This is a genomic window from Pseudomonas sp. FP597, assembly GCF_030687435.1.
In the GTDB taxonomy this organism is placed as follows: Bacteria; Pseudomonadota; Gammaproteobacteria; order Pseudomonadales; family Pseudomonadaceae; genus Aquipseudomonas; species Aquipseudomonas lactucae.
Genome location: NZ_CP117432.1, coordinates 5102445 through 5217136, shown reverse-complemented (window position 1 = coordinate 5217136; position 114692 = coordinate 5102445). Strand labels below are relative to the sequence as shown.

At 61.1% G+C, this 114692-nt stretch carries 103 protein-coding genes, 2 tRNA genes and 1 pseudogene (2 of these 106 cut by a window edge); 55 read left to right on the top strand and 51 right to left on the bottom strand.

Translation table 11 applies throughout. The features are described 5' to 3' along the window. The 3 genes from purL to PSH66_RS23905 all read left to right on the top strand — a co-directional run. Window positions 1–529, top strand: partial view of a phosphoribosylformylglycinamidine synthase gene (purL, locus tag PSH66_RS23915; protein WP_305427749.1) — the 3' end only. Its footprint begins 3368 nt before the window's first position; 529 of the gene's 3897 nt are visible here — the last part of the coding sequence; its start codon lies beyond the left edge, outside the window; its stop codon occupies window positions 527–529. Window positions 530–533: 4 nt separating this feature from the next. Next, the gene (locus PSH66_RS23910) at window positions 534–845 is read left to right on the top strand and encodes an NGG1p interacting factor NIF3 (protein WP_305427748.1); all 312 of its coding nucleotides are present in this window, start codon (window positions 534–536) and stop codon (window positions 843–845) included. Between the two features lie 395 nt (window positions 846–1240). Then, window positions 1241–1504: a DUF6124 family protein gene (locus PSH66_RS23905; RefSeq protein WP_141065025.1), complete on the top strand. Its 264-nt coding sequence runs from the start codon at window positions 1241–1243 to the stop codon at window positions 1502–1504. A 130-nt stretch (window positions 1505–1634) separates the two neighbouring features. Here PSH66_RS23905 and nagE read toward each other — a convergent pair whose 3' ends face one another. The 7 genes from nagE to PSH66_RS23870 all read right to left on the bottom strand — a co-directional run bounded on the left by nagE (window position 1635) and on the right by PSH66_RS23870 (window position 10135). Further along, window positions 1635–3332 carry an N-acetylglucosamine-specific PTS transporter subunit IIBC gene (gene nagE / locus PSH66_RS23900; protein ID WP_305427747.1) on the bottom strand — a complete coding sequence of 566 codons (1698 nt, stop codon included), beginning with the start codon at window positions 3330–3332 and terminating at the stop codon, window positions 1635–1637. 26 nt (window positions 3333–3358) lie between these two features. Continuing rightward, window positions 3359–5869: a phosphoenolpyruvate--protein phosphotransferase gene (gene ptsP / locus PSH66_RS23895; RefSeq protein ID WP_305427746.1), complete on the bottom strand. Its 2511-nt coding sequence runs from the start codon at window positions 5867–5869 to the stop codon at window positions 3359–3361. Between the two features lie 36 nt (window positions 5870–5905). Beyond that, window positions 5906–6916 carry an SIS domain-containing protein gene (locus PSH66_RS23890; RefSeq protein WP_042945242.1) on the bottom strand — a complete coding sequence of 337 codons (1011 nt, stop codon included), beginning with the start codon at window positions 6914–6916 and terminating at the stop codon, window positions 5906–5908. Next, window positions 6909–8015 (bottom strand): N-acetylglucosamine-6-phosphate deacetylase, encoded by a 1107-nt coding sequence (gene nagA / locus PSH66_RS23885; RefSeq protein ID WP_003175919.1) that lies wholly within the window; start codon window positions 8013–8015, stop codon window positions 6909–6911. Before nagA ends, PSH66_RS23890 begins: the two co-directional genes overlap by 8 nt. 9 nt (window positions 8016–8024) lie before the next feature. Beyond that, window positions 8025–8783, bottom strand: a complete 759-nt coding sequence (locus PSH66_RS23880) for a GntR family transcriptional regulator (protein WP_141063379.1) — start codon at window positions 8781–8783, stop codon at window positions 8025–8027. 262 nt (window positions 8784–9045) lie between these two features. After that, a complete protein-coding gene (locus PSH66_RS23875) occupies window positions 9046–9549 on the bottom strand; it encodes a murein L,D-transpeptidase family protein (protein ID WP_003175917.1) in 504 nt (167 codons plus the stop codon). A 37-nt stretch (window positions 9550–9586) separates the two neighbouring features. Next, on the bottom strand, window positions 9587–10135 hold the full coding sequence (locus PSH66_RS23870; RefSeq protein ID WP_042945240.1) for an NUDIX hydrolase: 549 nt from the start codon (window positions 10133–10135) through the stop codon (window positions 9587–9589). A 146-nt stretch (window positions 10136–10281) separates the two neighbouring features. Here PSH66_RS23870 and PSH66_RS23865 point away from each other — a divergent pair, with 146 nt between their 5' ends. The 9 genes from PSH66_RS23865 (at window position 10282) to purT (ending at window position 19090) form a co-directional block, all read left to right on the top strand. Then, complete coding sequence (locus PSH66_RS23865) at window positions 10282–10884, top strand: CoA pyrophosphatase (protein ID WP_003175915.1); 603 nt, start codon at window positions 10282–10284, stop codon at window positions 10882–10884. A gap of 33 nt (window positions 10885–10917) precedes the next feature. Further along, on the top strand, window positions 10918–11442 hold the full coding sequence (locus PSH66_RS23860; protein ID WP_141063378.1) for a gamma carbonic anhydrase family protein: 525 nt from the start codon (window positions 10918–10920) through the stop codon (window positions 11440–11442). Continuing rightward, window positions 11439–11654, top strand: coding sequence for a DUF1289 domain-containing protein (locus PSH66_RS23855; RefSeq protein ID WP_305427745.1), 216 nt, complete (start codon window positions 11439–11441; stop codon window positions 11652–11654). The genes PSH66_RS23860 and PSH66_RS23855 overlap by 4 nt, the downstream gene beginning before the upstream one ends. A gap of 407 nt (window positions 11655–12061) precedes the next feature. Continuing rightward, window positions 12062–12553: a CS1 type fimbrial major subunit gene (locus PSH66_RS23850; RefSeq protein WP_078825948.1), complete on the top strand. Its 492-nt coding sequence runs from the start codon at window positions 12062–12064 to the stop codon at window positions 12551–12553. Window positions 12554–12676: 123 nt separating this feature from the next. Further along, window positions 12677–15196, top strand: a complete 2520-nt coding sequence (locus PSH66_RS23845) for a CS1-pili formation C-terminal domain-containing protein (RefSeq protein ID WP_305427744.1) — start codon at window positions 12677–12679, stop codon at window positions 15194–15196. Window positions 15197–15219: 23 nt separating this feature from the next. After that, window positions 15220–15963, top strand: a complete 744-nt coding sequence (locus tag PSH66_RS23840; RefSeq protein ID WP_305427743.1) for a molecular chaperone — start codon at window positions 15220–15222, stop codon at window positions 15961–15963. Between the two features lie 48 nt (window positions 15964–16011). After that, complete coding sequence (locus tag PSH66_RS23835; RefSeq protein ID WP_305427742.1) at window positions 16012–16488, top strand: CS1 type fimbrial major subunit; 477 nt, start codon at window positions 16012–16014, stop codon at window positions 16486–16488. 31 nt (window positions 16489–16519) lie between these two features. Continuing rightward, on the top strand, window positions 16520–17812 hold the full coding sequence (locus tag PSH66_RS23830) for a hypothetical protein (RefSeq protein WP_305427741.1): 1293 nt from the start codon (window positions 16520–16522) through the stop codon (window positions 17810–17812). Window positions 17813–17908: 96 nt separating this feature from the next. Further along, window positions 17909–19090 carry a formate-dependent phosphoribosylglycinamide formyltransferase gene (gene purT, locus PSH66_RS23825; protein ID WP_305427740.1) on the top strand — a complete coding sequence of 394 codons (1182 nt, stop codon included), beginning with the start codon at window positions 17909–17911 and terminating at the stop codon, window positions 19088–19090. A 103-nt stretch (window positions 19091–19193) separates the two neighbouring features. Here purT and PSH66_RS23820 read toward each other — a convergent pair whose 3' ends face one another. The 3 genes from PSH66_RS23820 to PSH66_RS23810 form a co-directional block, all read right to left on the bottom strand. Beyond that, on the bottom strand, window positions 19194–20504 hold the full coding sequence (locus PSH66_RS23820) for an MFS transporter (protein ID WP_305427739.1): 1311 nt from the start codon (window positions 20502–20504) through the stop codon (window positions 19194–19196). Window positions 20505–21033: 529 nt separating this feature from the next. Further along, window positions 21034–22272 (bottom strand): transporter associated domain-containing protein, encoded by a 1239-nt coding sequence (locus tag PSH66_RS23815; protein WP_003175903.1) that lies wholly within the window; start codon window positions 22270–22272, stop codon window positions 21034–21036. Window positions 22273–22284: 12 nt separating this feature from the next. Next, a complete protein-coding gene (locus PSH66_RS23810) occupies window positions 22285–23097 on the bottom strand; it encodes an inner membrane protein YpjD (protein ID WP_003175902.1) in 813 nt (270 codons plus the stop codon). A gap of 231 nt (window positions 23098–23328) precedes the next feature. Between PSH66_RS23810 and ffh the strand changes: the two genes are divergently transcribed. The 10 genes from ffh to PSH66_RS23760 all read left to right on the top strand — a co-directional run bounded on the left by ffh (window position 23329) and on the right by PSH66_RS23760 (window position 32320). Then, window positions 23329–24705 carry a signal recognition particle protein gene (gene ffh, locus PSH66_RS23805; protein ID WP_003175900.1) on the top strand — a complete coding sequence of 459 codons (1377 nt, stop codon included), beginning with the start codon at window positions 23329–23331 and terminating at the stop codon, window positions 24703–24705. Between the two features lie 251 nt (window positions 24706–24956). Beyond that, window positions 24957–25208, top strand: a complete 252-nt coding sequence (rpsP, locus tag PSH66_RS23800; RefSeq protein ID WP_003175899.1) for a 30S ribosomal protein S16 — start codon at window positions 24957–24959, stop codon at window positions 25206–25208. 5 nt (window positions 25209–25213) lie between these two features. Next, on the top strand, window positions 25214–25750 hold the full coding sequence (gene rimM / locus PSH66_RS23795; protein WP_003175898.1) for a ribosome maturation factor RimM: 537 nt from the start codon (window positions 25214–25216) through the stop codon (window positions 25748–25750). Next, window positions 25732–26505: a tRNA (guanosine(37)-N1)-methyltransferase TrmD gene (trmD, locus tag PSH66_RS23790; RefSeq protein ID WP_176156668.1), complete on the top strand. Its 774-nt coding sequence runs from the start codon at window positions 25732–25734 to the stop codon at window positions 26503–26505. The genes rimM and trmD overlap by 19 nt, the downstream gene beginning before the upstream one ends. 45 nt (window positions 26506–26550) lie before the next feature. Next, window positions 26551–26901, top strand: coding sequence for a 50S ribosomal protein L19 (gene rplS / locus PSH66_RS23785; RefSeq protein ID WP_003175895.1), 351 nt, complete (start codon window positions 26551–26553; stop codon window positions 26899–26901). Window positions 26902–27096: 195 nt separating this feature from the next. Beyond that, a complete protein-coding gene (gene xerD / locus PSH66_RS23780) occupies window positions 27097–27993 on the top strand; it encodes a site-specific tyrosine recombinase XerD (RefSeq protein ID WP_003175894.1) in 897 nt (298 codons plus the stop codon). Window positions 27994–28135: 142 nt separating this feature from the next. Next, window positions 28136–28867, top strand: a complete 732-nt coding sequence (locus PSH66_RS23775; RefSeq protein ID WP_003175893.1) for a thioredoxin fold domain-containing protein — start codon at window positions 28136–28138, stop codon at window positions 28865–28867. 129 nt (window positions 28868–28996) lie between these two features. Beyond that, window positions 28997–30301 (top strand): homoserine dehydrogenase, encoded by a 1305-nt coding sequence (locus PSH66_RS23770; RefSeq protein ID WP_003175892.1) that lies wholly within the window; start codon window positions 28997–28999, stop codon window positions 30299–30301. Between the two features lie 103 nt (window positions 30302–30404). After that, the gene (gene thrC / locus PSH66_RS23765) at window positions 30405–31814 is read left to right on the top strand and encodes a threonine synthase (protein ID WP_003175891.1); all 1410 of its coding nucleotides are present in this window, start codon (window positions 30405–30407) and stop codon (window positions 31812–31814) included. A 221-nt stretch (window positions 31815–32035) separates the two neighbouring features. Further along, the gene (locus tag PSH66_RS23760; RefSeq protein WP_042945231.1) at window positions 32036–32320 is read left to right on the top strand and encodes a DUF3509 domain-containing protein; all 285 of its coding nucleotides are present in this window, start codon (window positions 32036–32038) and stop codon (window positions 32318–32320) included. Window positions 32321–32488: 168 nt separating this feature from the next. Here PSH66_RS23760 and PSH66_RS23755 read toward each other — a convergent pair whose 3' ends face one another. Continuing rightward, the gene (locus PSH66_RS23755; RefSeq protein WP_003175889.1) at window positions 32489–33688 is read right to left on the bottom strand and encodes a CaiB/BaiF CoA-transferase family protein; all 1200 of its coding nucleotides are present in this window, start codon (window positions 33686–33688) and stop codon (window positions 32489–32491) included. A 136-nt stretch (window positions 33689–33824) separates the two neighbouring features. Here PSH66_RS23755 and PSH66_RS23750 point away from each other — a divergent pair, with 136 nt between their 5' ends. Both PSH66_RS23750 and recJ read left to right on the top strand, forming a co-directional pair. Further along, window positions 33825–34367 (top strand): YaeQ family protein, encoded by a 543-nt coding sequence (locus PSH66_RS23750; protein ID WP_003175888.1) that lies wholly within the window; start codon window positions 33825–33827, stop codon window positions 34365–34367. A gap of 117 nt (window positions 34368–34484) precedes the next feature. Then, a complete protein-coding gene (gene recJ / locus PSH66_RS23745) occupies window positions 34485–36194 on the top strand; it encodes a single-stranded-DNA-specific exonuclease RecJ (protein ID WP_003175887.1) in 1710 nt (569 codons plus the stop codon). A gap of 76 nt (window positions 36195–36270) precedes the next feature. Here recJ and PSH66_RS23740 read toward each other — a convergent pair whose 3' ends face one another. From PSH66_RS23740 to PSH66_RS23725, 4 genes are all read right to left on the bottom strand, one after another. Next, window positions 36271–37551 carry a virulence factor family protein gene (locus tag PSH66_RS23740; protein WP_305427738.1) on the bottom strand — a complete coding sequence of 427 codons (1281 nt, stop codon included), beginning with the start codon at window positions 37549–37551 and terminating at the stop codon, window positions 36271–36273. Further along, window positions 37551–40193, bottom strand: a complete 2643-nt coding sequence (mprF, locus tag PSH66_RS23735) for a bifunctional lysylphosphatidylglycerol flippase/synthetase MprF (protein ID WP_305427737.1) — start codon at window positions 40191–40193, stop codon at window positions 37551–37553. The genes PSH66_RS23740 and mprF overlap by 1 nt, the downstream gene beginning before the upstream one ends. A gap of 266 nt (window positions 40194–40459) precedes the next feature. Continuing rightward, window positions 40460–40536, bottom strand: a tRNA-Met gene (locus PSH66_RS23730). A gap of 205 nt (window positions 40537–40741) precedes the next feature. After that, window positions 40742–40818 (bottom strand) — tRNA-Met (locus tag PSH66_RS23725). A gap of 276 nt (window positions 40819–41094) precedes the next feature. Between PSH66_RS23725 and dinB the strand changes: the two genes are divergently transcribed. Next, on the top strand, window positions 41095–42153 hold the full coding sequence (dinB, locus tag PSH66_RS23720; protein ID WP_042945229.1) for a DNA polymerase IV: 1059 nt from the start codon (window positions 41095–41097) through the stop codon (window positions 42151–42153). Window positions 42154–42219: 66 nt separating this feature from the next. On the opposite strand, the gene PSH66_RS23715 is transcribed toward dinB, so the two are convergent. From PSH66_RS23715 to PSH66_RS23700, 4 genes are all read right to left on the bottom strand, one after another. Next, a complete protein-coding gene (locus PSH66_RS23715) occupies window positions 42220–43173 on the bottom strand; it encodes a hypothetical protein (RefSeq protein ID WP_003175881.1) in 954 nt (317 codons plus the stop codon). 20 nt (window positions 43174–43193) lie between these two features. Next, window positions 43194–44909 carry a proline--tRNA ligase gene (locus tag PSH66_RS23710; protein WP_003175880.1) on the bottom strand — a complete coding sequence of 572 codons (1716 nt, stop codon included), beginning with the start codon at window positions 44907–44909 and terminating at the stop codon, window positions 43194–43196. A gap of 156 nt (window positions 44910–45065) precedes the next feature. Beyond that, the gene (locus PSH66_RS23705) at window positions 45066–46598 is read right to left on the bottom strand and encodes an AmpG family muropeptide MFS transporter (RefSeq protein WP_003175879.1); all 1533 of its coding nucleotides are present in this window, start codon (window positions 46596–46598) and stop codon (window positions 45066–45068) included. Window positions 46599–46641: 43 nt separating this feature from the next. Further along, a complete protein-coding gene (locus PSH66_RS23700; protein ID WP_003175878.1) occupies window positions 46642–47016 on the bottom strand; it encodes an MGMT family protein in 375 nt (124 codons plus the stop codon). Between the two features lie 132 nt (window positions 47017–47148). Here PSH66_RS23700 and PSH66_RS23695 point away from each other — a divergent pair, with 132 nt between their 5' ends. The 11 genes from PSH66_RS23695 to ltrA all read left to right on the top strand — a co-directional run bounded on the left by PSH66_RS23695 (window position 47149) and on the right by ltrA (window position 57878). Continuing rightward, entirely contained in the window at window positions 47149–48156 is a 1008-nt protein-coding gene (locus tag PSH66_RS23695) for a DUF481 domain-containing protein (protein WP_042945227.1), read from the top strand. 96 nt (window positions 48157–48252) lie between these two features. Continuing rightward, window positions 48253–48984, top strand: coding sequence for a HugZ family protein (locus tag PSH66_RS23690; RefSeq protein ID WP_305427736.1), 732 nt, complete (start codon window positions 48253–48255; stop codon window positions 48982–48984). Between the two features lie 66 nt (window positions 48985–49050). Next, window positions 49051–49527, top strand: a complete 477-nt coding sequence (locus PSH66_RS23685; RefSeq protein ID WP_003175875.1) for an FxsA family protein — start codon at window positions 49051–49053, stop codon at window positions 49525–49527. Window positions 49528–49774: 247 nt separating this feature from the next. After that, window positions 49775–50071, top strand: coding sequence for a co-chaperone GroES (groES, locus tag PSH66_RS23680; RefSeq protein WP_003175874.1), 297 nt, complete (start codon window positions 49775–49777; stop codon window positions 50069–50071). A gap of 50 nt (window positions 50072–50121) precedes the next feature. Beyond that, entirely contained in the window at window positions 50122–51768 is a 1647-nt protein-coding gene (gene groL / locus PSH66_RS23675; RefSeq protein WP_003175873.1) for a chaperonin GroEL, read from the top strand. Window positions 51769–52212: 444 nt separating this feature from the next. Further along, window positions 52213–52896 carry a two-component system response regulator ColR gene (gene colR / locus PSH66_RS23670; RefSeq protein ID WP_003175870.1) on the top strand — a complete coding sequence of 228 codons (684 nt, stop codon included), beginning with the start codon at window positions 52213–52215 and terminating at the stop codon, window positions 52894–52896. Next, window positions 52886–54166, top strand: a complete 1281-nt coding sequence (locus PSH66_RS23665) for a HAMP domain-containing sensor histidine kinase (RefSeq protein ID WP_003175869.1) — start codon at window positions 52886–52888, stop codon at window positions 54164–54166. Before colR ends, PSH66_RS23665 begins: the two co-directional genes overlap by 11 nt. 187 nt (window positions 54167–54353) lie before the next feature. Beyond that, the gene (locus tag PSH66_RS23660; RefSeq protein WP_003175868.1) at window positions 54354–55034 is read left to right on the top strand and encodes a class I SAM-dependent methyltransferase; all 681 of its coding nucleotides are present in this window, start codon (window positions 54354–54356) and stop codon (window positions 55032–55034) included. Between the two features lie 4 nt (window positions 55035–55038). After that, window positions 55039–55758, top strand: coding sequence for a lipopolysaccharide kinase InaA family protein (locus PSH66_RS23655; RefSeq protein WP_003175867.1), 720 nt, complete (start codon window positions 55039–55041; stop codon window positions 55756–55758). Then, the gene (locus tag PSH66_RS23650; RefSeq protein WP_042945223.1) at window positions 55755–55982 is read left to right on the top strand and encodes a hypothetical protein; all 228 of its coding nucleotides are present in this window, start codon (window positions 55755–55757) and stop codon (window positions 55980–55982) included. Before PSH66_RS23655 ends, PSH66_RS23650 begins: the two co-directional genes overlap by 4 nt. Before the next feature lie 480 nt (window positions 55983–56462). Then, window positions 56463–57878 (top strand): group II intron reverse transcriptase/maturase, encoded by a 1416-nt coding sequence (gene ltrA / locus PSH66_RS23645; RefSeq protein WP_305427415.1) that lies wholly within the window; start codon window positions 56463–56465, stop codon window positions 57876–57878. Between the two features lie 111 nt (window positions 57879–57989). Here ltrA and PSH66_RS23640 read toward each other — a convergent pair whose 3' ends face one another. The 3 genes from PSH66_RS23640 to PSH66_RS23630 are packed head-to-tail and all read right to left on the bottom strand — an operon-like array spanning window position 57990 to window position 61625. After that, window positions 57990–59087: a DUF1513 domain-containing protein gene (locus PSH66_RS23640; RefSeq protein ID WP_305429647.1), complete on the bottom strand. Its 1098-nt coding sequence runs from the start codon at window positions 59085–59087 to the stop codon at window positions 57990–57992. A gap of 2 nt (window positions 59088–59089) precedes the next feature. Then, window positions 59090–60154 carry an imelysin family protein gene (locus tag PSH66_RS23635; protein ID WP_003175864.1) on the bottom strand — a complete coding sequence of 355 codons (1065 nt, stop codon included), beginning with the start codon at window positions 60152–60154 and terminating at the stop codon, window positions 59090–59092. Between the two features lie 31 nt (window positions 60155–60185). Further along, on the bottom strand, window positions 60186–61625 hold the full coding sequence (locus tag PSH66_RS23630) for a di-heme oxidoredictase family protein (RefSeq protein WP_305427735.1): 1440 nt from the start codon (window positions 61623–61625) through the stop codon (window positions 60186–60188). A 139-nt stretch (window positions 61626–61764) separates the two neighbouring features. On the opposite strand from PSH66_RS23630, the gene PSH66_RS23625 reads away from it, so the two are divergent. Then, window positions 61765–62328, top strand: coding sequence for an NAD(P)H nitroreductase (locus PSH66_RS23625; RefSeq protein WP_003175862.1), 564 nt, complete (start codon window positions 61765–61767; stop codon window positions 62326–62328). 51 nt (window positions 62329–62379) lie between these two features. Here PSH66_RS23625 and PSH66_RS23620 read toward each other — a convergent pair whose 3' ends face one another. The 6 genes from PSH66_RS23620 to gap form a co-directional block, all read right to left on the bottom strand. Beyond that, on the bottom strand, window positions 62380–62781 hold the full coding sequence (locus PSH66_RS23620) for a YbaN family protein (RefSeq protein WP_003175861.1): 402 nt from the start codon (window positions 62779–62781) through the stop codon (window positions 62380–62382). A gap of 145 nt (window positions 62782–62926) precedes the next feature. Continuing rightward, window positions 62927–63535, bottom strand: coding sequence for a biliverdin-producing heme oxygenase (locus PSH66_RS23615; RefSeq protein ID WP_141063364.1), 609 nt, complete (start codon window positions 63533–63535; stop codon window positions 62927–62929). 137 nt (window positions 63536–63672) lie between these two features. Next, on the bottom strand, window positions 63673–66240 hold the full coding sequence (locus tag PSH66_RS23610) for a TonB-dependent receptor (protein WP_305427734.1): 2568 nt from the start codon (window positions 66238–66240) through the stop codon (window positions 63673–63675). 116 nt (window positions 66241–66356) lie between these two features. Further along, window positions 66357–67325, bottom strand: coding sequence for a FecR domain-containing protein (locus PSH66_RS23605; protein WP_305427733.1), 969 nt, complete (start codon window positions 67323–67325; stop codon window positions 66357–66359). 73 nt (window positions 67326–67398) lie between these two features. Continuing rightward, complete coding sequence (locus PSH66_RS23600) at window positions 67399–67917, bottom strand: RNA polymerase sigma factor (RefSeq protein ID WP_003175857.1); 519 nt, start codon at window positions 67915–67917, stop codon at window positions 67399–67401. 138 nt (window positions 67918–68055) lie between these two features. Beyond that, entirely contained in the window at window positions 68056–69057 is a 1002-nt protein-coding gene (gene gap, locus PSH66_RS23595; RefSeq protein WP_003175856.1) for a type I glyceraldehyde-3-phosphate dehydrogenase, read from the bottom strand. 221 nt (window positions 69058–69278) lie between these two features. Between gap and edd the strand changes: the two genes are divergently transcribed. Genes edd through PSH66_RS23575 form a run of 4 tightly spaced genes read left to right on the top strand, consistent with a single transcriptional unit; the run spans window position 69279 to window position 74286 of the window. Further along, a complete protein-coding gene (gene edd, locus PSH66_RS23590; RefSeq protein ID WP_003175855.1) occupies window positions 69279–71105 on the top strand; it encodes a phosphogluconate dehydratase in 1827 nt (608 codons plus the stop codon). Further along, window positions 71102–72058 (top strand): glucokinase, encoded by a 957-nt coding sequence (locus PSH66_RS23585; protein ID WP_141063361.1) that lies wholly within the window; start codon window positions 71102–71104, stop codon window positions 72056–72058. Before edd ends, PSH66_RS23585 begins: the two co-directional genes overlap by 4 nt. Window positions 72059–72092: 34 nt before the next feature. Continuing rightward, window positions 72093–72827: a response regulator gene (locus PSH66_RS23580; protein ID WP_003175853.1), complete on the top strand. Its 735-nt coding sequence runs from the start codon at window positions 72093–72095 to the stop codon at window positions 72825–72827. Between the two features lie 31 nt (window positions 72828–72858). Then, a complete protein-coding gene (locus PSH66_RS23575) occupies window positions 72859–74286 on the top strand; it encodes an ATP-binding protein (protein WP_205489227.1) in 1428 nt (475 codons plus the stop codon). A gap of 106 nt (window positions 74287–74392) precedes the next feature. On the opposite strand, the gene PSH66_RS23570 is transcribed toward PSH66_RS23575, so the two are convergent. Next, entirely contained in the window at window positions 74393–75322 is a 930-nt protein-coding gene (locus tag PSH66_RS23570; RefSeq protein ID WP_003175851.1) for an AraC family transcriptional regulator, read from the bottom strand. A gap of 328 nt (window positions 75323–75650) precedes the next feature. On the opposite strand from PSH66_RS23570, the gene PSH66_RS23565 reads away from it, so the two are divergent. Both PSH66_RS23565 and PSH66_RS23560 read left to right on the top strand, forming a co-directional pair. Next, on the top strand, window positions 75651–75992 hold the full coding sequence (locus tag PSH66_RS23565) for an antibiotic biosynthesis monooxygenase family protein (RefSeq protein ID WP_305427732.1): 342 nt from the start codon (window positions 75651–75653) through the stop codon (window positions 75990–75992). An 11-nt stretch (window positions 75993–76003) separates the two neighbouring features. Further along, entirely contained in the window at window positions 76004–76282 is a 279-nt protein-coding gene (locus PSH66_RS23560; RefSeq protein ID WP_003175849.1) for a hypothetical protein, read from the top strand. 17 nt (window positions 76283–76299) lie between these two features. Here PSH66_RS23560 and PSH66_RS23555 read toward each other — a convergent pair whose 3' ends face one another. The 5 genes from PSH66_RS23555 to PSH66_RS23535 all read right to left on the bottom strand — a co-directional run bounded on the left by PSH66_RS23555 (window position 76300) and on the right by PSH66_RS23535 (window position 83230). Next, window positions 76300–76932, bottom strand: coding sequence for a flavin reductase family protein (locus PSH66_RS23555; RefSeq protein ID WP_305427731.1), 633 nt, complete (start codon window positions 76930–76932; stop codon window positions 76300–76302). An 88-nt stretch (window positions 76933–77020) separates the two neighbouring features. Beyond that, the gene (locus tag PSH66_RS23550) at window positions 77021–78340 is read right to left on the bottom strand and encodes an MFS transporter (protein ID WP_003175846.1); all 1320 of its coding nucleotides are present in this window, start codon (window positions 78338–78340) and stop codon (window positions 77021–77023) included. Between the two features lie 166 nt (window positions 78341–78506). Then, window positions 78507–79841, bottom strand: coding sequence for a sigma-54 dependent transcriptional regulator (locus PSH66_RS23545; RefSeq protein WP_305427730.1), 1335 nt, complete (start codon window positions 79839–79841; stop codon window positions 78507–78509). After that, window positions 79835–81601: an ATP-binding protein gene (locus tag PSH66_RS23540; RefSeq protein WP_042945217.1), complete on the bottom strand. Its 1767-nt coding sequence runs from the start codon at window positions 81599–81601 to the stop codon at window positions 79835–79837. The genes PSH66_RS23545 and PSH66_RS23540 overlap by 7 nt, the downstream gene beginning before the upstream one ends. A gap of 105 nt (window positions 81602–81706) precedes the next feature. Next, the gene (locus PSH66_RS23535; protein ID WP_305427729.1) at window positions 81707–83230 is read right to left on the bottom strand and encodes a fumarate hydratase; all 1524 of its coding nucleotides are present in this window, start codon (window positions 83228–83230) and stop codon (window positions 81707–81709) included. Between the two features lie 229 nt (window positions 83231–83459). Here PSH66_RS23535 and PSH66_RS23530 point away from each other — a divergent pair, with 229 nt between their 5' ends. After that, on the top strand, window positions 83460–84392 hold the full coding sequence (locus PSH66_RS23530) for an iron-sulfur-binding ferredoxin reductase (protein WP_003175841.1): 933 nt from the start codon (window positions 83460–83462) through the stop codon (window positions 84390–84392). A gap of 226 nt (window positions 84393–84618) precedes the next feature. Here PSH66_RS23530 and pyk read toward each other — a convergent pair whose 3' ends face one another. Next, window positions 84619–86070: a pyruvate kinase gene (pyk, locus tag PSH66_RS23525; RefSeq protein ID WP_078734496.1), complete on the bottom strand. Its 1452-nt coding sequence runs from the start codon at window positions 86068–86070 to the stop codon at window positions 84619–84621. Window positions 86071–86245: 175 nt separating this feature from the next. Here pyk and PSH66_RS23520 point away from each other — a divergent pair, with 175 nt between their 5' ends. After that, window positions 86246–86620, top strand: a complete 375-nt coding sequence (locus PSH66_RS23520; protein ID WP_078734495.1) for a hypothetical protein — start codon at window positions 86246–86248, stop codon at window positions 86618–86620. A gap of 223 nt (window positions 86621–86843) precedes the next feature. After that, window positions 86844–87206, top strand: a complete 363-nt coding sequence (locus tag PSH66_RS23515) for a PilZ domain-containing protein (protein WP_305427728.1) — start codon at window positions 86844–86846, stop codon at window positions 87204–87206. A 36-nt stretch (window positions 87207–87242) separates the two neighbouring features. Here the strand turns inward: PSH66_RS23515 and PSH66_RS23510 are convergent, their stop codons facing one another. From PSH66_RS23510 to PSH66_RS23485, 6 genes are read right to left on the bottom strand one after another with little or no spacing between them, the layout of a single operon-like run. Further along, window positions 87243–88574 (bottom strand): DUF58 domain-containing protein, encoded by a 1332-nt coding sequence (locus PSH66_RS23510; RefSeq protein ID WP_305427727.1) that lies wholly within the window; start codon window positions 88572–88574, stop codon window positions 87243–87245. 7 nt (window positions 88575–88581) lie between these two features. After that, entirely contained in the window at window positions 88582–89577 is a 996-nt protein-coding gene (locus tag PSH66_RS23505; RefSeq protein WP_003175836.1) for a MoxR family ATPase, read from the bottom strand. Further along, a complete protein-coding gene (locus PSH66_RS23500) occupies window positions 89574–90731 on the bottom strand; it encodes a DUF4350 domain-containing protein (RefSeq protein WP_305427726.1) in 1158 nt (385 codons plus the stop codon). The genes PSH66_RS23505 and PSH66_RS23500 overlap by 4 nt, the downstream gene beginning before the upstream one ends. Further along, entirely contained in the window at window positions 90728–92254 is a 1527-nt protein-coding gene (locus tag PSH66_RS23495) for a DUF4129 domain-containing protein (protein ID WP_305427725.1), read from the bottom strand. Before PSH66_RS23495 ends, PSH66_RS23500 begins: the two co-directional genes overlap by 4 nt. Next, window positions 92241–93221, bottom strand: coding sequence for a stage II sporulation protein M (locus PSH66_RS23490; protein WP_305427724.1), 981 nt, complete (start codon window positions 93219–93221; stop codon window positions 92241–92243). The genes PSH66_RS23495 and PSH66_RS23490 overlap by 14 nt, the downstream gene beginning before the upstream one ends. After that, complete coding sequence (locus tag PSH66_RS23485; RefSeq protein WP_042945213.1) at window positions 93218–93910, bottom strand: RDD family protein; 693 nt, start codon at window positions 93908–93910, stop codon at window positions 93218–93220. The genes PSH66_RS23490 and PSH66_RS23485 overlap by 4 nt, the downstream gene beginning before the upstream one ends. 167 nt (window positions 93911–94077) lie before the next feature. Here PSH66_RS23485 and sbcB point away from each other — a divergent pair, with 167 nt between their 5' ends. After that, window positions 94078–95505, top strand: a complete 1428-nt coding sequence (gene sbcB, locus PSH66_RS23480; RefSeq protein ID WP_141063353.1) for an exodeoxyribonuclease I — start codon at window positions 94078–94080, stop codon at window positions 95503–95505. Window positions 95506–95581: 76 nt separating this feature from the next. On the opposite strand, the gene mvaT is transcribed toward sbcB, so the two are convergent. Then, window positions 95582–95956 (bottom strand): histone-like nucleoid-structuring protein MvaT, encoded by a 375-nt coding sequence (gene mvaT / locus PSH66_RS23475; protein WP_003175830.1) that lies wholly within the window; start codon window positions 95954–95956, stop codon window positions 95582–95584. Between the two features lie 349 nt (window positions 95957–96305). On the opposite strand from mvaT, the gene purU reads away from it, so the two are divergent. Both purU and PSH66_RS23465 read left to right on the top strand, forming a co-directional pair. Beyond that, complete coding sequence (gene purU / locus PSH66_RS23470) at window positions 96306–97154, top strand: formyltetrahydrofolate deformylase (protein WP_305427723.1); 849 nt, start codon at window positions 96306–96308, stop codon at window positions 97152–97154. Between the two features lie 81 nt (window positions 97155–97235). Then, window positions 97236–97406 (top strand): hypothetical protein, encoded by a 171-nt coding sequence (locus PSH66_RS23465; protein WP_003175826.1) that lies wholly within the window; start codon window positions 97236–97238, stop codon window positions 97404–97406. Window positions 97407–97799: 393 nt separating this feature from the next. Here the strand turns inward: PSH66_RS23465 and PSH66_RS23460 are convergent, their stop codons facing one another. The 4 genes and pseudogenes from PSH66_RS23460 to PSH66_RS30260 form a co-directional block, all read right to left on the bottom strand. Beyond that, window positions 97800–98543 (bottom strand): polysaccharide deacetylase family protein, encoded by a 744-nt coding sequence (locus PSH66_RS23460; RefSeq protein WP_305427722.1) that lies wholly within the window; start codon window positions 98541–98543, stop codon window positions 97800–97802. Continuing rightward, window positions 98536–99648 (bottom strand): glycosyltransferase family 1 protein, encoded by a 1113-nt coding sequence (locus PSH66_RS23455; protein WP_003175824.1) that lies wholly within the window; start codon window positions 99646–99648, stop codon window positions 98536–98538. Before PSH66_RS23455 ends, PSH66_RS23460 begins: the two co-directional genes overlap by 8 nt. A 117-nt stretch (window positions 99649–99765) precedes the next feature. Then, complete coding sequence (locus PSH66_RS30265) at window positions 99766–100530, bottom strand: methyl-accepting chemotaxis protein (RefSeq protein WP_370694862.1); 765 nt, start codon at window positions 100528–100530, stop codon at window positions 99766–99768. A 141-nt stretch (window positions 100531–100671) separates the two neighbouring features. Further along, a pseudogene (locus tag PSH66_RS30260) lies at window positions 100672–101511 on the bottom strand (cache domain-containing protein); the annotation flags it as partial. Between the two features lie 341 nt (window positions 101512–101852). Here PSH66_RS30260 and PSH66_RS23445 point away from each other — a divergent pair. Then, window positions 101853–103331 (top strand): helicase HerA-like domain-containing protein, encoded by a 1479-nt coding sequence (locus tag PSH66_RS23445; protein WP_003175822.1) that lies wholly within the window; start codon window positions 101853–101855, stop codon window positions 103329–103331. Between the two features lie 4 nt (window positions 103332–103335). Here the strand turns inward: PSH66_RS23445 and PSH66_RS23440 are convergent, their stop codons facing one another. Continuing rightward, the gene (locus PSH66_RS23440) at window positions 103336–103791 is read right to left on the bottom strand and encodes a DUF721 domain-containing protein (protein ID WP_003175821.1); all 456 of its coding nucleotides are present in this window, start codon (window positions 103789–103791) and stop codon (window positions 103336–103338) included. A gap of 305 nt (window positions 103792–104096) precedes the next feature. Between PSH66_RS23440 and secA the strand changes: the two genes are divergently transcribed. The 3 genes from secA to PSH66_RS23425 all read left to right on the top strand — a co-directional run bounded on the left by secA (window position 104097) and on the right by PSH66_RS23425 (window position 109138). After that, complete coding sequence (gene secA, locus PSH66_RS23435) at window positions 104097–106832, top strand: preprotein translocase subunit SecA (protein WP_078825892.1); 2736 nt, start codon at window positions 104097–104099, stop codon at window positions 106830–106832. A gap of 124 nt (window positions 106833–106956) precedes the next feature. Further along, window positions 106957–108174, top strand: coding sequence for a bifunctional glutamate N-acetyltransferase/amino-acid acetyltransferase ArgJ (gene argJ / locus PSH66_RS23430; protein ID WP_305427721.1), 1218 nt, complete (start codon window positions 106957–106959; stop codon window positions 108172–108174). A gap of 19 nt (window positions 108175–108193) precedes the next feature. Further along, window positions 108194–109138 carry a Nudix family hydrolase gene (locus PSH66_RS23425; RefSeq protein ID WP_042945938.1) on the top strand — a complete coding sequence of 315 codons (945 nt, stop codon included), beginning with the start codon at window positions 108194–108196 and terminating at the stop codon, window positions 109136–109138. A 129-nt stretch (window positions 109139–109267) separates the two neighbouring features. Here PSH66_RS23425 and PSH66_RS23420 read toward each other — a convergent pair whose 3' ends face one another. Genes PSH66_RS23420 through PSH66_RS23410 form a run of 3 tightly spaced genes read right to left on the bottom strand, consistent with a single transcriptional unit; the run spans window position 109268 to window position 112849 of the window. Beyond that, window positions 109268–109846: a cob(I)yrinic acid a,c-diamide adenosyltransferase gene (locus PSH66_RS23420; RefSeq protein ID WP_141063349.1), complete on the bottom strand. Its 579-nt coding sequence runs from the start codon at window positions 109844–109846 to the stop codon at window positions 109268–109270. Window positions 109847–109848: 2 nt separating this feature from the next. Continuing rightward, the gene (locus PSH66_RS23415; RefSeq protein ID WP_003175816.1) at window positions 109849–111885 is read right to left on the bottom strand and encodes a HAMP domain-containing sensor histidine kinase; all 2037 of its coding nucleotides are present in this window, start codon (window positions 111883–111885) and stop codon (window positions 109849–109851) included. Between the two features lie 46 nt (window positions 111886–111931). Then, window positions 111932–112849, bottom strand: coding sequence for a putative 2-dehydropantoate 2-reductase (locus tag PSH66_RS23410; RefSeq protein ID WP_305427720.1), 918 nt, complete (start codon window positions 112847–112849; stop codon window positions 111932–111934). Between the two features lie 123 nt (window positions 112850–112972). Between PSH66_RS23410 and PSH66_RS23405 the strand changes: the two genes are divergently transcribed. Further along, a complete protein-coding gene (locus PSH66_RS23405) occupies window positions 112973–113458 on the top strand; it encodes a YajQ family cyclic di-GMP-binding protein (RefSeq protein ID WP_003175814.1) in 486 nt (161 codons plus the stop codon). Between the two features lie 136 nt (window positions 113459–113594). Next, window positions 113595–114437 (top strand): mechanosensitive ion channel family protein, encoded by an 843-nt coding sequence (locus PSH66_RS23400; RefSeq protein WP_305427719.1) that lies wholly within the window; start codon window positions 113595–113597, stop codon window positions 114435–114437. 184 nt (window positions 114438–114621) lie between these two features. On the opposite strand, the gene PSH66_RS23395 is transcribed toward PSH66_RS23400, so the two are convergent. Next, window positions 114622–114692 carry the 3' portion of an OprD family porin gene (locus tag PSH66_RS23395; RefSeq protein ID WP_141063345.1) on the bottom strand. Its footprint extends 1252 nt past the window's final position, so 71 of the gene's 1323 nt are visible here — the last part of the coding sequence; its start codon lies beyond the right edge, outside the window — the gene reads right to left on this strand; the stop codon is at window positions 114622–114624.

Below are 114692 nucleotides of genomic sequence, written 5' to 3'. Positions count from 1 at the left end.
CCAGGGCTTCTTCGAACGCAACGACAGCTTCACCCTGGGTGTGTGCAACGGTTGCCAGATGATGTCCAACCTCAGCGAACTGATCCCGGGCAGCGAGTTCTGGCCGCACTTTGTGCGCAACCGTTCCGAGCAGTTCGAAGCCCGCGTGGCCATGGTGCAGGTGCAGGAGTCCAACTCGATCTTCCTGCAAGGCATGGCCGGTTCGCGCATGCCGATCGCCATCGCCCACGGTGAAGGCCATGCCGAATTCAGCAGCGAAGAAGCGTTGCTCGAAGCCGACCTGTCTGGCTCCGTGGCGCTGCGGTTTGTGGATAACCACGGCAAAGTCACCGAGACCTACCCGGCCAACCCGAACGGCTCGCCGCGCGGCATCACCGGCCTTACCAGCCGCGACGGTCGCGTGACTATCATGATGCCGCACCCGGAACGTGTATTCCGCGCCGTGCAGAACTCGTGGCGCCCGGAAGAGTGGAACGAAGACGGCGCCTGGATGCGCATGTTCCGCAACGCACGCGTGTGGGTGAACTAAGGCCGTGTACAAACTCGCCTTCTTCGTGCCCGACAGCCATGTAGAGACGGTAAAAACCGCCGTCTTCGCAGCCGGCGGCGGGCGCATCGGCGACTACGACCGCTGCGCCTGGCGAGTGCTGGGCCAGGGCCAATTCCGCGCGTTGGATGGCAGCCAGCCGTTTATCGGGCAGGTCGGCCAGGTTGAAGTGGTTGAAGAGTGGAAGGTTGAGTTGGTGGTGGCGGATGAGTTGATTGTGGCTGTAGTGGCTGCTTTGAAGCTGAGCCATCCGTATGAGACACCGGCGTATGAGGTGTGGCAGTTGGCGGATTTCTGATTCGTTGGCTGTGAAAACAAGAAACCCGCTGGGCCAGTTTGGTCAGCGGGTTTTTTGTTGTCTGTCAGGGCCTCCGATGGCGTCTGTACAGGCGCCTCAGAACTTTCCGACAAACCTTTCAGGTTGTCCCTCGGAACTCGCACGACTAACCTTCGCCAGTCGCTGCTAATTCAACGACCGGGACTGCAAGCCCGCCGAAACCTCACCAGTTAGTTACAAGCGCCTTTATAATTGCGGCGCTTTTTCATGGTCGCCATTTATGGCGGCTGTGTGCGGGAGACCTTCGGGTCTACCGAGACTTGCTGGTGACTCTCGGTCTTGCAGGCCCGCATACAGCTGCCACCCATCATCTGCAAGTGATGCTGGCAGTTCTTACTTCACACCAGAGGTTTACCATGATCAAAGACAGTCCAAACCCCCCATCTGATTCTCAGTCTGCCGACCAAATCTTCACCGTACTCCCCAACCTGAACAGCGAAACCCTGCTCGCCAACGCCTCCCAAGACCTGGCATCCGTACAGGCACTGGCGGGTAATCTGGCTTTTGAAATCGACGGCCCGCACCGTGATGCAGTGCTGGGGATTCATCGAATGGTGGAGGGTATTCAGTTGATGGTGGATCGAGTACTGGATCTACAGGAAGTACCCATCAGCAACTGAATAAACCACACTCTGTGGCGAGGGAGCTTGCTCCCGCTGGGCTGCGCAGCGGCCCCAAAAATCCTGGGAGCGCTTCGCACTGGAGCGCCAGCCCGGTCCAGCGGGAGCAAGCTCCCTCGCCACAGGGTGATCAGGCGTTGATCGGGCGGGCAACCAACCGCTCCAGCGCCTCACCCAATCCGGACGCCTTGTCGCCCATCAACAAGTGCCAAACCCCGCTCTCAAGCTGACTCACACCCTGGCAACCAAGCGCAGTAAGCTGAGCCTCGGACACCACCGAATCATCCCCCAACTCCACCCGCAACCGGGTCATCGCCACCGCTTCCAGCTGGCGCACATTCCCCCGCCCACCCAAGGCATCCAGCCATTTCTCAGCCTCTTGCACATTCACCGCAACCGACTTATCCACAGGCGCAACGGCAACCGGCGCACTCGCAACAAACGACGGCATGGCGAGGCGAATCTCATCGGCAATACTATCGGCCATCGGCCCGACCACCACCTGCAAACTGCCGCCGTTCCCCGGCCGCACCACCGCCATAGCGCCCAGCGCTTTCAACTCGGCATCCACCGCCTTGTTGCGATCCACCATGTCCAAGCGCAAGCGCGTGGTGCAAGCACCGACACTCAACAAATTATCTGCACCGCCCAATGCCTGGATATACGCCGTGGCACGCGTTTTATCGCTCATCACTTCAGCCTGCACCACCTGGATATCTTCCCGGCCCGGCGTCTTCAGGTTGAAGCGGCGGATGCAGTAGCTGAACACCGTGTAGTAGATCACCGCGTAGGCCAGGCCCACCGGCACCACCAGCCAGCCATTGGTGGACTTGCCCCAGCCCAGCACCATGTCGATAAACCCACCGGAGAAGGTAAAGCCCAGGTGGATATTCAGCAGGTCGGTGACCGCCATCGACAGGCCGGTGAGCAGCGCGTGAATCAGGTACAGGAATGGCGCCAGAAACATAAACGCAAATTCAATCGGCTCGGTCACCCCGGTCAAGAACGAGGTCAGTGCCATCGACAGGAAAATCCCGCCCATCACCTTGCGTCTCTCCGGCAGTGCATTGCGGTACATCGCCAGACACGCAGCGGGCAGACCGAACAGCATCACCGGGAACATGCCGGTCATGAACTGGCCGCCTTTGGGGTCGCCGGCGAAGTAGCGGGTCAGGTCACCGGTCACCACGGCACCGGTCACCGGATCGGTAAAGGTACCAAACACGAACCACGCCATATTGTTGAGAATGTGGTGCAACCCCGTGACGATCAGCAGGCGGTTGAAGACGCCGAACACGAACGCGCCGAGGCTACCGCTTTCCATCAACAGCACGCCGAAGCTATTGATGCCGCTCTGTACCGGTGGCCAGATCAGGCCGAAAATCACGCCCAGGCCGACCGCACTGAACCCCGTGATGATCGGCACAAAGCGCCGCCCGCCAAAGAATGCCAGGTACTCCGGCAATTTGATGTCCTTGAAACGGTTATACAGCCCGCCCGCCATCAAGCCGCTGGCGATACCGGCAAGCATGCCCATGTTGATGGTCGAGTCCATCACCTTGAGCGTGGAGACCATCACCAGGTAACCAATCGCGCCGGCCAGCCCCGCGGTGCCGTTATTGTCGCGGGCAAAACCGACGGCGATGCCAATGGCGAAGATCAGCGCCAGGTTGGCGAAGATCGCCTGCCCGGCATCGTGCATCACCGCGATGTTGAGCAGGTCGGTGTCGCCCAGGCGCAGCAAGAGGCCGGCGATCGGCAGGATCGCGATCGGCAGCATCAGCGCCCGGCCCAGGCGTTGCAGGCCTTCGATAAGGTGTTGGTACATGGCGTGTCTCCCTGTTTTTGTTGTGGTCAGCTCAGCGGCCAGTGGTGTTGACAGGCTTGGCGAACGGCCTTGGCGCTGCTCAGGTCGAGCAGGCCAAGGCTGCGTTGCCGGCATTGCGCCGCATCCAGATGGCGGACGCGGTCCTTGATTTCGCCGATCTGCGGCGGGCTCACCGACAGCTCGCGCACCCCCAGGCCGACCAGCACCGGTGTGGCCAGCGGGTCAGAGGCCAGGGCGCCGCACACACCGACCCATCGCCCATGTTTCGCGGCACCGGCGCAGGTTTGCGCGATCAGCCGCAGCAAGGCTGGGTGCAGCGCATCCACGCGGGCGGCGAGGCCGGCGTGGTCGCGGTCCATCGCCAGGGTGTACTGGGACAGGTCATTGGTGCCGATGGACAAAAAGTCCGCATGTTCGGCCAGTTGCTCGGCCATCAGCGCGGCGGCGGGGACTTCGATCATCACGCCCAACTCGGGGCGTTGCGTCAGCTCAAGTTCCACACACAGTTCATCCAGGCGCCGGCGGATCTGTAACAGTTCATCCACTTCGCTGACCATCGGCAGCAGGATGCGACAGCGTGCCAGCGGCGTGACCTGCAGCAGCGCACGCAGTTGCTGGTCAAGCAGTTCCGGGCGCACCTGGGCCAGACGAATGCCGCGCAGGCCCAGCACCGGGTTGGCTTCCACCGGCAGCGGCAGGTAGTCGAGTTGCTTGTCGCCGCCCACGTCGATGGTGCGGATGATCACCGACTTATCGCCCATGGCATCCAGCACGGCTTGATAGGCTTGGCGCTGCTCCTGCTCATCCGGTGCGGTGCGGCGGTCGACGAACAGGAATTCGGTGCGCAGCAGGCCGACGCCATCGGCGCCGTTCTCAAAGGCCGCGTGGGCCTCGCTGCTGGAGGCCACATTGGCGGCCACTTCAATATTTACACCGTCTGTAGTGTGCGCCGGCAGTTGAGCCTGGGCCTGTTGCTGTTGACGGCGCAGTTTTTGCGCGTTGCGAATCTGGTGCACTTGCGCGTGACGCGCTTCGCTGGGCGCCAGTTCCAGACGGCCGTTGGCGGCGTCGAGTACCACGTGCTGGCCCTGGGGCACATCGAGCACGTCGGCGCCCAGCGCGACCACACAGGGCAAGCCTTTACTGCGCGCCAGGATCGCCACGTGTGAAGTGGCGCCGCCTTCGGCCATGCAGATGCCGACCGCCTGTTGCGCGCTCAGGTGCAGCAAGTCCGACGGGGTTAATTCATGGGCGCTGACAATCGAGCCGGGCGGTAACTCGAAGTGCCAGGCCTCACCCAGCAACGCGCGCAACACGCGTTGCTGCAGATCGCGCAGGTCATTGGCGCGTTCGGCAAACAGCGGTTTGCCCAAGGCCAGCAACACCGCGCACTGGGCCTGGATTGCATCGCGCCAGGCATGGGTGGCGGCGCTGCCGTGTTCAATGGCGTCGCTGGCGGCTTCGAGCAGGGCAGAGTCTTCGAGCAAGGCCAGGTGGGCGGCGAAGATCTCTTCTTCCTCGACGTGTTTGCGCTGGCGAGCGTGGTCCAGGGTGCTACGGATTTCACTGCGCACCTGCTCCAGGGCCGTGTCCAGGCGTTGCCGTTGGTCATCGACCGAATGTGTGCCGCTGTCCGCCGTCAGTTCGATGCCGGTGAGGCGCAACAACGGCCCGCACACCAGGCCAGGGGCCGCGCACACGCCTTGCAATACGTTGGCTTCGGTACTCGCCCGACGGGGCGTAACGGCGACCGGTGCCGTGTGTTCGTCTTTCACCGGCGCTGACAGTGCATCAATCAGCGCTTGCAGCGCCGCCTCGCAATCCTTGCCCCGGCAACTGACGCGCACCTCGTCGCCTTCGCCGATCCCCAACCCCATCAAGCCGATCAGGCTGTCACACGGCGCCGATTTATCACCGTAATGCACGCGCGCCTGGCTGCTGAACCCCAGCGCGGTCTTGCGGATCAACGCCGCAGGGCGCGCATGCAGACCGCCCCGATGGGTCACGCGTACGCTGGCGGCGGCTTCGGCGGCCGAGTTATCCACAGCGGTTTCATCGCCGGTGGTCAAGCGAGCGAGTATGCGTATCAGCGGCTCGCCGACCTTGACCGTCCTGCGTGCCAGAGGCTGCACCTCAAAGCGCTCGCCATTGGTCAGGATGATCGGGCTGACCAGGCTTTTGCACTGGCGCGCAATGCGGTCCAGATCAATGCGCAGCAGCGCCTGGCCCTGGGTCACCCGCGCGCCGGCCTCGACCAGCAACGCGAAGCCTTCGCCGTCCAGTTCCACGGTGTCGATGCCCACATGCATCAGCAACTCGGCACCGTTGTCGGCGCGGATCGTCAGCGCATGCCCGGTGCGCGCGACATGAATGATCACCCCGTCACACGGCGCATGCAGGCAATCATTCAGCGGATCGATGGCAATGCCGTCGCCCATGGCGCCGCCGGCGAACACGTCATCGGGCACGTTGCCCAGGGCCAGCACCGGCCCGCTGAGGGGAGCGCTTAGGGTCAGTACATTATTGTTGGTGGACATGGGCACGGTACTCATCAGGAAAACACGGCAAACCACTCAGTGGGTGCGGGTGACTTTGCTCAGGTGGCGCGGCTGGTCCGGGTCCATGCCACGGGCGACCGCCAGGCCGGCAGCCATCACATAGAAACTCTGGATCGCCAGGATCGGGTCCAGGCTCGGGTGTTCGGCGCGGCTCAGGGTCAGGTCGCGTTCGGCGATATCGTCCGGCGCGGCCAGTAACACGCGGGCGCCGCGTTGGCGCATGTCCTCGGCCAGGCTCAACAAACCGGCTTGCTCGGCGCCGCGCGGGGCGAACACCAGCAACGGGTAATGCTCGTTGATCAAGGCCATCGGTCCGTGACGTACTTCGGCGCTGCTGAAGGCTTCGGCTTGGATCGCCGAGGTTTCCTTGAGCTTGAGCGCGGCTTCCTGGGCGATGGCAAACCCGGCGCCACGGCCGATGACCATCAAGCGCTGGCTGTCGCGCAGGGCATCGATGGCTGGGCGCCAATCCTGTTTGGCGGCGTCGCGCAGGCCCTCGGGCAGCGCCTGGCAGGCGTGCAACAAGTCCGCTTGCTGGCTCCAGTGCCCGACCAACAGGGCGCTGGCGCTGAGGGTGGCGATAAAACTCTTGGTCGCGGCCACGCTGAGCTCCGGCCCGGCGCACAGCGGCACATGGAATTCACACGCGGCTTCCAGCGGCGAGTCTTCGGCATTGACCAGCGAGATGCTCAAGGCGCCGCGCTTGCGCAGCAGGCGCAGGCTGTTGACCAGGTCCGGGCTTTGCCCCGACTGGGAAAACCCGAATGCGACCTGGCCGCTGACTTTCAATGGTGCCTGCAGCAAGGTCACCACCGACATCGGCAATGACGCCACTGGAACTCCCACATGCTGCATGGCCAGGTAGGCGAAGTAGCTGGCGGCGTGATCCGAACTGCCACGGGCGATGGTCATCGCCACCTGCGGCGGCTGGCGGCGCAGGCGACCGGCGATTTCTTCCAGCAGTGGGTTCAGGCGCTGCAATTGGGCGGCAACCGCGTCACGGGAGGCCAAGGCCTCTTCAAGCATTTTTGAAGTCAAGGCGTTCTCCTTCGACCATTACGTCGGTCAGATGCAGGGAGCGGTCCAGGCGCACGCAGTCGGCAAAACTGCCGGGCTGCAGGCGCCCGCGTTCTTCCAGGCCCAGGTAATCCGCAGGAAATTGCGACAGGCGTTGTGAGGCTTCGCTGATGGGCAGGCCGATCTTCACCAGGTTGCGCAGCGCCTGGTCCATGGTCAGGGTGCTGCCGGCCAGGGTGCCGTCGGCCAGGCGCACACCGCCCAGGCATTTGGTCACGGTGTGGCTGCCCAGCTTGTATTCACCGTCGGGCATGCCGGCGGCGGCGGTGGAATCGGTGACGCAATACAGGCACGGGATCGCGCGCAGGGCCACGCGCATGGCGCCGGGGTGTACGTGGAGTAAATCCGGGATCAATTCTGCGTACTTGGCGTGGGCCAGCGCGGCGCCGACGATGCCGGGCTCGCGGTGATGCAGCGGGCTCATGGCGTTGTACAGATGGGTAAAGCTGGTGGCGCCGGCGGCGAGGGCGGCGACGCCTTCTTCATAGCTGCCCAGGGTGTGGCCGATCTGCATGCGCACGCCGCGTTCGCTGAGAGCGCGGATCAGCCCGTCGTGGCCGGCGATTTCCGGGGCGATGGTGATCACCCGGATCGGCGCCAGGCGCAGATAGGCTTCGACTTCTTCCATTAAAGCGGTGTGGGCGAAGTTGGGCTGCGCGCCGAGTTTGCCGGGGTTGATATACGGCCCTTCCAGATGCACACCGAGTACCCGGGCGCTGCCGGCGGGACGTTGCTCGCAGAAGGTGCCGAGTTGGCCCAGCACACGGGAGATTTCATCCACCGGCGCGGTCATGGTGGTGGCCAGCAGCGAGGTGGTGCCAAAGCGCAGGTGGGTGCGGGTGATGGTTTCGAAGGCGTCGATGCCTTCCATGACGTCCTTGCCGCCACCGCCGTGCACATGCAGGTCGATAAAGCCCGGTAGCAGGTAGGGCAAGTCGTTTTCCGATGGGTCGCATGGCGTGCCTTCAATGGCGGTCACTTTGCCGTGCTCGTGCAGCAGACGGCCGCGAATCCAGCCGTCGGGCGTGAGGATATTGTCTTCGGACATGGCAGTTCCCTAGGGCCGCAACTCGGCGGCAAAGTCGTACCGGCGCAGCTCTGCGACAAAGTCGTAGTAGTCGTTGCGGCAGTAGGTGTCGGTGATTTCAATCGGCGTGTTGTCGACGGTGTAGCCCACGCGGGTCATCAGCAGCATGGCGGTGCCGGGGGCGATGCCCACCAGGGCGGCGAACTCGTCCGAGGCGTTGACCGCTTGCACATGCTGCAGGGCGCGGACGATGGGCTTGCCGATGCTTTCGAAGTATTCGTACAGCGAGCTGCCCAGCGCCTGCGGCTGTGGCAGCACCGAGGCGGGCACGGCGGTCATCTCGATGGCCATGACCGTGTCGTCGGCTTTGCGCAGACGCTTGAGGCGCGCCACTTTGTCGGTTGGGGACAGGGCCAGGCGGATCAGTTCTTCATGGGTGGGCGGGGTAATGTCGCGCTCCAGCCATTGCGAGCCTGGCACGAAGCCTTTGAGGCGCAACATTTCGCTGAACCCCGACAGGCGTGACAGCGGTTGTTCCAGGCGTGGCGTTATAAAGGTGCCGGAACCCTGGCTGCGGCGGATCAGGCCCTGGGTAAACAACACTTCCAGGGCTTTACGGGCGGTCACCCGGGAAATGCTCAACTGCTCGCTGAGCGCGCGCTCGGACGGCAGCGCCTGTTCGGACGTCCACTGGCCGGCATGGATCGCGGCTTCGAGTTTGCGCGCCAATTGCAGGTACAGCGGCGTGGATTGTTTATCGTCGGGGCGCAGGGCCAGGATGGGATTCATCTGTCAGGTTTCCGATGCGTTATTGGAGTGTTGTCGCCCGGTAATGGCCGAAAATTAATACCACTTAAATACCATGTCAATGCAGCCAAAACGGTGCATTCAAGGGTTTAAAGGCTTCGTAATGGGGCCTGGTATCAAGTGGTATTAGAGAGGTCTTTATGGCGCGCAGAACGGCGCAGCCTCGCGCGGTGAACTGGTATTCACCGGCGGGAGGGGGGCGGGGCAGGAAATATTTTTGAATTAATTTACGAACGGTCGGGGTTTACGGGCGAATCTCGATCAGGGTGCCGTCCTTGACCAGGTTCCAGACTTCGCGCATGTCGACGTTGCGCATACCGATGCAGCCGTCGGTCCAGTCCAGGGTGTGGAACCACTGCTCCGGGTAGTCTTCGGTGTCGGGGGTGCCGTGGATCATGATCATGCTGCCGGGCTTGACGCCTTCGCGGCGCGCGCGCGCGGCGTCGCTGATATTCGGGTAGGAGATGTGCATGGCCAGGTTGAAGCGGTCGCTGGTCTTGCGCCAGTCGATCCAATAGAGACCTTCCGGGGTACGACGGTCGCCTTCGATCAGCTTGTGGCCCTTGGGGTTCTTGCCCAGGGAAATACGGTAGGTCTTGAACGGCTTGCCGTCATTGATCAACTGCAATTGGTGGGCGGATTTAAGCACCAGGACTTTCTCGACCGTTTTACCGCCCAGGGTTTGCGGGGTGGAGGCCGGTGACAGCGTGGCGAACGACAGGCAGATCAGAGCAAGCAACCAACGCATTGAAACGGTATCCCTTTAAAGGCCATCTGCCGGGAGGTTAGAGGGCGGGCTTGCCCATCGGCGGCACAGCCTCGCTGCGCACCGGGTACGATTGTTGCCGGCGGTCAGCGAAAAAGCATTCTAAAGTACGTCCCACCGTGCGGAAAGCCAGCTCGGACCAGGGGATGTCGGCTTCGTCGAACAGCTGTACTTCAAGGCTTTCGATACCGGCGGCGAAATCCAGGTCGACCAGCTCGGCACGGTAGAAAATGTGCACCTGGTTGATGTGCGGCACGTCGATCAGGGTGTAGATGTTGAGGTTGCGCACACGGGCGCAGGCTTCTTCCAGGGTTTCGCGCAGGGCCGCCTGTTCGACGGTCTCGCCGTTCTCCATGAAGCCCGCGGGCAGGGTCCAGTAACCCAGGCGTGGCTCGATGGCGCGTCGGCACAGCAGCACTTTGTCGCCCCACACCGGCAGGGTACCGGCAACGATATTGGGGTTTTGATAATGGATGGTCGAGCAGTGATCACAGACGAAGCGCAGGCGGCCGTCGCCTTCGGGAATGCGTTGAATGACCGGTTTACCGCACTGGCTGCAGAAGTTCATGCTGGGGTTCCTGGAAAGTGCGTCTATCTTGGCGTGGCGGGCAGGGCGCTGCAAGTTGTCGTTTAGCGACACCGCCGGGGTTTTGGGGTTGGGCGCCCGCGCGCTTTGGTGCATGATGCAAGGTAGCCAACAGACCGAGATGACTCATGCTGGACGAGCTACTTCGCCGGGTAAGCAACCACACCCCCCACACACTGGAAACCGACGGGCGCTTCCCCGAGGCCGCGGTGCTGGTGCCGATTACCCGCAGTGACGAACCTGAGCTGATACTGACCCTGCGCGCCAGCGGCCTGTCGACCCACGGTGGCGAAGTGGCCTTTCCCGGCGGACGCCGCGACCCCGAAGACCCGGACCTGGTGTTCACCGCCCTGCGTGAAGCCGAAGAAGAAATCGGCCTGCCGCCGGGGCTGGTCGAGGTGATCGGCCCGTTGAGCCCGCTGATTTCCCTGCACGGTATTCGGGTCACGCCGTATGTGGGCGTTATTCCAGATTACGTCGAATACCTGGCCAACGACGCCGAAATCGCCGCAGTCTTCAGCGTGCCTTTGGATTTTTTCCGACAGGACCCACGCGAACACACCCACAGAATCGATTACCAGGGCCGCAGTTGGTACGTGCCCAGCTATCGGTTCGGCGAGTACAAGATCTGGGGGCTGACGGCGATCATGATCGTCGAGCTGATCAACCTGCTGTATGACGACGCCAAGATCAGCCTGCACCAGCCGCCCAAGAGCTTCGTCAATCGCTAAGCCATCGATTAAATGCCAGCCTGAGGACACACCATGAAATACCGCCTGGGCGACGCCCGTGTTGAGACTCACCCCCACAGCTGGGTGGCACCCAATGCCACGCTGGTGGGCAAGGTCAAGCTGGAGGAGGGCGCCAACGTCTGGTTCAACGCGGTGTTGCGGGGCGACAACGAACTGATCCTGATCGGCAGGAACAGCAACGTGCAGGACGGCAGCGTGATGCACACCGACATGGGCTACCCGCTGACCCTCGGCACCGGCGTGACCGTCGGCCATAACGCCATGCTGCACGGTTGCACCGTTGGCGACTACAGCCTGATCGGCATCAACGCGGTAGTGCTCAACGGCGCGAAGATCGGCAAGCATTGCATCATCGGCGCCAACTCGCTGATCGGTGAAGGCAAGGAGATTCCCGATGGTTCGCTGGTCATCGGCTCGCCGGGCAAGGTGGTGCGCGAACTGACCGAAGCCCAGAAGCAGATGCTTGAAGCCAGTGCCGCGCATTATGTGCATAACGCCCAACGGTATGCCCGTGACCTGGCCGAGCAGCCGGCATGAACCGTCCCGAACGCCCCGTCGCCTCGCCATGCGTGAGCATTTGCGCACTGGATGACGACGACCTGTGCATCGGCTGCCAGCGCACGGCGGTGGAGATTACGCGCTGGGGGCGCATGGACAATGCCGAGCGGCGCCAGGTGCTGGTGCTGTGCCATGAGCGCGCCAGGGCCGGCGGCCTGCTGTTTATGGCCGACGCCAAGCCGGGTGCTTGAAACCCGGCGACGAATTCCTTGAATGACTTGCAACTAACCGGTCGTCGGTTAGTTGGTTTTGATTGACTACTAATTTAGTGCTATTGCACTAAATTAGTAGTGTTTGATGCTTCTGTTTGCTCTAGCGCGGCAGGAGCAATCATATTGTTTTGATTTTATAGAAAATGTAGTCCGCTTCTTACAGCTGCATTTAGATATTGTTCGAAATCGCGGTTTTTTCATATTGTGTCGACGGCTAGTTAACTACGAGTGACACAGAAGCCTCCTGCTTACTTTCTGTTGTTTTCAATTAATACTCTTCCGGCGTCGAACTTTCGGTCTGACAACAGCGGGTTAACCGTTCTGTCATGCGAAAGGGCCGTCTCCTATGGATGTTAATTAATCTCAACTGAAATGCAGGTACCTACATGTTCAAGAAAATCGCAATCGCCGCGCCATTGGCCTTCCTGGCGTTGAACTCTTCCCTGGCTTTCGCGGCAGGCGAAGGGCGTGCGTCCATCAACCTGGTGGCCACCGTGCCGGCCACCACGTTTCACGTTCAACCGGTCGATCCGGACCTGATCGTCAAGGACCAGGTACTCAACTACAACCCCGCCAACGGTGACCTGAGCAACCTGCGTGCGCAGTTCGACACCCGTCACACCGCCGGTCGAATCGATGCCAGCCTGGAGTCCGCCGCCGTGCTGTACAACGGTTCGGCGTCGGTTCCGCTGGGCGTGACCTTCAACGGCGTCACCCTGACCGTGGGGACCGCCAAGCCGGTGGTCACCAAGGAAGAAGCCAGTGCCGGTCGTCGCGTCGACATGGTGATCACACCGACCAAGCCCGGCAGCGGCTATGAGCCGGGCAACTACACCGGCCAAGTGCACATGGTCTTCGATGCTGTTGTCGAGGCGTGAAGCCGGTTCTAACTCTTTGAGTGGTTAACTCACTCATTGAGTCATCTTGCCGCCTGGCAGGTGAGCGATCTCCTGTCAGGCGGATTCTGAATCGCTGGCCATTGTAATAAGAGTACTCCGTTCATGTTTCCGATGACTCCCGTCGCGGCGGCGCTTGCGCTCTTTATATGCGCAAGTGCGTTGGCCGCTCCTGCTCCCGATACAACAGTGCGAAGTCTTTTGGCTCAAGCGGAAGGTTTGCCCTCGGACTTTGAAGAGCATTTCTTCGACGTGCCACTGGCGGTTCGGGTGGACTTGGATGGGCAGCTTCTTGGCGAGGCGATGATTGTATTGTCTCGCGATGACCAATTGACCTTGCTGGACTTTACCGACAGCGGCGACAGCCAGTTCACCCCGGCCGAGCGTGATGTATGGGCCACTTATCTACAGCAAGGTATAACGCTCGGCGCCTGCCAGGGCCGTTGCCCACAGCAGATGCTGGCCGTGCATTACAACCTGGAAAGCTCGGTGGTATCGATCCTCACCGAAAATGCCGAACGCGACACCGAAGCCAAGCGCTATTACGACCAACCTGAAGGCGGCAGTACCGGCCTGATCATTCGCAACCAGTTGAACCTCAACGGTGGCAAGGACCAGGACCTGGGTGGGCGTTACGGCCTGGAAACCAGCAGCAGCCTGGGCAACTGGACCCAGAGCCTGAACATGCAACTGGCGCGCATGGGCGGGCCGGATGACAAGCTTTACCACGCGGTACACGAACTCTACTCACAGCGTGAACTGGCCGGCCGCTTCCTGCGCATGGGCTACTTCATGCCCAGCTCCGAAGGCTTGAGCCGCCAACCGCGCGCGTTCGGCGCCAGCCCCGACACGGCGGTGGGCGTGATGTACGGCAGCTCCGACAGCCTGGCCATCCACAGTGCCAAGCCCAGTGTCTACCCGATCTACGTCACCGCCAACCGGCAAGGTTCGGTGGAGATCTACCGCAACGGCTTGCTGATCAATACGCAGCCGGTCGAAGCCGGCTTGCGCACCCTCGACACGCGGCCGTTGCCGGGCGGTATCTACGAAGTGGAAGTGCGCCTGATCGAGGACGGGCAAATCACCTCCACCACCGAAGAGCTGGTGTACAAACCGAGCAACTGGCGTAACGCGGACGAGCGCTGGCGCTACAACCTGTTCGCCGGGCAGGAAAGCAAACTGTTGAGCAACTGGGATGAGCAGTCGTCGGGCAAGGTCGCCGCCGGCGCCGCGCTCAACTACCTGCTGCACCCGCGAGTGATTCTCGGCGTCTCGGCGCGCCAGGTGCGCGAGATGCTGCAATACGGCACCTCCATCGACTGGACCGTGGCCAATAACGTCAACGTCTTCGCCAACGTCTACAAAACCGAAGACCACGGCACCGGTCTCGACCTGCAAACCATGTACAACTACGGTTCCGGCAGCATTTTCGCCACCCACACGCGCAGTTGGCTGGACACCACCAACACCTACGAAACCTTGCCGGACGGCACGCGGGTTCGTCAGCGCAATGTGTTTATCGGCCAGACCAGCAACTCATCGCTGTCGGTCAACCATCGCCTGGACAGCAGGAACACCCTCAATGCGCGGGTTTCCCACAGCACCGGCAACACCGAAGGCGTGGCACTGGACCTGGGGTGGGCGCAGCGTACGTCGCTGTTCGGCAACGACGGCAACTGGCGTTTTTCGGTGTTTGATCGTCCCGGCAGCTACAGCAGCGGCGATGCACGCAATCGCGGGCTCGACCTGACCGTCAGCCTGGCCCTGGGCAGTGCCGGCGAGCAGCTCTCCGGCAGCGTCGGTACGCGCACCTCGCGCGATGGCGGGCGCGACAACAACGCCTCGCTCACCTATCGCAAAGACTTGCAGGGCCATGTGCTGCAAAGCGTCTCGGCCACGGCGATCACCGACACCTATGGCGTGGGCATGTCGGGGCTGGCCAACTTCAGCAGCGACCATATCAACGGCGATGCGTTTATCCAGCGCTCTTCCTACAACGGCAACCTCACCGGTGGCCTGAACCTGGACAGCACCGTGGCCTTCAGTGGCGAAAAACTGGTGATAACCAGTCAGCATCAGGGGGCCGGCGCTGGAATGATCGTCGATGTGGAATCGGACCTGGATGACATCGCCCTGCGCGCCGACGACCTGAGCGGGGGCAGCGCGCACCTGCGGGTGGGGCGCAACTTCATCCCGATCACGGCGTACAAGAACAGCACGGTGAATTTCGACTTTGAAGGCAACGACGTGCCCTCCGCGAGCATTCAGCCGGCGCGTGCCAGCTATCACCTGAACAAGGGCGGCGTGGAGTACCGCAAGATCACCGTGAGCAAGACCGTGACCGTGCTCGGCCGCCTGGTCGACGCCCAAGGCCGTCCGCTGCGCGGGCACCACGTGATCAACCACGCCAGCCGTGGCGTGAGCGAAGCGGACGGGTTCTTCTCGATGGAAATGAATGCCGGCTCGCCGACCCTCGAAGTGCGCTCCAAGAACCAGTTGTTGTGCCAGTTCCGCCTGGACCCGGACAACGCACGCCGCGAGAACGACGTGCTGATGATCGGCGACCTGCGCTGTACCCCAGACACCTTGGCCGATACGGCCACCCAGCCGGCGATCGCCGGTTAAGCATAAGTAGAGGTTGAAAAGTGATGAAACGCTGGTGGGCTGTTCTCGGTTTTTCGTTGTGCTCCAGTGCCGCCCTGGCCGGGCCGCAGATCAACGTCGGGGTGGTGTACGACTACCTGGAGGGCGATAAAAGTACCTATTTGAAACGTGTGTTCAACGGTGGCGACAGCACGGCTTTCGTCAAGGTGAACATCTTCGAGATCCTCTATGACGCCGACGGCAGCCACCGGGAAATACCGCTGCAGTCGCAGCCCGACATGGCCGCCCGCGACGGCCTGATGGCCAGCCCCGCGCGGTTGATCGTACCGGCCAACGGCGTGCAGGGCACGCGCTTGTTGTACATGGGCGAGCGTGACAAGGAGCGCTACTTCCGCGTGCGCTTCATCCCGGTGGTGCCGGAGAAGGACGATGAATTCGCCATCACCCCCGAAGAGCGCGAAGCGTACAAAAAGGACCTGTCGGCCGGGGTCAACATCCTGGCCGGCTACGGCACCGTGTTTTTCGTGCGGCCCAAGGATTCGCGCTACGACAGCGTGGTCAAGGACACGCCAAGCCACTACAGCCTGCGTAATAACGGCAACACCGTGGTGGTGATCCGTGAATTCAAGGACTGCTCGATCAAGCAGGAAAACGACTGCCAGCCCACCACCAAGCACCACGTGCTGGCGGGGCGCACCTTCAAGTTCGATAAACAGGCCGGGCGCGAATACCGCTTCGATCTGGTCGAGGGCACGCAGACCCAAAAAGTGCGTGTGGTCGGCCAATGAAAACGCTTTCGACCCCAACCCCATCGCGCCCAGGCAAGGATGGAAAACATGCTGCGTAACTCACTCATGGCCGGCCTGTTGGCAATCACCTCGGCGCTGGCCCCCGTGGCCTTGGCCGCGCGCTTTGTCGAGCAGTTCGAAGTATCGGTCACCATTCCGGCCGCCAGCTTTTTTGTGCTGCCGGTAGACCCGCAACTGCTGGCGCGTGAACAACGCCTGAACTGGAACCTGTCCACCTCGACCCTCAGCCCGCTGCGCGCCCACTTCGATGTGAAGAACATCAACGGCGGCATCAATGCGCGCCTGAGCGAGCGGGCCTATCTGTCCAACGGTCGCGACGAGATCGACCTGAACGTGGCGTTCAACAAAGTGGCGCTGTCGCTGGACAGCCAGCCAGTGGTGGACGACGCCCGGGCGGGCGGGCGGGTGATGCTGGAAATTGCCGCGGTGCAGGGGGAGGAGCGCTTCAAGGCCGGGGATTACCACGGCACCGTGCATATGATTTTTGAAGCGATGAGTCCATGAGTGGGCGCCACCCTATCTTCAGGAGATTTTAATGAGAGCAATCACGAAGCGCCGTGGTGACTGGTTCGGACGAGCGCGATGGTATGTGTATGGCCTGTTATGGGCATTCTCTCTGCCGTCGTACGGGGCGTCGGTGGAGGTGACCGCGCGTTTTCGTCCTGATGCAGCCAACCCCATGCTTAATAGGTTTGAAAACACCACGCCAAACCGGGGCACCTGTGCCGAAAACCCCGCGTATTGCAACTCGCTTGGGCTGCAGAGCTTGCTTGCACCTTTGAGCTTTCGGACCCAGGTCCCGATCCGGGCCGGGCACAGTGAGCGTGAAGGTCCGATGGTCAAGGTCCCGGCCAATTGGCGGTCGTTGAACGTGGCTCATGAGCAGACGGGGGAAAGCCGAGAGTTGAAGGTGCGTATCGCAGCGTTCGGCGCTTCCTATCGAACGCCCATCGGCATTGTCGAGATTGTGGGTGGGGGCACTTCCTGGGAGGACATTAATAAAAAACTATGGGGCGGTCGGCTGGCACGATATGCAAGGGCACCTTGTCTGTCGACATCGGTCTGGCACGCGACCTACGGCAATGGTGGATACTTCTTCTGGCAAACGCCGGTCGGAGCCGAAGCGGCTTGTCCTTTGCAATCGGCTTTCGACATTCCAGCCGGTTTTATGTTTGGTGACGGTGGCCTGAACCGATTCAACTTCGGGTATCAGATCGAAACGCCCGACCCTCTCTCCATGTCCTCGGGCATCTATACCGGCAAGATCGCCTATACGGTCGGGCCGAATATGGATTTCGACATGGGCGACTTATTGCTTCCTACCGATTCCTTGCTTGAAATCAATTTTACGCTCACCGTCGAGCACACCCTCAAGGTCGAAATCCCTCCCGGCGGAAATCGCATCCAATTGGAGCCCCAGGGCGGCTGGCAAGCCTGGCTCAACCAGGGCCGTAAACCCGCGCGCCTGTTCCGCGACCAGACCTTTAATCTCTCGGCCAGCTCACGTTTCAAGATGCAGCTCGAATGCGGCACCGGCCAGATCGGCGATACCTGCGCGGTTAAAAACGCCGCCGGCGACCAGGTGCCGTTGGACGTGCTGGTCAGCCTGCCCAACGGCATGACCAACACCGATGGCGCGGCGGTCAACCGCCTGCCGTTGCGGGTCAGCGGCACGGGCAGCGAGTTGTTTCAACCGTCCTTCTATGTCGACCGCCGGCCGGGCATCTTACACTTCGAGGTGCAACGCGAAGGCGTGGAGGAGATGCTCAAGCGCGAGGGCGAGACGTGGTCGGGCAGTGTCTCGGTGATCTGGGATTCGGAGGTCTAGGGCGTGCAGCCCGGCGCCGATCAGTGGAGTCGGCACGGCGCGTTCATGTATTATCGCGGCCTTTCTCCCCCTGATCCGCTCCCTTGAGGACTTGAGATGACCCGAATCGGAACTCCACTGTCGCCTACCGCGACCCGCGTCTTGTTGTGTGGCTGCGGCGAGCTGGGCAAGGAAGTGGTAATCGAGCTGCAGCGCCTGGGCGTTGAAGTGATTGCCGTGGATCGCTACGCCAACGCGCCGGCCATGCAGGTGGCGCATCGCAGCCATGTAATCAACATGCTCGACGGCGCCGCCCTGCGTGCGGTGATCGAGGCGGAGAAACCGCATTTCATCGTGCCGGAAATCGAAGCCATCGCCACCGCCACCCTGGTGGAGCTGGAGGCCGAAGGCTTCACGGTGATCCCGACCGCGCGCGCCACCTCGCTGACCATGAACCGCGAGGGTATCCGTCGCCTGGCCGCCGAAGAGCTGGACCTGCCGACCTCGCCGTACCACTTCGCCGATACCTTCGAAGACTACAGCAAGGCCGTGCAGGACCTGGGTTTCCCGTGCGTGGTCAAGCCGGTGATGAGTTCGTCGGGCAAGGGCCAGAGCCTGTTGCGCGGCACTGATGACGTGCAGAAAGCCTGGGATTACGCCCAGGAAGGCGGACGTGCCGGCAAGGGCCGGGTGATCATCGAAGGCTTTATCGATTTCGACTACGAAATCACCTTGTTGACCGTGCGTCACATCGGCGGCACCACCTTCTGTGCCCCGGTCGGTCACCGTCAGGAAAAAGGCGATTATCAGGAGTCCTGGCAGCCGCAGGCCATGAGCCCGGTGGCCCTGGCCGAATCCGAGCGCGTGGCCAAAGCCGTGACCGAGTCCCTGGGCGGGCGTGGTCTGTTTGGCGTCGAATTGTTCATCAAGGGCGATCAGGTGTGGTTCAGCGAAGTGTCGCCGCGCCCGCATGACACCGGTCTGGTGACCCTGATTTCCCAGGACCTGTCGCAGTTTGCCCTGCACGCGCGCGCGATCCTCGGCCTGCCGATTCCATTGATTCGCCAGTTCGGGCCTTCGGCGTCGGCGGTGATCCTGGTGGAAGGGCAGTCGACCCAGACGGCATTCGCCAACCTCGGCGCCGCACTGAGCGAGCCGGATACGGCGTTGCGTCTGTTCGGTAAACCGGAAGTGAACGGTCAGCGCCGCATGGGCGTGGCGCTGGCGCGGGATGAGTCGATTGACGCGGCTCGGGCCAAGGCGACTCGTGCTTCGCAGGCGGTTGTTGTAGAGCTCTAAAAGCATCGGGAGCAAGCCCCCTCCCACCTTTGAATGTATTCACACATCTAATTATGTGAACCCGATCAAATGTGGGAGGGGGCTTGCTCCCGATAGCGAACTATCAGGCCACGCGATTCAAGTCATTATCCCGCGTCTCTTTCAGGCACAGCACCGCAATCAAGCTGAGCAACGCCGCCGCCGACACATACCCGCCGACATAACTCAGCCCACCCATCGCCACCAGCTTGGTCGCGAAGAACGGTGCCGCCGATGCGCCGACAATCCCACCCAGGTTATACGCTGCCGAAGCCCCGGTATAACGCACGCGGGTCGGGAACAGTTCCGGCAACAGCGCGCCCATCGGGGCGAAGGTCACCCCCATCAAGAACAGCTCCAGTGCCAGGAACAGCGCCACGGCCCAGGTCGAACCGTGGGTCAGCAGCGGCTCCATGGTGAAGCCCGACAGAATGGCGAGAACCGCACCGACGATCAGCACCGGCTTGCGCCCGTAGCGATCACTGGCCAGGGCTGCCAGCGGTGTCGCCAGTCCCATGAACAACACCGCAAAACACAGCAGCGCAAGGAAGGTTTCGCGGCTATAGCCCAGGGTCGATACGCCGTAACTCAGGGAAAACGCCGTGGTGATATAGAACAGCGCATAGCACACCACCATCGACGCGGCGCCCAGCAGCACCGGCAACCAATGCTGGCTGAACAACTCCACCAATGGCACTTTCACCGGTTTTTCCTTGGCCACGGCATTGGCGAACACCGGGGTTTCGTGCAGCTTCAGGCGTGCATACAGGCCGACCATCACCAGTGCGGCGCTGAGGATGAACGGGATACGCCAGCCCCAGCTGCGGAACTGCTCGTCGTTCAGGCTCATGGCCAGGATCAGGAACAGGCCGTTGGCGGCCAGGAAGCCAATCGACGGGCCCAGTTGCGGGAACATGCCGAACCAGGCGCGCTTGCCCTTGGGGGCGTTTTCGGTGGCCAGCAGCGCGGCGCCACCCCATTCGCCGCCAAGGCCCAGGCCCTGGCCAAAGCGCAGCACACACAACAGGATCGGGGCCCAGGCCCCGATGCTGTCATAGCCGGGCAGCAAGCCGATCAGCGTGGTGCACACGCCCATCAACAGCAGCGAAGCCACCAGTGTGGATTTGCGACCGATGCGGTCCCCGAAGTGGCCGAACAACGCCGAGCCCAGCGGCCGGGCGATAAAGGCGATGCCGAAGGTCAGGAACGACGCCAGCATCTGCGCCGTGCCGGAGCTCTGTGGGAAGAACACCGGGCCGATCACCAATGCGGCGGCGGTGGCGTAGATATAAAAGTCATAGAACTCGATGGCGGTGCCGACGATGCTCGCAGTGGCAACCCGTGCGGTCGAGTTGGTCGGCGCGGCGCTCGCGGCCTCATTGTAGGTGGTGCTCATGGCGGTATCCCTGACGGTCATTGCGCGTTTGGACGCGGATTATTATTGGTCGAACACCCATGGATCAGGGTTGTGCACGGAGTGGCTCGGGATGGGAGCGAACACCGGTCAGACACGATAACGGTGCCTGGACGCGTTCAGTGCGGGTAGCACGCGGTCGGGCGGGGCTTGGGTAAGCCGCAGGGATTATAGGAAGGGGTTTGGAAATACAACAAGTGGCTTCAAACACGACAAATCCAATGAGGGAGGGGCGGTGCGACGATTCGACTTGCCCTGCTAATGCCCGTCAGTTAAGGGACAACACTGTATTTGTGGCGAGGGAGCTTGCTCCCGCTGGGGCGCGAAGCGGCCCCTCTCTTTGTTTACACAGAATGGGACTGCTGCGCAGTCCAACGGGAGCAAGCTCCCTCGCCACAGGTCACTTTTTACCCCTTCAAAGCCTTAACTGACAGGCATTAGGACTTGCCCCCGATGGCCATGGGTATCGCAGGCAAGCCCCCTCCCAAATTGGATCGGGCGCGTCAGAAGGTTATGCCGCCACCGGCACCCGGCTGGTGTGCCAGATCAGCACCTTGCTCACCCGGTTGTCCTCGGTCTCAAGGATCTCCAGGCGATAGCGGCCGATCTTCAGGCATACCGCGCAATCCGGAATGGTCTCCAGTGCTTCGGTGACCAGCCCGTTGAGGGTCTTGGGGCCGTCGCTGGGCAGGTGCCAGCCCAGGCTCTTGTTCAATTCGCGGATCGAGGCGGCGCCGTCGATGATGTAGCGTCCGTCCGGCTGGGGCTCGACGTGCGGGTTGTCGGCACCTTGTTCGCTTTCGAACTCGCCGACGATCTCTTCGAGGATGTCTTCCAGGGTGACGATGCCCAGTACCTCGCCGTACTCGTCCACCACCATGCCCAGGCGCCGCTGTTGCTTGTGGAAGTTCAGCAACTGCAGTTGCAGAGGCGTGCTTTCCGGCACGAAGTAGGGCTCGTGGCAGGCGGCGAGCAATGCGTCCTTGGTCAGGCTGGCGTCGGGCAGCAGATGCTGGACCTGCCGTGTATTGAGCACGGCCTGCACCTGGTTGATATCGCTGTGGAACACCGGCAGGCGGGTGCGCGGGGAGTTGCGCAGTTGTTCGATGATGTCTTCGATCGAGTCATCCAGGTTGATGCCGTCCACTTCGCTGCGGGGCACCAGGATGTCGTTGACCGTGATGTTGTCCAGGGCATGGATGCCGGGCATGCCGGGCGCGCGGTTTTCATCGGCGTCGGGCTCGGGTTCGTCATCGTGATCGGGTTGTGGTTCGTCGCTTTTTTTCACCACGCCCGATTTGCGTGCAAATGGGCGCAACAGCAGCAGGCTGATGCCATTGAGCAGCCAGGCCGCGGGGTAGAGGATTTTCAGCGGCACGCCCAGCAGCGCATTGCCGAAACCCAGCACCGCTTGCGGATAACGGGTGGCCAGGGCGCGGGGCAGGTAGTCGGCCAGCACCAGCAGCACCGCGCAGGAGATCAACCAGCCCAGCCAGGGGCCGTTCTGCGCCCAGGCGTAGATCGCCAGCAAGGTGCACAGAATCACCACGGCGGCGCGGCACAGGCTGTTGCACAGGATCAGGCTGTTGCGCGGAAAATTCAGGCGGGCGGCGGCCTTGTCGCCCTGGCGGGTGCCGGGGCGCAGCGCCAGCAGGTGCTGTTGGGCGGCTTCAATGGCGGTAAACAGCCCGGCCCATAACACCAGCAAGGCGATTACCGCGAGCATCGGCCCCAGGGGCAAGTTGTCCATGATTGCTGCCCGTCAGATATGCAGGATGTATTCGCGAACCAGCTTGCTGCCGAAATAGGCCAGCATCAGCAGGCAGAAACCGGCCAGCGTCCAGCGGATTGCCTTGTGCCCGCGCCAGCCGAGGCGGTTACGGCCCCACAGCAATACGCTGAAGACGATCCAGGCCAGGCACGCCAGCAAGGTTTTGTGCACCAGGTGCTGGGCGAACAGGTTCTCGACGAACAGCCAGCCGGAGATCAACGACAGCGAGAGCAGGGTCCAGCCGGCCCAGAGAAAGCTGAACAACAGGCTTTCCATGGTTTGCAGCGGCGGAAAGTTCTTGATCAGCCCCAAGGGATGCTTGTGCTTGAGCTGGTGGTCTTGCAGCAGCACCAGCAACGATTGGAACACCGCGATGGTGAACATGCCGTAGGACAGGATCGACAACAGGATGTGGGCGAGCATGCCCGGTTCCTCATCGATCACCTGCACTGTACCGGGAGGAGCGAATTGCGACAGCAGCACCGTGAGCAACCCCAGCGGGAACAGCAGGATCAGCAGGTTTTCCACCGGGATGCGCGTGCAGGCGATCAGTGTCAGAGCGATCACGGCGGCAGCGATCAGGCTGGCCGCGCTGAAGAAATCCAGGGCCAGGCCGTCCGGCGTCATCAAGTGAGTGAACAGACTCGCGGCGTGTGCCAGCAGGGCGAGGACGCCAAAACCTGCCAGCAGGCGTTTGTCGGCCTTGGCGCATTGGGCCAGGCGGGTGCCCTGGTAGAGGGTCGCAGCGGCATATAGAAGTGCGGCGGCGAGGCTGGGTAGCAAGCTGGGTGACAAAGGGAGCATAAATCCTGTTAGGCAAGCCCGAAAGGCGCTGAGTTTGGCATACCCAGGCCGTGCACGAAAGACTCCCGCACCAGACAGCGGGTGTGCATGGGCGCAGTCTTCGCTATAATCCGCGACCTGCCCACGCCGCAGGCTCGCCGAGCGCTGTTTTAATAGCGATTTGCTAGAGCCTGGGCCGCCATTACCTCGGTCTACCTGCATTTCGATGAATAGGGCCTGAAAGGATCGCGCATGTTTGAAAACTTGACTGACCGTCTCTCGCAGACGCTGCGCCACGTAACCGGCAAGGCCAAGCTGACCGAGGACAATATTAAAGACACCCTGCGTGAAGTGCGCATGGCGTTGCTGGAAGCCGACGTGGCCTTGCCCGTGGTCAAGGACTTCGTCAACTCGGTCAAGGAGCGTGCGGTCGGCACTGAAGTGTCGCGCAGCCTGACGCCGGGCCAGGCCTTCGTGAAAATCGTCCAGGCCGAACTCGAAAGCCTGATGGGCGCTGCCAACGAAGACTTGAACCTCAGCGCCGTGCCGCCGGCCGTGGTACTGATGGCCGGTCTGCAAGGCGCGGGTAAAACCACCACCGCCGGCAAGCTGGCGCGCTTCCTTAAAGAGCGCAAGAAGAAGTCCGTGATGGTGGTCTCGGCGGACGTCTACCGCCCGGCGGCTATCAAACAGTTGGAAATGCTTGCGGGCGAAGTGGGCGTGACCTTCTTCCCGTCCGACCTGAGCCAGAAGCCGGTCGACATCGCCAACGCGGCCATCAAGGAAGCCAGGCTGAAATTCATCGACGTGGTCATCGTCGATACCGCCGGTCGTCTGCACATCGACGAAGAGATGATGGGCGAGATCAAGGCGTTGCATGCCGCGATCAACCCGGTCGAGACGCTGTTCGTGGTCGATGCCATGACCGGCCAGGATGCGGCCAACACCGCCAAGGCCTTCGGTGATGCACTGCCGCTGACCGGCGTGATCCTCACCAAGGTCGACGGCGACGCCCGTGGCGGTGCCGCGCTGTCGGTGCGTGCCATCACCGGCAAGCCGATCAAGTTCATCGGCATGGGCGAGAAGAGCGAAGCGCTCGAACCGTTCCACCCCGAGCGTATCGCCTCGCGTATCCTCGGCATGGGTGACGTGCTCAGCCTGATCGAGCAGGCCGAAGCCACGCTCGACAAGGACAAGGCCGACAAGCTGGCTAAAAAGCTGAAGAAGGGCAAGGGCTTCGACCTCGAAGACTTCCGCGACCAGCTGCAACAGATGAAGAACATGGGCGGCCTCGGCGGCCTGATGGACAAGCTGCCCAACATCGGCGGTGTGAACCTGGCGCAAATGGGCAATGCCCAGGGCGCGGCAGAGAAGCAGTTCAAGCAGATGGAAGCCATCATCAACTCCATGACCCCGGCCGAGCGCCGCGACCCTGAGCTGATCAGCGGTTCGCGCAAACGTCGGATCGCCATGGGTTCCGGCACCCAGGTGCAGGACATCGGTCGCTTGATCAAGCAGCACAAGCAGATGCAGAAGATGATGAAGAAATTCTCCGCCAAGGGCGGTATGGCCAAGATGATGCGCGGCATGGGCGGTATGTTGCCCGGCGGCGGCATGCCCAAGATGTAAAGTATTCGAGCGGGAGCCTGGCTCCCGCTCCGACCCACAGGGATGTGGGATCTCCAGCAAACCCGCCGTTGGCGGGGGCTGACTCGCCGTTTTAATCGACGGCTCTATGGCAGATCTGAATGGCCCGCTGATAGGCGCCAGAAAAAGACATTTGCAAAAGTCCGGATATTCCTTAGAATATGCGGCCTTTCGGGCACCTATGCCCGCTGTGCATTTAGATTTGCAGCACCGACTACAGGAACGATGTTCACATGCTAACAATCCGTCTTGCCCTTGGCGGCTCCAAAAAGCGCCCGTTTTACCACTTGACCGTAACCGACAGCCGCAACCCGCGTGACGGTTCGCACAAGGAACAGGTTGGTTTTTTCAACCCTGTTGCTCGTGGTCAAGAAGTTCGTCTGTCCGTGAACCAAGAGCGCGTAGCCTACTGGCTGAGCGTTGGCGCACAGCCATCCGAGCGCGTTGCAAAACTGTTGAAGGACTCGGCTAAGGCCGCAGCCTGAGCAATATGAACGCGACGCCAGCGGTTGCTGATGATTTGATCGTTATCGGCAAGATTTACTCTGTTCATGGCGTTCGCGGCGAAGTGAAGGTGTATTCCTTTACTGATCCGACCGAAAACCTGTTGCAGTACAAAACCTGGACGCTCAAGCGCGAGGGTAGCGTGAAACAGGTCGAGCTGGTCAGTGGACGCGGGAGCGACAAGTTCCTGGTCGCTAAGCTCAAGGGTCTTGATGATCGTGAAGAAGCGCGTCTTCTGGCCGGTTATGAGATCTGCGTGCCGCGCAACCTGTTCCCTGAATTGACCGACGGCGAGTACTACTGGTACCAGCTGGAAGGTCTGAAGGTTATTGATCAACTCGGGCAATTGCTCGGGAAAATCGACCATCTTCTGGAAACCGGCGCCAATGATGTAATGGTGGTCAAGCCTTGCGCTGGCAGCCTGGATGATCGCGAACGCCTGTTGCCCTATACCGAGCAATGCGTGTTGGCCGTCGACCTGGCCGCGGGCGAGATGAAGGTGGAATGGGACGCGGACTTCTAAGCGTGGCTAATTTGCGCATTGAAGTGATCAGTTTGTTTCCCGAGATGTTTTCCGCCATCAGCGAGTACGGCATCACCAGTCGGGCGGTGAAACAGGGGCTGTTGCAGCTTACCTGTTGGAACCCGCGAGACTACACGACGGATCGACATCACACTGTGGACGATCGCCCATTTGGCGGTGGCCCGGGCATGGTGATGAAGATCAAGCCCCTGGAAGATGCGTTGGCTCAGGCCAAGGTCGCCGCCGGGGAGAAGGCGAAGGTTATTTACCTGTCCCCTCAAGGCCGCCAGCTGAAACAGGCTGCGGTACGCGAACTGGCGAATGAGGAAGCACTGATCCTGATTGCCGGTCGCTATGAAGGCATTGACGAGCGCTTTATTGAGGCTCATGTCGATGAAGAGTGGTCGATTGGGGACTATGTCCTGTCTGGCGGCGAGCTGCCGGCGATGGTCCTGATAGATGCGGTTACACGACTGCTGCCTGGAGCTTTAGGGCATGCGGACTCCGCGGAGGAAGATTCCTTCACGGATGGTTTGCTGGATTGCCCGCACTACACCCGACCGGAGGTGTATGCGGATCAGCGTGTTCCCGACGTATTGCTAAGTGGCAATCACGCACACATCCGGCGTTGGCGTTTACAGCAGTCCCTTGGTCGGACCTATGAACGACGCGCCGATCTTCTGGAAAGCCGCTCGCTTTCTGGAGAAGAGAAGAAGCTGCTCGAGGAATACATCCTCGCGCGGGACGATAGTTAACAACGTATCGATGGTGGGTCCATTGACTTACCTTAGGAGCACAGCATGACTAACAAAATCATCCTTGCACTCGAAGCAGAGCAGATGACCAAAGAGATCCCTACCTTTGCCCCGGGCGACACCATTGTCGTTCAGGTGAAAGTGAAGGAAGGCGACCGTTCGCGTCTGCAAGCGTTCGAAGGCGTGGTAATCGCCAAGCGTAACCGTGGTGTGAACAGTGCTTTCACTGTTCGTAAAATCTCCAACGGTGTTGGCGTAGAGCGTACTTTCCAGACCTACAGCCCGCAAATCGACAGCATGGCCGTTAAGCGTCGCGGTGACGTACGTAAAGCCAAGCTGTACTACCTGCGTGACCTGTCCGGTAAAGCAGCTCGCATCAAGGAAAAACTGGCTTAAGTCCAGCTTCCCGATGCAGAAAAAAGCAGCCTGCGGGCTGCTTTTTTGTGCCTGGAATTTGTCTGAAAGCTACCCGGCATTTGATTGTTCCCATGCAGAACGTAGGAACGATCCTATGCGGTTCGATCAAGATGTATAGATACTCATGCTGCGATAGGATCTACCGGATATCACCGTAATCAGCCTGAGCCCCCCATGCCCGCCATTGACCATCCCCTGATCGACCGCTTCCTTGACGCCCTGTGGCTGGAAAAGGGTCTTTCAGACAATACCCGCCAGGCCTACCGCAGCGACCTGGCACTTTTCAACGGCTGGCTCCAAGAGAAACACCTGGAACTGATCAACGCCGGCCGCGAGTTGATCCTTGACCACTTGGCCTGGCGCCTGGAACAGAACTACAAGCCACGCTCCACCGCGCGATTCCTCTCGGGTGTGCGTGGGTTTTATCGCTATTTGCTGCGTGAGAAACTGATCACCCTCGATCCCACCCTGCAAATCGACATGCCGCAACTCGGCAGGCCGTTACCAAAGTCCCTGTCGGAAGCCGACGTGGAGGCGTTGCTCGCCGCTCCCGACCTGAGCGAAGCCATCGGCCAACGTGACCGCGCGATGCTGGAAGTGCTGTACGCCTGCGGCCTGCGGGTGACCGAGCTGATCAGCCTGACCCTGGAGCAGGTCAACCTGCGTCAGGGCGTGCTGCGGGTGATGGGCAAGGGCAGCAAGGAGCGACTGGTGCCGATGGGGGAGGAGGCGATTGTGTGGGTCGAGCGCTATATGCGCGAGGCGCGTAGCGAATTGCTCGGCGGGCGCCCCAGCGATGTGCTGTTTCCCAGCCTGCGCGGCGAGCAGATGACCCGCCAGACGTTCTGGCACCGCATCAAGCATCAGGCCAAGGTCGCCGGGATCGGCAAGACCTTGTCACCCCACACCTTGCGCCATGCGTTCGCCACCCATCTGCTCAACCATGGCGCCGATTTGCGTGTGGTGCAAATGCTGCTCGGCCACAGCGACTTATCCACCACCCAGATCTACACCCATGTCGCGCGCGCACGTTTGCAGGATATGCACGCCAAGCACCACCCGCGAGGCTGAAAACCGCCAATTTCTACCGCCACGGGCTGCCCTGCGGCCCAACTGTGGTAGGCTTTGCCGGTTAGCAAAGGTGACGGTCCCGACCCGCGTCCATCGATCGCGATGTTCCTTCCCGTCCCTGCATCTGCCTTCAGGAGTTCCCATGCGCTTGACCCAGATTATTGCCGCCGCAGCGATTGCGTTGGTTTCCACCTTTGCCGTCGCCGATGACGCCGCCGAGCAGACCATTCGCAAGAGTCTGGCCAACCTGCAGCTCGACACGCCGATCGAGAGCATCAGCGCAAGCCCGATGGCCGGCCTGTATGAAGTCAAGCTCAAGGGCAGCCGCGTGCTGTACGCCAGTGCCGACGGCCAGTACATCGTTCAGGGTTACCTGTTCCAGTTGAAGGACGGCAAGCCGGTCAACCTGACCGAGAAGGCCGAGCGCCTGGGCGTGTCCAAGCTGATCAATGGCATCCCGGTGGCGGAAACCGTGGTTTACCCGGCTATCGGCGAGACCAAGACCCACATCACCGTGTTCACCGACACCACCTGCCCGTACTGCCACAAGCTGCACGCCGAAGTGCCGGCGCTGAACAAGCTCGGTGTGGAAGTGCGCTACGTTGCGTTCCCGCGCCAGGGCCTGGGATCACCGGGTGACGAGCAGTTGCAGGCAGTCTGGTGCTCGGCCGACAAGAAAGCGGCCATGGACAAGATGGTCGACGGCAAGGAAATCAAGGCTGCCAAGTGCGCCAACCCGGTCTCCAAGCAGTTCGCCCTGGGCCAGTCCATCGGTGTGAACGGTACGCCGGCCATCGTTTTGGCTGACGGCCAGGTGATTCCGGGCTACCAGCCGGCACCACAAGTTGCCAAACTGGCGCTGAGTGCCAAATAAACCAGCATCGTCGAACCTTTGACGATCATGGCCCGTTGATAAGTCGACGGGCCATCAATTGAAAGCCGCAGTCGTGCGGCTGTTTTCCACGGCCGACCTCGCGTCGGCCGTTTCATGGGGAGTTCTTCAGTGAAACCGGTCAAAGTAGGCATCTGTGGGTTAGGGACCGTCGGTGGCGGCACCTTCAACGTACTTCAGCGTAATGCTGAAGAAATTTCCCGCCGTGCAGGGCGTGGGATTGAAGTGGCGCAAATTGCCACGCGTTCGCCGAAGCCTCAATTCGAAACGACCGGTATTGCGATTACCAACGATGTGTTCGCCGTTGCCACCAACCCTGAAATCGATATCGTCATCGAACTGGTGGGCGGTTACACCGTGGCCCGCGAGCTGGTGCTCAAGGCCATCGAGAACGGTAAGCACGTGGTCACCGCCAACAAGGCGCTGATCGCCGTGCACGGCAACGAGATCTTCGCCAAGGCCCGTGAAAAAGGCGTGATCGTGGCGTTCGAGGCCGCCGTGGCCGGTGGGATCCCGGTGATCAAGGCGATCCGTGAAGGCCTGTCCGCCAACCGCATCAATTGGGTGGCCGGTATCATCAACGGCACCGGTAACTTTATCCTCACCGAAATGCGCGAGAAGGGCCGTACCTTCGAAGACGTACTGGCCGAAGCCCAGGCCCTGGGTTACGCCGAAGCCGACCCGACCTTCGACGTGGAAGGCATCGACGCCGCTCACAAGCTGACCATCCTGGCGTCCATCGCCTTTGGTATCCCGCTGCAGTTCGACAAGGCCTACACCGAAGGCATCACCAAGCTGACCACCGCCGACGTGAACTACGCCGAAGCCCTGGGTTACCGCATCAAGCACCTCGGTGTGGCGCGCAGCACTCCAGCCGGTATCGAGTTGCGTGTGCACCCGACGCTGATCCCGGCCGACCGCCTGATCGCCAACGTCAACGGCGTGATGAACGCCGTGATGGTCAACGGCGACGCCGCCGGTTCGACCCTGTTCTACGGCGCCGGCGCCGGCATGGAGCCGACCGCCTCGTCGGTGATCGCCGACCTGGTGGACGTGGTTCGCGCCATGACCAGCGACCCGGAAAACCGCGTACCGCACCTGGCCTTCCAGCCGGATTCGCTGTCGGCCCACCCGATCCTGCCGATCGAAGCCTGCGAGAGCGCGTACTACCTGCGCATCCAGGCCAAGGATCACCCGGGCGTGTTGGCTCAGGTGGCCAGTATCCTGTCGGAGCGCGGTATCAACATCGAGTCGATCATGCAGAAGGAAGTCGAGGAGCAAAATGGCCAGGTGCCGATGATCCTGCTGACCCACCGCGTGCTTGAGCAGCACATCAATGATGCCATCGAGGCTCTCGAAGCGCTCCAGGGCGTAGTTGGGCCGGTCGTCCGGATTCGCGTCGAACATCTCAATTAATTCAGCTGCAAGCTATTAGCTGCAAGCTGCAAGTAAAAGCCGATCAGTTTTAACTTGCCGCTTGTCACTTGAAGCTTGCAGCCCAAACCGAAGGTTTGCCCCTATGCGTTACATCAGCACCCGCGGCCAGGCACCGGCCCTGAATTTCGAAGACGTCTTGCTGGCAGGCCTTGCCACCGACGGCGGCCTGTATGTGCCGGAAAACCTGCCACGCTTCACCCAGGAAGAAATCGCCTCCTGGGCCGGCCTGCCGTACCACGAGCTGGCGTTCCGGGTGATGCGCCCGTTCGTCACCGGCAGCATTCCGGACGCCGATTTTAAAAAGATTCTGGAAGAAACGTATGGCGTGTTTTCCCACAACGCCATCGCCCCTCTGCGCCAACTGAACGGCAATGAATGGGTACTGGAGCTGTTCCACGGCCCGACCCTGGCGTTCAAGGATTTCGCCCTGCAACTGCTCGGTCGTCTGCTCGATTACGTGCTGGAAAAGCGCGGCGAGCGCGTGGTGATCATCGGCGCCACCTCCGGCGATACCGGTTCGGCGGCCATCGAAGGCTGCAAGCATTGCGAAAACGTCGACATCTTCATCCTGCACCCGCACCAGCGGGTATCGGAAGTGCAGCGTCGCCAGATGACCACCATCTTTGGTGAGAACATCCATAACATCGCCATCGAAGGCAACTTCGATGACTGCCAGGAAATGGTCAAGAACAGCTTCGCTGACCAGAGCTTCCTAAAGGGCACGCGCCTGGTGGCGGTCAACTCGATCAACTGGGCGCGGATCATGGCCCAGATCGTCTACTACTTCCACGCGTCCCTGCAGTTGGGCGGCCCGGCGCGTTCGGTGTCGTTCTCGGTGCCTACCGGCAATTTCGGCGATATTTTCGCCGGTTACCTGGCGCGCAACATGGGGCTGCCGATCAACCAGTTGATCGTCGCCACCAACCGCAACGACATCCTGCACCGCTTCATGAGCGGCAACGGTTACATCAAGGAAACCCTGCACGCGACGCTGTCACCGTCGATGGACATCATGGTCTCGTCGAACTTCGAGCGCCTGCTGTTCGACATGCACGGTCGCAACGGTGCGGCCATTGCCGAATTGATGAACAGCTTCAAGAGCGGCGGCGGTTTCAACGTCGAGCAAGAACGCTGGACCGAAACCCGCAAGCTGTTTGACTCCCTGGCTGTGGACGATGCGCAGACCTGCGAAACCATCGCCGAAGTCTATGCCCAGACCGGCGAGTTGCTCGACCCGCACACCGCCATCGGGGTGAAGGCCGCCCGCGAATGCCGTCGCAGCCTGGACATTCCGATGGTGATCCTTGGCACCGCGCACCCGGTCAAATTCCCGGAAGCGGTGGAGAAGGCTGGTGTCGGCAAGGCCCTGGAACTGCCGGCGCATCTGGCCGACCTGTTCGAGCGGCAAGAGCGTTGCACGGTATTGGCCAATGATTTGAAAGCTGTGCAGGCGTTTGTCAGCCAGCATGGCAACCGGGGTAAGCCGTTGTAAGGCGAACCGCGTATACAAAAACGCCGCTTTCCCTCCCTTGGGTCAGCGGCGTTTTTGGTTTCTGTGCCAACGTTTTTTCATTGTCATGTTGCAGGCGCATGCTGGAAACGTCATCCCCGCAACAACGAAAAAGCGAACTTTCCTACGTCATAACCAGTCACTTAGGATAGATGCTGCACCCGTTGAAACGATTGTTCCCGAACTATTGAGTGGTGATCGAGATGCAAAGTATCAGCCTATTGCTCGAAGAAGCACTGAGCCCTTATCAGGTTACGCTGACCACCGCTGGTGTGCTGGGCGAATGCCTGGTGACCGTGAAGAACCCAAGTGGCGCCATCATGGTCGAGCGCGAATTCAACCGCGCGCAATTAACCGACAAGCGCGCGTTGGTGGATGTGGTGGATTGCCTGCTGCGCGATCTGAAAATCGCGGAAGGCCGCCTGGAACCCTCGGTCATTGCAGCCTTGCGCAATGCTGCCATGACGCGTGCGCCGGTGTGCGCATGAAGAATTATTTATCCTTCGAAACTTCCTACGGCATGGCCTGTCAGATTTTTTAACAGCAAGAGCAAACATTGTGCTCCGGTGTTTGTGGCTTGTTGTACTGGTCATTGTAAGGCCACGTTTAACCCCGAAGTGTCTCCCCACGCTTCGGGGTTTCTTTTTGCCTGCGATTCAGATGGCGCCCTGTTCGCGCAGGCGTGTGATCGCGGCGGCGTCGTACCCCAGCTCATTGAGCACGATGCTGTTGTGTTCACCGAGCTGCGGCCCGACCCACTCGCAGCTGCCGGGGGTGTCCGACAGCTTTGGCACGATGCCCGGCATCTTGAAGTCCTTGCCGTCGGGCAACTGCGCCTTGAGGAACATCTCTCTGGCGAGGAACTGCGGGTCGCCGAGCATATCTTCGGCGCTGTAGATGCGGCTGGCGGGCACTTCGGCCTGGTTGAGCTGCTCCACCACCTGTTCCAGCGGCAGCGAATTCACCCAGCGATCAATCACCCCATAAAGCTCGTCACGGCGGCCGTCACGCCCGTCATTACTGGCCAGTTGCGGGTCGTTGGCCAAGTCGTCACGGCCGATGGCGCTCATGAAACGCTTGAAGATTGCATCACCATTGGCGCCGATCTGCACGTGCTTGCCGTCGGCGCTGGTGTGGATGGAGGAGGGAGTAATACCAGGCATGATGTTACCGGTGCGTTCGCGGATAAAGCCGAACACGTCGAATTCGGGAATCATGCTTTCCATCATCGCAAAGATCGCCTCGTACAGGGCCACGTCCACCACCTGGCCCAAGCCACCATTCACTTCGCGATGCCGCAGCGCCATCAGCGCACCGATCACCGCCCACAAGGCGGCTATGGAATCGCCGATGGAAATGCCGGTGCGCACCGGCGGCCGGTCCTCGAAACCGGTGATGTAGCGCAGCCCGCCCATGGATTCGCCCACGGCTCCAAACCCCGGTTGATCTTTCATCGGGCCGGTCTGGCCGAAGCCCGAGAGCCGCACCATCACCAGTTTCGGGTTCAGTGCGTGGAGGGTTTCCCAGCTCAGGCCGAGCTTCTCCAGCACGCCGGGGCGGAAGTTTTCGATGAGAATATCGGCGTCCGCCAGCAGCTCTTTGAGGATCGCCAGGCCATCCGGGTGCTTGAGGTTCAGCGTCAGTGACTTTTTGTTGCGTGCCTGTACGAACCACCACAGCGAGGTGCCTTCATACAGCTTGCGCCATTTGCGCAGCGGGTCGCCGCCGTCCGGGGATTCGACCTTGATCACCTCGGCACCGAATTCGGCACAGATACGTGAGGCGAACGGCCCGGCGATCAGGGTACCGAGTTCGATGACTTTCAGGCCGGCAAGCGGTTTGGCATTAAACGACATGGGGATCCTTCAGACGCTGGGCAGATGTGTGATGCCTTTTAACATAGGCGAACGGCCAGGGATAAGGTGGATGATTCGTTGAATCACCCCGCCATCGGTTAGACTGGCGCCTTTCCCTGTCTTTAGAAGCCCGTTCATGGCCCAGCCGTCCACGACCTACAAATTCGAACTCAACCTCACCGACCTCGACCGTTCGGTGTATGAGAGCGTTAAACAGACCATCGCCCGTCACCCTTCGGAAACCGAAGAGCGCATGACCGTGCGCCTGCTGGCCTACGCCCTCTTTTACAACGAGCAATTGGCGTTCGGGCGTGGTCTGTCGGATGTAGACGAACCCGCCCTGTGGGAAAAAAGCCTGGATGACCGTGTGTTGCACTGGATCGAAGTCGGCCAGCCCGATGCCGACCGCCTGACCTGGTGTTCGCGCCGCACCGAGCGCACCAGCCTGCTGGCGTACGGCAGCCTGCGCGTATGGGAAGGCAAAGTGGTGCCGGTGGCGACTAACCTGAAGAACGTGCACATCGCCGCCGTGCCGCAGGAAGTGCTGGAGACCCTGGCCAAGGACATGCCGCGCGTGATCAAGTGGGACGTGATGATCAGCGAAGGCACCGTCTTCGTCACTGACGACCGTGGTCAGCATGAAGTGCAATTGCAATGGCTGGTTGGCGGACGCGATTGAAAAATAAATGTGGGAGGGGCGGTGCGACGATTCGACTTGCTCCCTCCCACAGTGATTTGTGTTGTTTGAAGAATTGTCGTTTAACCGTTGTATCCGTAGAGAAGTCATCACCTCCGTATGCGTATCGATCCCCGCCCGTTGCCCGCTGTCCTGCCATTCCTTGGTGAATTGCCACCGCTGTTGACCCGTCTCTACGCCGCACGGGGGGTGCAATCCGAGGCCGAGCTGGATAAAAGCCTGGCGCGGTTGATTCCCTATCAGCAGCTCAAGGGTATCGACGCGGCGGTGGACCTGTTGGTGACGGCCCTGGAACAACGCCAGCGCATCCTGATCGTGGGTGACTTCGATGCCGATGGCGCCACTGCCAGCACCGTGGGCACCCTGGGCCTGCGTTTGCTTGGTGCGGCCCATGTCGATTACCTGGTGCCCAACCGTTTCGAATATGGCTACGGCCTGACGCCGGAAATCGTCGCGGTGGCCCTGCAGCGCGAGCCGCAATTGCTGATCACCGTGGATAACGGCATCTCCAGTGTCGAAGGTGTGGCTGCCGCGAAAGCGGCGGGGCTGAAGGTGCTGGTCACCGACCACCACTTGCCCGGTGACGAGTTGCCGGCGGCGGACGCCATCGTCAACCCGAACCAGCCTGGCTGTGAGTTTCCGAGCAAGGCCCTGGCCGGCGTGGGGGTGATTTTCTACGTGCTGATGGCATTGCGTGCGCGTTTGCGGGACCTGGGCTGGTACGCGAACACGCCGCAGCCGAACATCGGCGATCTGCTCGACCTGGTCGCCCTGGGCAGCGTTGCCGATGTGGTGCCCCTGGACGCCAACAACCGCATCCTTGTGCATCAAGGCCTGGAGCGTATTCGCGCCGGTCGTGCGCGGCCGGGGATCAAGGCGATCCTTGAGGTGGCCAAGCGCGACGCGGCGCGCATCACCTCCACCGACCTGGGGTTTATCCTCGGGCCACGGCTCAACGCGGCCGGACGCCTGGACGATATGAGCCTGGGTATCGAATGCCTGCTCACCACGGACGCCGCGGCGGCACGGGAAATGGCCGCGCAACTGGACGGCATGAACCAGGACCGTAAGTCCATCGAGCAAGGCATGCAGCGCGAGGCCCTGGCCCAGCTCAAGGACTTGCCGGTGGACTCGATGCCCTACGGCCTGTGCCTGTTCGACCCGGAGTGGCACCAGGGTGTGATCGGCATCCTGGCATCGCGCATGAAGGAGCGCTATTTCCGCCCGACCATCGCCTTCGCCGACGCCGGTGATGGCCTGCTCAAGGGCTCAGGGCGCTCTGTGCAGGGTTTTCACATCCGTGATGCCCTGGCGGTGGTTGCGAGCCAGCATCCCAACCTCATCGCCAAGTACGGCGGCCACGCCATGGCGGCGGGGTTGACGTTGCCCGAGGCAAACTTCCCTCTGTTCGCCGAGGCCTTTGATGCCGAAGTGCGTCGTCAATTGCGCGAAGAAGACCTGACCGGTCGCCTGCTGTCCGACGGCACCCTGGCGGTGGAAGAGTTTCACCTGGAACTGGCCCGCGCATTGCGGCATGCCGGCCCGTGGGGGCAGCACTTTCCCGAGCCGTTGTTTCACGGGGTATTCCAGTTGGTGGAACAGCGCGTAGTGGGGGAGCGGCACCTCAAAGTGGTGCTCAAGAGCGAATGCGGGTCGGTGAAGCTCGATGGCATTGCGTTTGGTGTGGACCGAGAGGTCTGGCCGAACCCGACCGTGCGTTGGGTGGAGTTGGCCTACAAGCTGGATGTTAACGAGTTCCGTGGGAATGAAACGGTGCAACTGATGATTGCGCACATCGAACCGCGCTAGAGTTTATGAACACCGCAAAACAACTGTGGGAGGGGGCAAGCCCCCTCCCACATTTGGTCCTGTGTGTTGCCTGGAGTTACTCGGCCTTGGCCTGGTGCTTGACGATGATATCCACCAAGCGCTTGGCCAGCGCCGGGTAGTTTTCGTCGAAGTGATGCCCGCCTGGCAGCTTCACCGCCTCGCCCACCGCCGTCTTGTCGGTGCAGCCACTCTCATCGACTTCTTCCTCGCCGTAAATGCACACCACCTTGTCCGCCGGCAGCTTGGCCATTTCCGGGCCGGTGGCGGCTTCCTTGCCGGCATTGCCCAGCCAGCCTTCCACTTCGATCTCGAAGCTGCCGGTGCGGGCGAAGGCCAGCAGGATGATTGCATCGACCCGCTGCTGCTCGTTCTCCGGCATACGGTTGTAGATGGCGGGCAGGACGTCGGCGCCGAATGAATAGCCGGTCAGCACAAAGCGCTTGGTGCCCCACTTCTGCCGGTAGTGCTGCATCAGCTCGGCGAGGTCCTTGGCGCTTTGTTCCGGGGTCTTGTGCTGCCAGTAGTAACGCAGGGTGTCGATGCCGACCACCGGGTAGCCGATCTTGGCCATTTCGCCGGCCACGTCGCGGTCCAGGTCACGCCAGCCGCCGTCACCGGAGAGGAACAGGGTGACCGTGTCTTTGGCCTGGCCCGCCGGTACTTCCACCACCGGAATCGCCAGGCCGCCGTTGTCCGAACCCACCAGTTGCTTGCGCAGTTCGTTGTTCAGGACTTGCGGGTAGTGAATGTCGTAGTCGCTGATGCTGGTCGTCGCGCGCGGTGTGTCGCGTACGAAACTGGCGCTTTCATCATCAGGGTTATCGTTCCAGGCCACCAGCCAGTTGCCGTGGGCGGCAGTCTTGGGCAGTGGGTCTTTGCAGCCTTCCTGCACCAGGGCGAAGCCGACGGAGATGGCGTTGGCCTTGTCGTCGTTCTGGGCGGCCAGCCAGCGCCAGGCGAGGGCGGCGCCAGGGCCGATGCCGCTGACCAGCGTCGCCGGGCCCTTGAGCTGGCCCAGGGCGCTTTGCAGCGCTTGTTCCTGCAGCTTGCAGTCATCTTTTGGCACGATCACCTGGACGATCTGGGCCTTGCCGCCCTGGCTCAGGGCAATCAGTTGGCTGTCGGTCAGGGTTTCGTCGGCCATTACCGCCACGGCGACGCGGGCTTTGGCTGTGCCGGTCGGAGTAACGCGGGTCATCACCGAGCCATCGGCCTGGGGCAACTGCTCCAGGGTTGGCTGCGGGGCAGGGCGGTTCCAGTACCAAAAGCCGGCGCCCAGGACCAGGGCGAGCAGCACTACAAAGGCCAATACATACCGCCAGGAACGTCGAATCATCAGCGTTTCACCAATCCAGTCAAGCCGCCCGCGATCAGGGCGGCGGTATCGGCCAGCGCCACCAGCGGATCAAGTCCCGCGGGCACGGCCATGTAACGGGGTTCCCAGTCAGGCTGGAACTTGTCTTTGAAGCGGCGCAGACCTTGGAAGTTATACAGTTGCTCGCCACGCCGGAACACCATCGAACCCAAGCGCTGGGTCAATGGCGCACCGCGTCGCGGTTGCAGGCCCGACAACGGCACCATGCCGAGGCTGAAGCGGGCGTAGCCGTGACTCTTATAATGTTGAATCAGACCGACCATCATGAATTCCATGGTCAGCTTGGGCGCGTCCGGGTGGGCACGCATCAGGTCAAGGCTGGCCAGGTCATGGTTGTAGGTTTCAAGCAGGTTGGCAAAGGCCACCGGGCGCCCTTCGAAGCGAATGATCGCGATACGGAAGTGTTTGAGGTAGTCGTCGCTGAAGCGCCCCAGGGAAAAGCCCTTTTCGCGCACATTCTTACCGGTAAGCCAGGCGTCCGAGATAACTTTTAATTCATCCATCGGCGCCGTGCCCGGCTCGCAGATCTCCAGGGACAGGCCGTCCCGGGTGCCACGGTTCCAGGTGTAGCGCAGATCCTTCATCTCTTTGCCCTTGGCTTCCAGGTCAAAGCGTTTGAGGTCGACGCGGGCTTCTTCGCCCAGCTTGATCGCGGTGAGGCCGATGTCCATGTAGTACGGCAGGTTCTCCGCCCGCACCTGGTAGAACACCGGGCGCGCATGGTGGATGTCGCACAGGTCGCGGAACTGCCAGATCATCTCGGCACGCGGTTGGGTCGGGCCGATCGGGTCGTACAGGGCCACCAGGCTGCGGCCGCGACGGGCGTACATCAGGAAGGCTTCGTCGTTGGGATGGAACAGCAGCGCCTTGTCGCCGGTCAGCGCCAGGCCACCGTCCGGCTGGGACGAGGCCATCAGGATCTTGGTGGCGCGTTCCAGCTCTTGCGGCGTCGGCAGGTGGATCACCGGTCGCGCGGTGCGCAGCAGCCAGGTCAGTGAGACGATCACCAGCAACACGGCGGCCCCCAGCAACGAACGCAGGCCGCGTGGCGCGTTGGCGTCGAGGGTGAACTGCCACCATAGTTGATGGCTGTAAGGCACGTCTTGATAGGCAAACAGCAGCAGCCAGATCGAGGCCCCCAGCACGCAGACGCTGGACACCAGGTACAGCGGCGAAAACGGCAACTCGGTCAGGCGGCTGGCGCGGTAGAACGAGCGACGGAAGATCGCCAGCAGAACCGCCGTCATGATCATCAGGCTGGCTTCTTCCCAGTCGAAACCTTTAAGCAATGAGAGCAGGGCGCCCGTCAGCAGGAGCACCATGGTCAGCATCCAGGCGGCCGACAAGCGTCGACGCAGGCCCTGGGCCAGCAACAGGCACAGTACGCCGATCAGGCTGGCGCCGAAGTGCGACGCGTCAATCAGGCGGTGGGGAATCAGGAAGCCGATGTTTTCCAGGCGTGAGTCGATCTCCGGCGTGGCGCCGGAAAACAGCAGGACCACGCCGGACAAAAAAACCAGCACGGCCAACACCGGTGCCGCGAGGCCCGAGGCCACGCGCAGGCTTTGTTGGGTCTGGAACAGGCGCTGGGCCTCGTTGACCAGCAGGAACACGCAGGCAATCAGCAGCGGCAGCACCACATAGATCATGCGATACAGCAGCAGCGCGGCGGCCAGTGGCGCGGCGCCGAGCTTATCGGCGAAGGCCGCCAGCAGGATCGCTTCGAACACCCCGACGCCGCCCGGTACATGGCTGAGTACGCCAGCGGCCAGGGCCAGCAGGTACACCAGCAGGAACGGGCCGAACGGCGGGGCTTCCGGCAGCAACATATAAAGAACCGCGGCGGCGGCGGCGACGTCGAGTGCGGTGATGACCAACTGCAGGAACGTCAGGCGCCGGCCAGGCAGGCGCAGGGTGCGACGGCCAACCCTGACCAGCAGGTTGTCCGGGTACGGCTGTTCCGGCAGGCGACGGCGATAAATACCGATGCACAGCATCGTCGACAGCAGCAGCACGGCGCCGGCAACGCCGCCGAGCACACTTTGCGGCAAATGCAGGTAGGTCGATGCGGCCGGCAAGTTGCTCAGCGTGGCCAGTGCGGCCAGCGGTGGCAGGGCGCAGCCCAGGGCCAGGCTGGCGAACACGGTCATATGGGCCACTTCCGAAGCCCCGATGCCATGGCGCGCATATAAACGATAGCGCACCGACCCGCCCGAGAGCATCGACAGGCCAATGGCATTGCCGATGGCAAACGCGGTAAAGCCGCCCAGGGCCAGGGTTTTGGCGGGTAGGTTTACGCCGGCGTAACGCGCGCCGGAAAACTCATAGCCCAATAGGATGATGAACCCGGCGACGGCTGCGGCAAATGCACCCAGCAATGCCGGCTTGGGCACTTCCAGGATCGAGTCGTGGAGGGCATAGAGATCCAGCTCCAGCAGCAGGTGTCGGCAGGCGATCAGAGCGATTGCGAACAGCAGCAAGGTAACGGCCAGCCCGATGGGTTGCCGGTATTTGCTCAACAGATCCAGCCAGCGCAAGCGGGTGGGTGTGATCGGTTGTTCTGCTGTGACGGTCTCTTGTGGTTCAGACGAGTTGGCGCGCATCAATCACCTCGTGGATTGTGCGCGACAGGATGGAGGTATCCAGCCAAGTTACCAATCCCTATGGACAAAATAATTACAAATATTAACGCGGATCACCGGGTGGGGCGACTGCGGCCATTGGTCGTAGAGGCGTAAGCATAGCGTGCGATGAGATGGACTCAACAAACCGCGCAGGGTTTCATGAAAGATGCCATATCATTGTTTCAGAAGAACTTTTTTGCCAGATACAAAAAAGGCCACTCTTTCGAGTAGCCTTTTTTGATGTTTGGTTGCGGGAGCCGGATTTGAACCGACGACCTTCGGGTTATGAGCCCGACGAGCTACCAGACTGCTCCATCCCGCGTCTGTGGGCGGCATTCTACAGCCCAGCGACGAGGTGTCAACCGTTAATCAACCGATGGGTCAAATAAGTGCGAATTAACCCTGAAAGGGTGGCTGTGCGCCTGTAAGTGCGCGTGAGGAAAGGTTTTTTGTTCGACAATCCGCGATTTGCCTAAAATGAGCAGGCACAAAAAAGGCCACTCTTTCGAGTAGCCTTTTTTGATGTTTGGTTGCGGGAGCCGGATTTGAACCGACGACCTTCGGGTTATGAGCCCGACGAGCTACCAGACTGCTCCATCCCGCGTCTGTGTGTCGGCATTCTACAGAGGAACGCGAGTGTGTCAACCCGTGATTCAAAGAAAAGCGCTTGTGGTTCAAGCGGTTAGCTCTCCACGCCGGGCCGTTTGAGCGGTGCGGGCTAGTCGGGCCGTGGCTTTCAGCTCTATCGGAAGGCTAAATTCGATTGAGAAAATAAATTCATCCAGGAATTTTCCTACCGCTTAGACGGAAGATTCAAACTACTGGTGCTATATACAGGGGTGAATGCGATACTGGCCACCCGTTGGATTGCCTCCTTTATATGACACAGCGCAAAATCATCCACGTCGACTGTGATTGCTTCTACGCCGCCATCGAGATGCGCGACGACCCGAGCCTGGCGCAAAAACCGCTGGCGGTGGGCGGTTCGGCGGATCGACGGGGGGTGATCGCTACGTGCAACTACGAGGCGCGGGCGTATGGGGTGCGTTCGGCCATGTCGTCGCGACATGCCTTGAAGCTCTGCCCGGACCTGACCATCGTCAAGCCGCGTATGGATGCCTATAAAGAAGCGTCGAAGGAAATTCAGCTGATCTTTCGCGATTACACCGACCTGATCGAGCCGTTGTCCCTGGATGAAGCCTACCTGGACGTCTCCGACAGCCCGCATTTTGGCGGCAGCGCCACGCGTATCGCCCAGGATATTCGTCGTCGCGTCTCCAACCAGTTGCACATCACCGTGTCCGCAGGCGTGGCGCCGAACAAATTCCTGGCCAAGATCGCCAGCGACTGGAAAAAGCCCAACGGCCTGTTCGTCATTACCCCGGACCAGGTCGAAGACTTCGTTTCCCAGTTGCGCGTGAGCAAGCTGCACGGCGTAGGCAAGGTCACTGCCGATAAGCTGGCGCGCCTGGGGATTGAAGACTGTCTGCAACTGCGCGAATGGAACAAGCTGGCACTGGTGCGCGAATTCGGCAGTTTTGGCGAGCGGCTCTGGAGCCTGGCGCGTGGGATCGATGACCGCGTGGTGCAGAACGACAGCCGACGGCAATCAATCAGTGTGGAAAATACCTACGATGTAGACCTGCCGGATCTTTCAAGTTGCCTGGCAAAACTCCCGGAGCTGATGGAAACCCTGACCGGGCGCATGGCGCGTATCGACAGCAGCTATAAGGCGGGCAAGCCGTTCGTTAAGGTGAAATTTCACGATTTTACCCAGACGACGCTGGAACAGTCCGGGGCGGGGAGGGACCTGGAGAGTTATCAACAGTTGCTGACTCAGGCGTTTAACCGCGGAGGGAAACCGGTGCGGTTGCTGGGGATTGGCGTACGGTTGCTGGACCTGAGCGGCGGCAACGAACAGTTAGAGTTCTCTTGGTAGAAACCGGAACAAAATGTGGGAGGGAGCAAGCCCCCTCCCACATTTGATCTGCGCCAGGCTTCAGATTCAACGTGCCCCTGGATCCGCCACCAACCGCCCCGCATCCTTGGTCAGCGCTTGCAGAAACTCCTGCTGCAACTCCGGATCATTACGGGTCAGTTCGATCAGGCTTTGTTCCAGTTCGCTGGCTTCTTCTTCCAGGCCCAGCTCCGACAGGCGCTTGACCCGGTGCACCCATTGGCTGACTTCGTCGTCCTCCAGGTCGTCGTAAATCAGGCCGTGGGCTTCCAGCAACTTGCCGCGCAGGGTGCTGCTGATCGCCAGGGTCGAGTCCGAATGCACATCGTCCTGGCCATCCTGCACGCTGATCTTCAAAGTCGTGACGTGGTTCAGGTCCTGTTCGGCAAACGGGCTGTCCAACAGGTTAAGGCGCAGAACGCCGTTGCGGTCGGTGGTCAGCTCATGGGTCTGTTTGCCGGCGAAGACCTGTACCGGACGCTCGCTCCAGGGCAGGCTCGAATACTCCAGGCGCTTGTCGCGCTGGACTTCATCGATACCCGCCAGGTTCTGCTGCGCGCGGCCATGGGACTGCACGTTCATGAACGGGTTGAGGCCGTCCACGCCGTAGGTCAGCCAGTCGTGAGTCATGCTGGTGGGCAAGTTGCCAAGGGCGAAGATATTCGCCACGTTGGCACCGGCGCCCGCCACCAACGCCACCGCACCCAGGGGCATCTCATAGAGTTTGCGCCAGGGCTGGTAGGGCGTGTAGCGGTCGTAACGACGGGTGACTTCGAATTCGGTGACCTCGAAGGTCTTCTGCTCATGAATGCGAACCCGGCGTTGCGGCAGCTCCAGCACTTTAGGTTCGCCTACATCGATCTGCAGGCTATGGTCGAGCAACTTTCGCTCGACCCGCTCCTCGTGCTCACTGCGTTGCGACATCTGGTTGGCGCAGCCGCTGACCAGCAGGGCGCCGCACAAGGCGGCGCCCCCCAGGGCTCTGGTGTTTCGCTTGAACATGACTTCTCTTGATCTGGTTTTCAGCGACGAATACGCGCCTGGAGGAAAGACAGCACGTCAGCCACCGGCAACGGTTGGGCTTCGGCTTCGGTCCGGCTCTTGTATTCCAGATTGCCATCAGCCAGGCCGCGGTCACTGACCACGATGCGGTGCGGGATGCCAATCAGTTCCATGTCTGCGAACTTGATGCCCGGGCTGGTTTTCTTGTCCCGGTCATCGAGCAACACTTCAAAACCGGCGGCCGTCAGTTCGGCATACAGTTTGTCGGTGGCTTCGCGTACTTGCTCGGTTTCGTAACGCAGCGGTACCAGGGCCACCTGGAACGGTGCCAGGGCGTCGCTCCAGATGATGCCTTTGTCGTCGTTGTTCTGCTCGATGGCGGCGGCAACCACGCGGGATACACCAATGCCGTAGCAGCCCATGTCCAGGGTGATCGGCTTGCCGTTCTCGCCCAGCACTTCGCACTTCATCGCCTTGCTGTACTTGTTGCCCAGCTGGAAGATGTGCCCGACTTCGATGCCGCGCTTGATTTCCAGGGTGCCCTTGCCGTCCGGGCTTGGGTCGCCGGCAACCACGTTGCGCAGGTCGGCCACGGTCGGAACCGGCAGGTCACGCTCCCAGTTCACACCGAAGTAGTGCTTGTCGTCGATGTTCGCGCCGATACCGAAGTCGCTCATCAGCTCGACCGAGCGGTCAATGATGATCGGCAACGGCAGGTTCAGCGGGCCGAGGGAGCCGGCACCGGCGCCAATGGCGTCACGCAGTTCGGCATCGGAGGCCATGACCAGCGGGCTGGCAACGCCAGGTTGCTGGGCAGCCTTGATTTCGTTGAGTTCGTGGTCGCCACGGATCACCAGGGCGATCAGCTTGCCTTCTTCCTCGGCGTGCACGATCAGGGTCTTGATGGTCTTTTCAATCGGCAGATTGAATTTCTCCACCAGGGCCGCGATGGTCTTGGTGTCCGGGGTGTCCACCAGGCGCAGTTCTTCAGCCGGCGCCGGGCGCGAGGTTTCGCGCGGTATGGCTTCGGCCTTCTCGATGTTCGCCGCGTAGTCGGAACCGTTGCTGAACACGATATCGTCTTCGCCGGACTCGGCCAGCACGTGGAATTCGTGGGAGCCGGCGCCGCCGATGGAACCGTTGTCCGCTTCAACCGGGCGGAATTTCAGGCCCAGGCGCGTGAACACGTTGCAGTAGGCCTGGTGCATGCGGTCATAAGTGACCTGCAGCGATGCCTGGTCGGCGTGGAACGAGTAGGCGTCCTTCATGATGAATTCACGGCCACGCATCAAACCGAAGCGTGGGCGGATTTCATCGCGGAATTTGGTCTGGATCTGATACAGGTTCAGCGGCAGCTGTTTGTAGCTGCTCAGCTCATTGCGCATCAGGTCGGTGATCACTTCTTCATGGGTCGGGCCGGCGCAGAAGTCGCGGCCATGACGGTCCTTGAAGCGCAGCAGCTCAGGGCCGTACTCTTCCCAGCGCCCGGATTCCTGCCACAGCTCAGCCGGCTGGGTGCTCGGCATCAACACTTCCAGAGAGCCGGCAGCGTTCATTTCTTCACGAACGATGGCTTCGACCTTGCGCATCACCTTCAAGCCCATGGGCAGCCAGGTGTACAGGCCGGAGGCCAATTTGCGGATCATGCCGGCGCGCAGCATCAACTGATGGCTGATCACGACCGCGTCGGAAGGCGTTTCTTTCTGTGTGGCGAGCAAATATTGACTGGTACGCATGGTAGGCCGTTGTCGGTTGCTTGGACTTGAAATGACTTGGGATTGTACGGGCGCAAACTGCCGCCGTACAGGCATCAGAATGTAGGGCTGTCTGTAGGAGCAGAGCTTGCTCGCGATGGGGGCGCCGCGGTCTGGCTTTTAAAGGGCCCCCAAAAATCAGTCCTCGGCGGGCGGATTCAATTTGATCCGCCGGTTCTCCTGATACCAGTGCAACGCAATCAGCAGCAGCGTCGGCACTCCCAGTATGCAAGTGATCAGGAAGAAGTTGTGGTAGCCGAACTTCTCCACCATCACCCCCGAATACCCGCCGATCAGACGCGGCAGCAACAGCATGATCGAGCTGAGCAGTGCGTATTGGGTGGCGGAGAACTTGAGGTTGGTCAGGCTCGACAGGTAGGCCACGAAGGCCGATGTCGCCAGGCCCGAACTGAAGTTATCCAGCGAGATGGTGAAGATCAGCATCTGCAGGTCCGGGCCCCGGTCGGCGAGCATCACGAACAGCAGGTTGGTGCCGGCCGAGGTCACGCCGCCGATAAACAGGATCGGCAGGATGCCGAAACGCACGATCAGCAGGCCGCCCATGCCGGCGCCGAGCAGGGTCATGATCAGGCCGAAGATCTTGCTGACCCCGGCAATCTGGTCCTTGGTAAAACCCTGGTCGATGTAGAACACGTTGGCCATCACGCCCATCACGGTGTCGGACATGCGATAGGTGGCGATCAGCCCCAGCAGCAGCAACGCCTGCCATCGGTAGCGCAGGATGAAGTCATTGACCGGCGTCAGCACCGGTGCCAGCCCGCGGCGGCCCATGGCCGACAGGCACAGCGCCGTCAGCGTGATATAGAGGATGGCACGCAGGAAGGCACGGTCTTCCATCAGCAGGTCCCACAGGCTGACGCCCTGGAACAGCACACTGGCGAAATCGGTATTGAACAACTGGGTAAACATCGCCGGAACCGACACCAGCAATACGATCAGCACAAACACCGACACCAACTGATGCACGAAACTGTAGCGCCCGGCCTGCAATTGGGTACGCAGCGGCACGTTCGGTTCGCGCATGAACAGCGTGGTGAGCAGCGCCGGGACCATCAGCACGCCGAACAGCACATAGGTGCCGGTCCACGCCGCGTGCTTATAGTTGAAACCGGTGGAACCGAAGCCTTCGGCAAAGAACAGAGCACCGGCCGTGGCCAGCAGGGCGGCGATGCGATAACCGGACATATAGCTGGCGGCCAGGGCGGCCTGGCGGCTGTCGTCGGCGATTTCCAGGCGATAGGCGTCGACCGCGATGTCCTGGGTGGCGGACGCGAAGGCGACGATGACGGCAATGGCGATCAGCCAGGACAAGTGTTTCTGCGGGTCGCAGAAGCCCATGCCGATCAACCCGAGGATCACCAGCGACTGGGACAGCACCAGCCAGGAACGACGGCGTCCGAGTTTGCCCAGCAGTGGCAGGCGCCATTGGTCGAGCAGCGGCGACCAGACCCATTTGAACGCGTACGCCAAACCGATCAGGCTCGCATAGCCGATGGTCTCGCGGGCCACACCGGCCTCACGCAGCCACACCGAAAGCGTCGAGAACACCAACATGTAAGGCAAGCCGGCGGCAAAGCCGAGCAACAACAGAACTAACGTCGAGGGGCTGGCATAGGCAGCGAGCGCGGCGCGCCAGGTTTTACGGGGCATGGGCTGGAGTCTGCCTCAGGTTTGCGGAAACAAAGCGCGCACTCTAACCGCTGTGCTCTACCGGGCGCCAGCCATGGCGCTGAATATCCACGCGATTATTGCGGACCGTAATGCCTTCAGCGCGCAAACGCGCGCGTTGTTCGTCGCCCGAGGCACTGCCCACCGGCAGGCTTATCCGACCGCCGGCGCCCAACACGCGGTGCCAGGGCAACCGAGTGCCCTCGGGGAGTTGGCTCAAGGTCCGTCCCACCCAGCGCGCCGCGCGGCCCAGCCCCGCCAGTTGCGCCAGCTCGCCGTAACTCACCACGCAGCCTTCGGGTACTTGCGCCAAGGTCAGGTACAGCGCGGTGCGGCGCATTTCGGCGGGGTTTTCGGCAGGGTCGTTCACTGTGAGGCTATCCGTTGAAATCGTCGGCATTCTTGTAAGAAACGTCTGTAAACATCGCGCTGAGCATTGAACTCATGCCGGATCCTTGAGTCAGTGCTTGCTAAGCCATTATCTAACACGATAATGCCCTCTTTTCGCCAACTCCGAGCCTCGAATCCGCTTATGTTGTCCAGAACCCTGCTGTGCCTTGCTGTTTTCAGCGCCTCAACGCCCTTGCTCGCAGACACCGTCTGGTTGAAGAACGGTGACCGCCTGACCGGCAAGATCAAGGTCTTCGACGGCGGCAAACTGCTGATTCAGACCGATTACGCCGGCGCTGTCCCGGTGGACTGGAAGCAGGTCAAAACCCTGGAAAGCGACCAGGAACTGCTGGTCAAGCAAGATGCCTACACCGGTGAAAAGGCCAAATCCCTGCAAGCGGCGGATGACGGCAAAGTAGTGCTGGCCAACGGCGAGGCGCCCAAGACCGTCGACCTGGCGAGCATCCAGCAGATCATCAAGCCCAAGCCTGTGATCGAAGACCTGGTGTGGAAGGGCAATGTCGACATGGCACTGGACTACAAACGTGCCGAGAAAGACACCAACGACTACGACATCGACTTCAAGACCACTGCCCGCCATGGCCAATGGCGTCATACCGGTCAGGGTGAATACAACCGCGAATTCCAGGACGATGTGACCACCACCGACAACTGGGCACTGGAATACGACCTCGACCGCTTCATCACCGAACACTGGTTCTGGCAAGGTCGCTTGACCTACAAGCGCGACAAGGTAGAAGACCTCGCGCGCCAGCGCACCGTGGGTACCGGCCCGGGCTACCAGTTCTGGGACGATGAACTGGGCGCGTTCTCCCTGGGCTCGCTGGTTAACCGCACCGATTACGAATATGCCGACGGCGGCAAGGACAACTTCTATTCGCTGGCCATGAAGTGGAACTACAACCGCTACCTGGTGGGCAAGACCGTCGAGTTCTTCACCAACGGCGAATTGGGCAAGCCTATCGATGCACCCGCCGATTACTCCCTGGATGCGGAAGTCGGCCTGCGCTACAAGGTCACCGAGTGGGCATCGCTCAACCTCAAGGCCGAGCGCGACGTGATCAGCGGCGACTCCGAAAGCAGCTTGAGCAAGACCCGCTACACCGCAGGCTTCGGCGTCGCCTGGTAACACAGACCTTCTGGCAACCGGCGCGTATATTGATTACCTTGAGTTGAGATCCATTCCCATAGACTGTGGGTGGACCATTACCCGAGGAGTCAAACGTTGAGCGCACAGGTTGCCAGGAACGCCCGAGAGCTGTTGCTCAAGGAATACCGTGGGGCTCTCTCCACATTATCCAAGGCCATGCCCGGCTTTCCCTTCGGCTCGGTCGTGCCGTATTGCCTGGACGAGCAGGGCCGCCCGCTGATCCTGATCAGCCGCATCGCCCAGCACACCCACAACCTGCGGCAGGATCCCAAGTGCTCGTTGTTGGTAGGGGAGCGCGAGGCGGATGATGTGCAGGCCGTCGGGCGCCTGACCTATCTGGCCGAAGCCGAGAAGCTGGCGGACGCCGTCGCCATCGAGGCGGCCGCCGAGCGTTATTACCGCTACTTCCCCGATTCGGCCAACTATCACAAGGCCCACGATTTCGACTTCTGGGTGCTCAAGCCGGTCCGTCACCGTTATATAGGCGGGTTCGGGGCGATTCACTGGGTCGATCAGTTGACCCTGGCCAACCCGTTCTTCGGCAAGGCCGAGCGCAGCATGGTCGAACACATGAACACTGATCATGCCCAGGCCATCGCCCATTACGTCGACTTGGCGGGATTATCTGTCAGCGAGCCGGCACAGCTGGCCGGCATCGACAGCGAGGGCATGCACCTGCGCATCGGCCAGGCGCTGCACTGGTTGCCGTTCGCCGAGCCCTGCAACACTCCGACACAAGTGCGCGAAGCCCTGGTTTCACTGGCCCATGCCGAGGCCTGGCCGAAAAAAGAACCGGCTTCAGCTTGAATTCAGGCAGGGGTGGCGTCATCTAGTGTGTACTGGCAAGGCATTCTTGCGTTGAGGAACCATTTGATGCGCCCTTTTTTATTGCTCTTTCTGCTGTTCCCGGTGCTGGAGCTGTTCGTATTCGTTCAAGTCAGCAGCGCGATCGGGTTTTTCCCGGCTCTGTTGCTGATCATCCTGGGCTCGATGCTCGGCGTCCTGGTGCTGCGCGTCGCCGGCCTGGCCACGGCGCTGCGTGCCCGTGAAAGCCTGAACCGCGGCGAACTGCCGGCCCAGACCATGCTTGAAGGCCTGATGATGGCCCTGGCCGGTGGTCTGTTGATCCTGCCGGGTTTTGTCAGCGACGTGGTCGGACTGTTTCTGTTGCTGCCGTTCACCCGCAAACTGCTGGCCGGCAAGATGCGCCAGCGCGCCGAAGAGGCGGCGCTGCGCCAACGTGCGTTCGCCGACGACCTGCAACCCCGTGGCGGCCCGGCTCCACGCCAGCCGTTGGGGCGTGAAGGCGATGTGATCGAAGGCGAGTTCGAACACCGCGACAGCAAATAACCGCTTCATTGGCACGGCACCTTCGGGTGCCGTGTTGCATTTTCCCGGCCGCAGACACAAAAAATTTCATCTGCGTCCCCTTGTAATCAGCTTATGCGCCCTTATGTATCGGTCACCGCAAGGTTTCTGGTGGTGACACTAGACAGACTTCCGCGTTTCGCCCAGCGAACCGCGACCGGCACCGCCGGAATTTAACCCGCCGGAATTGATACCGGCCGATGAAAAACACAATTAGGAGAGATCGACAATGAGCAAGCTTCGTCCTCTGCACGACCGCGTCGTCATCCGTCGCAGCGAAGAAGAAAAGAAAACCGCTGGCGGCATCGTTCTGCCAGGTTCGGCTGCTGAAAAAGCCAACCACGGTGTGATCGTCGCTGCGGGCCCAGGCAAGACCCTGGAAAACGGTGATGTCCGCGCCCTGGCCGTGAAAGTGGGTGACAAGGTTGTTTTCGGCCCTTACTCCGGCAGCAACACTGTGAAAGTCGACGGCGAAGACCTGCTGGTCATGGCTGAGAATGAAATTCTCGCCGTACTGGAAGACTGATTTCCCCGCTCATTTTCCCGTTACTACAAAGTATTTAAGGAATATCGATCATGGCTGCTAAAGAAGTTAAATTCGGCGATTCCGCCCGCAAGAAAATGCTCACCGGTGTCAACATCCTGGCTGACGCAGTAAAAGCGACCCTGGGCCCGAAAGGTCGTAACGTGATCATCGAGAAGAGCTTCGGCGCTCCGACCATCACCAAGGACGGCGTTTCCGTCGCCAAAGAAATCGAACTGGAAGACCGTTTCGAAAACATGGGCGCGCAGCTGGTCAAAGACGTTGCCTCCCGTGCCAACGATGACGCAGGCGACGGCACCACCACCGCCACCGTTCTGGCTCAGGCCATCGTCAACGAAGGCTACAAGGCCGTCGCTGCCGGCATGAACCCGATGGACCTCAAGCGCGGCATCGACAAGGCAACCATCGCCATCGTCGCCGAGCTGAAAAACCTGTCCAAGCCATGCGCTGACACCAAGGCTATCGCCCAGGTAGGTACCATCTCCGCCAACTCCGACAGCTCCATCGGCGACATCATTGCCGAAGCCATGGAAAAAGTCGGTAAAGAAGGCGTGATTACCGTTGAAGAAGGCTCGGGCCTGGAAAACGAACTGTCGGTTGTAGAAGGCATGCAGTTCGACCGTGGCTACCTGTCCCCGTACTTCGTCAACAAACCAGAAACCATGGTTGCCGAGCTGGACAGCCCGCTGATCCTGCTGGTTGACAAAAAGATCTCCAACATCCGCGAAATGCTGCCAGTGCTGGAAGCCGTGGCCAAAGCCGGCCGTCCACTGCTGATCATCTCCGAAGACGTTGAAGGCGAAGCCCTGGCGACGCTGGTTGTGAACAACATGCGTGGCATCGTCAAAGTCGCAGCCGTCAAGGCTCCGGGCTTCGGCGACCGTCGCAAGGCCATGCTGCAGGACATCGCCGTATTGACCGGCGGTACCGTTATCTCCGAAGAGATCGGCCTGAGCCTGGAAAGCGCCACCCTGGAAAACCTGGGCAGCGCCAAGCGCGTGACCATCTCCAAGGAAAACACCATCATCGTTGACGGTGCTGGCGTTGAAGGCGACATCCAGTCGCGCATCAACCAGATCCGTGCCCAGGTTGCCGAGACTTCCTCGGACTACGACCGTGAAAAACTGCAAGAGCGTCTGGCCAAGCTGTCCGGCGGCGTTGCGGTGATCAAGGTTGGCGCCGGTTCCGAAGTTGAAATGAAAGAGAAGAAAGCCCGCGTTGAAGACGCCCTGCACGCAACCCGCGCAGCCGTCGAAGAAGGCGTGGTACCTGGCGGTGGCGTTGCGCTGATCCGTGCTCTGGAAGCCCTCACCGGTCTGACCGGCGACAACGCAGACCAGAACGTCGGTATCGCGGTACTGCGCCGCGCCGTTGAAGCACCGCTGCGTCAGATCGCTGCCAACTCCGGCGACGAGCCAAGCGTTGTGGTCAACGAAGTCAAGAACGGCAAGGGTAACTACGGTTACAACGCTGCGACGGGCGTCTACGGCGACATGATCGAAATGGGCATCCTGGACCCTACCAAGGTGACCCGTTCGGCGCTGCAGGCAGCATCCTCCATCGGCGGTCTGATCCTGACCACTGAAGCGGCGATCGCTGATGCACCGAAGAAAGAAGGCTCGGCTGGCGGCGGTATGCCAGACATGGGCGGCATGGGTGGCATGGGCGGCATGATGTAAGCCAGCCTTACCCCTGTACTGAAAAAGCCCCGCCTGCAGTGATGCAGGCGGGGCTTTTTAATGGAACAAATAACCACCGCGAGATTTCGGGGCGCAGAAGCCATTGTAGTGAGCGGGCTTGCCCCGCGCTGGTGGCGAAGCCACCCCAAATCAGGCGATCTAAATGCATCTGGAGCTCCACGGTGGCTTTATCTGGGGCCGTTTCGCAGCCCCGCGCAGGCAAGCCAGATTTGTCAGCCTTTGAAAGGCATACCAAGAGGCAATGGGTGACGATTTTCTCTGTGCCACTGTGGTCAGCCTGTGAAGATATAGTGAAAATCTCGTTCGATTGAAATATCGGTTGAAAACCTATATCGATAGCCTTCCGTGGTCTATCCCTGAGCCCCGCTTGGCCTTAAGCTGCGCGAGCCAACACGGCCGTTACCGCGTACGGAGACACTGCCCATGCGAATTTTATTGGTTGAAGACAACCGCGATATTCTGGCCAACCTGGCGGATTACCTGGGCCTCAAGGGCTACACCGTGGACTGTGCGCAGGACGGTTTGTCGGGCCTGCACCTGGCGGCCACCGAGCATTACGATCTGATCGTGCTCGACATCATGCTGCCCGGTATCGATGGCTACACCCTGTGCAAGCGCCTGCGCGAAGACGCACGTCGCGACACACCGGTGATCATGCTCACCGCTCGTGACCAGTTGGACGACCGGTTGCAGGGCTTCAAGTCTGGCGCCGATGATTACCTGCTCAAACCGTTTGCCCTGTCGGAACTGGCCGCGCGTATCGAAGCCGTGCTGCGCCGTGCTCAGGGCGGCGGCCGCCGCGCCTTGCAGGTCGGCGATTTGAGCTATGACCTCGACACCCTGGAAGTCACCCGCGAAGGGCGCCTGCTCAAGCTCAACCCGGTCGGCCTCAAGCTGCTGGCGGTGCTGATGCAAAAAAGTCCTCACGTGCTGCGCCGCGAAATCCTGGAAGAGGCGCTATGGGGCGACGATTGCCCGGACAGCGACAGCCTGCGCAGCCACGTCCACCAGTTGCGCCAAGTCATCGACAAGCCCTTCGCCAAGCCGTTACTGCAGACGGTGCACGGCGTTGGTTATCGCTTGGCCGAGGGGCGTGATGGAGTTTAAGCAAAGCCTTTCCCAGCGGATCATCATCGCCTTTGCCTTGATGAGTGCGTTGGTGGCGGGTGCCTTCGCCATGGGCATCGTCGCGACCGTGCACCTGGTGGAAGAGAAGTTGATCTCGGCGGGCCTTGGCGGTGACTTGCAACGCTTGCTGCTGATGGACACGGTCGAAGACTGGCGCCACCGACCCGAGCCGGACCAATTGTTCTATTTCAGCGGCGGGCCGGGTGACTTTGAATTGCCCAAGGACCTGCGTCACCTGGAACCAGGTTTTCACGAAGTGTTCCGCGAATCACTGTCGTACCACGCCATGGTCGAAGTCATTGATGGCCGGCGCTATGTGCTGTTGCAGGACCAGAGCGATTTCGAAGAGCGTGAGCGCGTGCTGTTCGCCGTGGTGCTGGTGGGCTTCGTGCTCAGCCTGGCGCTGGCGGTGTTCCTCGGCTGGGTGCTGGCGCGCAAGGTGATGGCGCCGGTGGTGCGCCTGGCCCGCCAGGTGCGTCACCGCGACCAGTTGCTGGGCCTGGCGCCGCCCCTGGCGCCGGACTATGCGGCCGATGAAGTGGGCGAGCTGGCGGTGGCGTTCGACGCCACGTTGGGGCGGCTGCGCGCGGCCTTGTCGCGCGAGCAGTTGTTTACCAGCGATGTGAGCCACGAATTGCGCACGCCGTTGATGGTGCTGGCCAGCTCCTGTGAGCTGTTGCTGGAAAACCCGGCCATCGACCAGCGCGGGCGTAACCAGGTGCAGCGCATTGCCCGTGCCTGCGAAGAGATGCGCGAGCTGGTGCAGACCTTCCTGATGCTGGCCCGCGCTCAGCATAACGATGCGTCGATGTCGCCCCAAGTGACCCTCAGCCAGGTGGCTGAGGACTTGCTCGGCATTTGGCGTGAGCCAATCGAACACAAGGGCCTTGAGCTGATCTACCAGCCGGGCCAGCCACTGGACACGCGCTACAACACCACCTTTCTGCACGCGGTGATGGGCAACCTGCTGCGCAACGCCTTGCACTACACCGAGCAAGGTTTTATCCGGCTGACCCTGGAGCCCTGCGGGTTCGTGGTGGAGGACAGCGGGGTGGGTATTCCAGAAGAGAAGCGCGAAGCGATGTTCGAGCCGTTCGTACGCGGCAGTGAAAAACGCGGGGATGGCCTGGGGCTCGGTTTGTCGCTGGTGCAGCGTATCTGCGAGAACCAGGGCTGGAGCGTCAGCCTCAGCACCATGGAGCCCAACGGCTGCCGCTTCCACGTCGAACTGGGGCCGGACAAGGCCTGACCTTGCCCTCTGCCGCTATCCTGCCAGACCTACCCGCAATTCGGCGAAGATGGCCCCATGCTACTGTTTGTGCTTGTAAAGTCTTGAAATGTATGGGATTGGACAGGACAAGTTTTTCACACACGGTTGACCTGTTGATCACAGTGCGCTGCTTAAGGTTGTAGGCATCAGTAACTGGAGATCAGTGATGCCTAACCCCATCAAGCTCGAATTTTCCGAAAAGTACGACGACGAACACGCCCGGGAATATTTGCTCAAGCATCAGGACAGTCTGGCGCGTCGCTTGTCCCATAAACGCGATGAGCAATTGGCCCGTGGCGCCCTGGCGATGGCCGGTGAGCCGGGCTTGGTGCTGGACTTGCCGTGTGGTGCCGGGCGTTTCTGGCCGCTGTTGGCTGAGAAACCCAACCGAGTGATCATCGGTGCCGACAATTCGGCCTCGATGTTGAAAGTCGCGACTGTCGCCCAACCGGCGCAGGTGGTGAAACGGGTACGGCCCTTGCAGACATCTGCCTTTGATATCGATTTGCCCGATAACTCGGTCGACAGCATTTTCTGCATGCGCCTGCTGCACCACATTGGTGATCCGGCGCACCGAATGGCGATATTGCGCGAGTTTCAGCGGGTTACCCGTGACAGCGTAATTGTTTCGCTGTGGGTCGACGGCAATTTCAAAGCGTGGAAACGCAAGCGCCTGGAAGGCCAGCGTCGCAAAAAAGGTGAGCAGGAAAGTTACCAAAACCGGTTTGTGTTACCGGCTGCTACCGTCGAAGCAGAATTCGAGGAAGCCGGTTTCCGTGTTCAGGAGTCCCTGGACTTCATACCGCTCTACGCCATGTGGCGAGTGTACGTATTACGCAAGAGGTAACAGGATGGCAGTTGAGTGCGTAGCAGGCAGTCACGTAGCTCCAGAGGAACGCTTTGATTATTTCTGGCGCCAGCAAGGCGAATGGGTCGAGGAACCCAACCGTCGACGCGGCGGTGAGAGTGGTGTGCAGCGCGTAACGAGCGCCAACGGCCGCCTGCTCTACAGCAAGCGCCAGACCGGCCACATCTACCGCAGTTGGCTGCACCCGTTCGGCCGTCCCACCGTGCTGCGCGAGCGAGATGCCCTGAAGGGCCTGCGCCTGCTGGATGTGCGCGTGCCTGAGCTGGTGTTCTGCGAGGCACGGCGTGATGCCGAGCACCAGTGGAAGGCCTTGCTGGTGACTGCGTCACTCGACGGTTTCGAAGAAATTGAACACTGGTACGCCGGCGGTGGCCGTGAACGCTACGGCGAGCGGGTGCACGAGCGTGTCCTCAAGGAATTGGCCGGCACCCTGGCGCGTATGCATAAAGGGCGCTGGCAGCACGGTTGCCTGTATATCAAGCACATCTTTGTGCGGGTAACCGGCGAGGGCGACGCGGCCAATGTGGAAGTGGCCCTGCTGGATTTTGAGAAGTGTCGCCAGCGCCTGACCGCTCATCGGGCGGCGTCCCATGATATGCGGCAACTGCGCCGCCATTCGTCGTGGAGCGATAGCGACTGGCAAAAACTCAGCTACTTTTATGAGACGGCGTTTGGCAGCGCTATCAAGGGTTTAACCAAATGAAGCTAGAAATAGCACGAGGTGTGTTCCTGGTGGGGGCGTTGGGCGTTGCAGCCCTGGCCCTGGCCGCGTGGGAGCAGCCTCGCACGCAGGTACTCAGTGCAACGCAGGACGGCGCGCAATGTTTGCTGCCGCGCGTTGCCAAGGCGAGTGTGGCGGCCAAGCCTGATCACGAGCTGCTGCTGTTCATGTTTGGCCTGTCTCAAGGAATGAGGCCGCAGAGTTGAAACGATTGAAACCACCCGAAAAGGGCCTTGCGATGCGAGGCCCTTTTTTTTGCGTGCGCCAGGCATGGCGCGTTGCGCGTAAGCGCAACCAGCTTGGCTGTGGTGGCCACGCTGGTGACTTGGAGGTGAAAGTCCTCTACACACCCGGCAAGGGGAAGTGTTAGCCAGAGGCAAGGGTGTCGCGGGTGACTGCGAATCTGAAGGAAGCCCGAGGCAAAATGCTGGCCTGACGAACAGGAAGCGGATAGAGGCGGCGTAGCGGGGTAAGACGGCGCAAATCGTTAAAGCCCAATACTTGCACGGAACGCTACGACGTAGATCCGACAGGCATAAGCAGGAAGGTCGCGCGAATTACCCTGGGAGATCTGTAGGTTTGCCACTGTGCTACCGGGCGTCGAGAGGCGACGGGATGAACCTGCAGAAGTCAGCCGAGGCCGTAGTAAGTGACGAATAACCACGTCATCAAGGGCTGAACAGGTTATGCCGCCGGTAGGCGTCAGAGTCTCGTTGAATACCGAAATGCAGAAATTTCTCCCAGAGAAAACTGTTACTCCGAGTTCCGGACAGTATCCGAGGATGACGGCTGACAGCGCAGAGGTATCGGCGGCGTCTGTGGCGCGGACGAAAGCGGAGCCGGACACGCTGATGGCGCGGGTGCTCGCACCCGTCAACCTCAAGCGTGCGTATCACCGTGTGGTCAGCAACAAGGGCGCGCCGGGTGCCGATGGCATGACGGTCGAGCAATTGGCGGACTACACGAATCAGTATTGGCCGATCCTCAAGGCTCGGTTGCTGGCCGGTGAGTATCACCCGCAAGGTGTACGCGCCGTTGAAATCCCCAAGCCCAAGGGAGGAACGCGACAGCTGGGCATTCCCAGTGTAGTGGACCGCCTGATCCAGCAGGCTTTGCTGCAACAGCTCACACCGATCTTCGACCCTCTGTTCTCGGATTACAGCTACGGCTTTCGTCCGGGCAGAAGCGCTCACCAAGCTATCGAAACAGCTCGCGCCCATGTGGCGGCGGGGAACCGCTGGTGCGTGGAGCTTGATCTTGAGAAGTTCTTTGATCGAGTCAACCACGATGTATTGATGGCCTGCATCGAACGTCAAGTCGAAGACAAGCGAGTGCTCAGGCTGATCCGTCGCTACCTCGAGGCTGGAGTCATGTCGGGTGGGATCGCCAGCCGACGGCAGGAGGGGACGCCGCAAGGCGGTCCGCTCTCGCCGTTGTTGTCGAATATCCTGCTCAACGAACTCGACCGTGAACTGGAACGACGGGGCCACCGCTTTGTACGCTATGCCGACGACGCGAACATTTATGTGCGTAGTCGTCGCGCAGGCGAGCGTGTGCTGGCCGGGGTTGAACGCTTCCTGAATCAACACCTGAAATTGACGTTGAATCAGGAAAAGAGCCGTGTGGCACGGCCCTGGGCCTGTGACTACTTGGGTTATGGGATGAGCTGGCACCAACAGCCGAGACTAAGAGTGGCGACGATGAGCCTGGATCGCCTACGCGATCGGCTCAGAGCACTGCTGCGTAAAGCCCGGGGCCACAAGATGGCTAACGTCATTGAGCGGATCAACCCGGTGCTGCGTGGTTGGGCGGGTTACTTCAAGCTCAGCCAGAGCAGGAAACCACTCGAAGAATTGGACGGTTGGGTAAGACGTAAGCTTCGATGTGTCGTCTGGCGTCAATGGAAGCGGCCCTCTACGAGGGCGCGCAACCTGATGCGCCTGGGGATCCATGAAGGACGTGCTTGCACATCAGCGTTCAATGGCAGAGGTCCTTGGTGGAACTCGGGAGCGTCACATATGAATCAGGCGCTGCCGAAGAAACTGTGGAACCAGCTCGGACTGGTCTCGATACTCGATACGATCAACGGCTTATCCGCATGACCTGAACCGCCGTATACGGAACCGTACGTACGGTGGTGTGAGAGGACGGCGGATGTAAATCCGCCTCCTACTCGATTTGTCGATCAGCGCTGGGGGCAGGCGCCATCTTGTTTAAATCAGGTGCAGGTGGTTATCCCAACGTCCCGCCGGCAATGCCAACGGTGTGGCTACCAACGGTTGCTGGCGGCAATCGTAGAACCGACAACGCCCCTGGCCCGAGGTGACGACAAACCCATCGGCCACCGCACCGACGCCCGCGCAATCGGGTAACGGCCCATCCAGGCGCAGCTCGCCGCTGTCCATATTCCAGATAAAGAAGCGGTTGCCCCGTGGTGCCGTCAGCGCTACAAGGCGCAGTTCACTGTGCACGGCGACGCTGGCGGTGTAGTGCCCCATCGCCTGCAACTGCTCATCAGCCACCGGGAACGCCACGAACGGTTGCCCCGGCCGCTTGATCGCCAGCAGATCGGAACGCTCCTGGGACGGTCCCATGAATTGCTGACCGGTCAGGATGGTGCCGTCGCTGGCGATGCCCATATGGCGCACGCTGTTCATGGGCTGGCTGAGCGTTTCCTTGCTGATCAGGGTGCCGTCGCGCCGCATCAACACCAGGCTTGGTTCCATGGCGTTGAGGTTCATTTCCACACGGCTTTCGGCTTCGGTGCGAATGCCGCCGTTGGCCACCACCAGGGTTTCGCCGTCGGGCATCCATGACACCTGGTGCGGGCCGATGCCGTGGGTGGAAAGCTCGCCGCTGTGCACCAGCCGCTCGCCTTCGAACTTATACACACCGAGCAGGCCGCGGCCGGGGTCGGACGTGTCGTTCTCGGTGGCGTACAGCCAGTCGCCGCTCTTGTGGATGACCGCGTGGCCATAGAAGTGGCGATTGACGTTCGAGGTGATGGTCTGCAGCAAGGCGCCATCACGCAGGTCGATCAGGTAGCTCTCGGTGCCCGGGCGACGGGCGACAAACAGTGCAATCGGCTGCGTCGGGTGGTTGATGATGTCGTGGCAACGTTGGCCGACCTGGGTGGCAAACACTTGCTTGCCGTCCAGCTGATAACCCATGGCATAGTGCTTGCCGTCCGCATCATCCCGTGCCGACAGCAGCAGCGGACCTTTGTCTTTTTGCTTGAACAGCGTCCAGCCACCCAATGTGAGTGCACTGAGGAGCACGCTGCCAATGGCCAAAGCCTGTCGCCTGAGCATCATCAGTCACCGTCGTTGGCGTTAAAGCCCAGTTGGATGCCCAGCGCCTTGGCCAATTCGCCTTCGTGCAGGCGGTGAACCACGTTGAGGCTGTCGTAAAGGTCATTGAGTTGCTGGCGCCCGGCGTCATCGTTCAACAGTTCGTTGAGGGTGCGCTGATTGCTGGCGAACAGTTTCAGGGACGCGGCGTAGGCGGCGTCGATCTTGTCGGCCAATGGCTTCTGATCCGCCGGCAACAGGCCACGCAGACCCTTGTTGTCGACGCCGACCCACACGGTCCGGGCGGCGGTGAGGCTGGCCTCCAGGCTCTGCAGGGACGACTGGCTGCGCCACGCATCGGCCTGGAACGGCTGCGGGATGCCCTTGGTCTGACGGCCCATCGGCGTGCCGAGTTTTTTCTTCAGGGTGTCCAGTGCCGTCACCTGGACGCGCAGCAGATCGGCGATGGCCTCGTGGGAATCGGCGTAGCGCTGGTTCGGAAACTTGGTCATCTGCGCAAGCATGCCGTCGGTGCTGTTCCAACTGGCCAGGATCTCTTCGGCCAGGGCTTTCTGACGCTCGCCGATCGCCACCAGCAGTGGGCAATAGCGGGCTTTCTGCGCGTCGTCGGCAAGGTCGGTCTTGGCGTCGTAGAGGATGTATTCGTAGGCCGACAGGCCTTGCACTACCACGCTGGACTTGGCCAGGGCGGCGCCGTCGATCTGCGGCTGGGCTTCGACCAGTTGCTCGACCTGGCGACCTACCAGGTTCTTCTTGTCCGGCCAGAACTGCACCTGCCAGGAACGGTTGCCTTCGGCCAGCGGGCCGATCAGCAGCGGTTGCAGCTCGGCCCAGGCTTTTTGCGCGTGAAGGAAGTCGGCGCGGGCGGTGTCCAGGTTTTCCTTGCCCTGGCAGTAGGCCAAGGCGCTGACGGCGAGTTGGCGGTCGGCTTCGACCCAGCGGCTGTAGGTCGGCAGGATCACTTGTTTGGCGATTGCCGCCGAGGTCACGGCTTGTGGGTCTTGTGGCGAGCAGGCGCCGAGGGCGAGGGCGGCAAGGCTGGTGAACAACAACTTGGGACGGAACATGTCGAGCTCCCTTGTGTAAGTGGGGCGAAGCTTATAAAGAATTCAGGAACGCCAGCAACGCAGCACGCTGCTCGGCATTGAAGGACAACACATGCTGTTGCGCGGCTTGTGCCTCACCGCCGTGCCAGAGCACGGCTTCCAGCAGGTTGCGCGCGCGGCCGTCATGCAGAAACTGGGTATGGCCACTCACGGTTTGCGTCAGGCCGATACCCCACAACGGCGCGGTGCGCCAGTCGCGGCCGCCGGCCTTGAATTCACTGCGATCGTCGGCAAGGCCTGGGCCCATGTCGTGCAGCAGCAGGTCGCTGTAGGGGCGGATCACCTGGTTGGCCAATTCAGGTTCGGCAGCGTTTGCCGCCGTGGTGAATGTCGGTTTATGGCAGCCCTGGCAACCGGCCTGGTAGAACAGGTTCTTGCCGGCCAGCACCTGCGGGCTGTCGACGTCGCGGCGCGTGGGCACGGCGAGGTTGCGGGTGTAGAACAGCACCAGGCGCAGGATGTTATCGCTGACTTCCGGCTCGCCGTCGGGGCCATTGCCGTTGGGCGCCTGCTTGCAGGCCACTTGGGTGTCGGTGCAGTCATCGAAGGGTCTCAGGGAGGTGGTGAGGCCCATATCACCAGAAAACGCGTGAACATTTTGTTGATTGAGGTTGGGTTGCCCGGCTTTCCAGCCGAATCGCCCGAGGACGGTTTTTTCTTGAGCGTCGTCCCAGACCCAATTGGCGTGGCCGACGAGGGCTTCTTTATCAGCGGTTTTCGCGTCGGTGTTACGCAGCACATCCGCATCGCTGATGGCTTCGAGCAGGCCCAGGCCGATCATCGGTGGGGCGATGCGCGCCGAAAAACGCGTATCGGGGTGCATCGGGCCATAGCCGAGCTGGGTGATCTGCAGGCTGGGCTTGCGCAGCTCGACGACGCTGCCGTCCTTGAAGGTGACATTCATAGGCGTGTAGTCGACGCGCACCTTGCCTTCCGGCACGACGCCCGGCACCGCCATGTCCTGCAACTGCCCGCCATAGACCGGCTCCGGCACGACGCCGGCCTGCTCGATGAGCTTGGCGTAGGCCGGCTGCTCCTGGCTGGACAGGGGAATCGACAGGCGCACCAGCATCGATACCGCATTGGTCGCGTCGGGCAGCGGCGGATGGCCGCGACCGTCCTTGATATGGCAGTTCTGGCAGGCATTGGTGTTGAACAACGGGCCCAGGCCATCACGCGCGGTGGTGGTGGACGGCGCGATCACCCAGGGGCTGCGAAAGAAGCTGTTGCCGACGCTGAAATCCACGCGGCGCGTTGGCGGCAGGTTGGCCGACGGCAAGGAAAACGCGTTCTGGTCACGCTTGTTCACCGTCGCCGCGCCGCCCGCGCGTGCTTCGCCCGGCTCGGCCTTGGCAAACCTTGGGGCGTCGTCGCATGCAGTCAAGCTCAAGGCCATGCAGGCGACGGACAGGCGAAAAAGCGAACGGAACATCGAGTTTCCTGGACCAAGGCGAAAAATGCGGTCGCAAAGTCTAACAGGGCCGGGGGGAATGAATAAGAGCAATTATCGTTTGGTGATAGCCGATTCATTCCCGCTAGAATGACCGCACATTTTTTTCTGGAGGTGGCCAATGCAGGCTCTCGACGCTTTGCTCAACCGTGTTTCCGTGCCGCGCTTGCTGGAGCCGGCACCGACCCAGGCGCAGCGCGACGTGCTGTTCGCCGCCGCCATGCGGGCGCCCGACCACGGCCAGTTGCGGCCTTGGCGTTTCCTCACCGTGGAAGGCGCCGCCCGCGAGCAGATGGGCACGCTACTGGCCGAAGCCGCGCGCCTGCAGGACGCCGACGCCCCGCAAGCCGTCATCGACAAGGCCCAGAACGGCCCCTTGCGCGCACCGTTGGTGGTGGTGGTGATTGCGCGTTTGCAGGAGCACTTCAAGGTGCCCAAGTCTGAGCAACTGCTGGCCGCTGCCTGTGCGGCCCACGGTATTTTGCTGGCGGCGTACGCCCAAGGCATTGGCGCGGTGTGGCGCACCGGTGAGTTGTCTTATTCAGCCCATGTCGCCCAAGGCCTGGGGCTGACGGCGGATGAAGAGGTGATTGGCTTCCTTTACCTGGGCACGCCGCAGAACCCGCCGCGCACGGCGCCGAAAGAAGATCTGGCGCAGTTTGTTCAGGCCTGGACAGGTCGGTAACCCCCCCCGCGTCCTGCTGTATGGGTGAGCTGGCTTACGGCAACCGAGGGTTCAGATGGGCGCTACGAATCGCTCGGGGCGCGACCAGATCCACAGGTTGCCCAGGCCCATCCCGGCAATGGCCAGGTAGATCGGCCAGCCGTGGTCGAGCATCACCAGCATCAACATCGCGCACAGCACCATGCTCACCGTCGCGCTGACTTTGGCCCGGCGCGCGATGATCCGGCCGTTGCGCCAGTTGTACAGGATCGGTCCGAACAGGCGATGGTTTTCCAGCCAGGCGCTCAGGCGGGGCGAGCTTTTAGTGGCGGCCCAGGCGGCCAGCAGGATGAATTCGGTGGTGGGTAACCCCGGTATGACAATCGCCACCAGCCCGATGCCCAGGCTGACATAGGCCAGCAGGCCGAAGAGGAGCTGGGCGATTTTCGAGGGGGATTGGGTTTTGCCGGTCATGGGTATTTGCAAAGTATGAAAAAAATCGGCTTGAAATAATGTAAGTGTGGGAGGGGCGGTGCGACGATTCGACTTGCTCCCGATGGCAATGGTTTGTACCGGAGCAAGCCCCTCTCACACTTAAATTGCATTTCAATTTGGGGGATCAGGCCAATTCAGGTGCAGTAGCGTACGCCTGTTCCAGCAACACGGTGAAGCGCACAAACGCATCGACCGCGCCTTTTTCCACGGCGGCTTCTTCTTCGGCGCTGAACTCCAGAGCGTCGAGGGTTCGGGTAAAGCGCTTCCAGCCTTCGGCGCGACCGCCTGCCGGCTCACCCAGGTGGCGGGCACCGAAGGTTTCGCTCAGGCCCAGGCCCACGGCGCGTTTGATCAGGAACGCGGCGCCCAGCTTGGAACCTTCGGACACGAACAGCCAGCCCAGGGCCTCGGCTTTGCTTGGGTTTTTCACCGCGCCGGGTACCGGTGCTGGCACTTCGGTATCCAGGTCGCTCAGGTCAAGCTTGGCGGCCTCGGCGCGGCAGCGTTCGGCCAGGTCGGGCACGAGTTCGATCAGTTCGGGGTCGTTGTACAGCGCCACCAGTTCCGACTGGAACAGGTACTGCGCCACCACGAACCGCGCGAAGTTGGCCTGGGTTTCAAACGGCGCGTGAGCCTTGACCAAAGCGTCCAGCTTGGTGTGCGGCTCGTTTGTAATCTGGTTCAGGCGCTGGGAGCGCAGGCTTGGGCGTTCTGTGGTTGTGGAAACGGTCATGAAAAAGTCCTTGGGAAGGGAAGCGCCTGGTTGCCCGTAAAGAGAGCTGTTATCAACTAGACGAACAAGAAGACGCGGCACAGTAAAAAATCCTCACCCCGCCGATGAAATGTCGGCGGGGTGAGCGGGCGGTGTTATCAGATGTCCCAGATCACATTGATCGCAAAGTTGCGGCCGGGCTGGGTCAGGCGGTCGAGGTTGGCGGGCGAGGTCACGCCGGCTTCGCCGACACCGTCGTAGCTGCGCACGTCGTCCCAGTTCCAGTACTTCTTGTCGGTGAGGTTGTAGAGACCGCCGTTGAGCGTCACGTCCTGGGTGACTTTGTAGAAACCGGTCAGGTCGACGATGCCGAAGCCTGGGGTTTTGAACGGGCCATTGCTGGAATTGCCGTCAGGCGCGAAGAAGGTGGTGCTGTCGACGCGGTTCTGTTTTTTGACCAGCGTCCAACTGACCAGCGCGCCGTACTGCGCCTGCTCATACCCCAGGCCGAACACACCCTTGAGCGGATTGACGCTGTTGAGCGGCTGGCCGGTGTCGTCATTGCGGCCATGGGCGTAGCTGATCGCCCCCTGCGTGTAGAGCCCTTGCGGTGCACCCAGCGCGTCCAGGTCGAGGCGCCCTTTGGCTTCCACGCCCTTGATGGTCGCGCGTTTGATGTTCTTGGCCTGGAAGGCTTCGACGGTACTGCCGGCGACCACCGCGTCTTCATCGATAAAGTCGCGGTATTTGTTATAGAACACGGCGATGTCGAAGGAGCCGGCGTCGAAGTTGCCGCGAATGCCGGTTTCGATGCCCTTGCTGGTTTCCGGCTTGAGGTTCGGGTTGGGCTCGACGGTGTAGCCCTGATCGAGGTTTTCAAAGCGGCCATACAAGGCCTTGGCCGACGGGGTGCGGAAGCCTTCCGCATATTGGCCAAACCAGGTGTATTGCTCGGTCAATGCGTAGGTCAGGCCGAATTTCGGCGTGACGCGGTGCCAGGTTTTCTCGCTGTCACTGTGATCGTAGATCCGCGTTGGGTCGACGGTGTTGAGGAATGCCTCGGTCAGCTTGGGTTTGAGCTGGGTGTAGTCGTAGCGCACGCTGGGCAGGAAGGTCCACTTGTCCCAGGCGATCTGGTCCTGGGCAAACAGCGAGTAGGTGTTGATGGTCGGGTCCGGGAAATCGCTGGCGCGCTTGACACTGTCGCTGGCCGATGGACTGGGAGCGCCGATGGCCGTGCAGCCGCTGCCGACTGTCAGGCAGGTGGCGCTGCCCTCACGCGAGCCGGTGACTTTCTGCTGCTTGAGGGTGGTGCCGTAGGTGACTTGATGATCGGTTGCGCCCAGGCTGAAGGCCTTGTCCAACTGTGCGTCGAAGACCCATTGTTTTTCTTCGTAGAGCGTCTCGCGGGTGCGCAATACACGGCGTGACGGTTGATAGATTTCGGCGGTGGTCTGGTTCGTCTTGGCGATCTGGTAATTGAGGCTGGTCTTGATGCGGTCGGCAATCGGCGACTCAAGCGCGAAGCTGTTTTCCAGGCCGAAGCGCTCACGGGTGATGGTGTCGTTGCCCGAACGGGCACGATAGAAGTTGAAGCCGCGTCCCCCGGTGAACGGCCCGCCGACGGCGTTTTTAAGGTTGATGTCGCGATCATCCTTGTACTTCTCGTAGGTCAGGCCCAGGCGATTGTCATCGCCGTAGTTCCAACCCAGTTTGGCCAGGATGTTGGTGGTGCGTGCGTCTTCCGGGTTGGCGCCGGTGCGGGCCAGGCCGGTGGCATTGTTGCCGTCGTAGGATTCGGTTTCGTGGCCGTTGCGCTGGCTCAGGTGCAGCAAGCCGTCGACGTTCTGTACGCGACCGGCGAAGGTGCCGGAGGTGAGCCAGCTCTCGTCGGCGGAGCTGTAGCCGGTCTTGAGGCGGGCGCCGACATCCTGGCCGGGCTTGATGATGTCATCCGGGTCGAGGGTGAAGTAGCTCACCGCACCGCCGATAGCGTTGCTGCCGTACAGGGCCGAGGCCGGGCCGCGCAGGATCTCCACACGCTTGACGATTTCCGGGTCGACGTAGTTGCGACGCGTCTTGGCGTAGGGGCCGTTGAAGAAGTTATTCGGCACTTCCACGCCATCCACCTGGGTGAGGATGCGGTCGCCGTCGATACCGCGAATGTTGTAGCCCGCATTGCCCGAACGGCTGCCGGCACCGCCCACCGATACGCCAGGCTCGTAGCGCACCAGTTCGCGAATGTTATTCACGTTCTGGCGGTCCAGTGCTTCACGCTCATACACGCTGACCGTGCTTGGCACGCTGGTCACGTCCTGCTCGTTGCGGGTGGCGCTGATGGTCACCTGTTGCAGGTTGAGGGTGCTGCCGGCCGCATGTTTTTCCAAAACGATAGTATTGCTGCCCAGTTTGCGATAGCTCAGGTTGGTCCCCACCAACAGCCGGTCCAGGGCTTTTTCCGGCGTCAACGGGCCGTGCGCGCCAGGCGACGACACGCCCTGGCCCAGCTCCGCCGGCAGGCCGACTTGCCAGCCGGTCACCGCGGTAAAGGCATTGAGCGCCGAAACCAGCGGTTGCTGTTCAATGCTGAAGGTGTAATTGCCGTGGCTGTGGGTTGCAGGTTCGGCGGCGCTGGCGGTCATCAGCGGCGCGCCGGCCAGCAGAATGGCGGCGGTCAGCAAGGACAACACGGGCGAAGAAGACCGGTGGTTGAAACGAGAGGACATCGAGAGCGCTCCGGGGTACGAATCTTTATAGTTGCGAACCGAACCAAATAGGAATCAGTTGCATTGGCTAAGACGAGACGTACCACCGACGGCTATCGAGTAAAAATAATTCTCATTTAGTTCAGGATCACCAGCGCCGGGAATTCCGAGAGCTTGGCTGAGGTGATGTGCGCCAGGGAGCGCACCACGTCCAGCGGCTGGTCGAGGCGATAATTGCCGGTGACGGCGACGCTGGCGAGCCTGTCGTTGGTGTTGACGATCCACCCTGGGTAATAGCGGCGCAACTCGGCGAGCACTTCGCTCATCGGGCAGTTTTCGAAAACGAGCCGGCCTTGCACCCAGGCCAGGTCCTTGTCGGCGTCCAGCTTGGCCGGCGGGCCGAAGCCCTTGGGGCCGATGCGGATGCTTTCCCCGGCGCTGAGGCGCACGCGGGCATCGTTGATGGTGTTGCTCAGGTCCACATCACCGCGCTGCACTTGCACTTGCGCCTCGCCATTGAGGTAGCGCACGGCGAAGGCGGTGTCGCGCACGCTGGCGCGTACCGGGCCGGCGTCGATTTGCAGGGGCAGGTCGTGGCTTGGAGGGATGTCGAAAAACGCTTCGCCCTGGTAGAGGCGGGCGATGCGCTGATGGCCCAGCACGGTGCTGGAAAACGCCGAATTGGTGTTGAGCAGTACTTTGGAGCCGTCGTCCAATTGCAGGCGCTGGCGTTCGCCCACCACGGTGAGATGGTCGGCTTGCAGGCGCACCGGCAGGTTGCTGAAACTGAACAGACCGATCAGCAGCACGGCGGCCGTGGCCAGCGGTTTCCAATGGGGTTTGATCCGGCGCCAGGCGCTGGGCTTGCGCGGCACCGCCAGGGCCACGGCGGCGCTGTGCACCGGCGCGCCGCCCCAGGCGGCCTGGGCCTTGCCGAACGCGAGCGCGTGGGCCGGATCGCTGGCCAGCCAGGCTTCAAATTCCGCCTGCTGCCCGGGTTGCGGGCATTGCAAGGCAATCAGCCAATCGAGGGCCTGGTCCATCGCCGTGTCTTGCAACACCTCATGAGCCAGCTCATGGGGGCGCAGTTTATTCGGGTCCGTCACGGTGTGCCTCGGGTCTTCGCCACGTTCTATTCATCTTCTTACGACCTGGGTCGACATTTCTGTCGGATGAAGCTTAAGGCCGATCCAGCCGTTCGGCCACACCTACGCAGATGGCCATGATCAATTTCAATTCCTTTTGCACGGTGCTCAAGGACACATCCAACTGATCGGCGATCTCCTGATAGCTGCAACCATGCAGGCGGCTGAGGATGAAGATCTGTTGCTGGCGCGCGCTCAGTTGGCCCAGGCTGACGCTCAGGTGCTCCAGCAGCTGCTCGGCATGGGTCGCGTCTTCGGGGGTACTGATGGGGGCGGCGACGCTTTGCAGGATGCCCAGCGGGACATCTTCCTGCAGCGTGCGCGCCTGGATCCGACGCGAGCGCAGGTGATCCAGCGCCAGGTTGCGCGCGGTTTGATAGACGAAGGGTTCGAGGTGATCGATCGGCCGCTCGCTCAGCGCCCGCGTAACGCGCAGGTAGGTTTCCTGCAGCAAGTCCTCGGCGGTGCTGTGGTTATGCACCATCCGCTGCAAGGTACGCAGCAGAATCACCCGTTGGGTGAGAAAGACATGGTTGAAGCGAGATTGGCTCACACTGATACCAGACCGATTTGCAGTGAATGATAATGCTTATCATCAACCGAAATGGCAAGTGGCTATTTCCCCAGGCCTACGATAGGAAAATGTGGGAGGGGCAAACCCCTCCCAAGCAAAAGCTCTTCCCTCAAGGAATTACTCGGCGTTACACAATGCCAGGCAGTTATCCAGCATGCGGTTGGAGAAACCCCACTCGTTGTCATACCACGCCAACACTTTGAGCAACTTGCCACTCACCTTGGTGTGGTTGGCGTCGAAGATCGACGACAGCGGGTTGTGGTTGAAGTCGCTGGAGACCAGCGGCAGCGTGTTGTAGCCGAGGATTTTCGAGTGCTGGCTGGCTTCCTTGAGCAGCGCGTTGACCTCTTCGGCGGTGGCTTCTTTTTTCAGTTGTACGGTGAGGTCGACCAGCGACACGTTGATCACCGGCACGCGCACGGCCATGCCGGTCAGCTTGCCCGCCAGTTCCGGCAGCACCAGGCCCACCGCTTCGGCGGCGCCGGTCTTGCTCGGGATCATGTTCTGGGTGGCCGAGCGCGCGCGGTACGGGTCGGTGTGGTAGACGTCGGTCAGGTTCTGGTCGTTGGTGTAGGCATGGATCGTGGTCATCAGGCCGCTTTCGATGCCCAGCTCACGGTGCAGCACCTGGGCGACCGGCGCCAGGCAGTTGGTGGTGCACGAGGCGTTGGAGATGATCTGGTGGGATTGACGCAGAATGTCATGGTTCACGCCGTAGACCACGGTCGCGTCCGCGCCCTTGGCCGGTGCCGAGATGATCACCTTGCGTGCGCCGGCAGTAATATGGGCGGCAGCCTTGTCACGGTCGGTGAACAGGCCGGTGCATTCGAACACCACGTCGATCTTGTGGGCAGCCCATGGCAGGTCGGCCGGGTTGCGAATGGCACTCACGGCAATCCGGTCACCATTGACGGTCAGGCTTTCCTGATCGTGGGCGACCTCTGCGTCGAAAGTGCCGTGCACGGTGTCGAATTTGAGCAGGTGGGCATTGATTGAGCTGTCGCCCAAATCATTGATGGCGACGATCTGCAAATCCTGGCGGTAGCCTTGGGTATACAGTGCGCGCAGGACATTACGGCCGATACGGCCAAAACCATTGATTGCGATACGAAGAGTCATTGGAAAGTGCCTGTCGTCGATTTGTTGTAAGAATTACAAGATTATTCGCATAAAAATAGAAAACAAGCCTTTTTAGTGGCAATATTTTGTTCAATCTACAACGAGTGACCTGAATCAACTGGTCCGATGATTTAAACGACACCCTGCCATCCCATGCGCTGCGGGCGTTTGATCAGCATAGGAACGAGGGTCACCACATCCGTTAGCCTGGAGTTCTACACATGCATCCCCGCGTTCTTGAGGTCACCGAACGGCTTATCGCCCGCAGCCGCGCCACTCGCGAGGCTTACCTTGCGCTCATTCGCGGCGCTGCCAGCGACGGGCCGATGCGCGGCAAGCTGCAATGCGCCAATTTCGCCCACGGCGTGGCCGGTTGCGGCACCGAAGACAAAAACAGCCTGCGCATGATGAATGCCGCCAACGTGGCAATTGTTTCTTCATATAACGACATGCTCTCGGCGCATCAACCGTACGAACACTTCCCGGAACAGATCAAGAAAGCCCTGCGCGAAGTCGGCTCGGTCGGTCAGTTCGCCGGCGGCACCCCGGCCATGTGCGACGGCGTGACCCAGGGCGAGCCGGGCATGGAACTGAGCCTGCTCAGCCGTGAAGTCATCGCCATGTCCACGGCTGTCGCGCTGTCCCACAACATGTTCGATGCCGCGCTGATGCTGGGCATCTGCGACAAGATCGTTCCCGGCCTGATGATGGGCGCGCTGCGCTATGGCCACCTGCCGATGATCTTCGTGCCGGGCGGGCCGATGCCTTCAGGCATCTCCAACAAGCAGAAGGCCGATGTGCGCCAGCGCTACGCCGAAGGCAAGGCCACCCGCGAAGAGCTGCTGGAATCGGAGATGAAGTCCTACCACAGCCCCGGCACCTGCACCTTCTACGGCACCGCCAACACCAACCAGTTGTTGATGGAAGTGATGGGCCTGCACCTGCCGGGCGCGTCGTTCGTCAACCCGTACACGCCGCTGCGTGATGCGCTGACCCGCGAAGCGGCGCATCAGGTCACGCGTCTGACCAAGGCCAACGGCAACTTCACGCCGATCGGCGAGATTGTCGACGAAAAATCCATCGTCAATTCCATCGTCGCGCTCAATGCCACCGGCGGTTCCACCAACCACACCCTGCACATGCCGGCCATCGCCATGTCCGCGGGCATCATCCTCACCTGGCAGGACATGGCCGACCTCTCCGAGGTGGTGCCGACCCTGTCCCACGTGTACCCGAACGGCAAGGCTGACATCAACCACTTCCAGGCGGCGGGCGGCATGTCGTTCCTGATCCGCGAGCTGCTCGAGGCCGGCCTGCTCCACGAAGACGTCAACACGGTCGCGGGCAAGGGCCTGAGCCGTTACATCCAGGAACCGTTCCTGGTCGATGGCGAGTTGGTCTGGCGCGACGGCCCTATCGAGAGCCTCGACGAAACCATCCTGCGCCCCGTGGCCCGTGCGTTCTCGCCCGAAGGTGGCCTGCGCGTGATGGAAGGCAACCTGGGGCGTGGCGTGATGAAAGTCTCCGCCGTGGCGCCGGAGCACCAAGTGGTGGAAGCACCGGCGGTGGTGTTCCAGGACCAGCAGGACCTGGCCGATGCGTTCAAGGCCGGCCAGTTGGAAAAAGACTTTGTCGCAGTCATGCGCTTCCAGGGCCCGCGTTCCAATGGCATGCCCGAACTGCACAAGATGACCCCGTTCCTCGGTGTGTTGCAGGACCGTGGTTTCAAGGTGGCATTGGTGACGGACGGGCGTATGTCCGGCGCGTCGGGTAAGATCCCCGCCGCGATTCACGTCAACCCCGAAGCCCAGAGCGGTGGGCCACTGGCGCGAGTGCGCGATGGCGATATCATTCGTGTGGATGGCGTGACAGGCACCTTGGAGCTTAAGGTGGACGCCGAAGAATTCGCAGCGCGCACGCCTGCCACGGGCCTGTTGGGCAATAATGTGGGGGCAGGTCGCGAGTTGTTTGCATTTATGCGCTTGGCCGCAAGCTCCGCAGAGCAGGGCGCCAGCGCCTTTACCTCTGCCTTGGAGACGCTTAAGTGAAGTTAGCGCTGGTCGGTGATATCGGCGGTACCAACGCGCGTTTTGCGTTGTGGCGGGATTCGGCACTGCATTCGATTCGTGTGCATGCCACGGTGGACTACTCCAGCCCCGAAGAGGCGATCAAGGTCTATTTGCGCGAAGAAGGCCTGAACGTCGGCGATATCGGTGCAGTGTGCCTTTCGGTGGCCGGGCCGGTGAGCGGCGATGAATTTAAATTCACCAACAACCACTGGCGCCTGAGCAAGACTGCGTTTTGCAACACGCTGCAGGTGGATGAGCTGCTGCTGGTCAATGACTTCTCGGCCATGGCCCTGGGCATGACCCGCTTGCAACCCGACGAATTCCGCGTGGTCTGCGAAGGCACGCCGGAGCCGTTGCGCCCGGCGGTGGTGATCGGCCCGGGCACGGGCCTGGGAGTCGGAACGTTGTTGGACCTCGGTGCGGGTCGCTACGCGGCATTGCCGGGGGAGGGCGGGCATGTCGACCTGCCGCTGAGCAGCCCGCGGGAAACCCAGCTGTGGCAGCACATCTACAACGAAATCGGCCACGTCAGCGCCGAAACCGCCTTGAGCGGTGGCGGGTTGCCGCGTCTGTACCGGGCGATTTGTGCGGTCGACGGCCATGTGCCGGTGCTCGAAACGCCCGAAGCCATCACGGCGGCGGGTCTGGCCGGTGATCCGATCGCCATGGAAGTGTTGGACCAGTTCAGCATCTGGCTGGGTCGGGTTGCAGGCAATAATGTACTGACCACCGGTGGGCGCGGTGGCGTATACATCGTGGGCGGGGTGATACCGAGGTTTGCCGACTTCTTTATCGCCAGCGGTTTCGCCAAGAGCTTCAGTGACAAAGGCTGCATGAGCGACTACTTCAAAGGTATTCCGGTGTGGTTGGTGACGGCGCCGTATTCCGGGTTGACCGGGGCGGGCGTGGCGCTGGAGCAGGCTTTTGCCTAGGCAGTGATGGCCCCATAACAACAAGGAGGACCTCGTGAGCGTAATCAGTAAATCGATTCTCCTCGTCGACGACGACCAGGAAATCCGCGAATTGCTGCAAACCTACCTCAGTCGCGCCGGTTTCCAGGTGCGTGGCGTGCCGGATGGCGCGGGGTTTCGCCAGGCGATGAACGAGGCGCCGTGCGACCTGGTCATCCTCGACGTGATGTTGCCCGACGAAGACGGCTTCAGCCTCTGCCGCTGGATTCGCCAGCACCCGCGCCAGGCGCAGGTGCCGATCATCATGCTCACCGCCAGTTCCGACGAAGCCGACCGTGTGATCGGCCTGGAGTTGGGCGCCGATGATTACATCGGCAAGCCGTTCAGCCCCCGTGAATTGCAGGCGCGGATCAAGGCCCTGTTGCGCCGCTGCCAGTTCGGCCAGGAGCGCAGTGGTAGCGCCGATGTGCTGGTGTTCGACGAATGGCGCCTGGACATGATCAGCCACCGGCTGTTCCACGTGGATGGCGAAGAGGTGATCCTTTCCGGTGCCGACTTTGCCCTGCTCAAATTGTTTCTCGACCACCCCCAGCAAATCCTCGACCGCGACACCATCGGCAACGCCACCCGTGGCCGGGACCTGATGCCGCTGGACCGTATCGTCGACATGGCCGTGAGTCGCCTGCGCCAACGCCTGCGCGACACCGAAAAGCCCCCGCGGCTGATCCGCACCGTGCGCGGCAGCGGTTATCAACTGGCAGCCAGCGTGGTTGCCGGCAATGCCCACTGAGCCTGTAACCGAACGCCGCCGTCGCTTCCCGGTGCCGCGCTCATTGCTGGGGCGCATGTTGCTGCTGACCTTGCTGGTGGTGCTGTTCGCCCAGGCGCTGTCCAGCGTGATCTGGGTGTCGCAGTTACGCGCGACCCAGCTCGAAGGCCTGGTCACCAGCGCCCGGAGCCTGGCGCATTCGATGACGGCCAGCGTGAGCTATTTCCGTTCGTTGCCGGTGGCCTACCGGCCGTTGGTCCTCGATCAGTTGCGCAGCATGGGCGGCACTCGGTTTGTGGTGACCCTCAACGATCGCCCGCTGGAGATGCAGGTCCTGCCCGAGACCCCGCGCAAACAGGCCGTGCTGGTCGCGGTGGATGAAGTACTGCGCCAGACCCTGGGCGCCGACGTGGTGATCTCGGTGGAGTTCGTCAGTGCCGAGGAGCTGCGCATCTTCAATGCCGGTCTCAAGCTCGATGAGTTGCCGCGTTCCTGGGCCCATTACGCATTGACCCTGGAACCGGTGAACCCGCCGGTCTTGGTCACCCAGATCCAACTTGCCCCCGGCGAATGGCTGTACATCGCCTCGTTGCTGCCTGAGCCCTACACCAGCCTTGAAGAACAAGGCCTGCCGTCCCAGCAGGTGTGGTTCATCGTGCTGACCAGCGGTTTTCTATTGCTGTTTATCGGCCTGCTGGTGCATTGGCAGAGCCGCCCACTCAAGCGCTTGGCGCGGGCGGCGCGGGACATGTCCCTGGGTGCCGATGTGGAGCCGGTGGCCGAAGGCGGCGGCAGCGAAGTGGTGGAAGTGGGTCGCGCCTTCAACGCCATGCGCGAACGCATCAGCCGTTACCTGACCGAGCGCAGCCAGTTGTTCAGCGCGATTTCCCACGACCTGCGCACACCGATCACCCGCCTGCGCCTGCGCGTGGAACTGCTGGAAGACGAGAACCTGCAAACCAAATTCGGCCGCGACCTGGACGAATTGGAATTGCTGGTGAAGGGCGCGCTGCAATGCGTGAAAGACACCGATATCCACGAGAACATCCAGCCGGTCGACCTCAACCATGTGCTCGAATGCCTGGTGGAGCCTTACGTCGCACCCAACGGCAATGGCCGCGTGACCCTGGATGGCTACGCTCTGGCGGCCTATCCCGGCAAGCCGTTGGCGCTCAAACGCTGCATCGGCAACCTGATCGACAACGCTTTGAAGTACGGGCAGAACGCGCATTTGCACATCGAAGACGATGGTGCGCAGTTCATCCTGCATGTGGATGACGAAGGACCGGGTGTGCCCGAGCAGCGTTTGGAGCAGGTATTCGAACCGCACTTCCGCCTGTCCGGGCAGCAGCAGGGTTATGGGTTGGGCTTGGGGATTGCACGCAATATTGCCCACAGCCATGGGGGGGAAGTGAGTTTGCAGAACCTTCGCGAAGGCGGCCTGAGGGTGACCCTTCAGCTTCCGCGAACGCTGGACTAAATGTGGGAGGGGGCTTGCTCCCGATAGCGGTGTGTCAGCCAGCTGTTTGTAGCTGACACACCGCTATCGGGAGCAAGCCCCCTCCCACATGTTGATCTCTGTGGGGTCAGATGCTCTGGCGCAGCCTGGCCAAGTCGCGCAAGGGCGGCGCACCAAATAACCGGCTGTACTCCCGGCTGAACTGCGACGGGCTTTCGTACCCCACCCGATACCCGGCCGCCGAGGCTTCGAGCCCTTCGGCAATCATCAGCCTGCGCGCTTCCTGCAAGCGCAACTGCTTCTGATACTGCAGCGGACTCATGGCCGTGATTGCCTTGAAGCGATGGTGCAGGGTCGAGACGCTCAGGTTCACTTCCTTGGCCAGGTCATCGATGCGCAACGGTTGTTCGTAGTTGCCATTGAGCCACTTGATCGCCTGGCTCACCCGATGGCTCTGACTGTTGGCCACGGCAATTTCATACAGACGATAGCCCTGTGGTCCACGCAGCAGGCGGTAGAGAATTTCGCGATTGATCAACGGCGCGAGCATCGCGATGTCTTTGGGCGTATCCAGCAAGCGCGCCAGGCGCAGTACCGCGTCGAGCAGTTGATTGTCGATCCGGTCCACGTACATCCCGCGCGATGTCGGGCGCGTGGGCACGCCCATGGGGCCGGCCTCGGCGATCAGCGCTGTGAGCTGCGCCGGGTCGATATTAATGCGCACCGACAGGTTCGGGTCATCCGGCGTGGCATCGATGATCCGTCCGGCCACCGGCATCGCCACCGAGAACACCAAATAGTTGAGCGGGTCATAGGCGAAGATTTCATCGGCCAGGCGCACTTCCTTGCTGCCGTTGGCGAGGATGCACAGCGCGGGCTCCACCAGCACCGGCATGAAATCGCGCGGCGTGTTGTGACGGTTCAGGTACAGCGAGGTGATCGCCGTGCCGTAGGAACCGTCCTCCCAGGTATGGCGGTGCACGATGCTGGCCAGCTCGGCACGCTGTTTTTCCATCTCGGCATCGAGGGGGGTGGGCTGATGGTCGGGCGACGACATGGCGCGTCCTCTGCTGGCTGCTTTGATGGGGGTCAGCTTAGCGGCGACGTTTCAAAAAGTGTTAGGTCGATTCTGCACAATCCTTGCCTGATCCTGCGGCCTGTCGTCAATCAGGCAAGCGCGAGGCCGGTCATCTGCCTGAAATCCGGCGTTTGCGCGTGGAATAAAACCGCTGGACCAACGTCCTATCTACGCTTCTCGCAGGATCGTGCAATAAGCCGGCAGGAATCGACTAACCGCAGGTGTACCCGCGCCGTTATCGTTGATCCTGTGGCAACACACCCTCACAGTGCTTGCCGAGCATCACTTCTCAACGGGAGAGTCGAATATGTCCACCCCCATTCCCGCGAGCCATATGGCCTTTATCCGCGCCCGCACCGGGTGCAGCACCCAGCTGGGTGCACGCTTGAGCAGTTTGATCGAACCGGGCCGCCAGGCTCAGGGTTGCCTGCAGTTTTCATTGCAGCATTCCCAGGTTGACCCCGACGTGTGGCTGGTCTCGGGCTTTTGGAGCAGCGAGCAGGCGATGAGCGACTACTTCAGCTCTCCGGCGCTGATGATCTTCACCGAGCTGTTGAATGACGGCGTGCTGCGCAGTATGGACTTCCAGACCTTCACCGATGCATCCGCCGCACACGCCTACGGCGAGTACCTGCAACTCGCTGGTTGAACCGGTTTAGAATGGCCGCCTTTCCATTGGCCAGGACCTGCAACATGGCACGTAAACAATTTGCCCACCACGAAGCCGTTTCCGCCGTCGTACCGGGAGAAGGGGGCTACAGCGCCGCCGTTGCCGTCAAGGCACTGGATGGCATGGGCGCCCCGCGGTTTCACAAGATCCTGGAGGGGCAGAGGTTCAAGACGGCTTCGGATGCGGATGATGCGGCGACTGTGCAGCTTGAGCGCCTGATCGATGTCGACGAAGAAGGCCAGTTGACGTGGGGCTCTGCGGCAAACTAAAGCACGCCGCATTCCAATCAGGGTTTGGTGGCGCCTGGGCGGTACATCTTGAACAGCGCCTCCGGCCCCAACTGGAAGTAATCCGCCGGGCCGCCACCGCGTAAAATCGGTTCGGCGGCAGCGGTGTCATAGATGCCATCCTTGAGCAGCCACTTGGCAATGTGCACCGCGACCACCTCGCCCAGCACCAGCCAGCTCGGCACCAACCCCTTGTCGGCGCGTTGCAACTGGATGATCTGGGTCACCTTGCATTCGAACGCCACCGGGCTCTCGCCCACGCGTGGTACGCCAACGATTTTTGAAGCCACCGGCGTCAGGCCGGACAGCTCGAACTCATTCACCTGCGGCGAGACCGCCGCGCAGCTCTGGTTCATCTGCTCGGCCAACGGTCGGGTGGCCAGGTTCCACACGAATTCGCCGGTCTGTTCGATGTTGTTCAGGCTGTCTTTGCGCCCGACACTGGAAAACCCAATGATCGGCGGAATGTAATTGAACGCATTGAAGAAACTATAGGGCGCCAGGTTCAGGCGGCCTTCACGGTCGTGTGACGAAATCCAGCCGATCGGCCGTGGGCCGACGATGGCATTGAACGGGTCATGGGGCAGGCCGTGGCCGTTGGCGGGTTCGTAGAAATGGATAGCGTCGGACATGGCTTGTTCTGCTCTCGGTTTCGGGGCAATCATCATATCCAATGTGGGAGGGAGCAAGCCCCTCCCACAGGTTTACCGGGTCAGACGTTTAGTCCGTGGTGATGCGAGAGTGCTTACGGGTGTCCTTCATGGTTGCATAGACCGCCAGCGACACCGCGATACACGCAGTCACATACCAGTAGTACCCGGTTTCCATGCCGATGCTCTTGAACCACAGGGCGATGTATTCAGCGGTGCCGCCGAAGATCGACACGGTCAGCGCATACGGCAGGCCCACGCCCAGGGCGCGGATTTCGGTGGGGAACAACTCGGCCTTCACCACGGCGTTGATCGAGGTGTAGCCGCTGACGATGATCAGTGCGGCCATGATCAGGAAGAACGCGCCCCACCAGCTTTGGATGGTGTGCAGGGTGGTGAGGATCGGTACGGTGAACAGGGTGCCGAGGATACCGAAGGCGATCAGGATCGGACGACGGCCGACCTTGTCCGACAGCCCGCCGATGATCGGTTGCAGGCACATGAACAGAAACAGTGTCGCCGCCGAGATGGTGGTGGAGTCGGAAATGCTCATGCCGACGGTGTTCACCAGGTATTTCTGCATGTAGGTGGTGTAGGTGTAGAACGCCAGGGTGCCGCCCATGGTCAGGCCGACCACGGTCATCAGTTCCTTGGGGTGGCGCATCAAGGTGCGCATCGCGCTTTCCTTGGCTTTTTCCTTCTTGGTGAACGACTCGGTTTCTTCCATGCCACGACGCAGGTACAGGGCGACCACGGCACACAGAGCGCCGATGGCGAACGGGATACGCCAGCCCCAGGCATACAGCTGTTCGGTGGTGAGGACCTGTTGCAGCACGATCAGCACCGCCAACGCGATGAGCTGGCCGGAGATCAGGGTCACGTACTGGAAGCTGGAATAGAAACCACGCCGTTCCTTGGTCGCCATTTCGCTGAGGTAGGTGGCGGAGGTACCGTATTCGCCGCCGACTGAAAGTCCCTGCAACAAACGGGCAAACACCAGCAGGATGGGCGCTCCGATACCAATGATTTCATAGCCTGGGCTCAGGGCAATCAGCAGCGAGCCGAAGCACATCAGGTAGACCGAGGCCATCAGGGCTTTTTTACGCCCGACTTTGTCGGCATACAGGCCCATCAGCCAGCCACCGATCGGCCGCATCAGGAAACCCACGGCGAAGATCGCGGCGGTGTTGAGCAGTTGAGCGGTGGTATCGCCTTTGGGGAAGAAGGCTTTGGCGAAGTACAGCGAGAAGGCGGCGTAGACGTACCAGTCGTACCACTCGACCATGTTGCCGACCGATCCGCTGAAGATCGATTTGATGCGGCTGGACGTGGTGCGTTCTTTTGCCGGCGCGGCCGCCGAGCCCAGAGGCAGGGAGTTGGAGTTATCCATCGAAGGATCCTTCATCTAGTTGTTTTTATGGAGCGGCGCGAACGCTGCCTGGCTGGGGCTATAGCAGGAGCTGTGCCAGGTGGATGAAGGCCCGGTCTAGAGGGGTAGGCGGATTTTCTTGAGCGGAATGTCGCTGATGTTTTTGCAGTAGTGAGCGGAAATCCGCTCATTGATCCTTGAGAAACATGTCCCGTGCGAGGCCATGGCGCTGCATCTTTTCATTGAAGGTTCGGCGAGGCAGTTGCAGCTCCGCCAACACCGCTTTGATATCGCCCTCATGGCGGGTCAATGCAGCTTTCAGGCAATGGGCCTCAAAGGCTTCCTGCTGCGCGGCGAGGGATTGCCCGGCTTCGATGCCTTCCGGTTCCGGCTCACCCAGCCCCAGCACTTGGCGTTCGGCGACATTGGCCAGCTCCCGCACATTACCCGGCCAGTCGTGGCTGAGCAGGCGCCCCAGCTGTGCGCCGCTCAGGGGCTCGACGCTGCGGCCCAGGCGTTCGGCGGCGCTGTGTGCAAAGTGATCGAACAGCAGTGGAATATCTTCACGGCGCTCGCGCAGCGGTGGCAGGCGCAGTTGTGCAACATTCAGGCGATAGGCCAGGTCTTCGCGAAAGCGCCCGGCGCGAGCTTCTTCCAGCAGGTCCGGCTTGGTGGCGGCGATGATGCGCAAATCCACGTGGATGCTCTGGTTGGAGCCCAAGCGCTCCAGTTTTTGCTCCTGCAGCACCCGCAGCAGTTTCACTTGCTGGGCCAGCGGCATGCTTTCGATTTCATCCAGGAACAACGTACCGCCGTGGGCGTATTCCAATTTGCCGATGCGTTTGCTTTGGGCGCCGGTGAACGCGCCGCTTTCGTGGCCGAACAGCTCGGCTTCGAAGAGTTGCTCGGGGATCGCCGCGCAGTTGAGCGCTACGAACGGTTTTTTCGCCCGTGGGCCGAAATCATGCAAGCAGCGGGCGACCAGCTCCTTGCCGCTGCCGGTTTCGCCACGGATCAGCACGTTGACCGGCAAGCTCGCCAGGTCGAGCACCTGGCGGCGCAGGTTCTGCAGGCTTCGAGATACGCCAAGCAGGCTGGATTCGAGTTGCGCGCGGTGACCGGCCTGTTGATGCAGGCGGCGGTTTTCGAGGATCAACCCACGTTTATCCAGGGCGCGGCGCAGGCTGTTGAGCAGGGCGTCGGGGCTGAAGGGTTTTTCGAGGAAGTCATAGGCCCCGTCGCGCATCGCCTCGACGGCCATCGGCACATCGCCATGGCCGGTGAGCAGGATCACCGGCAAGTCGGTGTCGCGACGCTGCACCTCGGCCAGCAGCTCCAGGCCGCTGAGCCCCGGCATGCGTACGTCGCTCAGGATCACCCCGGGAAAGTCCCTGGGCAATTGCGCCAGGCATTCTTCGGCACGGCTGAACAGTTGCACATCAAATCCCGACAGGCTCAACCACTGCTCCACGGCCGTGCGAATGCTGGCTTCGTCATCGACCACAATCACCGCATTCAACATAGGTCCGGCGTCTCCAACGCGATGGGCAGGGTCAGCGTGAACACGGCGCCGTCGCCACGGTTACCGGCGATCAGGCGTCCGCCCAGTTCGTGCACGATAGCGTAGGACACCGCCAGCCCCAAGCCGAGACCGTCGCCCACCGGCTTGGTGGTGAAGAACGGGTCGAACACGTTGTTCAGGTGTTCTTCGGCAATTCCGCCGCCGCTGTCGCTGACGCTCAAGACCCACAGCTGCTGGTCGGCATGCAAGCGGATTTCCAGGCGTTTGCGCGGCTTGTCGGCCATGGCGTCGAGGGCGTTGCGCAGCAGGTTGATCAGCACCTGTTCCAGGCGGATCGCATCGCCGCGTACCCAGGCCGGGCGGGTCAGGTCCAGCATGACGCCGATGGCTTCATCACGCAGGCGCGCGTCGAGCAAGTGCAGTGACTGGTCGACCACGGTGGCCAGGTCCAGGCGTTCGCGCAGGCCGCTGGGGCTTTTGCGCGCAAAGGTCTTGAGGTGGCCGGTGAGCGCGGCCATGCGCGTGAGCATGTCGTCCAGCGGCGTGAGGGCCTTGTAGGCGTCGTCCACGCGGCCGTGGTCCAGCAACAGTCGCAGCGTGGCCAGTTGCATGCGCTGTGCGGTCAGTGGTTGGTTGATTTCATGGGCAAGGGCGGCGGACATTTGCCCCAGCGCGGCCAGCTTGGCCGATTGCACCAAACCATCCTGGGCGGTGCGCAGGGCCTGGGTGCGTTCTTCGACCAATTGCTCCAGCTCCTCGCGGCTGCGCTGGCGCATGCGGGCCAGGCGCCAGCGTTGGCTCAGGAACAGTGCCAGGAACACCAGCGCCAGCCAGGAACCCGCGGCGGCAAGGCCGGCGTTGCGTTGGTCTTCGAAGGCGAACTGAGGTTTGCGCAGCAGGTGCAGGGTCCAGCCTTCGGCCTTCAGTGGCAGGGATTCCCAGATGTAATTGGCGTTGCCGTCGGGGCCGTTGATGCGCATCAAATGGCTGTTTTCGTCGAAGCGTTGCAACGTCTGGGTGTCCAAAGGCTGCAGTTGCTTCTTGTCATATTGGCGCGTGGCCTTGAGTTCGGCCAGGTCGCTGTCCGATAACGGGCGCAGGTTGCGATAGCGCCAGCCCGGTTGATTGGCGATGAACACGATGCCGCGCGCATCGCTGACCAGCAGCAGGTCATTGCCCTGGGCCCATTCGCGTTCAAGCTCGGGGAATTCCAGTTTCACCACCATGGCACCCAGGAACTGTTCGTGGTCGTCGAGCACTGCGCTGGAGAGGAAGTACCCCGGGATCCCAGTGGTCACCCCCACTGCGTAGAAGCGTCCGGTGCCCTGGCTTTTGGTCTGGATGAAATAGGGGCGAAACCCATAGTTATGGCCCACATAGCTGCTCGGCAACGCCCAGTTGCTGGCGGCCACGGCCAGGCCGTTACGGTCCATCAACTCCAGGGTGGAGGACTGCGCGGCACCGTTGATGCGTTCGAGTTTGCGGTTGAGTGTGTCCTGCGTGGCAGCATCCACCGGGCCTTTCAGCGCGCTGATCATTTCCGAGTCCAGCGCCAGCACGGCGGGCAGGGCGCGGTAACGTTCGATCAGGGTATGCAGGGAATTGGCGTACAGCGCCAGCTGTTGATTGGCACGGGCGGCGTCGTCCACCAGCGCCTCGCGTTCTGCATGGCGCATGGCCAATGTCGCGGCAAGCACCGCACCGGCGATGATCATCAGGGAATAGAAGGTCAGACGCAGGGGGCGAGGTATCGCGATCATACGGATATGAACAGCTGCAATAAGGGAAGGCACCATACCATGCGCCATAAAAAAGGCGACTGGGCCTTGGTGCCGCAGTCGCCTTTATCCTTGCAGGAAAAGTGCTTACTGCACCTCTACCGCCAGGCTTTCACTGATCTTTTTCTGCCAGATGGCAGGACCGGTGATGTGGACGGATTCGCCCTGGCTGTCCACCGCGACGGTGACCGGCATGTCTTTGACGTCGAACTCGTAGATCGCTTCCATGCCCAGTTCGGCGAAGGCGACAACGCGCGACTTCTTGATGGCTTGCGCCACCAGGTAAGCGGCGCCGCCCACGGCCATCAGGTACACCGCCTTGTTGTCCTTGATCGCTTCGATCGCGGTCGGGCCGCGTTCGGATTTGCCGATCATGCCCAACAGGCCGGTCTGCTCGAGGATCTGACGGGTGAACTTGTCCATCCGCGTCGCGGTGGTCGGGCCAGCCGGGCCAACCACTTCTTCGCGCACCGGATCCACCGGGCCGACGTAGTAGATGAAGCGCCCCTTGAGGTCCACCGGCAGGCTTTCGCCCTTGTTCAGCATCTCGACCATGCGCTTGTGCGCCGCGTCGCGACCGGTGAGCATCTTGCCGTTGAGCAGCACGGTTTCGCCCGGCTTCCAGCTTTGCACGTCTTCCGGGGTCAGGGTGTCGAGATCGACGCGCCGGGCCGATGGGCCGGCCTCCCAGACGATTTCCGGGTAGGCGTCCAGCGGTGGTGCCTCCAGTGATGCAGGGCCCGAACCGTCGAGCACGAAGTGCGCGTGACGGGTGGCGGCGCAGTTGGGGATCATGCACACCGGCAACGAGGCGGCGTGGGTCGGGTAGTCCATGATCTTCACGTCGAGCACGGTGGTCAGGCCACCCAGGCCCTGGGCGCCGATGCCCAGTTGGTTGACCTTCTCGAACAGCTCCAGGCGCATCTCTTCGATACGGTTGGACGGGCCGCGCTTGATCAGCTCGTGGATGTCGATGGATTCCATCAACACTTGCTTGGCCATCACCGCGGCTTTCTCGGCGGTGCCGCCGATGCCGATGCCGAGCATGCCCGGTGGGCACCAGCCGGCGCCCATGGTCGGAACGGTCTTGAGCACCCAGTCGACGATCGAGTCGGACGGGTTGAGCATGGCCATCTTCGACTTGTTTTCGGAACCGCCACCCTTGGCTGCCACGTCCACTTCCACGGTGTTACCCGGGACGATGGAGTAGTGGATCACGGCCGGGGTGTTGTCCTTGGTGTTCTTGCGCGCGCCGGCCGGGTCGGCGAGGATGGACGCCCGCAGCACGTTTTCCGGCAGGTTGTAGGCGCGACGCACGCCTTCGTTGATCATGTCGTCCAGGCCCATGGTGGCGCCATCCCAACGCACGTCCATGCCCACGCGCACGAACACGGTGACGATACCGGTGTCCTGGCAGATCGGGCGATGGCCGGTGGCGCACATGCGCGAGTTGATCAGGATCTGGGCCATGGAGTCACGGGCTGCCGGCGACTCTTCGCGCAGGTAGGCCTCGTGCATCGCCTGGATGAAGTCAACGGGGTGGTAGTAGGAAATGAATTGCAGGGCGTCGGCAACGCTCTGAATCAGGTCGTCTTGCTTGATCACGGTCATGAGTCGCGCTCCTCTATAAGGGAACATTCAATAAAGGTGGCTTCAGTGAAGTGCATCGGTCGGCTGAAGCCACCTTTCCAAGGCGCGTCGCCAAGAAGAGCAGGTATTGTTGGCGCGACGCTAAAAAGGCGCGGCAGTATAACCCGGCACGGTGGCCGATACACCCGACTATGGTCAAACTGTCGCCGGCATGATTCCCTGTGCGGGCCTTTTTGATTCGAGAGTATCCATGCCTGAACTGCACGTCGGCGAACGCCACTGGTCGGTATCCACCGGCAGCAACCTGTTGGACGCCTTGAACCAGGCGGGTGTGGCCGTGCCCTACAGTTGCCGGGCGGGCAGTTGCCACGCCTGTCTGGTGCGTTGCCTGGGTGAGGTGGAGGACGCGCAGCCCGATGCCCTGAGCCCGGCGCAACGCCAGGATGGCTGGCGCCTGGCGTGCCAGTGCCAAGTGACGGGGGATGTGCGGGTTGAAGCGTTTGACCCGCTGCGTGAGGGTTTGCCGGCCCAGGTGGTGGGGGCCGATTGGCTGAACGCGACGGTGTTGCGCCTGCGCCTGCAACCGGAGCGTGGTTTGCGCTATCGGGCCGGCCAGCATCTGGTGCTGTGGGCGGGGCAGGTGGCGCGGCCGTATTCCCTGGCGAGCCTGCCCCAGGAGGATGCTTTTCTGGAGGTTCATATCGATTGCCGTCTGCCCGGTGAATTCTGCGATATGGCCCGACAGATGCGGGTCGGCGACCGTCTGCGCCTGGGCGAATTGCGTGGCGGTGCGCTGCAATACGACCCTGACTGGCAATCCCGGCCGCTCTGGCTGCTGGCGTCCGGCACCGGCCTGGGGCCGCTGTGGGGCGTGCTGCGTGAGGCGTTGCGCCAGGATCATCAGGGGGCCATTCGCGTCATTCACCTGGCCCACGATGCCGATGGCCATTACCTGGCCGAACCCTTGTCGGCGCTGGCCGCCAGCCATCCCAACCTTACGGTGGAGTTGTGGACCGCGGCGCAGTTGAGCCAGGCATTGACGCAACTGCGGGTGGTTTCGCGGCAAACGCTGGCCTTGCTCTGCGGGCATCCTGCCAGCGTCGAAGCCTTTTCCAAGCGCTTGTTCCTGGCGGGGCTGCCGCGCAATCAACTGCTGGCCGATGTGTTCCTACCCCGAGGTTGAGCGCTGACTGTCGAGTACAGGCTTTGCGGGTGTACGCGATTAACGGATCGACATTGGGGCCAGTCCGCTCACCACAACAGCTCATTAGTCTTGGAGTTTTCGCTCAACGTTTGTGTAGATACCTATGCCCCGATGAGGCCTGACGGTTCAACACCTCAACCGGCATTTGAAATGCAAAAAGCCCTGCCATTCTCATGGCAGGGCTTTTGTTTTTTCAGCGTGTCACTCAGACCTGCGGGTCGCCCACGTGCAGGATCTTCATGCCATTGGTGCCACCGGTGGTGTGGTAGCTGTCGCCCTTGGTCAGGATGACCCAGTCGCCTTTCTCTACGACGCCGCGTTTAACCAATTCATCGATAGCCTTCTGGCTGACTTCGTTCGGTGCCAGCGAAGCCGGATCGAACGGAATGGTGTACACGCCACGGAACATCGCCGCGCGGGCCTGGGCTTCGCGGTGAGGAGTGAACGCGTAGATCGGTACCGACGAACGGATGCGCGACATGATCAACGGCGTGTAGCCACTTTCGGTCAGGGCGATGATCGCTTTGACGCCCGGGAAATGGTTGGCGGTGTACATCGCTGCCAGGGCGATGCTCTGGTCGCAGCTTTCGAACTCTTTGCCGATACGGTGGCTGGAGGTCTTGCTGGTCGGGTGCTTCTCGGCGCCGAGGCAGATACGCGCCATGGCCTGCACGGCTTCCAGCGGATACGGGCCCGCGGCGCTTTCCGCCGAGAGCATCACGGCGTCGGTGTAGTCGAGCACGGCGTTGGCCACGTCGGATACTTCGGCGCGGGTGGGCATCGGGTTCTGGATCATCGACTCCATCATCTGGGTCGCCACGATCACCGCTTTGTTGTGACGGCGTGCGTGCAGGATGATCTTTTTCTGAATACCGATCAGCTCGGCGTCGCCGATTTCCACGCCTAGGTCACCACGGGCAACCATCACCGCGTCGGAGGCCTTGATCAGGCCGTCGAGGGTTTCGTCATTGGCCACGGCTTCGGCGCGTTCGATCTTCGCCACCAGCCAGGCGGTACCGCCGGCTTCGTCGCGCAGTTTGCGGGCGTATTCCATATCGGCGGCGTCGCGTGGGAAGGACACGGCGAGGTAGTCCACTTCCATTTCAGCGGCGAGCTTGATGTCGGCCTTGTCTTTTTCGGTCAGGGCCGGCGCCGTCAGGCCACCACCGCGACGGTTGATGCCTTTGTGGTCGGACAGCGGGCCGCCGATGATCACGGTGCAGATCAGCTCGGTGCCGGTGGCGGTGTCGACGCGCATGACCACACGGCCATCATCGAGCAGCAATTCGTCACCGACGCCACAATCCTTGACCAGGTCCGGGTAGTCGATACCCACGACTTGCTGGTTGCCTTCGGTCAGCGGGTGGCTGGTGGAGAAGGTGAAGGTGTCACCGATCTTCAGCTCGATCCGCTTGTTGGCAAATTTGGCGATACGGATTTTCGGGCCTTGCAGGTCACCCAGCAGTGCGACGAAGCGGCCGTGCTTGGCGGCCAGGTCACGCACCAGTTTGGCGCGAGCCTTGTGCTCGTCCGGGGTGCCGTGGGAGAAGTTCAGACGGGCAACGTCCAAACCAGCCAGAATCAGCTGTTCGAGGACTTCCGGCGAGTTGCTGGCCGGGCCAAGGGTGGCGACGATTTTGGTACGACGGACGGACATGCACAGACTCCTGAGTTCAAGCGCTGGGGAAGGCTACTATGCTCTTTCGTTGTAGTCATTGTTCGTTTGCACTACTTATTGACGATTGAGTTGTTTCGCGGCGGCTGAAAAAAACCAACGTCCTTGAAGATTTTCGACGAGGGGTCGATATATTGCTCAAGACAGGAGAACCCTCATGCGAATTTTGCTTATTGCCGCCCTGGCCGTCAGTGCGGTCGGCTGCACCCGCTGGTCGATGGACCATCATTTGAACAACGCCTATCGTGCCTACAAGGTCGGTGATTGTGAGCGCGTCACCCTGGAGTTGTCCCAGGTGGACCGTGAAAGCCGTAGCCGCCGTTACGTGCAACCGGAGGTTTCGATGCTGCGCGGGCAGTGTCTCGAACGACAGAAGCTGTTCGTCGATGCGGTCCAGACCTACCAGTTCATCATCAATCAGTACCCGTCGAGCGAGTACGCTTACCGCGCCCGTGCGAGACTGGATACCCTGCAACAGCTGGGACATTATGGCGGGGCAAGCGTCGCTCAGCCGCGTCCGGCCTCTTTGTGAGGCTATTCGTCGTTTTATAAGTGGCCCGTTGCCAGTCTTGGGCTATTCTTCGAATATTGGTTTGTACAACTTTATAGTCGAACAAATGCAAGGCCCGGATTCGGCAGATGTCTGGTGGCAAAACGTAGTGCGTTGTCACACCGAGATCCAGGGAGAGCGAGCGTATGCTCGTTCCGAATCACTGGCACGGCCGAAGTCATGGCCCACGGATGGCGATCTCAGCATGTTTACCGACCGACGGATCGAGCGGCATCAACTCACTTGTTTCCTGCAAGTGTTTAACCGTATCACCGACAAGCCCATCGGCTTTTTGGGCAATGTTTCGCAAGACGGGCTGATGTTGATCAGCCAGTTGCCGATGATGGTGGGCGTTGACTTCGAGCTGCGCTTGAAGCTTCCCGAAGCTGACGGAAGTTTTCGTCCGATCGATATCACCGCGAGCTGTCTGTGGAGCCGTGAAGATATCAATCCCCAGCATTACGACTCAGGGTTCAGCGTGCTTGACGCGTCCGAAGACTATAAGCAACTGATCAGCGCGTTGCTGCATTACTTCAGCTTTGATCCTTTGCGGGCCCTTTCTGGATAACACCGGACTCGCCCTGCCGTGGCCGGGCGTTGTTTCTTACAATACCCCGGCTTTTTTCCATCCCAGGTAGCGTGTGACCAGCGCCGCGCCCATGTCTGACGGCAAGGTATCCAATACCGACAAGCCGTGAGCGGCCAGGCGGTCATGCAGTTCATCCCGCGCATTGAGGTAATCGACGGTGCCGCTGTAGGCCAAGGCTTCGGGCAAGGTTTGCACGGGGGCCTGGCGCAGGTGATCGAGTACTTCCTCGCGCAGGCTGGCGACCATCACCCTATGGTGCCGGCTGATGCGCTTGACCGCGGTAAGCAGCGCTTCATCGTCCTCATCACGCAGGTTGGTCACCACAATCACCAATGCCCGACGTTTTTGCCGTGCCAACAGTTGGCTTGCCGCGGCTTGGTAGTCGGCCGTTCGGCGCGTGGTGTCCAGGTCGTAGACCGTGTTGAGCAACACGTTCAATTGGCTGCTGCCCTTGACCGGCGCCAGATAGCGCGGCTCGTCGGCGGCAAAGGTGCACAGGCCCACGGCATCACCCTGACGCAAGGCGACATAGCTGAGCAGCAGGCAGGCGTTGAGGGCATGGTCAAAATGCGACAGCTCGTCATCCTGGCTGCGCATGCGTCGGCCGCAATCAAGCATGAACACGATCTGTTGGTCGCGTTCATCCTGGTATTCACGGGCAATGGGTGTGCGTTGCCGCGCGGTGGCTTTCCAATCGATTTGCCGCAGGCTATCGCCTTCGCGAAATTCGCGCAGTTGATGAAACTCCAGCCCAAGCCCCCGCCGTTGGCGTTGACGTACCCCAAGCTGGCTCAACCAGTTATCCACGCCCAACAGTTGAGCACCGTACAGGCGGGCGAAATCCGGGTAGACGCGGGTGGCATCCTTGACCTCGATCACGCGCCTTGCCGACCACAACCCCAATGGGCTGGGCAGGTGGATTTCGCAGCGGCTGAACTCGAAATGCCCACGTCGCAAGGGCCGCAAACGATAGCCAAGCTCACTGCGTTCACCGGGACGCAGTTGGATGGACTGCGGCATGCTCTCTACGCTCAGCCCGTCCGGGACGTGATCGAACACCTGCACCGTCACGGGCTGTCGGGAAGTGTGCTCCACCGCAAGGCGCACTTCGCCCCAGCGCCCCAGTGCCAGGCTGCCCGGTAACTGCCGATGCACCTGCGGGGATGCACGACGGCGCAACCGCAGGGCGTCCAGCAGGGCGAGCAGCAACAGTGCCAGGAGCAAGCCCCACACCACCGAGTGCAAGGTATCGGGCACCTTGAACTGCAAGGCTTCGGCAGCGCCCAACAGAATGCTCAAGCCCAGCAGCGCACCAAGCCAGATCAACAGCAAGCGGGTCGGTTTCATGGGCGTGTCATTGCCGAGGCGCCGGAATCTGATCCAGCATCTGCTTGAGTACCTGATCGACCTCCAGCCCATCGATGTCCAACTCCGGCGCGATACGTACGCGATGGCGCAGTACCGCCAGGGCACATCCCTTGATGTCGTCAGGCGTAACAAATGCGCCACCGCGCAACAACGCGCGGGCGCGGGCGCCGCGTACCAGGTCGATGGACGCGCGTGGTCCGGCGCCGATGGCCAGTCCTGGCCAACTGCGGGTAGCTCGCGCCAGGCGTACGGCGTAGTCGAGCACGTGTTCATCCAGGGCCAGCGCACTGGCGACCTGTTGCAGTTGCAGCACGTCCTCGGCCTGCAGCACGGTGCGCAGCGGCTGCACATCCAGCATGTCGGCGCGTGATGAGCGCGTCACTTCGCGCACCATTTCCAGTTCCTGTCGGGCATCGGGATAATCCATGCGCACCTTGAGCATGAAACGGTCCAGTTCCGCTTCGGGCAGAGGGTAGGTGCCTTCCTGCTCGATAGGGTTCTGGGTGGCCAGCACCATGAAGGGTTGGTCGATGGGCAGCGCCTCGCCTTCGAGGGTGACTTGTCGTTCCTGCATGGCTTCCAGCAGGGCCGCCTGGGTCTTGGCCGGCGCCCGATTGATTTCGTCGGCCAGCAACAGGTGAGTGAATACCGGCCCTTTGCGCAACTTGAACTGTTCCGAGTGCAGGTCGTACACGGCATGGCCGGTTACATCGCTGGGCATCAGGTCCGGGGTGAACTGGATTCGCGCGAAGTCTCCGTCGAAGCAGCGGGCCAGGGCACGCACCAGCAGGGTCTTGCCCAGTCCGGGCACGCCTTCGAGCAATACATGGCCGCCGGCGATCAGTGCGGTGAGTACGTCATCAATCACCAGGTCTTGCCCGATCACCGCCTTGCGCAACTCAATGCGCAGGGCCTGTGCCTGCTGGGTGGCGCGTTGCAACGTGTCGTCGGTCAAGGCGGTAGCGCTGGAAAAATCACTCATAAGGCATTCCTGAGGGTTTGCAGGCACGCCACCTGTCGGCTGAAGTCGGCGCTGGACAGCCGCTTTTCCGGGAGTGGGCCGAGGGCCTGGCTGATGATATGAGAGGGTTGGTGCGTCAGGTGTTCAAGCACGCGCCACTGTTCTGTATTGTCGAGGTGCTCAAAACCGGGGTGGCGGCGCCGCGCGGCGCGCTGGATATCACGTTGCAGCGCGTGCAACAGCGTGCCTTGGCCGTTGCGCCGCAGCAGGAAGTCGGAGCTGGCTTTCAAGTGTTCCTGCAACTGTCGGCGGGCCCTGGAGGCGGGCGCCTGGATCGGGCCCTGCCGCATGCCTGCGTGCCAGAGAGCCAGAGCGATCAGGGCAATGAGCGCGACCAGTGCCTGGGGGAAATAACGTACCAGCAGGGTGAGCAGATCGTCGACGTCGCTGTTGAACAGCAAGGTCACGGCAGTTCCCTGGTTCAGGTACCACAGCAGCCAGGCATTATCGTGTTTGCCGATGTCCGGTGTTTTCCACAAGTCACTGTCGGTGATCACGGTGACGCGACCGTTCCCGACCTCGAGTTGCATCAGGTGGCTCGACTGGGCGCTATTGGCCGAAAACTGTGCCAGGTGCCCGGGGTCTATGAGGTTGAAGTCGGTGTCAAAGCTGAAGTAGGCCGGGGCGGTTTCGTTGTCGACATAGAGTTTGGTCAGGTCCGGCGCGTTCTTTTTACGCGCCGGGACGGGTTCTTCGGGTTCGTCACTCAAGGCCTGGTGGATATTCAGGCGATCGAGCAGCAAGTCACCGCTCTTGCCGGTTTCTTCGTCCCATAGTGCCTCCGCCACCACTAACAGGTGACCGCCGGATTTGGCCCAGTCCAGCAGTTGGCCCACCTGACGTGGCGACAGGTTGCTTCGTTCGCCCAGCAGCAAAAGGCTATTACCCTTGGATGCAAGGGTGTCCAGATGGGCAAGGCTATTGGCATGCTCCACGCTCAGGCCTTGCTGGCGCAGGAAGTGCTCGGCCGCGAGGTAAGGGTTGGCCAGTGCTTGGGGCGCTGGGCCTCTGTCGACCACGACGTCGTACGGAATCGCTTTGCGCCAGGCATAAAAGCCGCCCGCTCCGAGCAGGCACGCCAGTATTAACAGTACCCACGGCAATGGCCGGTTCATTGAGTGCCCCCCGAACTGAACAGGGCGCGCCAATCGCTGCATAGTTTTTGTTGGGCGGAGGCGGGAGGGAGGTGATGGCCATAGGCAAGGTTTTGCCAGTGTCGGGTCAGTTCATCACTGAAGGCCAGCAATGGCGGTAGCTGCAGTTGGTGCACGCGTTCCAGTACCTGCCCCTCGGTGTCGGCGCTTTTAAGCGGCACGTTGTAATCATGCAATAGGCGGCTGAGCAGACCGCGGTACAAAAGACCAAGGGCTTCCCGTGGCTGGGTGGTCCAGAGGTGTTCCGCTGCGCTGGCGATATCCAGAGGCAAGGTTTCTGTGCCCAGTTCCAGGCCGAAGAGTTGCGCAGGTACCTGTCGGGTCTGTTCAGGCTTGCGTGGCCCTCGTCGACTGACAAACGTGCGCAGCCAATCGCGATAGCGCCACACCAGCAGGGCGATGCCGCCCACCAGTAGACTCCACAGCACGACTTCCAGGCCGCGTGCGACGTGTTTGAAGGCATCGCTGTTGAGGTTGTCCAGCAGTGATTGAAGCCAGGCCGGTAGCTTTCCGTCACTGTGGACCTTGTTTTTTTTCACCGTGGTTTTTTGTTCTTCGCCGAACCGGTAGCGGGTAACGGTTTCCGGATTTTTAAAGGGCGGCTTTTCCAGCAATGACTTGATCGATTGTCTGGAGTCCTGGGTGCTCAAGGGTTTGGTTTCAGCGGCCATTGCGGGCGTTACGAATGGCTGTAGCGTCAGCCCGATCACCAGCAATAAAAGCGCCACCCCGCTGCTCAGACGCTGGCGCAGGTGCCGGAATACCAGCTCAAGATCCCATGCCTCGAGCACGGTGCGTCGATTGAGATAGAGGCTGAAACCGCAGGCGACATAGATGGGCTCCCAAAACACCAGGATCAAGGCGTAGAACGCATTGCTAAGGTGTGACAGCCAAAGCACTTCGGCATTCGCCGCCAGCGCCAGACGTTGCCAGTCCCAATCCAGTTCAAGTTGCTGTGGAATGAGCAGATAGAACAGCGCCAGGCAGCCGAACCAGAGCCCGCTTTCCAGATGCACACCGACGAACGTCAGCCAGCGTGCGGCCCCCGCGTTACGTTGTTGCAACACGCCCAGGCGTTTTTGACGCGCCTCGCCGTCCAGGCCCTCAAGCTGGCTGACCGGCATCACGAAGCTGCGGCTGAGGCTCAGTCGCCGCCAGGTCAGGCTGGCCAGCAATTGGCCTTTAAGCAGGCGTGGCCACTGGCGCACGGCCTGCTTGAGGCTGGGTGTTTCGCCGAACAGCGCCTTGGACAGGATATACAGAGGCAAGCGCTCGAATGCCGGTTTGAACCACCAGAACAGGAACATGGCCATGGAGGGATATTTCCACAACAGCGCAGTGAGCAAGGCAAATACCGGCAAGGTCACCAGTGCCCAACTGCCCATCAGCAGCACACGATATTCACGGGCCATCAGTGCGCCCAGATCCATGGCTTCCCAGGCAGTGCGCGGCCTGATCACCACGCTCGCATCACTCAGGCGCATGGCGGGTCCGTCCGGCAAGGGTCAGGTAGGCGCCCACCAGTATCCACAGTGCGGCTCCTACCAGGTATTTGACCCCCGGAGCGATCTGTGTGGTGGAGGACCAATAGGCTTCGATAAACGCTGCGATCAGCAGAAACAGCATGACACCGCATAGCAATTGCACACTTTTATGGGCGGCGAGCCGCAGGGATTCACCTCGCGTCAACTGCCCCGGTGCGATCAGCGCCCAGCCCAGTTGCAGACCGGCGGCGCCGGCGAGGGCGATGGCCGTCAGTTCAAAGGCACCATGACCGATGACAAATGACCAGAAGGTCTGCCCATAGCCGATTTCGGTCAGGTGCCCGGAGATCGCGCCGATGATCAACCCGTTGAAAATCAGGAAAAACACACTGCCCAGGCCAAATAGCAAACCGGCTGCGAACGTTTGGAAGGCGATGCCGATGTTATGCATCACGTAATAGCCGAACATCATCCAGTCTTCGCTCGATGCGCGTTCGGCGGCGCGGCCCAGGCGACTGGCATCGGGATCGTACATGGCCTGCATTTCGGCAACCTGCGAGGGGCTGACGATGCTGTAGATCAGGTCGGGAAACAGGTAGACCAGCAGGGCGATCCCCAGCAGGCTGCCAAAGAACAGCAGGCTGGCGGCCAATACGAAAAGATACTGCTCGCGCACCAGCCGTGGGAAACCCGCCAGCAGGAAGCTCAGCACGTTCGCCGCCAACTGGCCACGATGTCGATACAGTTGTTGGTGGCCGCGCAGTGCCAGTTGTTGCAGCGGGTCAACCAGATAACTGCTATAGCCGCGCTCCTGGGCCAGGGCCAGGTGCTGGCACAACCGCCGGTATTGATGCGGGAAGTCTGCACTGTCACCGGCCTTGGCTTTACCTCGTTCCAGCTGCTGGAGCTGTTCGGCAAAGGCTTGCCATTGCGGTTGGTGGCGACTTTCGAAAAGACTTTGTTTCATGTCGGCCCCAACAGGCCACGGGCCACGCCATTGAGCTGTTCCACGGCGCGTGCCGGTGAAACCTGCAAGGGGGTCGCCAGGATCGAGGCCAACTCGTGCGTGCGCTCGGCAGACAGTTCGCCCTGGCGTTCGGCGAAGGCCAGGATCGCCCGCTGCTCGCTCAGTTCCAGGGCAAAAGGCAGTCGCAGGGCTTTGGCTTGAGGCACTTGCGGGCGCGCCAGCGGGAGTTCGCGGTAGACCACAAGGGTGCCTGCCGCGAGGTCGCCAAGGCGTTTGAAGTGAGGATGCTGCAGGCAGCTGATTGAGCCGAGGAAGTAGCCGAAAGGCAGCATGTCGACAAACCGCAGCAGGTTACGGATGAGCGATGCGGACCAGCCGATGGGCGTGCCGTCGTCCTGTACCACGCGCAACCCCATGACCTGTTTGCCCGGCGAACAGCCTTGATTGAGTACTTCGAACAACACCATGTACCACCAGCTGACCAGGAACAGCAGCAGCGAGCCCAGGCCTATGCCAATGTTGCCGAGCAATGCCAAGGGCACCAGCAGGACGCCCATGAGCACGCCGCGCGCGCCCAGATCGAAGGTAAAGGCCAGCGCGCGCGGAACCAGGCCGGCCGGGCGCAGTGGCAGGTCGATTCCCTCCGGGGTTTCGATCTGGTAGCGGGTGTCCAATGGGGCTGATGGCATCGCGATCCTTGGCAGTGCAGAGCGGCTGGGAGATACGGATGCTATCAGTGTCGGCGGTGGAATCAATCATTCAAGTTTTTGCTGGATGTTTGTACAGTTGAATTGAGGCTGGCCCCTGACGCTGTTCAGCGCCTAGACTCTGTCGATCTTCAGTACAGGAACAGCCCGTGACCTCCATTTTCTGGTACGACTATGAAACCACCGGCATTAACCCGCGCAATGATCGTCCTCTTCAGGTAGCCGGAATTCGTACCGATCTCGAACTCAACGAGATCGGCCCCCCGGTCAATCTCTATTGCCGTCCCAGCGACGATATCCTGCCCCACCCCGCCGCGTGTGCGATCACCGGCATCACGCCCGGCGTACTCGACGAAAAGGGCCTGGCCGAGGCCGATTTCATGACTCGGGTTCATGCCGAGCTGGCCGCTCCGGGGACGTGTGGTGCCGGCTACAATACCTTGCGATTTGACGATGAAATGACGCGCTACAGCCTGTATCGCAATTTTTTCGACCCCTATGCGCGGGAGTGGCAAGGGGGAAACAGCCGGTGGGATTTGATTGACGTGGTGCGTACCGCCTACGCCCTGCGTCCGGAGGGCATCGAATGGCCGCAGCAGGACGGGCGCGTGACGCTCAAGCTTGAGCGCCTGACTGCCGCGAACGCCATCGACCATGGCCAGGCCCACGATGCGTTGTCCGACGTGCGCGCCACGATCGCCCTGGCTCGGCTGGTTCGCGAGAAACAACCCAGGCTCTACGACTGGCTGTTTCAACTGCGCAGCAAACAACGGGTGATGGATCAGGTGCGCCTGCTGCAACCGGTGGTACATATCTCCGGACGTTTTTCCGCCGAGCGTCATTACCTGGGCGTGGTGCTGCCCCTGGCCTGGCACCCGCGCAACCGCAATGCGCTGATTGTCTGCGACCTTGGGCTCGACCCTCAGGGGCTGCTGGACACCGATGCCGAAACCCTGCGTCAGCGGCTCTACACCCGTCGTGATGACCTGGCCGAAGGGGAGCTGCCCGTCCCGCTCAAGTTGGTGCATGTCAACCGTTGCCCGGTGGTGGCGCCTTTGAGCGTATTGCGGGCTGAAGACCGTGAACGCCTACAATTGGACATGGCTGTTTATCAGGCGCGAGCACTGCGGCTAACTGACGCACAGGAACTTTGGCGCGATAAATTGGCGGCCATTTATGCGCAGGAAGAATTTGCGGCGAATGCGGACCCGGAACAGCAGCTCTACGATGGTTTTATCGGTGATCGCGATCGACGCTTATGCGAACAAGTCCGAATGGCTGAGCCATCGCAGTTAGCTCGCGCGCAGTGGCCCTTTGATGATCATCGCCTGCCTGAATTATTATTTCGCTACCGCGCGCGTAACTTCCCCGATACGTTGGACAGCGAGGAGCAACAACGTTGGAAACTTTTCTGTCAGCAACGTTTGTCAAATCCCGAGTGGGGCGCGCCGAATACCCTTGAGGCATTTAAGCAGGCCCGGCTGGAGTTGGCGGTTAGTGCGACGCCGTTTCAGCAGCAGGTGTTGGGGCAGTGGCAGGAATATGCCGATTCTTTGGCGGCCCGTTTGAATCTCTAATCAGCCTGCAGAATAGACAGGCAATAAAAAACGCCAGCAAGCTGGCGTTTTTAATATGTTGCGTATCCGCGTCGGCTTAGCCCAGCAGGGTAGCCCAGCCTTCAACCACGTCACCGCCCCACTTGGCTTTCCACTCTTTCAGGGTTTTGTGGTTGCCACCCTTGGTTTCAATCACTTCGCCGTTGTGCGGGTTCTTGTACTGCTTGACCTTGCGAGCGCGCTTGGTGCCGGTAGTTTTCACGGCGCCACGAGGTGCTTTAACTTTCGACTCTGGATCCAGCAGCGCAATGATGTCGCGCAGGGACTTGGAGTATTCACCCATGAGGGTGCGCAATTTACCTTCGAATTCCAGCTCGGTTTTCAGTTTGTCGTCTTGGGACAGGTTCTTCAAACGGGCTTGCAGCTCTTTGATAGCTTCTTCGGTGGCACGGTATTCGTTGATCAGGGACATGTGGACTACCTTATGGAGAGCGCTGATTGGACAGTGAACGTTGGCTAATAATAGTCAGGCAGTTTCCTCAAGTAAACATTTAAGGCCGCATTTATGTGAATTAGGTTGAATGTTTGCGGCAAATCCCTGCGACCTCGTTAATTACAACGGTGTAGAACGAAACATAATCTCGCGGGAAATCACCACACGCCTGGAAGGACACAGTAGCGTCATATAAGGGCGGTAAAACCCTGGGCGATTAAGGGGCAATGCACGCGTCCCCGATCAGAATAAGCGCGAACGAATACTGCAGTTTTCCTGCGCAATCGCTAGAATGGCGGCCTTTGCGAAGTTCTGGAGTTTTCCCCTAATGCGCACTTTTCGGCTGGTGATTGCTTGCCCGGACCGGGTCGGCATCGTTGCCAAGGTCAGTAACTTTCTGGCCTCCCATAACGGTTGGATCACCGAAGCGAGCCACCACTCGGACAATCTGAGTGGTTGGTTCTTCATGCGTCACGAAATTCGTGCCGACACGTTGCCCTTTGGTCTTGAGGCCTTCCGCGAGGCGTTTGCGCCGATTGCCGAAGAGTTTTCGATGACCTGGCACATCACTGACACCGAGCAGAAAAAGCGCGTGGTATTGATGGCGAGCCGCGAATCCCACTGCCTGGCTGACTTGCTGCACCGCTGGCACAGCGATGAGTTGGACTGCGAGATCGCCTGCGTCATCTCCAACCATGACGACCTGCGCAGCATGGTCGAGTGGCACGGCATTCCTTACTACCACATACCGGTCGACCCACAGGACAAGGAGCCGGCGTTCGCCGAGGTGTCCCGTCTGGTCAAGCAGCATGAAGCCAATGTGGTCGTACTGGCGCGCTACATGCAGATCCTGCCTCCGCAGTTGTGCCGTGAATACGCGGGCAAGGTGATCAACATTCACCACAGCTTCCTGCCGTCGTTCGTGGGCGCCAAGCCTTATCACCAGGCGTCCCTGCGTGGCGTCAAGCTGATCGGCGCGACCTGCCACTACGTGACCGAGGAGCTGGACGCCGGCCCGATCATCGAGCAGGACGTGGTACGTGTCAGCCATAGCGACAGTATCGAAGACATGGTGCGTTTCGGCCGTGACGTCGAAAAAATGGTGCTGGCCCGCGGCCTGCGTTACCACCTGGAAGATCGCGTACTGGTGCACGGCAACAAGACCGTGGTGTTCTGATCGACACCTGTTGAACAATCAAGGGCCTGGGCGTTAAATCGCTTCAGGCCCTTTTTTTTCACTGCATGGCAGGACCGCGCAATGACCGACCCTCTCGATAAAGCCACCGCCAAGGCGCCCGCGACGTTGGGGGAAGGATGCCTGAGCCGTTATGACCCGGATGCACTGGATGCCGAGGACGGTACCGAGTTTCCGGGCGCCGCCCAATTGTGGGAGCAATTGCAGGAGACGGACAACCCTCCAAGTGCATAGGATTTGGACCGAGGGCATCAGTTAGAGACTCGTCGGCTGTCAGGCCGCCATCGGGGCATAGGTATCTACACAACTTCCGCTGAGCGAATAATCTAGGGTCAATGGGCTGTTGTGGTGAGCGGGCTTGTCCCGCGCTGGGCTGCGAAGCAGCCCCAATAAAGTCACCGCGGTGTGTCAGAAGTAACCGAGGTGCAGGTTTTAGGGCTGCTTCGCAGCCCAGCGCGGGACAAGCCCGCTCACCACAGAGACCCGTTTCAGCTTTTAGAAATTGTGTAGATACCTATGGCCATCGGGGGCAAGCCCCCTCGCCACAGGTTCAACCTACTACCCGAGAGGTGTAGATACCCAAGTGCCGGCCAAGGATTGACCCCTTTCACGCCGTGACCCCTTGGCTCAAGGTTGCGCCGCCAGCCAGGCGGCTTTGGTCTGCGGGATTCGTCCAGCCTTCAGCAACCGCTTCAAGGTGTCGAACCAATAGCGTCGGGAAAATTCGTGGCGCATATCGACCGGGTGCAGTCCCAAGCGAATCACCGGAGCGTCCCGCCAACGCGCTTCCCGGTAGTCGCTGATCACTTTGGACATGCCTCTGCGCCAGGCACTGCGGGCGCTCCAGACCAGGCCGGGTGCGTCGATGCGGCTGAAGTCGGGCAGCCGATACAGGTGCTGCGGGTCGCTGGTGTAGCAAAACGGCAATTGGCGCAATGCCTCACGGGTGCCTTGGCTCATTAGCCAGGCGGGCGCGACAAATCCCTGCAACGGCCAGTCGTTGCGGCGAAATACCTCAATCCCCGCACACAGACGCTGCAGTGCCTGGGCCTGTGACAGTTGATAGAACTCGCCCTCATGGGTGTAGATCCGGCGCATGAACCAGTCCCTGGCCGTGCGCGGGGCGGGCTGGTCGTCGCGATGGTAGTAGCCGTGCAAGGCCAGTTCGTCGCCTCTTGCAACCCGGCCATCCAGCAGCCGACGGAAATCGCCGTGAGCGGTCAGGGCGTCGTGATGGTGGAAGTCGGGCACCACCAGCCAGGTGATCGGTACAGGGCCCAGCGCATCGACAGCCTCGACAAACGGGCGATAGTCGGCCCAATTGTGCGGCGCCACATCGTGCAGCACCAACAGCACCGAGCGCTCAGCCATGGGCGAGCATGGGGGTGTGGCTGCCTGTGACCGCGTGATAGTGCCCAAGCAGGCTGTCGACCACCGTATCCCACGCATACCGCCGTTCTACGTGATCCCTGGCCTGCGCGCCCAAGCGGCGGCTGTCGGTGCTGAACAGTTCGCGCACCGCGTTGGCCATCGCCTGTGGGTTGTTGGGCGCACACAACAGGCCGCAGCGTTCATCGACAATTTCATTGAAGGCACCGGCGGCCACGGCGATCACCGGTATGCCACAGGCCATGGCCTCCAGAATGACCAGGCCAAAGGTTTCCTGGTCGCCGGCATGCAGCAGCGCATCGGCACTGGCCATCAACCGGGCGACATGCGGGGCGGGGCGGAAGCTATCGATCACGCTGACGTTGTCCGGCACGTTGTTCGGCATGCCGGAGCCCACCAGCAGCAAGTGATAGCGGTCACCCAGGCGTTTCATGCAGTTGAGCAGCACCGGCAGGTTTTTCTCTTTTGAACCGCGCCCGGCAAAAATCAGCAGACGCGTGTCCTCGTTGATGCCCAATTCTGCGCGCAGTCCAGGGTCGCGCGCGTCCGGCGTGAAGGTGTGCAGATCCACGCCCAGCGGCTGCACGAAGACATTTCTCACGCCAAGGCCCACGAGTTTGTCGGCCATGACCTGGCTAGGGGCCAGTACGCGGTCGAAATTCCCATAGAGTTTGCCGACGTACGCCTCGACATTCGGCGCAAACCAGGGCCCCATCCGGTTGCTCACCAGCAGGGGCAGGTCGGAGTGATAAAACCCGATGACCGGCACATCCCGTTGGCGCCGAGCATCCAATGCGGCCCAGGCAGTCAGGTAAGGATCGCCCACTTCTATAAGGTCGGGCTGTAAATCACGCAGGACGTTTCGCCATGGCGCCAGCCGCAGTGGGAAACGATAGCCCTTGCCGAAGGGTAGGGGAGGCGAGGGCACGGTGAATATCCCATCGTGTTCGCCAAACTGTGCGCCTGGGATCAACAGGCTGTGGCGGATACCGGACTTGAGCGCCAGACGCCGGTGCTTGGCATCCAGGTAGGTGCGCACGCCGCCGCTGGCCGGGGCGTAGAACATGGTTATGTCAGCGATATGCACGATGAACGTCCCTCCGATCCATTGCTCTCCTTACGTGGACCTTCGGTAAGAATAGATGTTCGGTTGGCGTTCATCGCAGGGCGTCAGTGCAGGCGCCGGACCGGCGCCTGCGGTGGATCAGATCCGGAAACTGCCCACCAGTTGCTTCAAGCGCGAGGCTTGGCGCTCAAGGTCGGCGCAGGCGCGCAGGGTCGACTGCAGGTTTTCCACGCCTTCCTGGTTCAGGGTGTTGATCTCGGTGATGTCCATATTGATCGACTCCACCACTGAGGTTTGCTCTTCGGTGGCGGTCGCGACCGATTGGTTCATGCCGTCGATCTCGCCAATGCGCTGGGTCACGCTGTTCAGGCGCTCCCCGGCCAGGTTGGCGATCTCCACGCTGTCGTGGCTGTGGCGCTGGCTTTCCCCCATGGTGCTCACGGAGTCGCGGGCACCGACTTGCAGCTCCTCAATCATGGTTTGCACCTGTTGCGCCGATTCCTGGGTGCGATGGGCCAGGTTGCGCACTTCATCGGCGACCACGGCGAAACCACGCCCGGCCTCGCCCGCCCGCGCAGCCTCGATGGCGGCATTCAGCGCCAGCAGGTTGGTTTGCTGGGAGATGCTGGTAATCACCTCAAGAATCTGGCCGATGTTCACCGTCTTGCTGTTAAGTGCTTCGATATTGCTGCTGGAGGCGCTGATCATCGCGGACAGCTGGGTCATCGCCTTGATATTGCGCTCTACCACCTGTTGCCCATCTTCGGCCAGTTGGCGGGCATCGCTGGCCTGATTGGACGCCTGTGCCGCATTGCGCGCAATTTCCTGCGCGGCGGCGCCCAGTTCATTGATCGCGGCCGCGACGCTGTTGGTGCGGTTGGCTTGCTCATCGGAGTTGACCATCGAGGAATTGGACGCGCTGACGACGCGCAGTGCCACTTCGTTGACTTGCTCCGTGGCCGAGGACACCTCGCGGATGGAGGTATGAATACGTTCCACGAAGCTGTTGAACGCGTCACCCAAGGTGCCGAACTCGTCATGATTCTGGATGGCCAGGCGGCGCGTCAGGTCACCCTCGCCATCGGCGATGTCCTGCATGGCGCGGGTCATCAGGTGCAGCGGTTGCAGCAGGACGCGGATCAGCATGCCCAGCAGCGCGATGATGATCACGACCGCGATCACGGTGGCAATCACCGCTGATGTGCGGAATTTGCTGAGCATTGCGTAGGCTTCGTCCTTGTCCACCGATACCCCCAGGTACCAGTTCACCGAGGGCAGGCCTTTGATCTGTGTGAATGTGACGATGTTGTCTTTGCCGTTGGCCTGGACTTCGCTGAAGTCGCTGCTGATTTTCGGAGTGTTCTTCGGATACACATCGGCGAGGGTCTTCATCACCAGGTTCTTGTCCGGGTGGACCAGCACTTTGCCGTCGGCACTCACCAGGAACGCGTAGCCCATGCCGCCAAACTTCAGCGCGCCGATGTTATCCACCAGGGTTTGCAGGCTGAGGTCGCCGCCGACCACGCCCACGGCCTCGCTGGCCCGGGTGCTTGGGGTTGCGATGGAGATGATCAGTTTGCCGGTGGCGGCGTCGATGTAGGGTTCGGTCAGCGTTGAGCCATTGCTGGCCTGGGCGCCTTTGTACCAGGGACGAACGCGGGGGTCGAAACCGTCCGGCATCTTGGTGTCGGGACGGATGGTGAAGGCACCCTTGCTGTCGCCCACGTAGGTCGCCATGAATGAAGATGTCAGGGTTTTCTGATCCAGCAGGCTGGCAACGACAGCGGGTTCAGGGTTGATTGCGATGTTCTGTGCTGCGTTTTCCACCAGCGCGATACGCCCGCTCAGCCAGGTTTGGATACTGTTGGCGGTGACATCGCTCATCTCATGCAGATAACTATTGAGGTCGTCACGGATGGCGTTGCGTTGCAGGTAGTCGTTGTAGAGGGTAAACAGCGAAAAAGCCACGATCACGATAAGGGAGGCTGCAAGCAGGATTTTATGGCTGAAACGTAGGTTTTTATTCATGGCTTGTAGGGTCCGCTAAGGTCTTAATATCAATATCCAAGGCGCGCTCTTGTGGAACATGCCGAAGATTCGCGTCAAAAAAAGTTTGATATTTCCGTTGCTCCCTGTAGGAAGTATCCGAGCGTTTTTAGACTTTTATGGGTCTCACATCTGTTTTATCGACCTGGCGACACTAAAGATTAACCATGGGTGACGAAATGCCTGACTCCACGCAACTCCTTATCGGCGCCGACCTTGACGGCCAGCCCATCGCCCAGGCCATGCGCCTGGCCAATCGTCACGGGCTGATTGCCGGCGCCACGGGTACGGGCAAGACCGTCACGCTGCAGCGCCTGGCCGAAGCCTTCAGTGATGCGGGCGTGGCGGTATTCGCCGCTGATATCAAAGGGGACCTCTGTGGCCTGGGGGCCGCTGCCTTCCCTCAGGGTAAGGTGGCGGAGCGTATCGCCGGCATGCCTTTCCTGAATTACACGGCCCAGGCGTATCCGGTCACGCTGTGGGATATACACGGGGTGTCCGGCCATCCGTTGCGCACCACCATCAGTGAAATGGGCCCGTTGTTGCTCGGCAGTTTGCTGGAGCTGACGGACAGCCAGCAGTCGGCTCTCTACGCGGCATTCAAGGTTGCGGATCGCGAAGGCTTGCTGCTGCTGGACCTCAAGGATCTCAAGGCGCTGCTCAATCATCTGCGCTATCACCCGGAGTTATTGGGTGACGACGCCGCGCTGATGACCACCGGCTCCAGCCAGGCCCTGTTGCGGCGCCTGGCGGTGCTCGAACAACAGGGCGCGGAGGCGTTGTTCGGCGAACCGGCCCTGCAGCTTGAAGATCTCCTGCAACCGGCCAGCGACGGGCGCGGGCGCATCCACCTGCTGGATGCCAGCCGCCTGGTGCACGAGGCGCCGAAGGTGTACGCGACCTTCCTGCTGTGGCTGTTGGCGGAATTGTTCGAGCAATTGCCCGAGCGCGGCGATGCGGAAAAACCGCTGTTGGCACTGTTTTTCGATGAGGCGCATCTGTTGTTCGCCGACACCCCCAAGGCTTTGCAGGAGCGCCTGGAGCAAGTGGTGCGGTTGATTCGTTCAAAAGGGGTTGGCGTGTATTTCGTCACTCAATCGCCTGGCGACCTGCCGGACACGGTGCTCGCCCAACTCGGCTTGCGTATCCAGCATGGCCTGCGCGCATTCACCACCAAAGAGCAGAAATCCCTGCGCGCGGTGGCAGACGGTTTTCGGCCAAACCCGGCGTTTGATGCCTTGGCGGTGCTCACCGAGCTGGGCACCGGGGAAGCGCTGGTCGGAACCTTGCAGGAAAAAGGTACGCCGCAAGTCGTCCAGCGGGTATTGGTTGCGCCACCGCAATCGCGGATCGGACCGCTTACCGAGGCAGAACGCGTCGCACTGATCGCGCGTTCGCCCTTGCAGGGGCGCTACGACAAACCGATTGACCGGGAGTCGGCCTATGAGGTGCTGATGGCCCGCAAGGATTTGGGCCCTGCCGAAGACGCCACGCCGGTTGCCGAGGAGCCGAGCTTTACCGATAAGGCAGGGGCGTTTCTGGGCAGCGCGGCAGGCAAGGCGCTCAAGTCAGCGATGCAGCAGGCCGCCAATCAGATGGGGCGGCAATTGGTGCGTGGCTTGTTGGGGTCTTTGCTGGGCGGCGGCAAGCGCAAGTAGCGGCTCAGGTCTTGGGCTTGGCGTGGGCGGCCAGCCGCTCAAGCGCTGCGCGCAGGCCCGGATCCTTGATGCCATTGGCGGTGGCCTGAATGGTTTCGCCCGCACTCACCGATAAGTCGATGGTATGCCCGACCGCGCCTTGCTGGACGGTGGGGGGCTGTACCTTGAACTGGATGCGTGTGAGGTTGGCGAATTCATCAAAGGCCATCAATTGCCGCTGCAGGCGTTTTTGCTGGTAGCGCAGGCGGGTCGCCCAATGGCCATCGGTGACAATCAGCAGCAGGTTGCCTTCGCGCCAGGACGCTACATGGCAATGTTCGCGCGCGGCCGGTTGCAGTTGGCTTTCGAGCAGTCGCTGCAAATGGCCCAAGCGTTGCGCATGGCCAAAGATGGCTTTCAACGGCTTGGCTTCGCGAAGCAACGCGCCAGGAGCGCGGGCTGTAAGAGGGCGAAATGCCATTATTGGACACCTTAAGTAACAGAGCGGCCATCTTAGCAGAAAGCGCCTGCATGCCCCCAGGCAAAGCGTCAATGAGGCTTTGCCTGTCAAATCAATAGGTAACTTCTGCGCTCCATGGGTTGAAGTTCGCGCAAAAGCCCTTATTTTAAACAGGCCCTCTCACGGCGCCATGCCAGCATCTAGGAACAACGCCACTTTCCTCACCCACGATTCCGGGTAGAATGCGCGTTCGCATGCGGCCGTGAGGGCTGCTCGGGCCACTCACGGTGCGCCCTCCATCCCTATGTGTGGAAGAACCTGCCGATATGTTTGCGCCTTTGTTAAAGAAACTTTTTGGAAGCAAGAATGAGCGCGAAGTCAAACGCATGCTCAAGACGGTGCAGCTGGTCAATGCCTTCGAAGAGCAGATGGTTGCCCTGTCGGACGAGCAATTGCGCGCCAAGACCCAAGAGTTCAAGGCCCGCATAGCCAAAGGTGAAACCCTCGACAAGCTGCTTCCCGAAGCCTTTGCGGTCGCCCGCGAAGCCGGCAAGCGCGTCATGGGCATGCGCCACTTCGACGTCCAGTTGATCGGCGGCATGACCCTGCATGAAGGCATGATCGCCGAAATGCGTACCGGTGAAGGCAAGACCCTGGTAGCGACCCTGGGTGTTTACCTCAACGCACTGTCCGGCAAGGGCGTGCACGTGGTGACGGTGAACGACTACCTGGCTCGCCGGGACGCCAACTGGATGCGCCCGCTGTATGAATTCCTCGGCCTGACCGTCGGCGTCGTGACGCCGTTCCAGCCGCCGGAAGAAAAACGCGCCGCCTACGCCGCCGACATCACCTACGGTACCAACAACGAATTCGGATTCGACTACCTGCGCGACAACATGGCGTTCAGCATGGAAGAAAAATTCCAGCGCGAACTCAACTTTGCCGTGATCGACGAAGTCGACTCCATCCTGATCGACGAAGCCCGTACCCCGCTGATCATCTCCGGCCAGGCCGAAGACAGCTCGCGCCTGTACACCGAGATCAACAAGTTGATCCCGCGTCTTGAGCAGCACATCGAGGAAGTGGAAGGCGTGGTGACCAAAGAAGGTCACTTCACCATCGATGAGAAGACCCGTCAGGTCGAACTCAACGAAGCCGGCCACCAGTATGTAGAAGACATGCTGACCCAGATCGGCCTGCTGGCAGAAGGCGAAAGCCTGTACTCGGCGCACAACCTGGGCCTGCTGACCCACGTGTATGCCGGCCTGCGCGCCCACAAGCTGTTCCATCGCAACGTCGAATACATCGTGCAGGATGGCCAGGTAGTACTGGTCGACGAACACACCGGCCGCACCATGCCGGGTCGCCGTCTGTCCGAAGGCCTGCACCAGGCGATCGAAGCCAAGGAAATGCTCAACATCCAGGCCGAAAGCCAGACGTTGGCGTCCACCACCTTCCAGAACTATTTCCGCCTGTACAACAAGCTGTCCGGCATGACCGGTACGGCCGACACCGAAGCGTTCGAGTTCCACCAGATCTACGGTCTGTCGGTGGTGGTCATCCCTCCGAACAAGCCGCTGGCGCGTAAAGACTTCAACGACCTGGTGTTCCTGACCGCCGAAGAGAAATACGCGGCGATCATCAACGACATCAAGGACGGCCTGTCCAAGGGGCGCCCGATCCTGGTGGGTACCGCGACCATCGAGACCTCCGAGCATGTGTCCAACCTGCTCAACAAGGAAGGCATCGAGCACAAGGTCCTCAACGCCAAGTTCCACGAAAAGGAAGCCGAGATCATTGCCCAGGCCGGTCGCCCAGGCGCACTGACCATCGCCACCAACATGGCCGGTCGTGGTACCGACATCCTGTTGGGCGGCAACTGGGAAGTGGAAGTCGCCTCCCTGGACAACCCGACGCCTGAGCAGATCGCCCAGATCAAGGCTGATTGGCAGAAGCGCCACCAGGCCGTGCTGGAATCCGGTGGCCTGCAGGTGATTGCGTCCGAGCGTCACGAATCGCGCCGTATCGACAACCAGTTGCGTGGTCGTGCCGGTCGCCAGGGTGACGCCGGTTCCAGCCGCTTCTATCTGTCCCTGGAAGACAGCCTGATGCGCATCTTCGCCTCGGACCGCGTGAAGAACTTCATGAAGGCCCTGGGCATGCAGTCCGGCGAAGCGATCGAGCACCGCATGGTGACCAACGCCATCGAGAAGGCCCAGCGCAAGGTTGAAGGGCGCAACTTCGACATTCGTAAGCAACTGCTCGAGTTCGATGACGTCAACAACGAACAGCGTAAAGTGATCTATCACATGCGTAACACGTTGCTGGCCGCCGACAACATTGGCGAGACCATCGCCGATTTCCGTCAGGACGTGCTCAACGCCACCGTCAGCGCGCACATCCCGCCACAGTCCCTGCCTGAGCAGTGGGATGTTGCCGGCCTGGAAGCTGCGTTGAAGAGCGACTTCGGTGTCGACCTGCCGGTCCAGCAATGGCTCGACGAAGACGACCACCTGTACGAAGAAACCCTGCGTGAAAAACTGATGGCCGAGCTGCTGGCCGCGTACAACGAGAAAGAAGAGCAGGCGAGTGCCGAAGCACTGCGCACCTTCGAGAAGCAAATCGTACTGCGCGTGCTGGACGACCTGTGGAAAGACCACCTGTCGACCATGGACCACCTGCGTCACGGTATCCACCTGCGCGGCTACGCCCAGAAGAACCCGAAGCAGGAGTACAAGCGCGAGTCCTTCACGCTGTTCTCCGAGTTGCTGGATTCGATCAAGCGCGACTCGATTCGCGTGCTGTCCCACGTTCAGGTGCGTCGCGAAGACCCGATCGAGGAAGAGGCGCGCCTGCGTCAGGAAGCCGAGGCACTGGCGGCGCGCATGCAGTTCCAGCACGACGAAGCACCGGGCCTGGACGCGCCTGAAGTATTGGGCGAGGAGGTCGATGTGGCCCTGGCTCAATCGCCAGTGCGCAACGAGCAGAAACTGGGCCGCAACGAGCTGTGCTACTGCGGTTCGGGCAAGAAATTCAAACACTGCCACGGCCAGATCGAATAAGATTTTCGCCTGACGCTGCAACACCCCGCGCCGCGACCGGCCTCTGCCGTCGCGGCGTTTTGCCATTAATTCCCCCGTCGATAGCGACGGCACAGATATCACCTATTTTTTGAGGAGCGCATTCATGGCTGTTGGTCTTGGTCCTTTGCCCACGCTGCACCCGGTTGCCGGTTTTGAACTCGGTATCGCTTCTGCCGGCATCAAACGTGCGGGGCGCAAGGATGTAGTGGTGATGCGCTGTGCCGAAGGCTCGACCGTCGCCGGTGTGTTCACCCTCAACGCGTTCTGTGCCGCGCCGGTGATCCTGGCCAAACAGCGCGTTGCCGGCGCTATTCGTTACCTGCTGACCAACACCGGCAATGCCAACGCAGGCACCGGTGAGCCAGGTCTTGTTGCCGCCGCGCGCACCTGTGCGAAGCTGGCTCAACTGACCGGCGTGGACGCCAGCCAAGTGCTGCCGTACTCCACTGGCGTGATCGGCGAGCCGCTGCCGGTCGAGAAAATCGAAGGCGCCCTGCAAGCCGCGCTGGACAATCTATCTGTGGATAACTGGGCGGCGGCGGCCACCGGCATCATGACCACCGACACCTTGCCAAAAGGCGCGAGCCGTCAGTTCGTACACGATGGCGTGACCGTGACCGTGACCGGCATCAGCAAGGGCGCGGGCATGATCCGCCCGAACATGGCCACCATGCTCGGCTATATCGCTACCGACGCCAAAGTCTCCCGCGAGGTGTTGCACAGCCTGATCCTGGACGGCGCCAACAAGTCGTTCAACCGCATCACCATCGATGGCGATACCTCGACCAACGACTGCTGCATGCTGATCGCCACCGGCCAGGCCAACCTGCCGCAAATCACCGAGGCCAGCGGCCCGCTGTTCGCAGCGTTGAAGCAGGCGGTGTTCGAGGTGTGCATGGAGGTGGCCCAGGCCATCGTGCGTGACGGTGAAGGTGCAACCAAGTTCGTCACGGTCGAAGTCAACGGCGGCGGCAATCACCAGGAATGCCTGGATGTCGGCTACACCGTGGCCCATTCGCCGCTGATCAAGACGGCACTGTTCGCCTCCGACCCGAACTGGGGCCGCATCCTCGCCGCGGTTGGCCGTGCCGGAGTGCCGGACCTGGACGTGAGCAAGATCGACGTGTTCCTCGGTGACGTGTGCATCGCCAGCCGTGGCGCCCGCGCCGAGAGCTACACCGAAGCCCAGGGCTCGGCGGTGATGCAGCAGGAAGAGATCACCATCCGTATCGAACTGGGTCGCGGTGAGTGCAGCGAAACCATCTGGACCACCGACCTGTCCCACGAGTACGTGAAGATCAACGCGGAATACCGTACCTGAAGCCTGGAGGATGAGCGCGGTGAAACGAGTGCATGTAGCAGCGGCGGTGATCCGCGGTGTCGACGGCAGGATCCTGCTGGCGCGCCGCGCCGATACCCAGCATCAGGGCGGCCTCTGGGAGTTTCCCGGCGGCAAGGTGGAGGCCGACGAGTCGGTCGCTGTGGCCCTGTCCCGCGAACTGCAGGAAGAGTTGGGCATCCAGGTCACCACGGCGCGGCCGTTGATCAAGGTGCACCATGACTACCCGGACAAACAGGTGTTGCTGGATGTCTGGGAAGTCTCGGCCTTTACCGGCGAGCCGCACGGTGCCGAGGGGCAACCCCTGGAATGGGTGGCGCCGCGGGACCTGATCAACTTCGCGTTCCCGGCCGCCAACGCGCCGATCGTGGCTGCCGCGCGCCTGCCCGCCGAGTACCTGATCACGCCGGGCGAACTGGAAACCCCGACGCTGTTGCGCGGGATTCAGAAGGCTATTGCCGGGGGCATCAAGCTGGTCCAACTGCGCGCACCCAATGGCTACGACCCCAAATACCGCGACCTGGCGGTGGATGCGGTGGGCCTGTGCGCCGGCAAGGCACAGTTGATGCTCAAGGGACCGTTTGAATGGCTGGGAGATTTTCCAGCGGCCGGCTGGCACATGACCTCGGCCCAACTGCGTAAATACGCCAGCAAAGGCCGGCCGCTGCCGAAGGACCGCTGGTTGGCTGCGTCGTGCCACAACGCTGAAGAGCTGGCACTGGCGCAATTGATGGACGTGGATTTTGTCACGCTGTCGCCGGTGCAGCCGACCCGGACGCACCCTGATGCCCAGCCATTGGGTTGGGAGCAGGCGGCACAGTTGATCCGTGGGTTCAGCAGGCCGGTGTTTCTGCTGGGTGGGGTGGGGCCGGGTGAGCGGGAGCAGGCTTGGGAAGCCGGGGCGCAAGGAGTGGCAGGTATCAGAGCGTTCTGGCCGCAGGTTTGATGCTGTTCTGACTTGCCCTATCGGGAGCAAGCCGCTTCCCACATTCGACCGAGTTCCACCTTTGGAATGTGGACAAAATGTGGGAGGGGGCTTGCTCCCGATGAGGTCCTGTCATTCAGCTGAAAAATCTCAGTGTGGCTTGGCCGCCGCCTGCCACAAAACCTCAGCCACACCCTGGCGCCTGGCAATCACCCGCGCCGCCACAAACAGCAAGTCCGACAACCGATTGATATACGCCAACCCCACTCCCTCCAACGGCTCCACCGCGTTGAGGTGCTGACAGCGCCGTTCCGCGCTGCGCGCCAGACTGCGGCAGACATGGGCCTGGGCAATCAACGCGGAGCCTCCGGGCAGGATGAAGTTCTCCAGCGGCCCGACCTCTTCATTCCAGCGATCAATCGCCGCTTCCAGCCGATCCACTTCCGCCGCGCTCAACGCCTTGTACACCGGCATCGCCAACTCACCGCCCAGATCGAACAAACGATGCTGGCAAGGCGTAAGTACCTCGATCACGTCCTTGAGTTCAGGGTGCTTGCCGCTCTGCTCTTCAAGACCGGCGAGCAACAACCCCAGTTGGCTGTTCAGCGTATCGACCTCGCCGATAGCGTCCACCCGCGGGTGGTCCTTGGGCACACGGCGGCCATCACCCAGCCCGGTTTCGCCCCCGTCGCCGGTGCGTGTGTAAATTTTCGACAGGCGAAAGCCCATGGTCAGTGCTCCAGTTGGGTCGGTTCATAAGGCGGCAATTGGCTGCCGGCCAAGGGAAGGCGCAGGGTGAAGCAGGTGCCTTGACCAAGTGTGGAATGCACTTCCATCTGGCCTTTGTGGTTGTTGGTAATGATGAAATACGACACCGACAAGCCCAGCCCGGTGCCCTGGCCGATTTCCTTGGTGGTAAAGAACGGTTCGAAGGTGCGTTTGCGCACGTTCTCGCTCATACCGATGCCGTTGTCTTCCACCTGGATCTCGGCCCATGGCGGATTGAGGCGGGTGCGCAGGATGATACGCCCCGGTTCGCTGTCGCCTTCGCGCAGGTGAATGGCTTGGGCGGCATTTTTCAACAGGTTGAGCAGGACTTGTTCCAGCTCGTTGGCGGTGCCGGGCACGGGGCCGAGCTGTGGGTCGAACTGACGGATGATGGCCTGGCCCTTGAAGTCGAAGCCGATGGTCAGGTCGAAGTCGTTACCGGCAATTTCCACCGCCTGGTCGATCAGCGCCGGCAGGTCGCAAGGTGCCATCTGTCGGTTGCTGCGACGGCTGAAGCTGAGCATGTGGGTGACGATTTTGGCGGCGCGTGCCCCGGCTTGCTGGATGCCATCGAGCAGTTGCGGCACTTCACGCCCCTCCAGGTAGCGATTGACCGTCGCCAGCTCGATGCCTGCCTGTTCGGCATATTCGAGGTTCTTGGGCAAGTCGGCGGACAAGCGGCGGCGGATGTTCTGTACGTTATGCAGGATTGCCCCGAGCGGGTTGTTGATCTCATGGGCCATGCCGGCGGCCAGCCCGCCGACGGAGAGCATTTTTTCCGACTGCACCATCATTTCTTCCAGGGACAGGCGCTGGGTAATGTCGTCGATGCGGATCACCACGCCACGCCCGGCACCGCCCATCAGTGGATAGAAGGTCAGGGCGTAATGCTTGGGCTCTTCGTCCTTGATCCAGGTGACACGTTCGATGCGTTCTACCGTGTGTTGTTCGATCGTGGCCTTGATCTGCGGCAGGAACGGTTTGATTGGTTCGAAGGCGAGATAGATCGGCTGGTTCAGGGCCTCGTCCAGGCGCGTACCGGAAAGTGCGCTGGCTTCCTGGTTCCACTGGGTGACATAGAGCTGCTCATCCAGGGCGATCAGCGCCGAGGGCATCGAGTCGATGATGCTGTTCAGGTAATTCTGAAAACCGGTGAGTTTTTTCTCGATCTTGCTGCGGACCTGCACCTCCAGTTCCAACTTGCGGTTGGTATGGCGGGTCTCTTCGGCCAGCCCCTGGGCCTGGTCATAGGCGGCCTGGGAGTCGTCCCGCGCGCGCTTGAGTTGCTGCTCACGGGCTTCGATGCGCGACAGCATGGTATTGAACGCTTCGGCCAGGCTGCCGATTTCATCGCGGTTGCCACGGCCGGCGCGCAGGGCATAGTTTTCTTCACGGGTCACCTGGCGCGACAGTTCTTCCAGCTCGTGGATCGGCCGAGTAATCAGGCGCTTGATCTGCCGCGCGATCACCAGCCACAGCAGCACACTGAAAATCAGGATGCCGAGGCTGGCCGTCAGCGTGCCGGTATAGAACGCCACCGGCAGTTCGCTGCTGGCCACCAGCAACAGATGCCCGGACGGTTGGCCGACGCGGGGCAGGGTGATCACCTGGTTGCTGCGAAACTCGGTCACGCGCCAGGCTTCGATATGCCGGTAGTGATCCGGCAGATGCAGGCGATCACCGTGTTGCATCTGCGCCAGGCGGTTGCCTTCGCCGTCGTACAGGGCGGCAGCGCGCAGCGGCGAATAGCTGGTCAGCTCGTTGAGCAGCGCGTCGGCCTTGGCCGGGGATTCGAGGGCTTCGGCGGCAAGGGCCGGGTTGGACACCAGTCGTCCAATCGCCTGCAAGGCTTGAGGGGCCATGCTTTCCTGGGAGATCCAGTAGGCGGCGCTGATAAAGGTCAGGTTGGCCACCAGCAGTACAGTGGTCAGCAGTACCAGCAGGGCGGCCAGCAGTTTCTGCCCTACCGGTAAGTTTTCAAGACGCTGGCGCAGCGGCATCAGGGTTTTCCCAGGTGATAGACAGGTTGGCAGGGTAGCGCGTGCCTCAGTCGCGGGGCAATCCGCGTGCGGCCAACAGGTCGATCAAGCGCACCTGCAACTGCTGCAAATGCGCCAGCTTCAGTTGGTGACGAGCGGCCGCCTGGCAAGCATAGCCCAGCAAGTAGCTGATTTCGGTGCGGCGGGCGTTGGCCACGTCCTGGTACATGGAGGAGTAATTGGCGGCGGTGGCGTGGATCACCCGTTCCACTTCGTGCTGCAGATCCTGCGCGGCGGCGGGTTGGCCGCAGCATTCCAATAGTTCGCCGAGTTCGGCGCACAGGGTTGCCACTTCGCAGTGGTGGTCCTGCAACTCGCCGTTGCGGCACTGGTAAAGCACAGTCAGTGGATTGATTGCGCAATTGAGGGCCAGCTTGCGCCACAGTCGCGTCAGGATGTCGGTGCTCCACGCGTGGGGGATGCCGGCGGCGTGCAGGTCGTCCAGCCACAGTGGTGGGGTGGGGTGGCCCGCGTCCCCCAGCCAGGTGTAGCCATGACCGGCGAACACCACGCGCCAGTCGCCATCGCGAAATGCGCCCTCGGTGCTGGAGGCAAAGATGCAGCGTGCCTGGGGTAATTGCGCGGCCACCGCGTCCTGGCTGCCGAGGCCGTTTTGCAGCAGGATCAGTTCCGCGTCGGGCACCAGGCGATGTTGCAGCTGTGCGACAGCGCTTTGCGCGTCGTAGGCTTTGCACGCCACCAGCAGGCGACGGATCGGTTCCGGGCTGTCGGGCGTTTCGCCAACCACCGGGTAGGTGTGGGCGATGCCCTGTTCCACCAGGGTCAGGCCCGTGCTCGACTGATAGCTGGCCAGGCGCGCCTCATCGCGCAGGATCAACCGCACAGGCAGCCCGGCGCGGGCCAGGCGCGTGGCCCAGAGTGTGCCCAGGCTGCCGGCGCCGAGAATATGCCAGGTGGTCGACATCAGTGTGTGCTCCGTAGGGTCATCAGCGGTGAACGGGACGAAAGAACCGCTATAATGCCCCGGCATTTTAGCTCGGGCGCGCTCCATCTCTACTGAGCCCGCCCCTTATATTGGAGAAATCACATGCCTTCGTTCGACGTGGTATCTGAACTGGACAAACACGAAGTCACCAACGCCGTCGAGAACGCCGTCAAGGAACTGGACCGTCGCTATGACCTCAAGGGCAAGGGCAGCTTCGAGTTCAAGGAAAAGGAGCTGACCGTCAACCTGACCGCTGAAGCCGATTTCCAGCTGGAAGCGATGATCGAGATCCTCAAGCTGTCGCTGGTCAAGCGCAAGATCGACGCGCAGTGCCTTGAAATCAAGGACGCCTATGCCTCCGGCAAGCTGATGAAGCAGGAAGCCGTGCTCAAGGAAGGCATCGACAAGGAGCTGGCGAAGAAAATCGTCGCGCATATCAAGGATGCCAAGCTCAAGGTCCAGGCCGCCATCCAGGGTGAGCAGGTGCGCGTGACCGGCAAGAAGCGTGACGACCTGCAAGAGGCCATTGCGGCCCTGCGCGCCAAGACCTTCGACATGCCGCTGCAGTTCAATAACTTTCGCGACTGATGGCACTTTGCGGAACCTGCGGGCGTTTTTGACGTCCCACGCCGCAGAATCCGTGCCTACACTTGAGCCCTACGGGGCTCATTTGCGTTTTTAGGCAGTCAATAAAGCCGCACATCCGCCACACAGGAGAAGCTACATGGATTTAAACGCTGAAATGGATCACTTGATCAAGACCTCACAGTCGTGGATCCCGATGATCATGGAATACGGCAGCCGCGTGTTGCTGGCGCTGCTCACCCTGGCCATCGGCTGGTGGCTGATCAACCTATTGACCCACCGCGTGGGTCGCCTGCTGGCCTTGCGCAGTGCGGACCTGGCGCTGCAACACTTCATCACCAGCCTTGCGAATATCGCGCTCAAAGTCATGCTGGTGGTCAACGTGGCCTCGATGATCGGTGTGGCGACCACCTCGTTCGTTGCCGCGATTGGCGCGGCGACCCTGGCTATCGGCCTGGCCTTGCAAGGCAGCCTGGCGAATTTCGCCGGTGGCGTGCTGATTCTGTTGTTCCGCCCGTTTCGCATTGGTGATTGGATCGAAGCGCAGGGCACCTCGGGTACCGTCGACAGCATCCAGATCTTCCACACCGTGCTGCGCACCGGTGACAACAAGACGGTGATCATTCCTAACGGCAGCCTGTCCAACGGCATCATCACCAACACCAACCGTCAGCCGACCCGCAAGGTGGTGTTTGACGTGGGCGTGGATTATGAGGCGGATTTGCAAAAAGCTCGTGAAGTGTTGCTGGAGCTGGCCAAGGATCCACGCGTATTGACCGATCCTGCTGCGGTGGCGGTGGTTTCGACCTTGGGCGACAGCTCGATCACGGTTTCCCTGCGCTGCTGGACCAACACCCCGGATTATTGGGATGTAATGTTCATGCTTAATGAGCTGGCGCGTGATCGTTTGAAAGCGGCGGGGATTGATATTCCATTCCCGCAGCGGGTTATTCGTGTAGTGCAGGAAACGTCTGCCAAGTAATTAGCAATAATTCTCGATGGTAAACTTGGCCGATGAATCAAGTTTCGAGTCAAGGCTAAAAGATAGTTTGCTAGCTATTTAGTTAAGATGGTTGAATTGTCATTCTGTTGTAATAAAAAAACCGCGTACCTCAAAAGGTACGCGGTTTTTTATTTGTATTTAACCGGGATGGAACTCGCGGTTATTACAAGATGCTCAGCGGGTATTCAACGATCAGACGGGTGTCATTGTTGTCGGCCGAGTAGCCACTGTAGG

Excerpts from the sequence above, each read along its gene's own strand:
- PSH66_RS23905 (WP_141065025.1), top strand. The coding sequence starts at position 1,241 with ATGATCAAAGACAGTCCAAACCCCCCATCTGATTCTCAGTCTGCCGAC.
- nagE (WP_305427747.1), bottom strand. The coding sequence starts at position 3,332 with ATGTACCAACACCTTATCGAAGGCCTGCAACGCCTGGGCCGGGCGCTG.
- ptsP (WP_305427746.1), bottom strand. The coding sequence starts at position 5,869 with ATGTCCACCAACAATAATGTACTGACCCTAAGCGCTCCCCTCAGCGGG.
- PSH66_RS23890 (WP_042945242.1), bottom strand. The coding sequence starts at position 6,916 with ATGCTTGAAGAGGCCTTGGCCTCCCGTGACGCGGTTGCCGCCCAATTG.
- nagA (WP_003175919.1), bottom strand. The coding sequence starts at position 8,015 with ATGTCCGAAGACAATATCCTCACGCCCGACGGCTGGATTCGCGGCCGT.
- PSH66_RS23880 (WP_141063379.1), bottom strand. The coding sequence starts at position 8,783 with ATGAATCCCATCCTGGCCCTGCGCCCCGACGATAAACAATCCACGCCG.
- PSH66_RS23875 (WP_003175917.1), bottom strand. The coding sequence starts at position 9,549 with ATGCGTTGGTTGCTTGCTCTGATCTGCCTGTCGTTCGCCACGCTGTCA.
- PSH66_RS23870 (WP_042945240.1), bottom strand. The coding sequence starts at position 10,135 with ATGAACTTCTGCAGCCAGTGCGGTAAACCGGTCATTCAACGCATTCCC.
- PSH66_RS23865 (WP_003175915.1), top strand. The coding sequence starts at position 10,282 with ATGCTGGACGAGCTACTTCGCCGGGTAAGCAACCACACCCCCCACACA.
- PSH66_RS23860 (WP_141063378.1), top strand. The coding sequence starts at position 10,918 with ATGAAATACCGCCTGGGCGACGCCCGTGTTGAGACTCACCCCCACAGC.
- PSH66_RS23855 (WP_305427745.1), top strand. The coding sequence starts at position 11,439 with ATGAACCGTCCCGAACGCCCCGTCGCCTCGCCATGCGTGAGCATTTGC.
- PSH66_RS23850 (WP_078825948.1), top strand. The coding sequence starts at position 12,062 with ATGTTCAAGAAAATCGCAATCGCCGCGCCATTGGCCTTCCTGGCGTTG.
- PSH66_RS23845 (WP_305427744.1), top strand. The coding sequence starts at position 12,677 with ATGTTTCCGATGACTCCCGTCGCGGCGGCGCTTGCGCTCTTTATATGC.
- PSH66_RS23840 (WP_305427743.1), top strand. The coding sequence starts at position 15,220 with ATGAAACGCTGGTGGGCTGTTCTCGGTTTTTCGTTGTGCTCCAGTGCC.
- PSH66_RS23835 (WP_305427742.1), top strand. The coding sequence starts at position 16,012 with ATGCTGCGTAACTCACTCATGGCCGGCCTGTTGGCAATCACCTCGGCG.
- PSH66_RS23830 (WP_305427741.1), top strand. The coding sequence starts at position 16,520 with ATGAGAGCAATCACGAAGCGCCGTGGTGACTGGTTCGGACGAGCGCGA.
- purT (WP_305427740.1), top strand. The coding sequence starts at position 17,909 with ATGACCCGAATCGGAACTCCACTGTCGCCTACCGCGACCCGCGTCTTG.
- PSH66_RS23820 (WP_305427739.1), bottom strand. The coding sequence starts at position 20,504 with ATGAGCACCACCTACAATGAGGCCGCGAGCGCCGCGCCGACCAACTCG.
- PSH66_RS23815 (WP_003175903.1), bottom strand. The coding sequence starts at position 22,272 with ATGGACAACTTGCCCCTGGGGCCGATGCTCGCGGTAATCGCCTTGCTG.
- PSH66_RS23810 (WP_003175902.1), bottom strand. The coding sequence starts at position 23,097 with ATGCTCCCTTTGTCACCCAGCTTGCTACCCAGCCTCGCCGCCGCACTT.
- ffh (WP_003175900.1), top strand. The coding sequence starts at position 23,329 with ATGTTTGAAAACTTGACTGACCGTCTCTCGCAGACGCTGCGCCACGTA.
- rpsP (WP_003175899.1), top strand. The coding sequence starts at position 24,957 with ATGCTAACAATCCGTCTTGCCCTTGGCGGCTCCAAAAAGCGCCCGTTT.
- rimM (WP_003175898.1), top strand. The coding sequence starts at position 25,214 with ATGAACGCGACGCCAGCGGTTGCTGATGATTTGATCGTTATCGGCAAG.
- trmD (WP_176156668.1), top strand. The coding sequence starts at position 25,732 with ATGGGACGCGGACTTCTAAGCGTGGCTAATTTGCGCATTGAAGTGATC.
- rplS (WP_003175895.1), top strand. The coding sequence starts at position 26,551 with ATGACTAACAAAATCATCCTTGCACTCGAAGCAGAGCAGATGACCAAA.
- xerD (WP_003175894.1), top strand. The coding sequence starts at position 27,097 with ATGCCCGCCATTGACCATCCCCTGATCGACCGCTTCCTTGACGCCCTG.
- PSH66_RS23775 (WP_003175893.1), top strand. The coding sequence starts at position 28,136 with ATGCGCTTGACCCAGATTATTGCCGCCGCAGCGATTGCGTTGGTTTCC.
- thrC (WP_003175891.1), top strand. The coding sequence starts at position 30,405 with ATGCGTTACATCAGCACCCGCGGCCAGGCACCGGCCCTGAATTTCGAA.
- PSH66_RS23760 (WP_042945231.1), top strand. The coding sequence starts at position 32,036 with ATGCAAAGTATCAGCCTATTGCTCGAAGAAGCACTGAGCCCTTATCAG.
- PSH66_RS23755 (WP_003175889.1), bottom strand. The coding sequence starts at position 33,688 with ATGTCGTTTAATGCCAAACCGCTTGCCGGCCTGAAAGTCATCGAACTC.
- PSH66_RS23750 (WP_003175888.1), top strand. The coding sequence starts at position 33,825 with ATGGCCCAGCCGTCCACGACCTACAAATTCGAACTCAACCTCACCGAC.
- recJ (WP_003175887.1), top strand. The coding sequence starts at position 34,485 with ATGCGTATCGATCCCCGCCCGTTGCCCGCTGTCCTGCCATTCCTTGGT.
- PSH66_RS23740 (WP_305427738.1), bottom strand. The coding sequence starts at position 37,551 with ATGATTCGACGTTCCTGGCGGTATGTATTGGCCTTTGTAGTGCTGCTC.
- mprF (WP_305427737.1), bottom strand. The coding sequence starts at position 40,193 with ATGCGCGCCAACTCGTCTGAACCACAAGAGACCGTCACAGCAGAACAA.
- dinB (WP_042945229.1), top strand. The coding sequence starts at position 41,095 with ATGACACAGCGCAAAATCATCCACGTCGACTGTGATTGCTTCTACGCC.
- PSH66_RS23715 (WP_003175881.1), bottom strand. The coding sequence starts at position 43,173 with ATGTTCAAGCGAAACACCAGAGCCCTGGGGGGCGCCGCCTTGTGCGGC.
- PSH66_RS23710 (WP_003175880.1), bottom strand. The coding sequence starts at position 44,909 with ATGCGTACCAGTCAATATTTGCTCGCCACACAGAAAGAAACGCCTTCC.
- PSH66_RS23705 (WP_003175879.1), bottom strand. The coding sequence starts at position 46,598 with ATGCCCCGTAAAACCTGGCGCGCCGCGCTCGCTGCCTATGCCAGCCCC.
- PSH66_RS23700 (WP_003175878.1), bottom strand. The coding sequence starts at position 47,016 with ATGCCGACGATTTCAACGGATAGCCTCACAGTGAACGACCCTGCCGAA.
- PSH66_RS23695 (WP_042945227.1), top strand. The coding sequence starts at position 47,149 with ATGTTGTCCAGAACCCTGCTGTGCCTTGCTGTTTTCAGCGCCTCAACG.
- PSH66_RS23685 (WP_003175875.1), top strand. The coding sequence starts at position 49,051 with ATGCGCCCTTTTTTATTGCTCTTTCTGCTGTTCCCGGTGCTGGAGCTG.
- groES (WP_003175874.1), top strand. The coding sequence starts at position 49,775 with ATGAGCAAGCTTCGTCCTCTGCACGACCGCGTCGTCATCCGTCGCAGC.
- groL (WP_003175873.1), top strand. The coding sequence starts at position 50,122 with ATGGCTGCTAAAGAAGTTAAATTCGGCGATTCCGCCCGCAAGAAAATG.
- colR (WP_003175870.1), top strand. The coding sequence starts at position 52,213 with ATGCGAATTTTATTGGTTGAAGACAACCGCGATATTCTGGCCAACCTG.
- PSH66_RS23665 (WP_003175869.1), top strand. The coding sequence starts at position 52,886 with ATGGAGTTTAAGCAAAGCCTTTCCCAGCGGATCATCATCGCCTTTGCC.
- PSH66_RS23660 (WP_003175868.1), top strand. The coding sequence starts at position 54,354 with ATGCCTAACCCCATCAAGCTCGAATTTTCCGAAAAGTACGACGACGAA.
- PSH66_RS23655 (WP_003175867.1), top strand. The coding sequence starts at position 55,039 with ATGGCAGTTGAGTGCGTAGCAGGCAGTCACGTAGCTCCAGAGGAACGC.
- PSH66_RS23650 (WP_042945223.1), top strand. The coding sequence starts at position 55,755 with ATGAAGCTAGAAATAGCACGAGGTGTGTTCCTGGTGGGGGCGTTGGGC.
- ltrA (WP_305427415.1), top strand. The coding sequence starts at position 56,463 with ATGCCGCCGGTAGGCGTCAGAGTCTCGTTGAATACCGAAATGCAGAAA.
- PSH66_RS23640 (WP_305429647.1), bottom strand. The coding sequence starts at position 59,087 with ATGCTCAGGCGACAGGCTTTGGCCATTGGCAGCGTGCTCCTCAGTGCA.
- PSH66_RS23635 (WP_003175864.1), bottom strand. The coding sequence starts at position 60,154 with ATGTTCCGTCCCAAGTTGTTGTTCACCAGCCTTGCCGCCCTCGCCCTC.
- PSH66_RS23630 (WP_305427735.1), bottom strand. The coding sequence starts at position 61,625 with ATGTTCCGTTCGCTTTTTCGCCTGTCCGTCGCCTGCATGGCCTTGAGC.
- PSH66_RS23625 (WP_003175862.1), top strand. The coding sequence starts at position 61,765 with ATGCAGGCTCTCGACGCTTTGCTCAACCGTGTTTCCGTGCCGCGCTTG.
- PSH66_RS23620 (WP_003175861.1), bottom strand. The coding sequence starts at position 62,781 with ATGACCGGCAAAACCCAATCCCCCTCGAAAATCGCCCAGCTCCTCTTC.
- PSH66_RS23615 (WP_141063364.1), bottom strand. The coding sequence starts at position 63,535 with ATGACCGTTTCCACAACCACAGAACGCCCAAGCCTGCGCTCCCAGCGC.
- PSH66_RS23610 (WP_305427734.1), bottom strand. The coding sequence starts at position 66,240 with ATGTCCTCTCGTTTCAACCACCGGTCTTCTTCGCCCGTGTTGTCCTTG.
- gap (WP_003175856.1), bottom strand. The coding sequence starts at position 69,057 with ATGACTCTTCGTATCGCAATCAATGGTTTTGGCCGTATCGGCCGTAAT.
- edd (WP_003175855.1), top strand. The coding sequence starts at position 69,279 with ATGCATCCCCGCGTTCTTGAGGTCACCGAACGGCTTATCGCCCGCAGC.
- PSH66_RS23570 (WP_003175851.1), bottom strand. The coding sequence starts at position 75,322 with ATGTCGTCGCCCGACCATCAGCCCACCCCCCTCGATGCCGAGATGGAA.
- PSH66_RS23565 (WP_305427732.1), top strand. The coding sequence starts at position 75,651 with ATGTCCACCCCCATTCCCGCGAGCCATATGGCCTTTATCCGCGCCCGC.
- PSH66_RS23560 (WP_003175849.1), top strand. The coding sequence starts at position 76,004 with ATGGCCGCCTTTCCATTGGCCAGGACCTGCAACATGGCACGTAAACAA.
- PSH66_RS23555 (WP_305427731.1), bottom strand. The coding sequence starts at position 76,932 with ATGTCCGACGCTATCCATTTCTACGAACCCGCCAACGGCCACGGCCTG.
- PSH66_RS23550 (WP_003175846.1), bottom strand. The coding sequence starts at position 78,340 with ATGGATAACTCCAACTCCCTGCCTCTGGGCTCGGCGGCCGCGCCGGCA.
- PSH66_RS23545 (WP_305427730.1), bottom strand. The coding sequence starts at position 79,841 with ATGTTGAATGCGGTGATTGTGGTCGATGACGAAGCCAGCATTCGCACG.
- PSH66_RS23540 (WP_042945217.1), bottom strand. The coding sequence starts at position 81,601 with ATGATCGCGATACCTCGCCCCCTGCGTCTGACCTTCTATTCCCTGATG.
- PSH66_RS23535 (WP_305427729.1), bottom strand. The coding sequence starts at position 83,230 with ATGACCGTGATCAAGCAAGACGACCTGATTCAGAGCGTTGCCGACGCC.
- PSH66_RS23530 (WP_003175841.1), top strand. The coding sequence starts at position 83,460 with ATGCCTGAACTGCACGTCGGCGAACGCCACTGGTCGGTATCCACCGGC.
- pyk (WP_078734496.1), bottom strand. The coding sequence starts at position 86,070 with ATGTCCGTCCGTCGTACCAAAATCGTCGCCACCCTTGGCCCGGCCAGC.
- PSH66_RS23520 (WP_078734495.1), top strand. The coding sequence starts at position 86,246 with ATGCGAATTTTGCTTATTGCCGCCCTGGCCGTCAGTGCGGTCGGCTGC.
- PSH66_RS23515 (WP_305427728.1), top strand. The coding sequence starts at position 86,844 with ATGTTTACCGACCGACGGATCGAGCGGCATCAACTCACTTGTTTCCTG.
- PSH66_RS23510 (WP_305427727.1), bottom strand. The coding sequence starts at position 88,574 with ATGAAACCGACCCGCTTGCTGTTGATCTGGCTTGGTGCGCTGCTGGGC.
- PSH66_RS23505 (WP_003175836.1), bottom strand. The coding sequence starts at position 89,577 with ATGAGTGATTTTTCCAGCGCTACCGCCTTGACCGACGACACGTTGCAA.
- PSH66_RS23500 (WP_305427726.1), bottom strand. The coding sequence starts at position 90,731 with ATGAACCGGCCATTGCCGTGGGTACTGTTAATACTGGCGTGCCTGCTC.
- PSH66_RS23495 (WP_305427725.1), bottom strand. The coding sequence starts at position 92,254 with ATGCGCCTGAGTGATGCGAGCGTGGTGATCAGGCCGCGCACTGCCTGG.
- PSH66_RS23490 (WP_305427724.1), bottom strand. The coding sequence starts at position 93,221 with ATGAAACAAAGTCTTTTCGAAAGTCGCCACCAACCGCAATGGCAAGCC.
- PSH66_RS23485 (WP_042945213.1), bottom strand. The coding sequence starts at position 93,910 with ATGCCATCAGCCCCATTGGACACCCGCTACCAGATCGAAACCCCGGAG.
- mvaT (WP_003175830.1), bottom strand. The coding sequence starts at position 95,956 with ATGTCCCTGATCAACGAATACCGTGCCACCGAAGAAGCTATCAAAGAG.
- purU (WP_305427723.1), top strand. The coding sequence starts at position 96,306 with ATGCGCACTTTTCGGCTGGTGATTGCTTGCCCGGACCGGGTCGGCATC.
- PSH66_RS23465 (WP_003175826.1), top strand. The coding sequence starts at position 97,236 with ATGACCGACCCTCTCGATAAAGCCACCGCCAAGGCGCCCGCGACGTTG.
- PSH66_RS23460 (WP_305427722.1), bottom strand. The coding sequence starts at position 98,543 with ATGGCTGAGCGCTCGGTGCTGTTGGTGCTGCACGATGTGGCGCCGCAC.
- PSH66_RS30265 (WP_370694862.1), bottom strand. The coding sequence starts at position 100,530 with ATGGTCAACTCCGATGAGCAAGCCAACCGCACCAACAGCGTCGCGGCC.
- PSH66_RS23445 (WP_003175822.1), top strand. The coding sequence starts at position 101,853 with ATGCCTGACTCCACGCAACTCCTTATCGGCGCCGACCTTGACGGCCAG.
- PSH66_RS23440 (WP_003175821.1), bottom strand. The coding sequence starts at position 103,791 with ATGGCATTTCGCCCTCTTACAGCCCGCGCTCCTGGCGCGTTGCTTCGC.
- secA (WP_078825892.1), top strand. The coding sequence starts at position 104,097 with ATGTTTGCGCCTTTGTTAAAGAAACTTTTTGGAAGCAAGAATGAGCGC.
- argJ (WP_305427721.1), top strand. The coding sequence starts at position 106,957 with ATGGCTGTTGGTCTTGGTCCTTTGCCCACGCTGCACCCGGTTGCCGGT.
- PSH66_RS23420 (WP_141063349.1), bottom strand. The coding sequence starts at position 109,846 with ATGGGCTTTCGCCTGTCGAAAATTTACACACGCACCGGCGACGGGGGC.
- PSH66_RS23415 (WP_003175816.1), bottom strand. The coding sequence starts at position 111,885 with ATGCCGCTGCGCCAGCGTCTTGAAAACTTACCGGTAGGGCAGAAACTG.
- PSH66_RS23410 (WP_305427720.1), bottom strand. The coding sequence starts at position 112,849 with ATGTCGACCACCTGGCATATTCTCGGCGCCGGCAGCCTGGGCACACTC.
- PSH66_RS23405 (WP_003175814.1), top strand. The coding sequence starts at position 112,973 with ATGCCTTCGTTCGACGTGGTATCTGAACTGGACAAACACGAAGTCACC.
- PSH66_RS23400 (WP_305427719.1), top strand. The coding sequence starts at position 113,595 with ATGGATTTAAACGCTGAAATGGATCACTTGATCAAGACCTCACAGTCG.